109 protein-coding genes and 3 pseudogenes (2 of these 112 only partly in view) are annotated in these 112477 nt (G+C 71.0%); 56 read left to right on the top strand and 56 right to left on the bottom strand.

From position 1 onward, the window contains the following. Positions 1-1245, bottom strand: partial view of a transglycosylase domain-containing protein gene (locus IE264_RS25915; protein WP_032757726.1) — the 5' portion only. The gene continues 984 nt to the left of window position 1, outside the view; the window shows 1245 of its 2229 coding nt (coding positions 1-1245); the start codon lies at positions 1243-1245; the stop codon falls past the left edge of the window. A gap of 239 nt (positions 1246-1484) precedes the next feature. Between IE264_RS25915 and IE264_RS25920 the strand changes: the two genes are divergently transcribed. From IE264_RS25920 to IE264_RS25940, 5 genes are all read left to right on the top strand, one after another. Next, positions 1485-2456, top strand: a complete 972-nt coding sequence (locus IE264_RS25920) for an SPFH domain-containing protein (protein ID WP_015611052.1) — start codon at positions 1485-1487, stop codon at positions 2454-2456. Further along, positions 2453-2761, top strand: coding sequence for a type II toxin-antitoxin system antitoxin (locus tag IE264_RS25925; protein WP_032757725.1), 309 nt, complete (start codon positions 2453-2455; stop codon positions 2759-2761). The genes IE264_RS25920 and IE264_RS25925 overlap by 4 nt, the downstream gene beginning before the upstream one ends. Positions 2762-2848: 87 nt before the next feature. Further along, positions 2849-3373 (top strand): PadR family transcriptional regulator, encoded by a 525-nt coding sequence (locus IE264_RS25930; protein ID WP_015611050.1) that lies wholly within the window; start codon positions 2849-2851, stop codon positions 3371-3373. After that, positions 3370-4056 (top strand): ABC transporter ATP-binding protein, encoded by a 687-nt coding sequence (locus IE264_RS25935; RefSeq protein ID WP_015611049.1) that lies wholly within the window; start codon positions 3370-3372, stop codon positions 4054-4056. Before IE264_RS25930 ends, IE264_RS25935 begins: the two co-directional genes overlap by 4 nt. Next, on the top strand, positions 4053-6449 hold the full coding sequence (locus IE264_RS25940; protein WP_032757723.1) for an ABC transporter permease: 2397 nt from the start codon (positions 4053-4055) through the stop codon (positions 6447-6449). The genes IE264_RS25935 and IE264_RS25940 overlap by 4 nt, the downstream gene beginning before the upstream one ends. A 62-nt stretch (positions 6450-6511) precedes the next feature. On the opposite strand, the gene IE264_RS25945 is transcribed toward IE264_RS25940, so the two are convergent. Continuing rightward, complete coding sequence (locus tag IE264_RS25945) at positions 6512-7501, bottom strand: hydrogen peroxide-inducible genes activator (protein ID WP_078657483.1); 990 nt, start codon at positions 7499-7501, stop codon at positions 6512-6514. Positions 7502-7634: 133 nt separating this feature from the next. Between IE264_RS25945 and IE264_RS25950 the strand changes: the two genes are divergently transcribed. Further along, positions 7635-8189 carry a peroxiredoxin gene (locus IE264_RS25950; protein WP_007452441.1) on the top strand — a complete coding sequence of 185 codons (555 nt, stop codon included), beginning with the start codon at positions 7635-7637 and terminating at the stop codon, positions 8187-8189. Positions 8190-8199: 10 nt separating this feature from the next. After that, the gene (locus IE264_RS25955; RefSeq protein ID WP_015611046.1) at positions 8200-8733 is read left to right on the top strand and encodes an alkyl hydroperoxide reductase; all 534 of its coding nucleotides are present in this window, start codon (positions 8200-8202) and stop codon (positions 8731-8733) included. Positions 8734-8819: 86 nt separating this feature from the next. Here IE264_RS25955 and IE264_RS25960 read toward each other — a convergent pair whose 3' ends face one another. The 4 genes from IE264_RS25960 to IE264_RS25975 all read right to left on the bottom strand — a co-directional run bounded on the left by IE264_RS25960 (position 8820) and on the right by IE264_RS25975 (position 13929). Beyond that, positions 8820-10235: an AI-2E family transporter gene (locus IE264_RS25960; RefSeq protein WP_015611045.1), complete on the bottom strand. Its 1416-nt coding sequence runs from the start codon at positions 10233-10235 to the stop codon at positions 8820-8822. A 121-nt stretch (positions 10236-10356) separates the two neighbouring features. Next, entirely contained in the window at positions 10357-11073 is a 717-nt protein-coding gene (locus tag IE264_RS25965) for an aggregation-promoting factor C-terminal-like domain-containing protein (RefSeq protein WP_032757722.1), read from the bottom strand. Positions 11074-11462: 389 nt separating this feature from the next. Then, positions 11463-12785: an RNA 5'-3' helicase PhoH2 gene (phoH2, locus tag IE264_RS25970; protein WP_032757721.1), complete on the bottom strand. Its 1323-nt coding sequence runs from the start codon at positions 12783-12785 to the stop codon at positions 11463-11465. 382 nt (positions 12786-13167) lie between these two features. Continuing rightward, positions 13168-13929, bottom strand: coding sequence for an isoprenyl transferase (locus IE264_RS25975; protein WP_015611042.1), 762 nt, complete (start codon positions 13927-13929; stop codon positions 13168-13170). Between the two features lie 218 nt (positions 13930-14147). Between IE264_RS25975 and mgrA the strand changes: the two genes are divergently transcribed. Together mgrA and IE264_RS25985 are read left to right on the top strand one after the other, a co-directional pair. Next, positions 14148-15197, top strand: a complete 1050-nt coding sequence (gene mgrA / locus IE264_RS25980) for an L-glyceraldehyde 3-phosphate reductase (RefSeq protein WP_032757720.1) — start codon at positions 14148-14150, stop codon at positions 15195-15197. 363 nt (positions 15198-15560) lie between these two features. Further along, entirely contained in the window at positions 15561-16727 is a 1167-nt protein-coding gene (locus tag IE264_RS25985; RefSeq protein ID WP_032757719.1) for a winged helix DNA-binding domain-containing protein, read from the top strand. Between the two features lie 133 nt (positions 16728-16860). Here the strand turns inward: IE264_RS25985 and IE264_RS25990 are convergent, their stop codons facing one another. From IE264_RS25990 to IE264_RS26000, 3 genes are all read right to left on the bottom strand, one after another. Beyond that, on the bottom strand, positions 16861-17304 hold the full coding sequence (locus IE264_RS25990; protein ID WP_015611039.1) for a hypothetical protein: 444 nt from the start codon (positions 17302-17304) through the stop codon (positions 16861-16863). A gap of 127 nt (positions 17305-17431) precedes the next feature. Beyond that, positions 17432-18277: a class I SAM-dependent methyltransferase gene (locus tag IE264_RS25995; RefSeq protein WP_032757718.1), complete on the bottom strand. Its 846-nt coding sequence runs from the start codon at positions 18275-18277 to the stop codon at positions 17432-17434. Positions 18278-18360: 83 nt separating this feature from the next. Beyond that, complete coding sequence (locus tag IE264_RS26000; protein ID WP_032757717.1) at positions 18361-19242, bottom strand: prepilin peptidase; 882 nt, start codon at positions 19240-19242, stop codon at positions 18361-18363. Positions 19243-19356: 114 nt separating this feature from the next. Here IE264_RS26000 and IE264_RS26005 point away from each other — a divergent pair, with 114 nt between their 5' ends. Continuing rightward, positions 19357-19755, top strand: a complete 399-nt coding sequence (locus tag IE264_RS26005) for a DUF192 domain-containing protein (RefSeq protein ID WP_032757716.1) — start codon at positions 19357-19359, stop codon at positions 19753-19755. A 48-nt stretch (positions 19756-19803) separates the two neighbouring features. Here the strand turns inward: IE264_RS26005 and IE264_RS26010 are convergent, their stop codons facing one another. From IE264_RS26010 to IE264_RS26020, 3 genes are all read right to left on the bottom strand, one after another. After that, positions 19804-21003, bottom strand: coding sequence for a putative hexosyltransferase (locus IE264_RS26010; protein ID WP_032757715.1), 1200 nt, complete (start codon positions 21001-21003; stop codon positions 19804-19806). 159 nt (positions 21004-21162) lie between these two features. Next, positions 21163-21579 (bottom strand): hypothetical protein, encoded by a 417-nt coding sequence (locus IE264_RS26015; RefSeq protein ID WP_032757714.1) that lies wholly within the window; start codon positions 21577-21579, stop codon positions 21163-21165. A gap of 163 nt (positions 21580-21742) precedes the next feature. After that, positions 21743-22336 carry a hypothetical protein gene (locus tag IE264_RS26020; RefSeq protein WP_032757712.1) on the bottom strand — a complete coding sequence of 198 codons (594 nt, stop codon included), beginning with the start codon at positions 22334-22336 and terminating at the stop codon, positions 21743-21745. A 343-nt stretch (positions 22337-22679) separates the two neighbouring features. Between IE264_RS26020 and IE264_RS26025 the strand changes: the two genes are divergently transcribed. The 3 genes from IE264_RS26025 (at position 22680) to IE264_RS26035 (ending at position 26230) form a co-directional block, all read left to right on the top strand. After that, the gene (locus tag IE264_RS26025) at positions 22680-24704 is read left to right on the top strand and encodes a hypothetical protein (RefSeq protein ID WP_032757710.1); all 2025 of its coding nucleotides are present in this window, start codon (positions 22680-22682) and stop codon (positions 24702-24704) included. A 33-nt stretch (positions 24705-24737) separates the two neighbouring features. Further along, entirely contained in the window at positions 24738-25337 is a 600-nt protein-coding gene (locus IE264_RS26030) for a hypothetical protein (protein WP_032757708.1), read from the top strand. 89 nt (positions 25338-25426) lie between these two features. Next, positions 25427-26230 carry an SAM-dependent methyltransferase gene (locus tag IE264_RS26035; protein WP_032757706.1) on the top strand — a complete coding sequence of 268 codons (804 nt, stop codon included), beginning with the start codon at positions 25427-25429 and terminating at the stop codon, positions 26228-26230. A 142-nt stretch (positions 26231-26372) separates the two neighbouring features. On the opposite strand, the gene IE264_RS26040 is transcribed toward IE264_RS26035, so the two are convergent. The 14 genes and pseudogenes from IE264_RS26040 to IE264_RS26105 form a co-directional block, all read right to left on the bottom strand. Beyond that, positions 26373-27014 (bottom strand): OmpA family protein, encoded by a 642-nt coding sequence (locus tag IE264_RS26040; protein ID WP_032757975.1) that lies wholly within the window; start codon positions 27012-27014, stop codon positions 26373-26375. Positions 27015-27022: 8 nt separating this feature from the next. Continuing rightward, positions 27023-27640 (bottom strand): hypothetical protein, encoded by a 618-nt coding sequence (locus IE264_RS26045; RefSeq protein ID WP_032757704.1) that lies wholly within the window; start codon positions 27638-27640, stop codon positions 27023-27025. A 29-nt stretch (positions 27641-27669) separates the two neighbouring features. Next, positions 27670-28278, bottom strand: a complete 609-nt coding sequence (locus tag IE264_RS26050) for a pilus assembly protein TadG-related protein (RefSeq protein ID WP_373301940.1) — start codon at positions 28276-28278, stop codon at positions 27670-27672. Beyond that, positions 28278-28508: a hypothetical protein gene (locus tag IE264_RS26055; protein ID WP_032757701.1), complete on the bottom strand. Its 231-nt coding sequence runs from the start codon at positions 28506-28508 to the stop codon at positions 28278-28280. The genes IE264_RS26050 and IE264_RS26055 overlap by 1 nt, the downstream gene beginning before the upstream one ends. A gap of 207 nt (positions 28509-28715) precedes the next feature. Further along, positions 28716-29594 (bottom strand): response regulator transcription factor, encoded by an 879-nt coding sequence (locus tag IE264_RS26060; RefSeq protein ID WP_032757699.1) that lies wholly within the window; start codon positions 29592-29594, stop codon positions 28716-28718. A gap of 36 nt (positions 29595-29630) precedes the next feature. After that, positions 29631-31012, bottom strand: a pseudogene (locus IE264_RS26065) (sensor histidine kinase). A gap of 146 nt (positions 31013-31158) precedes the next feature. After that, positions 31159-32046 carry a DUF5936 domain-containing protein gene (locus IE264_RS26070; RefSeq protein ID WP_015611023.1) on the bottom strand — a complete coding sequence of 296 codons (888 nt, stop codon included), beginning with the start codon at positions 32044-32046 and terminating at the stop codon, positions 31159-31161. Between the two features lie 58 nt (positions 32047-32104). Continuing rightward, entirely contained in the window at positions 32105-33049 is a 945-nt protein-coding gene (locus tag IE264_RS26075; protein WP_032757697.1) for a type II secretion system F family protein, read from the bottom strand. Positions 33050-33059: 10 nt separating this feature from the next. Further along, positions 33060-34371 (bottom strand): annotated as a pseudogene (locus tag IE264_RS26080) (TadA family conjugal transfer-associated ATPase). A gap of 63 nt (positions 34372-34434) precedes the next feature. Beyond that, on the bottom strand, positions 34435-34830 hold the full coding sequence (locus IE264_RS26085) for a TadE/TadG family type IV pilus assembly protein (protein ID WP_032757974.1): 396 nt from the start codon (positions 34828-34830) through the stop codon (positions 34435-34437). Positions 34831-34833: 3 nt separating this feature from the next. Further along, positions 34834-35259 (bottom strand): TadE family protein, encoded by a 426-nt coding sequence (locus IE264_RS26090; RefSeq protein WP_032757695.1) that lies wholly within the window; start codon positions 35257-35259, stop codon positions 34834-34836. A gap of 3 nt (positions 35260-35262) precedes the next feature. Continuing rightward, positions 35263-36564: a CpaE/TadZ family protein gene (locus IE264_RS38455; protein ID WP_015611018.1), complete on the bottom strand. Its 1302-nt coding sequence runs from the start codon at positions 36562-36564 to the stop codon at positions 35263-35265. A gap of 7 nt (positions 36565-36571) precedes the next feature. After that, positions 36572-37288 carry a Flp pilus assembly protein CpaB gene (gene cpaB, locus IE264_RS26100; RefSeq protein ID WP_015611017.1) on the bottom strand — a complete coding sequence of 239 codons (717 nt, stop codon included), beginning with the start codon at positions 37286-37288 and terminating at the stop codon, positions 36572-36574. A gap of 102 nt (positions 37289-37390) precedes the next feature. Continuing rightward, complete coding sequence (locus tag IE264_RS26105; protein WP_032757694.1) at positions 37391-38257, bottom strand: hypothetical protein; 867 nt, start codon at positions 38255-38257, stop codon at positions 37391-37393. A 642-nt stretch (positions 38258-38899) separates the two neighbouring features. Here IE264_RS26105 and IE264_RS26110 point away from each other — a divergent pair. Then, complete coding sequence (locus IE264_RS26110) at positions 38900-40630, top strand: chitinase (protein ID WP_051821850.1); 1731 nt, start codon at positions 38900-38902, stop codon at positions 40628-40630. An 86-nt stretch (positions 40631-40716) separates the two neighbouring features. On the opposite strand, the gene IE264_RS26115 is transcribed toward IE264_RS26110, so the two are convergent. Continuing rightward, positions 40717-42018, bottom strand: coding sequence for an Nramp family divalent metal transporter (locus IE264_RS26115; RefSeq protein ID WP_032757690.1), 1302 nt, complete (start codon positions 42016-42018; stop codon positions 40717-40719). Positions 42019-42203: 185 nt separating this feature from the next. Between IE264_RS26115 and IE264_RS26120 the strand changes: the two genes are divergently transcribed. After that, complete coding sequence (locus IE264_RS26120; RefSeq protein ID WP_032757689.1) at positions 42204-42446, top strand: type II toxin-antitoxin system Phd/YefM family antitoxin; 243 nt, start codon at positions 42204-42206, stop codon at positions 42444-42446. Continuing rightward, positions 42446-42820, top strand: coding sequence for a type II toxin-antitoxin system VapC family toxin (locus IE264_RS26125; RefSeq protein WP_032757687.1), 375 nt, complete (start codon positions 42446-42448; stop codon positions 42818-42820). The genes IE264_RS26120 and IE264_RS26125 overlap by 1 nt, the downstream gene beginning before the upstream one ends. Before the next feature lie 57 nt (positions 42821-42877). Here the strand turns inward: IE264_RS26125 and IE264_RS26130 are convergent, their stop codons facing one another. From IE264_RS26130 to IE264_RS26145, 4 genes are all read right to left on the bottom strand, one after another. Then, positions 42878-44353: a GntP family permease gene (locus IE264_RS26130; protein WP_015611013.1), complete on the bottom strand. Its 1476-nt coding sequence runs from the start codon at positions 44351-44353 to the stop codon at positions 42878-42880. Between the two features lie 147 nt (positions 44354-44500). Further along, complete coding sequence (locus tag IE264_RS26135) at positions 44501-44911, bottom strand: RidA family protein (RefSeq protein WP_015611012.1); 411 nt, start codon at positions 44909-44911, stop codon at positions 44501-44503. A gap of 6 nt (positions 44912-44917) precedes the next feature. Beyond that, positions 44918-45676, bottom strand: a complete 759-nt coding sequence (locus IE264_RS26140; protein ID WP_032757686.1) for an IclR family transcriptional regulator — start codon at positions 45674-45676, stop codon at positions 44918-44920. Beyond that, positions 45673-46809 (bottom strand): sugar kinase, encoded by a 1137-nt coding sequence (locus IE264_RS26145; protein WP_032757685.1) that lies wholly within the window; start codon positions 46807-46809, stop codon positions 45673-45675. The genes IE264_RS26140 and IE264_RS26145 overlap by 4 nt, the downstream gene beginning before the upstream one ends. Positions 46810-46942: 133 nt before the next feature. On the opposite strand from IE264_RS26145, the gene IE264_RS26150 reads away from it, so the two are divergent. Together IE264_RS26150 and IE264_RS26155 are read left to right on the top strand one after the other, a co-directional pair. Continuing rightward, positions 46943-48268, top strand: coding sequence for an alanine racemase (locus tag IE264_RS26150; protein WP_032757684.1), 1326 nt, complete (start codon positions 46943-46945; stop codon positions 48266-48268). A 42-nt stretch (positions 48269-48310) separates the two neighbouring features. Next, entirely contained in the window at positions 48311-49930 is a 1620-nt protein-coding gene (locus tag IE264_RS26155) for an N-acyl-D-amino-acid deacylase family protein (RefSeq protein ID WP_032757683.1), read from the top strand. A 61-nt stretch (positions 49931-49991) separates the two neighbouring features. Here IE264_RS26155 and IE264_RS26160 read toward each other — a convergent pair whose 3' ends face one another. Next, a complete protein-coding gene (locus IE264_RS26160; RefSeq protein WP_032757682.1) occupies positions 49992-50846 on the bottom strand; it encodes a siderophore-interacting protein in 855 nt (284 codons plus the stop codon). Between the two features lie 81 nt (positions 50847-50927). On the opposite strand from IE264_RS26160, the gene IE264_RS26165 reads away from it, so the two are divergent. Further along, positions 50928-51767, top strand: a complete 840-nt coding sequence (locus IE264_RS26165) for a TetR/AcrR family transcriptional regulator (RefSeq protein ID WP_032757681.1) — start codon at positions 50928-50930, stop codon at positions 51765-51767. A 74-nt stretch (positions 51768-51841) separates the two neighbouring features. On the opposite strand, the gene IE264_RS26170 is transcribed toward IE264_RS26165, so the two are convergent. Continuing rightward, positions 51842-52687, bottom strand: coding sequence for a S1 family peptidase (locus IE264_RS26170; RefSeq protein ID WP_032757680.1), 846 nt, complete (start codon positions 52685-52687; stop codon positions 51842-51844). Positions 52688-52769: 82 nt separating this feature from the next. Then, positions 52770-53129, bottom strand: coding sequence for a winged helix-turn-helix transcriptional regulator (locus tag IE264_RS26175; RefSeq protein ID WP_032757679.1), 360 nt, complete (start codon positions 53127-53129; stop codon positions 52770-52772). 99 nt (positions 53130-53228) lie between these two features. Here IE264_RS26175 and IE264_RS26180 point away from each other — a divergent pair, with 99 nt between their 5' ends. The 8 genes from IE264_RS26180 to IE264_RS26215 all read left to right on the top strand — a co-directional run bounded on the left by IE264_RS26180 (position 53229) and on the right by IE264_RS26215 (position 62039). Then, on the top strand, positions 53229-54047 hold the full coding sequence (locus IE264_RS26180; RefSeq protein ID WP_032757677.1) for an NAD(P)-dependent oxidoreductase: 819 nt from the start codon (positions 53229-53231) through the stop codon (positions 54045-54047). A gap of 202 nt (positions 54048-54249) precedes the next feature. Continuing rightward, positions 54250-55065, top strand: coding sequence for an arylamine N-acetyltransferase family protein (locus tag IE264_RS26185; RefSeq protein ID WP_032757675.1), 816 nt, complete (start codon positions 54250-54252; stop codon positions 55063-55065). 339 nt (positions 55066-55404) lie between these two features. After that, complete coding sequence (locus IE264_RS26190) at positions 55405-56619, top strand: pyridoxal phosphate-dependent aminotransferase (RefSeq protein ID WP_032757972.1); 1215 nt, start codon at positions 55405-55407, stop codon at positions 56617-56619. A gap of 114 nt (positions 56620-56733) precedes the next feature. Continuing rightward, positions 56734-57129 carry an SCO4983 family protein gene (locus IE264_RS26195; protein ID WP_032757673.1) on the top strand — a complete coding sequence of 132 codons (396 nt, stop codon included), beginning with the start codon at positions 56734-56736 and terminating at the stop codon, positions 57127-57129. A 123-nt stretch (positions 57130-57252) separates the two neighbouring features. Further along, on the top strand, positions 57253-58383 hold the full coding sequence (locus IE264_RS26200) for a hypothetical protein (RefSeq protein WP_190167707.1): 1131 nt from the start codon (positions 57253-57255) through the stop codon (positions 58381-58383). 116 nt (positions 58384-58499) lie between these two features. Next, positions 58500-59810, top strand: coding sequence for a toxic anion resistance protein (locus tag IE264_RS26205; protein ID WP_032757971.1), 1311 nt, complete (start codon positions 58500-58502; stop codon positions 59808-59810). After that, positions 59807-61426, top strand: a complete 1620-nt coding sequence (locus tag IE264_RS26210; protein WP_078657482.1) for a vWA domain-containing protein — start codon at positions 59807-59809, stop codon at positions 61424-61426. Before IE264_RS26205 ends, IE264_RS26210 begins: the two co-directional genes overlap by 4 nt. Next, positions 61413-62039, top strand: coding sequence for a hypothetical protein (locus IE264_RS26215; RefSeq protein ID WP_032757669.1), 627 nt, complete (start codon positions 61413-61415; stop codon positions 62037-62039). The genes IE264_RS26210 and IE264_RS26215 overlap by 14 nt, the downstream gene beginning before the upstream one ends. Positions 62040-62224: 185 nt before the next feature. Here the strand turns inward: IE264_RS26215 and IE264_RS26220 are convergent, their stop codons facing one another. Then, positions 62225-64051 carry a phosphoenolpyruvate carboxykinase (GTP) gene (locus tag IE264_RS26220; protein ID WP_032757667.1) on the bottom strand — a complete coding sequence of 609 codons (1827 nt, stop codon included), beginning with the start codon at positions 64049-64051 and terminating at the stop codon, positions 62225-62227. Positions 64052-64260: 209 nt separating this feature from the next. Here IE264_RS26220 and trhA point away from each other — a divergent pair, with 209 nt between their 5' ends. Continuing rightward, on the top strand, positions 64261-64974 hold the full coding sequence (gene trhA, locus IE264_RS26225; protein ID WP_015610994.1) for a PAQR family membrane homeostasis protein TrhA: 714 nt from the start codon (positions 64261-64263) through the stop codon (positions 64972-64974). Between the two features lie 68 nt (positions 64975-65042). Here the strand turns inward: trhA and IE264_RS26230 are convergent, their stop codons facing one another. Further along, positions 65043-67061 carry a thioredoxin domain-containing protein gene (locus IE264_RS26230; RefSeq protein ID WP_190167708.1) on the bottom strand — a complete coding sequence of 673 codons (2019 nt, stop codon included), beginning with the start codon at positions 67059-67061 and terminating at the stop codon, positions 65043-65045. A gap of 238 nt (positions 67062-67299) precedes the next feature. On the opposite strand from IE264_RS26230, the gene IE264_RS26235 reads away from it, so the two are divergent. Continuing rightward, entirely contained in the window at positions 67300-67866 is a 567-nt protein-coding gene (locus IE264_RS26235; RefSeq protein ID WP_032757666.1) for a Uma2 family endonuclease, read from the top strand. A 694-nt stretch (positions 67867-68560) separates the two neighbouring features. Next, a complete protein-coding gene (locus IE264_RS26240; protein ID WP_051821849.1) occupies positions 68561-70351 on the top strand; it encodes an SEL1-like repeat protein in 1791 nt (596 codons plus the stop codon). Positions 70352-71854: 1503 nt separating this feature from the next. Here the strand turns inward: IE264_RS26240 and IE264_RS26245 are convergent. After that, a protein-coding gene (locus IE264_RS26245; protein WP_373301937.1) for an IS5 family transposase occupies positions 71855-72762 on the bottom strand; the annotation gives its coding sequence in 2 pieces (ribosomal slippage) (positions 71855-72339 and positions 72339-72762; 909 coding nt in all). 347 nt (positions 72763-73109) lie between these two features. Next, positions 73110-73262 (bottom strand): annotated as a pseudogene (locus tag IE264_RS26250) (DUF255 domain-containing protein); the annotation flags it as partial. A gap of 511 nt (positions 73263-73773) precedes the next feature. On the opposite strand from IE264_RS26250, the gene IE264_RS26255 reads away from it, so the two are divergent. Together IE264_RS26255 and IE264_RS26260 are read left to right on the top strand one after the other, a co-directional pair. Next, positions 73774-74769: a DUF4190 domain-containing protein gene (locus IE264_RS26255; protein ID WP_229887763.1), complete on the top strand. Its 996-nt coding sequence runs from the start codon at positions 73774-73776 to the stop codon at positions 74767-74769. Positions 74770-74900: 131 nt separating this feature from the next. Next, entirely contained in the window at positions 74901-78212 is a 3312-nt protein-coding gene (locus tag IE264_RS26260; RefSeq protein ID WP_032757660.1) for a tetratricopeptide repeat protein, read from the top strand. Positions 78213-78243: 31 nt separating this feature from the next. Here IE264_RS26260 and IE264_RS26265 read toward each other — a convergent pair whose 3' ends face one another. Both IE264_RS26265 and IE264_RS26270 read right to left on the bottom strand, forming a co-directional pair. Further along, on the bottom strand, positions 78244-79221 hold the full coding sequence (locus tag IE264_RS26265; RefSeq protein WP_032757659.1) for a hypothetical protein: 978 nt from the start codon (positions 79219-79221) through the stop codon (positions 78244-78246). Between the two features lie 192 nt (positions 79222-79413). After that, positions 79414-80313 carry a helix-turn-helix domain-containing protein gene (locus IE264_RS26270; RefSeq protein ID WP_032757658.1) on the bottom strand — a complete coding sequence of 300 codons (900 nt, stop codon included), beginning with the start codon at positions 80311-80313 and terminating at the stop codon, positions 79414-79416. 136 nt (positions 80314-80449) lie between these two features. Between IE264_RS26270 and IE264_RS26275 the strand changes: the two genes are divergently transcribed. Next, complete coding sequence (locus tag IE264_RS26275) at positions 80450-80977, top strand: SRPBCC family protein (RefSeq protein ID WP_032757657.1); 528 nt, start codon at positions 80450-80452, stop codon at positions 80975-80977. A 107-nt stretch (positions 80978-81084) separates the two neighbouring features. On the opposite strand, the gene IE264_RS26280 is transcribed toward IE264_RS26275, so the two are convergent. Then, positions 81085-81321, bottom strand: a complete 237-nt coding sequence (locus IE264_RS26280; RefSeq protein WP_032757656.1) for a hypothetical protein — start codon at positions 81319-81321, stop codon at positions 81085-81087. 1 nt (position 81322) lies between these two features. Further along, positions 81323-82204 (bottom strand): mycothiol conjugate amidase Mca, encoded by an 882-nt coding sequence (mca, locus tag IE264_RS26285; RefSeq protein WP_031123278.1) that lies wholly within the window; start codon positions 82202-82204, stop codon positions 81323-81325. A gap of 122 nt (positions 82205-82326) precedes the next feature. Between mca and IE264_RS26290 the strand changes: the two genes are divergently transcribed. After that, on the top strand, positions 82327-82743 hold the full coding sequence (locus IE264_RS26290) for a DUF4307 domain-containing protein (protein ID WP_015610986.1): 417 nt from the start codon (positions 82327-82329) through the stop codon (positions 82741-82743). A 219-nt stretch (positions 82744-82962) separates the two neighbouring features. Continuing rightward, positions 82963-83460, top strand: a complete 498-nt coding sequence (gene greA / locus IE264_RS26295; protein WP_015610985.1) for a transcription elongation factor GreA — start codon at positions 82963-82965, stop codon at positions 83458-83460. 91 nt (positions 83461-83551) lie between these two features. Here the strand turns inward: greA and IE264_RS26300 are convergent, their stop codons facing one another. From IE264_RS26300 to ilvA, 3 genes are all read right to left on the bottom strand, one after another. After that, positions 83552-84415, bottom strand: a complete 864-nt coding sequence (locus tag IE264_RS26300; protein WP_032757655.1) for an ABC transporter permease — start codon at positions 84413-84415, stop codon at positions 83552-83554. Next, positions 84412-85398: a daunorubicin resistance protein DrrA family ABC transporter ATP-binding protein gene (locus tag IE264_RS26305; RefSeq protein ID WP_032757654.1), complete on the bottom strand. Its 987-nt coding sequence runs from the start codon at positions 85396-85398 to the stop codon at positions 84412-84414. The genes IE264_RS26300 and IE264_RS26305 overlap by 4 nt, the downstream gene beginning before the upstream one ends. 124 nt (positions 85399-85522) lie before the next feature. Further along, entirely contained in the window at positions 85523-86752 is a 1230-nt protein-coding gene (ilvA, locus tag IE264_RS26310; RefSeq protein ID WP_032757653.1) for a threonine ammonia-lyase, read from the bottom strand. Between the two features lie 157 nt (positions 86753-86909). On the opposite strand from ilvA, the gene IE264_RS26315 reads away from it, so the two are divergent. From IE264_RS26315 to IE264_RS26360, 10 genes are all read left to right on the top strand, one after another. Further along, positions 86910-87440 (top strand): MarR family winged helix-turn-helix transcriptional regulator, encoded by a 531-nt coding sequence (locus IE264_RS26315; protein ID WP_015610981.1) that lies wholly within the window; start codon positions 86910-86912, stop codon positions 87438-87440. Between the two features lie 121 nt (positions 87441-87561). After that, on the top strand, positions 87562-88413 hold the full coding sequence (locus IE264_RS26320) for an STAS domain-containing protein (RefSeq protein WP_015610980.1): 852 nt from the start codon (positions 87562-87564) through the stop codon (positions 88411-88413). After that, complete coding sequence (locus IE264_RS26325; RefSeq protein WP_032757652.1) at positions 88410-88784, top strand: STAS domain-containing protein; 375 nt, start codon at positions 88410-88412, stop codon at positions 88782-88784. The genes IE264_RS26320 and IE264_RS26325 overlap by 4 nt, the downstream gene beginning before the upstream one ends. Continuing rightward, the gene (locus tag IE264_RS26330; RefSeq protein WP_051821848.1) at positions 88781-89203 is read left to right on the top strand and encodes an ATP-binding protein; all 423 of its coding nucleotides are present in this window, start codon (positions 88781-88783) and stop codon (positions 89201-89203) included. Before IE264_RS26325 ends, IE264_RS26330 begins: the two co-directional genes overlap by 4 nt. Beyond that, positions 89200-90282, top strand: a complete 1083-nt coding sequence (locus IE264_RS26335; protein WP_032757650.1) for an ATP-binding SpoIIE family protein phosphatase — start codon at positions 89200-89202, stop codon at positions 90280-90282. Before IE264_RS26330 ends, IE264_RS26335 begins: the two co-directional genes overlap by 4 nt. Then, on the top strand, positions 90279-91688 hold the full coding sequence (locus tag IE264_RS26340; RefSeq protein WP_051821847.1) for a sensor histidine kinase: 1410 nt from the start codon (positions 90279-90281) through the stop codon (positions 91686-91688). Before IE264_RS26335 ends, IE264_RS26340 begins: the two co-directional genes overlap by 4 nt. Then, positions 91685-93307, top strand: coding sequence for a fused response regulator/phosphatase (locus IE264_RS26345; protein ID WP_032757647.1), 1623 nt, complete (start codon positions 91685-91687; stop codon positions 93305-93307). Before IE264_RS26340 ends, IE264_RS26345 begins: the two co-directional genes overlap by 4 nt. Before the next feature lie 67 nt (positions 93308-93374). Next, positions 93375-93869: a SigE family RNA polymerase sigma factor gene (locus tag IE264_RS26350; RefSeq protein ID WP_032757646.1), complete on the top strand. Its 495-nt coding sequence runs from the start codon at positions 93375-93377 to the stop codon at positions 93867-93869. Between the two features lie 88 nt (positions 93870-93957). After that, entirely contained in the window at positions 93958-94170 is a 213-nt protein-coding gene (locus tag IE264_RS26355) for a hypothetical protein (RefSeq protein ID WP_043974794.1), read from the top strand. A gap of 71 nt (positions 94171-94241) precedes the next feature. Next, positions 94242-94433 carry a DUF1059 domain-containing protein gene (locus tag IE264_RS26360; protein ID WP_031123290.1) on the top strand — a complete coding sequence of 64 codons (192 nt, stop codon included), beginning with the start codon at positions 94242-94244 and terminating at the stop codon, positions 94431-94433. Between the two features lie 60 nt (positions 94434-94493). Here the strand turns inward: IE264_RS26360 and IE264_RS26365 are convergent, their stop codons facing one another. After that, positions 94494-95639 (bottom strand): cystathionine gamma-synthase, encoded by a 1146-nt coding sequence (locus tag IE264_RS26365; protein WP_032757643.1) that lies wholly within the window; start codon positions 95637-95639, stop codon positions 94494-94496. 66 nt (positions 95640-95705) lie between these two features. On the opposite strand from IE264_RS26365, the gene IE264_RS26370 reads away from it, so the two are divergent. From IE264_RS26370 to IE264_RS26380, 3 genes are all read left to right on the top strand, one after another. Then, a complete protein-coding gene (locus IE264_RS26370) occupies positions 95706-96809 on the top strand; it encodes a hypothetical protein (RefSeq protein WP_015610970.1) in 1104 nt (367 codons plus the stop codon). A 94-nt stretch (positions 96810-96903) separates the two neighbouring features. Further along, positions 96904-97569, top strand: a complete 666-nt coding sequence (msrA, locus tag IE264_RS26375) for a peptide-methionine (S)-S-oxide reductase MsrA (RefSeq protein ID WP_032757642.1) — start codon at positions 96904-96906, stop codon at positions 97567-97569. 62 nt (positions 97570-97631) lie between these two features. After that, complete coding sequence (locus IE264_RS26380; protein WP_015610968.1) at positions 97632-98066, top strand: VOC family protein; 435 nt, start codon at positions 97632-97634, stop codon at positions 98064-98066. A 44-nt stretch (positions 98067-98110) separates the two neighbouring features. On the opposite strand, the gene IE264_RS26385 is transcribed toward IE264_RS26380, so the two are convergent. Then, entirely contained in the window at positions 98111-98818 is a 708-nt protein-coding gene (locus tag IE264_RS26385) for a TetR/AcrR family transcriptional regulator (RefSeq protein WP_015610967.1), read from the bottom strand. Positions 98819-98944: 126 nt separating this feature from the next. On the opposite strand from IE264_RS26385, the gene IE264_RS26390 reads away from it, so the two are divergent. Next, a complete protein-coding gene (locus IE264_RS26390) occupies positions 98945-99913 on the top strand; it encodes an alpha/beta fold hydrolase (protein WP_032757640.1) in 969 nt (322 codons plus the stop codon). Here IE264_RS26390 and IE264_RS26395 read toward each other — a convergent pair. Next, positions 99903-100724, bottom strand: coding sequence for an alpha/beta fold hydrolase (locus tag IE264_RS26395; RefSeq protein WP_032757639.1), 822 nt, complete (start codon positions 100722-100724; stop codon positions 99903-99905). The two genes, IE264_RS26390 and IE264_RS26395, sit on opposite strands and share 11 nt — an antisense overlap. A gap of 62 nt (positions 100725-100786) precedes the next feature. Then, the gene (locus IE264_RS26400; RefSeq protein ID WP_032757638.1) at positions 100787-101665 is read right to left on the bottom strand and encodes an alpha/beta hydrolase; all 879 of its coding nucleotides are present in this window, start codon (positions 101663-101665) and stop codon (positions 100787-100789) included. 145 nt (positions 101666-101810) lie between these two features. On the opposite strand from IE264_RS26400, the gene IE264_RS26405 reads away from it, so the two are divergent. After that, positions 101811-102416 carry a TetR/AcrR family transcriptional regulator gene (locus IE264_RS26405; RefSeq protein ID WP_032757636.1) on the top strand — a complete coding sequence of 202 codons (606 nt, stop codon included), beginning with the start codon at positions 101811-101813 and terminating at the stop codon, positions 102414-102416. A 105-nt stretch (positions 102417-102521) separates the two neighbouring features. Here the strand turns inward: IE264_RS26405 and IE264_RS26410 are convergent, their stop codons facing one another. The 3 genes from IE264_RS26410 to IE264_RS26420 all read right to left on the bottom strand — a co-directional run bounded on the left by IE264_RS26410 (position 102522) and on the right by IE264_RS26420 (position 105040). Continuing rightward, positions 102522-102944, bottom strand: a complete 423-nt coding sequence (locus IE264_RS26410; protein WP_032757635.1) for a helix-turn-helix domain-containing protein — start codon at positions 102942-102944, stop codon at positions 102522-102524. Positions 102945-103140: 196 nt separating this feature from the next. Then, the gene (gene gdhA / locus IE264_RS26415) at positions 103141-104529 is read right to left on the bottom strand and encodes an NADP-specific glutamate dehydrogenase (protein ID WP_032757967.1); all 1389 of its coding nucleotides are present in this window, start codon (positions 104527-104529) and stop codon (positions 103141-103143) included. A 157-nt stretch (positions 104530-104686) separates the two neighbouring features. Next, a complete protein-coding gene (locus IE264_RS26420) occupies positions 104687-105040 on the bottom strand; it encodes a hypothetical protein (RefSeq protein ID WP_032757634.1) in 354 nt (117 codons plus the stop codon). Positions 105041-105292: 252 nt separating this feature from the next. Here IE264_RS26420 and IE264_RS26425 point away from each other — a divergent pair, with 252 nt between their 5' ends. Next, entirely contained in the window at positions 105293-105793 is a 501-nt protein-coding gene (locus tag IE264_RS26425) for an RDD family protein (RefSeq protein ID WP_015610959.1), read from the top strand. Positions 105794-105841: 48 nt separating this feature from the next. Here the strand turns inward: IE264_RS26425 and IE264_RS26430 are convergent, their stop codons facing one another. After that, the gene (locus tag IE264_RS26430; protein ID WP_032757633.1) at positions 105842-106201 is read right to left on the bottom strand and encodes a DUF1330 domain-containing protein; all 360 of its coding nucleotides are present in this window, start codon (positions 106199-106201) and stop codon (positions 105842-105844) included. Positions 106202-106762: 561 nt separating this feature from the next. Here IE264_RS26430 and cutA point away from each other — a divergent pair. Next, positions 106763-107080, top strand: coding sequence for a divalent-cation tolerance protein CutA (gene cutA / locus IE264_RS26435; RefSeq protein WP_032757631.1), 318 nt, complete (start codon positions 106763-106765; stop codon positions 107078-107080). Here the strand turns inward: cutA and IE264_RS26440 are convergent. Then, positions 107077-108351: an NsdA family TPR-like regulatory protein gene (locus IE264_RS26440; protein WP_158706532.1), complete on the bottom strand. Its 1275-nt coding sequence runs from the start codon at positions 108349-108351 to the stop codon at positions 107077-107079. The genes cutA and IE264_RS26440 overlap by 4 nt on opposite strands. Positions 108352-108778: 427 nt before the next feature. On the opposite strand from IE264_RS26440, the gene IE264_RS38460 reads away from it, so the two are divergent. Genes IE264_RS38460 through IE264_RS26455 form a run of 4 tightly spaced genes read left to right on the top strand, consistent with a single transcriptional unit; the run spans position 108779 to position 111833 of the window. Next, complete coding sequence (locus IE264_RS38460; RefSeq protein WP_267884111.1) at positions 108779-108910, top strand: hypothetical protein; 132 nt, start codon at positions 108779-108781, stop codon at positions 108908-108910. Between the two features lie 19 nt (positions 108911-108929). Further along, the gene (locus IE264_RS26445) at positions 108930-110114 is read left to right on the top strand and encodes a JmjC domain-containing protein (RefSeq protein ID WP_032757630.1); all 1185 of its coding nucleotides are present in this window, start codon (positions 108930-108932) and stop codon (positions 110112-110114) included. Continuing rightward, on the top strand, positions 110111-111004 hold the full coding sequence (locus tag IE264_RS26450) for an aldo/keto reductase (RefSeq protein WP_032757629.1): 894 nt from the start codon (positions 110111-110113) through the stop codon (positions 111002-111004). Before IE264_RS26445 ends, IE264_RS26450 begins: the two co-directional genes overlap by 4 nt. Next, entirely contained in the window at positions 110985-111833 is an 849-nt protein-coding gene (locus tag IE264_RS26455) for a hypothetical protein (protein WP_032757628.1), read from the top strand. The genes IE264_RS26450 and IE264_RS26455 overlap by 20 nt, the downstream gene beginning before the upstream one ends. A gap of 90 nt (positions 111834-111923) precedes the next feature. Here IE264_RS26455 and IE264_RS26460 read toward each other — a convergent pair whose 3' ends face one another. Then, the gene (locus IE264_RS26460) at positions 111924-112136 is read right to left on the bottom strand and encodes a DUF397 domain-containing protein (RefSeq protein WP_032757627.1); all 213 of its coding nucleotides are present in this window, start codon (positions 112134-112136) and stop codon (positions 111924-111926) included. Then, a protein-coding gene (locus IE264_RS26465; protein WP_032757626.1) for a helix-turn-helix domain-containing protein crosses the window boundary here: on the bottom strand, positions 112133-112477 show its final stretch. It continues 540 nt past the right edge of the window; only the last 345 of its 885 coding nucleotides appear in the window; its start codon lies beyond the right edge, outside the window — the gene reads right to left on this strand; it ends in the stop codon at positions 112133-112135. Before IE264_RS26465 ends, IE264_RS26460 begins: the two co-directional genes overlap by 4 nt.

Genomic DNA, 112477 nt, shown 5'->3' on the forward strand with positions numbered 1-112477 from the left:
CGTGTTCAGCCCGATCAGGCTGCCGTCCTGGGTCTTCGACTCGTTCTCCAGGGCGGCGGCGAGCACCAGCGGCTTGAAGGTGGAGGCCGGCTGGTAGTCCTGGCGGGTGGCGTTGCTGATGTAGTGCTTGACGTAGTCCTCGCCGCCGTACAGCGCGACGACCTTGCCCGTCTTCGGGTCGACGGAGGTGGCGCCCGCCTGGACGGTGGCGTCGACCTTGCTGCCCTCGCGGTCGAGCTTCGACTCCAGCTCCTTCTCCACCGACTTCTCCAGCTGCTGCTGGCGCTTCTTGTCGATGGTGAGGGTGAACGTCCAGCCGCCGGCCTCACGGTCCTCGGCGGAGATGCCCTGCTTGTCGAGCTCCTTGTTGACCGCCTCGACGAGGTAGCCGGTCTGGCCCTCCATGCCCTTGGCGGGCTTGGGCTTCTGCGGGACGGGGAACTCCTGCTTCACCCGCTCGGCCTCGCTCAGCCAGTCCATCTCGACCATGTTCTTCAGCGTGTACGCCCAGCGGTCCTTGACCAGGCGCTTGCCGGTGTCGGTGGCGGTGGCCCAGTCGTACTGGCTGGGGGCCTGGAGGAGGGAGGCGAGGTAGGCGCCCTGGGAGACGTTCAGGTCCTTGGCGTCGATGCCGTAGTACGCCTGGGCGGCCGCCTGGATGCCGCTGGCGCCGCGTCCGTAGTAGGCGGTGTTGATGTACCCGGCGAGGATCTGCCCCTTGGACTGCTTCTGGTCCACCTTCAGCGAGATCACCAGCTCCTGGAGCTTGCGGCTGATGGTGGGGTCCTGCGTCAGGTAGTAGTTCTTCACGTACTGCTGGGTGATGGTCGAGCCACCCTGCTTGCCCTTGCCGCTGAGCGTGTTGATCAGACCGCGGGTCGTGCCCTTGAGGTCGACGCCCTGGTCCTTGTAGAAGGTCTTGTTCTCCGCGGCGACGAAGGCGTGCTGCACCTCCTTGGGCACCTGGGCCAGGTCGACGATCTGGCGGTTGACGCCGCTGTTGGACCGGGCGAGGAGCGTGCCGTCGCTGTACTGGTAGACGTTGCTCTGCCGCTCGGCCAGGGCGTTGGGCGCGGGCACGTCGACGTACAGGTAGAGCGCACCGAAGGCGCCCATGCCCAGCAGGATCATCCCGAAGAACGTGCCCAGCAGCTTCTTCCACGTGAAGAGTCTGCGTATGCCGCCGCTCTTCGCAGCCCGGCGCGATTCCCGCGCCTGAGCTCGTCGCGCATCCGCTCGACCCATTGCTGTGTTGCTCCCGCTTCTCTGCTCGACCGGCTCGCTCGGTTCCCTCAGTCCGTTCAGACCTGCCAGCTAACACCGTCGGCAGAGACAAAAGGCAAGCGATCCAGTCTTTTCCGGACGTGACAATCAGCACCCGTTCCCAAGGGAACCGACTCCTCAGGGGTGCACAAGGTTGCGAGAACCATTAATGTGTAATCACATTGCTAGCGCGGTGCGAGCCGCGCGGAACGGGGGAACCCATGACCGGACAGCACGACGGCCACAGCCCGGACGCCACGGCGGCCGGCCTCGACATCGACGCCCCCGACATGCCCGCACCGCAGGTCACCGAGGTCACGGCGCATTCGATCCCGGGCGGCCTGGGGCTGCTCCTGACCGTGGTCGGGGTGCTCGCCGGTGTCGGCCTCGCCATCGTGGGCGGCGTGATCGGGTCGGGCGGCAACAACGCCGTCGGGGTCCCGCTCCTCATCGTCGGCATACTGCTCGTGATCACCTCGTTCTTCTGCATGAGCGGTGTGAAGATGGTCGCTCCGGGCGAGGCCCGGGTGATCCAGCTCTTCGGGCGGTACGTCGGCACCATCCGCGCCGACGGACTGCGCTGGATCAACCCGCTGACCTCCAGCCGCAAGATCTCCACCCGGGTCCGCAACCACGAGACCGCCGTCCTCAAGGTCAACGACGCCTACGGCAACCCGATCGAACTGGCCGCGATCGTCGTCTGGAAGGTGGAGGACACCGCCCAGGCCCTCTTCGAGGTCGACGACTTCCTGGAGTTCGTCGCCACCCAGACCGAGGCGGCGGTCCGGCACATCGCGATCGAGTACCCGTACGACGCCCACGAGGAGGACGGCCTCTCGCTGCGCGGCAACGCGGAGGAGATCACCGAGAAGCTGGCCGTCGAGCTGACCGCCCGGGTGAAGGCGGCGGGCGTCCTGATCATCGAGTCGCGCTTCAGCCACCTCGCGTACGCCCCCGAGATCGCCTCCGCCATGCTCCAGCGCCAGCAGGCCGGTGCGGTCGTCGCCGCCCGCCAGCTGATCGTGGAGGGTGCGGTGGGCATGGTCGAGATGGCCCTGAGCCGGATCGCCGAGCAGGACATCGTGGAGCTGGACTCCGAGCGGAAGGCGGCCATGGTCAGCAACCTGATGGTGGTGCTGTGCGGTGACCGCGCGGTCCAGCCGGTCCTCAACACGGGCAGCCTCTACCAGTGACCGACCAGACGCCCGGCCGGCGGACGCCGGACTCCCGGCCGCAGCAGCGCAAGCAGATGCTGCTGCGGCTGGACCCCGCGGTGCACGACGCGCTGGCCCGCTGGGCCTCCGACGAGCTGCGCAGCGCCAACGCGCAGATCGAGTTCCTGCTGCGCCGGGCGCTGAAGGAGGCGGGGCGACTGCCGGGCACGGCGGCGCCGATCGCCCGCCGGGGACGGCCGCCGAAACGGCCGCCGCCGCCGGAGGAGCAGGGGACGCCGGAGGAGCCGAAGACCCCGGAGACCCCGCCCGGACCCGACGTATAGGAAGCGCCCCCGGCCCGCCATCTGGGCCGGGGGCGCTTTCCGGACGGGTATACATGCCGGGTATACACCGCGTGTACAGTGCTTCCCATGTCTATCGGTCACACCCTCCTAGGGCTCCTGGAGTCCGGCCCCCGCCACGGCTACGACCTGAAGCGGACCTTCGACGAGAAGTTCGGCCAGGACCGCCCGCTCCACTACGGCCAGGTCTACTCGACGATGTCCCGGCTCCTGAAGAACGGACTCGTCGAGGTCGACGGGGTCGAGAGCGAAGGGGGGCCCGAGCGCAAGCGGTACGCCATCACCGACGCCGGGATCACCGATGTCTCGCGCTGGCTGATGCAGCCCGAGAAGCCGGAGCCGTACCTCCAGTCGACGCTCTACACCAAGGTCGTCCTCGCCCTGCTGACCGGTCGCAGCGCCTCCGACCTGCTGGACTCCCAGCGCTCGGAGCACCTGCGGATGATGCGGATCCTCACCGACCGCAAGCGCAAGGGCGACCTCGCCGACCAGCTGATCTGCGACCACGCCCTGTTCCACCTGGAAGCCGATCTGCGGTGGCTGGAACTGACCGCCGCCCGGCTCGGCCAGCTCGCCAAGGTGGTGGCCCCGTGATCCCCGAAGGCTCCCTGCTCGCCGCCCACGACCTGCGCAAGACCTACGGCTCGACGCCCGCCCTGGACGGAGCCTCGTTCTCCGTGCACCCGGGCGAGGTCGTCGCCGTGATGGGGCCCTCCGGCTCCGGCAAGTCGACCCTGCTGCACTGCCTGGCCGGGATCATCACCCCGGACTCCGGCACCATCACCTACGCGGGCCGCGAGCTCTCCGCGATGTCGGACGCCGAGCGCAGCGCCCTGCGCCGCAGCGACTTCGGCTTCGTCTTCCAGTTCGGCCAGCTCGTGCCGGAGCTGACCTGTGTGGAGAACGTCGCGCTGCCGCTGCGGCTGGACGGTGTGAAGCGGAAGGCCGCCGAACGGACCGCCCGGGAGTGGATGGAGCGCCTGGAGGTCGACGACCTCGCCGCCAAGCGCCCCGGCGAGGTCTCCGGCGGCCAGGGCCAGCGCGTCGCCGTGGCCCGTGCCCTGGCCGGCTCCCCGAAGGTGATCTTCGCGGACGAGCCGACCGGCGCCCTGGACTCCCTCAACGGCGAGCGGGTGATGGAGCTGCTCACCGAGGCCGCCCGCTCGTCCAACGTCGCCGTCGTCCTGGTCACCCACGAGGCCCGGGTCGCCGCCTACTCCGACCGTGACGTCACCGTGCGCGACGGCCGGGCCCGCGACCTGGAGCACGCCGTATGACGCTGCTCCACTCCCGTGACGCCCCGGCCGCCGAACACCATCGCCCGCGGCCGCCCTCGCGCTCCGCGGCCACCCTCCGGGACCTCGGCCTCGGCATCCGGTTCGCCGCCGCCGGGGGCCGCGAGGGCTGGATCCGTACGCTGCTGACGGCGGTCGGCGTCGGGCTCGGGGTCGCGCTGCTGCTGCTCGCCTCCTCCGTACCGCATCTGCTCGACGAACGCGCCGCGCGGGAAGCGGCCCGCAGCGAGACGCGGATCTCCGACTCGCCCGACACCAACGCCGTGAAGTCGGACAGCTCGGTGCTGCGGATCAACGCGACCACCGAGTACCACGACCGGACCGTGGCGGGCTATCTGATGCGCGCCGACGGTTCGGCACCCGTCCGCCCGCCGGGGGTGGCCCGCTTCCCCGAGGCGGACGAGATGGTGGTCTCCCCCGCCCTGAAGGAGCTGCTCGCGGCCCCGGGCAACGAGCTGCTGCGGGAGCGGCTGCCGTACGCGATCACCGGCACGATCGGTGACGCCGGGCTGCGCTCCCCCGGTGAACTCCTCTACTACGCGGGCAGCGACACCCTGACCCGCGCCTCGGGCGGCCACCGGATCTCCGGGTACGGGAACGTCCTCGACGGCGAACCGCTCCCGGCACTGCTGGTCGTGCTGACCGTGATGGTCTGCGTGGTGCTGCTGGTACCGGTCGCGATCTTCATCGCCACCGCCGTGCGCTTCGGCGGCGACCGGCGCGACCGCAGGCTCGCCGCGCTGCGCCTGGTCGGCGCCGACATCCGTACCACCCGGCGTATCGCCGCCGGTGAGGCGCTGTTCGGCGCGGTCCTCGGGCTGCTGATCGGACTGGTCTTCTTCCTGGTGGGGCGGCAGTTCGTCGGTGCGGTGGAGATCTGGGACGTCAGCGCGTTCCCGGCGGACCTGGTGCCCGACCCCCTGCTGGCGCTGCTGATCGTCGTCGCGGTGCCGCTCACCGCCGTGCTCGTCACACTGGTCGCGATGCGCTCGGTGGTGATCGAACCGCTCGGTGTCGTACGCCGGGGCCGCGACCGGGGCCGCCGGCTCTGGTGGCGCCTGCTCATGCCGCTCGCCGGTCTGGCGGTGCTCGGATTCACGGGCCGGGTCGGGAAGTACGAGGTGGTGAACCCGTTCCCGATCGCGGCCGGCGCCGTGCTGGTGCTGGTCGGGCTCGCCCTGCTGCTGCCCTGGCTGGTCGAGGCGTGTGTGAACCGGCTGCGCGGCGGCCCGGTGCCCTGGCAGCTCGCCACCCGCAGGCTCCAGTTGAGCAGCGGGGCCGCGTCCCGCGCGGTCAGCGGGGTCACGGTGGCGGTGGCGGGAGCGGTCGCCCTGCAGATGCTGTTCGCCGCGATGAACGCCGACTTCAACCGGATGACCGGTCAGGACCCCACGCGGGCCCAGTTCGCCGCGTACTCCGAGAACGTCACGGGCGCGGCGGCCACCTCGACGATCGAGCAGTTCCGCGCCACCAAGGGCGTGGACGTGGTCATCGGCTCGGTGGAGGCGTACGCGTCCAAGCCCGGCGTCTACGCCGAGGACGACATCCCGCCCACCACCTCGCTGACCATCGGCACCTGCGAGACCCTGCGCGAGCTGGCCCGGATCGGCGCCTGCGAGGACGGGGACACCTTCGTCGTCCACCCGGAGAACGACAAGGACATGTCCCACTGGGTCGACCAGGCCGCCCGCAAGGGCAAGGTGGTCGAGATCGGCTCCGGGGGCGGCAAGCCGGTTCGGTGGACGCTGCCCGCCGACTCCCCGACCGTGACGGGGCGCACCGACCCGATGGGCACCCCGCACTGGGGGATCATGGCGACCACCGGCGCGGTCGACGCGGGCAAGCTGCCCGGCGCGACGATCACCGCGCAGATCCGGGTCGACCGGAGCGTGCCGGACGTCGCCGAGTACGTACGCAACACGGCGGCCAGGATCGACCCCGGCATGCGCTTCGTCACCCTGGACTCGGTGGAGCGCGACCGGCAGTACGCCAGCATCCAGACCGGCCTCCAGGTCGGGGCGACCGTGGTGCTGCTGCTGATCGCCGCGTCGATGCTGGTCTCCCAGCTGGAGCAGTTGCGCGAGCGCAGGCGGCTGCTGTCGGTGCTGGTCGCCTTCGGCACCCGGCGTACGACACTGGGCTGGTCGGTCCTGTGGCAGACCGCCGTCCCCGTGGTGCTCGGCCTCGCGGTGGCGGTCGTGGGCGGGCTGGGACTCGGCGCGACGCTCGCGTGGATGACCGAGAAGAGCGTCTCCGACTGGTGGCTGTTCGTGCCGCTGGCGGGCGCCGGAGCGGCGCTGATCCTGCTGGTGACGGCGTTGTCGCTGCCCTCGCTGTGGCGGCTGATGCGGCCGGACGGGCTGCGCACGGAGTAGCCGGAGAAGTGGGACGGGCCGGTGCGGCCGGGAGGAGGTCTCCCGGCCGCACCGGCGTCCGTTCACCCCTCCGCCGCGTCCACCACCCGCACCGGGAGCGGCTTCATCGCCCCGCGCAGCGCGGCGCCGAACTCCTCGAACTCGCCGCCCCGCGCCGACCCGGCCCGCATCGCCAGCGCCACCCGCCGGGTGGGGGCCGGGTGGGCGAAGTACCCGGTGGCCAGGGCGTCGTTGCGTGCGGTCTCCACCGTCACCGCGGTGCGCGGGAGCAGCGTCACGCCGAGCCCGCCCGCCACCAGCTGGACGAGGGTGGAGAGCCCGGCGGCGGTCGTGGTGACCGGCGCCCCCTCCGTACGCCCGGCCTCCCGGCAGATGTCGAGGGCCTGGTCGCGCAGGCAGTGGCCCTCGTCGAGGAGGAGCAGCGGCAGTTGCCGCAGCGCCTCGCGCGGGATATCGGCGCGGCCGCCGAGCCAGTGGTCCTGCTCCATGACCAGCACGAAGTCCTCGTCGAAGAGGGGGATCTCGCTCACTCCGGGGACCCCGAGCGGCACGGCGAGGAGCAGCAGGTCCAGGCGTCCGGCGGCGAGCCCCTCCAGCAGGGAGGAGGTCTGCTCCTCGTGGACCTGGAGGTCGAGGTCCGGGTAGCGGTCGTGGACCAGCCGGAGCACGGTCGGCAGCAGATAGGGGGCGACGGTCGGGATCACACCGAGCCGGAGCACCCCGGTGAACGGCGCGCGGGCCGCCTCCGCCTCCTCCATCAGCGCCGCGACGGCCTCCAGCACGGTGGCGGCCCGCACCGCGAGCCGCTCCCCGGCGGGCGAGAGCAGCACCTTGCGCGTCGTACGCTCGATGAGCTGGACACCCAGTGCCTCCTCCAGAGTGGAGACGGCTCCGGAGAGTGCCGGCTGACTCATCCCGATTGCTGCCGCCGCGTCCCGGAAGTGCAGATGCTCCGCCACGGCCGCGAAGGCGCGGAGCTGCGACAGGCTGGGCTGCTTGGCGGCCGACTTACCGGACTGCTTCGGGCGTATGCCCTGTTTTCCCTGGGCCACTGATAGGCACCTCCGATCATCACGACCGAGTGTAGCTATTTCCCTGATCAATGCACTCTGTGCCAAGGTGGATCTCGTCCAACCCTCAGGAAATCTCCCATAAGGGGATTTCCAGACGTTGCAAGGAGAGCGCGTGCTCACTGTCGGTGACAAGTTCCCCGAGTTCGACCTGACTGCTTGTGTTTCGCTGGAGAGCGGCAAGGAGTTCGAGCAGATCAACCACAAGACCTACGAGGGCAAGTGGAAGATCGTCTTCGCGTGGCCGAAGGACTTCACCTTCGTGTGCCCCACCGAGATCGCTGCCTTCGGCAAGCTGAACGAGGAGTTCGCCGACCGCGACGCCCAGGTCCTCGGCTTCTCCGGTGACTCCGAGTTCGTGCACCACGCCTGGCGCAAGGACCACCCGGACCTGACCGACCTGCCCTTCCCGATGCTGGCCGACTCGAAGCACGAGCTCATGCGTGACCTCGGCATCGAGGGCGAGGACGGCTTCGCCCAGCGCGCCGTCTTCATCGTCGACCAGAACAACGAGATCCAGTTCACGATGGTGACCGCCGGTTCCGTGGGCCGTAACCCCAAGGAGGTCCTGCGGGTCCTCGACGCCCTGCAGACCGACGAGCTGTGCCCGTGCAACTGGACCAAGGGCGAGAACACCCTCGACCCGGTCGCGCTCCTCTCGGGCGAGTGAGCTGATACCCATGGCTCTCGATGAACTCAAGTCCGCCGTACCGGACTTCGCCAAGGACCTGAAGCTGAACCTCGGTTCGGTCATCGGCAACAGCGACCTCCCGAAGCAGCAGCTCTGGGGCACCGTGCTGGCCTGCGCGATCGCCTCGCGCTCGCCGCGGGTGCTGCGCGAGCTGGAGCCCGAGGCGAAGGCCAACCTCTCCGCCGAGGCATACACCGCGGCGAAGTCCGCGGCCGCCATCATGGCGATGAACAACGTCTTCTACCGGACCCGGCACCTGCTGTCGGACCCGGAGTACGGCACGCTCCGCGCTGGCCTGCGGATGAACGTCATCGGCAACCCGGGCGTCGAAAAGGTCGACTTCGAGCTGTGGTCGCTCGCCGTCTCCGCGATCAACGGCTGCGGCCAGTGCCTGGACTCCCACGAGCAGGTGCTCCGCAAGGCCGGCGTGGACCGTGAGACCATCCAGGAAGCCGTCAAGATCGCTTCGGTGATCCAGGCGGTCGGTGTGACCCTCGACGCCGAGGCCGTACTCGCCGAGTAGTCACCCGCACCACCCCTGATACGGGAAGAGCCCCGAGGACGACCGACCGTCCCCGGGGCTCTTCTTCGTCTCCGTGCGCCGTGCGCCTACTTCTCCGGCGGCCCGCCCTCCGACGGGTCCCGCCCGGCCGGCGGCTCCGGGGGCGCGACCGGGGTGGCGGGCTCGGCGCCCGGCTCGTCCGGAACCGTCTGCCGCGCGGCCGACGCCGGTGTCGGGGCGACCCCCAGCGCGGTGGCCCCGTGCTGGCCCCCGACCGCGCGCGGGGCACCGTAGGACCGTAGATAGCCGACCACCGTATTGGTGACCGCGACCAGCGGTACGGCGACCACCGCACCGCCGATGCCCGCGACCAGGCCGCCCGTCGCCACCGCGAGGACCACGGCCAGCGGGTGGACGCGCACGGCACGGCCGAGGATGAACGGCTGGAGGATGTGGCCCTCGATCTGCTGCACCGCCAGGACCACCACCAGCACCATCAGCGCGGTGAACACGCCCTCGGTGACCAGCGCGACGACCACCGCCAGCGCCCCGGAGACCACGGCACCGATCAGCGGGATGAAGGCGAACAGGAAGATGAAGACGGCCAGCGGCACGGCGAGCGGCACATTGAGGAAGTACAGGCCGAGGCCGATGAAGATGGCGTCGATCAGGGCGACCAGCACCGTGCCGCGTACGTAGGCGGTCAGGGTCCGCCAGGCGCGCGGGCCGGCGCCGGCGACCCCGGGACGGGCCTGGGCGGGCACCAGCTTCAGCGTCCACTCCCAGATGCGCCTGCCGTCATAGAGCAGGAAGAGCGTGGAGAACATCGCCAGCAGCAGGCCGGTGAGGAACTCCACCATCACCGTGACGCCTTGGAGCCCGGCGGAGGTGATCTCCTCCGTGTTGGTGCCGATGGTGTCGTTGAGGTTCTTGGCGATGTCGTTGATCTGCGACTCGGTGACGTGGAAGGGGCTGTCCAGCAGCCAGCGCTTCAACTCGTCGATGCCGTCGCGGACCCGGTCGGAGAGCGTGTCGAGGTTCTCCATCACCTGCCACACCACGAACCAGCCGACCAGGCCGATGATCACGAACCCGAGCACGGCCGTCACAGCGGTGGCGAGCCCGTGCGGCAGCCCGAACCGCTTGAGCCGGACGACGGTCGGCTGGAGCATCGCGGTGACGAGCAGCGCGGCGGCGAAGGCGAGGACGACCAGCTGCACCGCGCTGATCACCTGCATCAGCACCCAGAGGGTCCCTGCGAGGACGAGCAGCCGCCAGCCCGCCTCGGCCGCGACCCGCATCCCCCACGGAATCGCCGCGACCGGATCGGGCCTGGCGGCGACGGAGGGGGCGTACGAGGGCGGCGCGGGCACCTGCCCGGGGTCCGGGGCGTCCGAGGGCGTCCCGGTGCCACCGGGGGAATCGTCGTCGGCGGCGGCGCGCGCCCGGCGCTCTTCCAGGCGTGAGCCCAGTTCCGTCAGTTCGGACCCGAAGCGGCCCAGCCAGCCCGGCAGTTTCGACATGTCTCTTTCCCTTCCCCCAACTTCGCTCCCCAGCGCTGCCTGGATCGCCGGATGCGACCGTACACGCGCAAAGCCCCCCACCGCGTTCCGCGGTGGGGGGCTCCGGCGGGACTGTTCGCCCCTAGTACCAGTTGTTGGCCTGCCAGAAGGACCAGGCGCCGCACGGGGAGCCGTAGCGGCTGTCCATGTAGCTGAGGCCCCACTTGATCTGGGTGGCCGGGTTGGTCTGCCAGTCGGCACCGGCGGAGGACATCTTGTGGCCCGGGAGGGCCTGCATCAGTCCGTACGCGCCCGAGGACGGGTTGGTCGCGCGGTAGTTCCAGGTCGACTCGTGGTTCACGATGTTGCTGAAGCACTGGAACTGGTCCGCGGGGACCATCTGACGGGCCATCGCCTTGACGTCGGCCACGCTGTAGGAGCCCTGGGCGGAGAACGAGGATGCGTCGCGGACGGAGGACCGGCTGGCGCGCTCGGCCTCTTCCTTCTTCGCCTTCTCCGCGGCCTGCCGCTTGGCCTCGGCCTTCGCCTCGGCGTCCGCCTTCTTGGACTTGGCGTCCTTGGCGGCCTGCAGGCGGGCCGATTCCTCGGCCGACTTCTTCGCGGCGGCGTCGGCGGCGGATGCCTGGGCATCGGCCTGCTGCGTCAGCGAAGCGGTCTGGACCTGGGCCTGCTGGCCCGCGGGGATGTCTGCGAGCAGCGTGGTGTCGGCTGCGGCCGTCTCGAAGTTGTTGTCGTCGGCGGCAGGTGTGCCGCCCGCAGCAACGCCTACGACGGCGCCTACGGTGGTGACCGCGGTGGCAGATGCCACGGCGAACCCCCGGACCGAGATCCGGCTCACATGGTGTCCTTCCAGCATCGTCCGCTTAGGTGACCTCGCGGGCGCAATCGTGCCCCTGGCACTGGCCTCCCTACTGCGTGGGTCACGGGAGGCACGGGCCCGTTGGGCAACCCCGTTGAGGGGGTTGCCACGTGGTACTCGCGGGCGGCATACGGGCGTCTCATGTTGAGTTGTGTGGTGCGTGGCGCCTCTGGAGGTGCCCAAGTGCCGTATGCGGGGCCTGACGGAAGCAAGACTCTGCCGGACAGGGACGCCACAGGGCAATTCTGTGTTGCGTGGGAAAGGTCACACCCCGTTTGGGCCATCGGTTTTACGGAAATGACGGCGCAACACGATGCCGCCCGGCTAAGCTCCTTGGCTCGCCGGGCGGCATCAACAGGACATGCAGGTCAGATGTGGCCTTCCTCCAGCATTTCGGTCACCAGTGCGGCGATCCGGGAACGCTCCGAACGCGTGAGCGTCACATGGGCGAAGAGCGGATGACCCTTCAGCTTCTCGACCACGGCGACCACTCCGTCGTACCGGCCGACCCGGAGGTTGTCCCGCTGGGCCACGTCATGGGTGAGCACCACGCGTGAATTCGCCCCGATCCGGGACAACACGGTCAGCAGGACGTTCCGTTCCAGTGACTGCGCCTCGTCGACGATCACGAACGCGTCGTGGAGCGAGCGGCCGCGGATGTGGGTGAGCGGCAGGACCTCCAGCATCCCGCGCCCCAGCACCTCCTCGATGACCTCGCGCCCGGCGACCGCCGACAGGGTGTCGAAGACCGCCTGTGCCCAGGGGCTCATCTTCTCGGCCTCGCTGCCGGGGAGATAGCCGAGCTCCTGGCCGCCCACCGCGTACAGCGGGCGGAAGACCATCACCTTCTTGTGCTGCTGGCGCTCCAGCACCGCCTCCAGTCCGGCGCAGAGGGCGAGGGCCGACTTGCCGGTGCCGGCCCGGCCGCCCAGCGAGACGATGCCGACCTCCTCGTCGAGCAGCAGGTCGAGGGCGATCCGCTGCTCGGCGCTGCGGCCGTGGATGCCGAAGGCCTCCCGGTCGCCCCGCACGAGCCGCACATTGCCCTCGGCGGTCACCCGGCCGAGCGCCTTGCCGCGCTCGGACTGGAGGACCAGGCCGGTGTGGACGGGCAGCTCGGCGGCCTCGGGGACGTACAGCGTCTCCTCGGTGAAGAGCAGGTCGACCTGCTCCCCCGAAAGGGACAGCTCGGTCATTCCGGTCCAGCCGGAGTCGGTGATGGCGAGTTCGGCGCGGTACTCCTCGGCGAGGAGGCCGACCGAGGAGGCCTTGATCCGCAGGGGCAGGTCCTTGGAGACGACCGTGACGTCGTATCCCTCCGCCTGGAGGTTGCGGGCGACCGCGAGAATCCGTGAGTCGTTGTCCCCCAGCCGGTAGCCGGCGGGCAGGACGCCGGGGTCGGAGTGGTTGAGTTCGACACGGAGGGTCCCGCCCAGATCCCCGAGCGGGATCGGGGCGTCCAGCCGGCCGTACCGGATCCGGAAGTCGTCCAGCAGGCGCAGGGCCTGCCGGGCGAAGTATCCGAGCTCCGGATGGTGCCGTTTGGCCTCCAGCTCCGTGACCACCACGATCGGCAGCACGACTTCGTGCTCGTCGAAGCGGGCCATGGCACCGGGATCGGCCAGCAGGACGCTGGTGTCGAGAACGTATGTGCGCCTGTCGGGCATGCGGCGCTTGCTACTGGTCACCACGGAAGGACGTACCCCCTCGGACGAGGTCGGGGAGTGCGACGAACGGTCGCGGAGCTTCCCGAAGGGAGAGGACGGACCGGGATCGGGCCCCTGTGCGCGGGCCGGACCACGGCCTCCGCGTCGGCCGCAGGCTGTCTACGGTCCTTCGTGTGCAAAGGGCCTCCCGGGCGAGCGGACTGGGTGCCGCTCACTTGGATGCGACATCCGCCTGGTTGGTGACCGGATGTCGACCTGTCAGGGGTATTCCCTGTTCGGCCCGAAGCCATGCCGCTGCATATGACACGGTGTGGAGAAGTCCCGGTGGACGCGCGATGACCCCTCTATATACGCGATGACTCCCCTATATAGAGGAGTCATCCGGTGGTACGGGTGAGGGAGCCGTTCAGGCCCCGTAGCGCCGGTGGCGGGCGGCGTAGTCGCGCAGCGCCCGCAGGAAGTCGACCTTGCGGAAGGCCGGCCAGAACACCTCGCAGAAGTAGTACTCCGAATGGGCGCTCTGCCAGAGCATGAACCCCGACAGGCGCTGCTCGCCGCTCGTCCGGATCACCAGGTCGGGGTCGGGCTGGCCGCGGGTGTAGAGGTGCTCGGAGATCAGGTCGGTGGAGACGATCTCCGCCAGCTCCTCGAAGGTCGTGCCCCGCTCCGAGTGCTCCAGCAGCAGCGAGCGCACCGCGTCCGCGATCTCCTGGCGGCCGCCGTAGCCGACGGCGACGTTCACGATTATCCCGTCGACGTGGGACGTGGACTGCTCGGCCTCCTTGAGCACCAGCTGCGTCTCGGCGGGCAGCAGGTCGAGCGTGCCGACGTGGTGGACGCGCCAGCGACCGTCGGCGGCGAGATTGCGTACGGTGTTCTCGATGATGCCCAGGAGCGGCTTCAGCTCGTGCTCGGGCCGGTCGAAGTTGTCCGTGGACAGCATCCAGAGGGTGACGACCTCGACATCGGTCTCGCTGCACCAGCCGAGCAGCTCGGAGATCTTGTCCGCGCCCGCCTGGTGGCCCTGTACGGCCGATCCGCCGGATGCCTTCGCCCACCGCCGGTTGCCGTCGAGGATGACCCCGATGTGCTTCGGCACCTGGTCGTGGTCCAGGCGGCCTTCCACCCGGCGCGCGTAGAGCCTGTACACCAGGTCGCGGAAGTTCACTGAGTTCACCCTCTCGGTTCCGTACGGGCCCGTGGCCCGCCCTCCCCGTCGCCGGGGGTCCGGGGTCCACCCCCGCAGGGGAGCGCTGCGCGGTCGTTACGGACCCGCGCGGGCATGAGCCGCGCCGCACATCGGCATTCCCCGAAGCCGCCACATTACTGCGATCGGGTCACGGGGGCCCAACCCGGTCTGTCACAACTCCGTGATAAGGAGGGAAAGTGACTGATTACCTCTCCCCCGACCTCTACTACCGCGCTGCCGACACGCGCTACGACTCCATGGAATACCGCCGCACCGGACGCAGCGGCCTCAAGCTGCCCGCCCTCTCGCTGGGCCTGTGGCACAACTTCGGCGACGACCGGACGCTCGACTCCCAGCGGGCGATCCTGCGCCGCGCCTTCGATCTCGGGGTCACCCACTTCGACCTGGCCAACAACTACGGGCCGCCGCCCGGCTCGGCCGAGCTGAACTTCGGCAAGCTGTTCGCCCAGGATTTCTCCCCGTACCGGGACGAGCTGGTCATTTCCACCAAGGCCGGTTATCTGATGCACCCCGGCCCGTACGGCGAGTGGGGCTCCCGCAAATACCTGCTGTCCTCGCTCGACGCCTCGCTGAAGCGGATGGGCCTGGAGTACGTCGACATCTTCTACTCCCACCGCTTCGACCCGCACACCCCGCTGGAGGAGACGATGGGCGCCCTGGCGTCCGCCGTGCGGCAGGGCAAGGCGCTGTACGCGGGTGTCTCCTCGTACAACGCGGAGCAGACCGCCGAGGCGGCCCGGCTGCTCCGGGAGATGGGCGTCCCGGCCCTGATCCACCAGCCGTCCTACTCCATGATCAACCGCTGGATCGAGGACGACGGCCTGCTCGACACCCTGGAGACGGCCGGAATGGGCTGCATCTCCTTCGTGCCGCTCGCCCAGGGCCTGCTCACGAACAAGTACCTGACGGGCATCCCGGAGGGCTCGCGCGCCACCCAGGGCAAGTCGCTGGACCCGGGGCTGCTCTCGGAGGAGGTGCTGCGCCGGCTGCGCGGCCTGAACGACATCGCGCAGGGCCGCGGCCAGTCGCTCGCCCAGCTGGCCATCGCGTGGGTGCTGCGCGACAGCCGTATGACGTCGGCGCTGATCGGCGCGTCGAGCGTGAAGCAGCTGGAGGAGAACGTGGCCGCACTGTCGGGGCCGGCTCTGACGGCGGCGGAGCTGAAGGAGATCGACACCTTCGCCGTGGACACCGAGGGCACCAACATCTGGGCCGGGCGGGGCTGACACCCGGCCAGTTGAATCCGGGCGGTCACGCCCGGTCACTGACGCCCGGTCAGGGGAGCTTCGGCACGGCGGGGCCGGCGCCGCCCAGAAAAAACGGGCCGGTCCGTGGGGGGGGGGGATACGGACCGGCCCGAGGGGGGGTTTCCACCATAACCCTTCATAAGTCCTGCCGGGTGCCACGCCACTCCCCAACTACTCTCCGGATTCGCCGGACTCCGCTGCGGGCAGTCCCGGCACCCTCCGGCCCGCGCTCACGGGCCCGGATTCGCCCCCGGTATCGAGGGGGTGCCCCTGGGCGCGGCCTTGACGCCCCGCCTGCGGTTGCGGACAGGTTCTGACCTGAAGGGGCCCTAGGTTCGGTCCATGACGACCCGAGCCCGTGCGACCGTGACCGTGACCTGGCCCGAGGCGAACGCCCGGAGGTCGGGCCGCCAGCACCTGTGCGGTCCGGTGCCCGCAGTCTCCCCCGCCGACGCGGCCGGCGCGATGCTCGGCGCGCACGCCCAGGTGCTGTCGGCGGCCGAGCTCTCGGTGGGGCTGCGCGGCGAGGGCCTGACGCGCACGGACGTGCGTACGGCTCTGTGGACCGACCGGACCCTGGTCAAGACGTTCGGCCCGCGCGGCACGGTCCACCTCCTGCCGGCGGCGGACCTGCCGATGTGGACCGGCGCGCTCTCCGCCGTACCGACGGGCCCGAACCCGTTCCCCAGGGCCACCCGGATGACCCCCGGGCAGGTGGAGGAGGTCGTGGCGGCGATCGGGGAGGCGCTGACCGGGGCGGAGCTCACGGTCGACGAGCTCTCCGAGGAGGTCGTCGCCCGGACCGGGCCGTGGGCCGGGGACCTGGTGATGCCCGGGTTCCAGCAGATGTGGCCGCGCTGGCGGCAGGTCCTGCACCTGGCGGGCCACCGGGGCGCGCTGGCCTACGCCCCGAACCGGGGTCGCCGGGCGACGTACACCAACCCCGGGTACACCCCGCTGCCGGGCCCCCAGGCGCAGGCGGCCCTGGTGGAGCGGTACCTGTACGCGTACGGTCCGGCCACCCCGGCCCACTTCGCCCGGTGGCTCGCCGCGCCGAAGCGGTGGGCGGACGGGCTGTTCGCCTCGCTGGCCGCGTCGGGGGCGATCGAGGAGGTGGTGTTCGAGGACGCCGGGCCCTCCTGGGTGGTGGCGGGCGACACGGACTTCCCGGCCGGTCCGGTACGGGGAGTGCGCCTGCTCCCCTACTTCGACGCGTTCACGATCGCCTCGCAGCCCCGCGAGCGGCTCTTCCCCGGCCGGGCCTTCGAGCGGGCGCTCGCGGGCGGGCAGGCGGGGAACTACCCGGTGCTGCTGGTGGACGGCACGGTCGCGGGGGTCTGGCACCAGCGCCGCTCGGGGAAGCGGATCGCGGTGACGGTGGAGCCGCTGGAGCCACTGCCGACGGCGCGGCTGCGGGCGCTGGAGGACGAGGTGGAGCGGGTGGGGGCGATCATGGAGGGGCGGGCGGAGCTGACGGTGGGGCCGGTGACGGTGGGGGCGCACGCGTAGGGGGCTCAGTGGGCGGGGGGCCGCATGCGTACGTGGCTCGGCGGCGATGGGACCGCACGCGTGGGGGCTCAGTGGCGGGGGGGCGGCGCGTGCGTACGTGGTCCAGCACCGGTGGGACCGTACGCGTGAGGGCTCAGTGGCGGTGGAAGCGGACCGCCAGTGTGTCCCCCGCCGCGACCACGAAGTCCCCCTCCTCGCACCGGATGACCGCCTCGTGGACCTCGCCGTTGCCGTCCCTGCGCTCCAGCGTGCCGACGACCGTCCAGGCGCCCTCGTACGGCACCGGCGGCAGCTGGGTCAGTGGAGCGTGCTGCCACTGGTTCGCCGGTACGCACCAGTCGGGCAGCAGGGGCCAGGTGCCCGGGGTGATCCGTAACGTCCAGTCGGAGGTACAGGTGAGCAGGACGGACTGGCCCCGGTCGATCACGAACTCCACGGCCTCCGGCTCGCCCGCGCGCCCCTCGGGCCGGTAGAAGACCCCGTGCACGGCGGTGATCCGGGAGCCCGTGAGCCAGTCGGAGTTGCCGCTCCGGGTGCGCCCGGCCGGGCCGCCGTACTCTTCTCTCTCCACCGTCATGGCCGCTCCCCGTCTCCCTCGCTGGGCCTGCTCCCACTGAGTAGGACGGCGGCTCGCACGATCGCGTTGCCTGTGGGGCAAAGCTGAACTGGCGTCCGGGGTAAGCAGGTTGACACCTCTCGATACGTCACAGGGGCTTGCGGGCCTCAATCAGGAAGCGTGTGGTGTGGGCGAGGAACGGGCCATCCTCCTCGATCTGCCGGTGCAGTGCGGCCAGTTGGGGCCGGTACTGCTCGACGGTGAAGCCGGGCACCATCCAGATCACCTTGCGGAGGAAGTAGACCACCGCGCCGATGTCGAAGAACTCGGTGCGCAGCCGTTCGGGCCGCAGGCCGACGACGTCCAGCCCGGCCGCCTCGGCGGCGGCGCGCGCGTCCTCGGGGTCGCGGGCGCCCCGCACCTCGGGCGGCTGGGGGCCGAGGAAGTACTCGACGAGCTCGAAGACGCTGGCCGGTCCGACCTGCTGCGAAAAGTACGTGCCGCCGGGGGCGAGCACCCGGGCGATCTCCTCCCACCAGGTGGTCACCGGATGCCGGCTGACCACCAGGTCGAAGGCCCCGTCGCCGAAGGGCAGCGGCGGCTCGTCCGCGTCCGCGACGACGACGGCACCGCGGGGGTGCAGGAGTGCGGTGGCGCGGGCGATGTTCGGCGGCCAGGACTCGGTGGCCACGGTGACCGGCGGCAGCTTGGGCGCGGCGGCCAGCACCTCGCCGCCGCCGGTCTGGATGTCGAGCGCGGCGCGGGCCTCCCCGAGCCGGTCGGCCATGGCGCGGGCGTATCCCCAGGAAGGGCGCTGCTCGGTGGCCCGTCCCTCCAGCCAGGAGAAGTCCCACCCGTCCACGGAGACGGCGTCGGCCTCGGCGACGAGGGCCTCGAACCGGTCGCGGGAGGCCGAGGAGGCGAAGGGCGGAAGGGGCGAGGAGGACGGAGAAGGCGGAGGGGGCGGAGGGGGCGGAGGGGACTGTTCGGACATACGGGAATCGTGTCAGGCCGGAGGTGGGTGGCGCGAATGGATTCCGGGGCGTACGCGGGCGGCTTGCGGACCGGGCCCTGGGCTCAGGCCGCCAGGGCCCCCAGCAGGATTCCGGTCAGCGCCCCGGCGATCATGAATGGGCCGAACGGAATGCCCGTCCTGCGCCCCGCCCGGCGCAGGAGGACGAGCCCGAGTCCGTACGCCGCGCCGAACAGGAACCCGGCGAACCCGCCCAGGAACAGCACCTCCCAGCCGTACCAGCCGAGGGCGACGCCCAGGGCGAGGGCGAGCTTCACATCGCCGAAGCCCATGCCGTTGGGGTTGATGAGGAAGAGCAGGAAGTAGAAGCCGCCGAGCGCCAGACCGCCGAGCAGCGCGGAGGTCCAGGATCCGGCGTGGCCGGGGAGCAGGGCGGCCCCTCCCAGCAGCAGGACAGCCGCGGCGGCCAGGGGGAGGGTGAGCGGGTCGGGCAGCCGGTGGACGCGGCGGTCGACGGTGGCGAGGAGCACGGCGACGGGCGCCAGCAGCAGCCAGCCGGCGAGCTCGGGCCGGGCCCCCGTGGCGGCGGCGAGCACGGTACAGGCGAGGACGGTGACCAGGGGCGCGAGGGTTCCGGGGGCGTAGGGGGCGGGGGCGGGGCGGTCGTCCCCGTACGGCAGGGCAGGCGCCTCGGCCCCGTCTCCGGACGGCGAAACGGGAGCGGTGCGCTCGTCTGCGTACGGCGGGACGGGCGCCTCGGCCTTCTCTCCGGACGGCGGCACGGCGGTCTGCGCGCGGGACCCGCAGGCGGCGCAGCGGGCCGGGCCGAGCCAGCCGCCGAGCGGGCCGGTGAAGGCGTGCCCGGCCGGGCACGCGGTGCGCCAGGGTTCCTCGGGTTCGACGGCGAACCGGTACGCGGCGCGCGGGATCAGCAGTCCGGTGACTCCACCCCAGACAGCGGCGACGGCGAGCAGTACGAGGTCCACACCACGACCCTAATCGGCCGCGGGAACAGGGGGCTTGGGCCCTGGGGCCCACTCCCGGGCGTTCGGGGCCGTTCGGGACCCGCGCGGCGGCGCCGGGGGCTACGGTCGGTGCCCATGAGGACTTGGCGTGATGGCGAGGGGACGCTGACGGTCGGCGGGGACGCGGGGGCCCGGGGGGTGCCGCTGCGGATAGCGGCCTCGTACCGGGCCCGTACGCGGGGGCTGCTCGGGCGGGACGGGATCGACGGGGCGCTGATGCTCACGCCGGCCGGGAGCGTGCACACCTTCCGGATGCGGTTCGCCATCGATGTGGCGTACCTGGACCGGAAGTTCACCGTGCTGGCGGTCCGCACGATGAAGCCCGGCCGGCTCGGCCTGCCCCGGCTGCGCTCCCGCCATGTGGTGGAGGCGGAGGCGGGGGCGATGGAGCGGTGGGGGGTGCGGCCGGGCGTACGGGTGGAGCTGCGGGCGGCGGGCACGTCCTGGGGAAGGCCCACACCCGGCACCCGCTAGGACGGCCCGCCCCCGGCACCCGTCAGGGCGGGCCACCCCCGGCACCCGTCAGGGCGGGCCCGCGCCGAGGAGGGTCCAGGCCCCGAAGGCCGCCGACGCGCAGGCGAGTACCGCGAGTACGGCAGCCGTGCGCGCCCTGCTCCGCAGCCGTACCAGAGCGGCGGCGGGCGGGAGGAGCAGCGGGAAGGCGGGCATCATCAGGCGCGGCCGCGAGCCGAAGTATCCGGCGCCGATCAGCGAGATGACGACGATCGCGATGCCGTAGACGAGGACGGGCAGCGGCTGCCGCTGCCGTACGCAGAGCACGACGAGCCAGCCGAGCAGCCCGAGCGCCGCGCAGAGCCCGAGGGCGGCGGGCAGCGGGAGCCCGGCGATGAAGGCGGCGAGCGCGCGCCCGCCGTCGATGCTGTTGCCCCACTGCGCCTGGACCTCGAAGTACGCGAACGGGCTGCCTTCGCGCACGGCGACGAACACCACGTACGCCAGCCAGCCCAGCGGTGCGAGCGCCACCCCGGCGATCATCCGGGCGTTGCGGCGGAGCACCGGACCGGTCCGCTGTCCGGCGCGGACCTCCCGTACGAGGGTGACGGCGGCGGTGATCGCCAGGGCCGCGATGAGGGCGGCGGCCGAGGGCCGGGTGAGCCCCGCCAGTACGCAGAGGGCACCCGCCACGAGCCAGCGGCCCTTGAGGACGGCGTACAGCGCCCAGGCGGCCAGTGCGGTGAAGAGCGTCTCCGTGTACGCCATCGACTGGACGAACGCCGTCGGGTACACGCCCCACAGCGCGGCCAGCACCACCCCCGTACGCCGCCCGTGCAGCTCTGCCCCGACGGCGAAGATGCCCCAGGCGGCGAGCAGACCGGCCGTCCAGGCGACCAGGAGTCCGGCGCCGCCGAGGGTGAGCGGGGTCACCTCGGAGATTCCGCGCTCCAGGGCGGGGAGGAGCGGGAAGAAGGCCAGGTCGGAGTGGAGGGCGCCGTCGGGGAGGGTGGCGGTGTATCCGTACCCGTCCTCGGCGATGCGCTGGTACCAGACGGAGTCCCAGCGCCAGCCGAGCCGCGCCAGGGGGTCCTTGCCGGAGCTCCGGGCTGCCCCCCAGAAGACCAGGAGCCCCAGGGCCCGGACGGCGGCGTAGACCGCGAGCGCGGGGGCGGCGGCCCGGAGAGCGGCGGCCGCCCGGGGGCCGGGGGGACGGGGGTGCAGGGCCGGGGGGCCGGGCGTCCGGGTACGGAGCTGGTGGTCGGACATATTGCCGATTATGTCCTCCGGCGGGTGGCGCCCTGCCCTCGGTGCCGTTACGGCCTGGCGGTCTTCCCGGCCTGAGCGCCGTCGCGGCCTCGGGTGCCGTCCCGGCCTGGGGTGCCGTCGCGGCCTCGGGTGCCGTCGCGGCCTGGGCAGTGGCCGCCGTCAGCTGATCGCCGGGCGGAGGGGCGGGCGGGTGCCGAGGGTGCGGCCGACGAGAGGGGCCACCGTGCGGATCAGCTTCAGCTGGGTGGAACGTAAGACGCGCACGGTCGTCTCGTCGGACCAGCCGGTCGTGGTGGACCACTCGTAGCCGGAACCGACCACATCGCTCGCGAAGGCCAGCTCGGTGGCGAGGAGGGCCCGTGCCCAGTCCATCGGCTCCAGCGCCTCGTGGGCGATCAGGGCGGCGCGGATCCGCAGCGACCGGTAGTGGAGATCCTCCGTACCGTCGAAGCCCATGGCCACGGCGAACTCCTCCGTGGAGCGGGCCGGGCCGCACCACTCGATCAGTCCCAGCTGCAGGAGCCGGGACTCCTCGTCGGTCAGTGTCAGCTGCTCCGCGGTCTGCACGTCCGTCATCACCCTCTGGTTCGTCCGCCCGCCCACGGGGGCCGTGGGGAGGACACCGGGGCGAACCTTGATCGGTTACGAGGAAGGACGCTAACTCCCCTCCCCTGCAGGCGTCTTGGGCCCGGGGGCCCATGCCTCCGGCACATGCGGACGCACCACCGCCCCCGCCGCCTCACAGGCTCGGCACGGCGCTCCCGAACACCTTCCACGGCGAGATCGTGACGGAGTCCATGACCGTCAACTGCGGGTGCCTGGCGGCGATTTCCTCCCGTACGGCGACGGCGTCCGGCCAGGCGTCGAGATGCGCGGAGCCATCGATGACCACCCCGTCCCAGTCGGTACCGGCCGTCGCGCCGTCCCGGTCGAGGACGAAGCCGATGCAGAGCACGGACGCCCGGCCGACGGTCCGCCGGATGGCACCCACCGCCCGCTCCCGTACGACCGGCGGCAGCTCCCCCACGGAGAACTCGACGGCGACGACACCGCTGCGCGCACGCCGTATGCGCACCAGGAGATCGGACCCTTCGTCCACCCACAGCCGGAAGCCGACCTCCTGAAGTCTTTGCAGACCGGAAAGGGAGAGAAGCTGCTCCCGCGTCACGGGCGAACGGGCCCCGGACGAGGGAAGGTCCAGGCTGACGAGCACGGTACGACCGGTCAGGGGATGCCCCGAACGAAGGCCCTCCGCCTCCAGGTCACCCAGTAGCGTCGCGGCATCCAGCCGGGTCCAGCCCAGGTGGTACGAGTAGAAGAACCCGGCACTCATCGACGCCCCACCCCCCCTCATCACGGCATGAGCCTAATAATTCGCGTGCGCAAACACAAGAGCAGGTGGTCACCGGTACATCCGAGCGTACCGAGCGGCAGGAGACGTGGCGTGGGCCCAGGGGCCCATGGGCGGCCCAAGGGGCGCAGGGAGCGGAGCAACCGGGCTTCCCGTGACCGGACTTGGGCCCGACTTTGGGGCCGGGGGCCCGCGTCGGGGACGTATTCCGGCCGTACGCTCACGGCCGACAGGCAGCACGCGCGCAGTTCAGGTGCCCGGATCACGGGTTACGGGTGCCGGACTCTACGGGTGCCGGGCCACGGGTTCGGGGAAAGGGTGCACCGTGAGCGGTGGCGGGGGCGGGAGCTGGGGGGACGGAGGGGCGGGCCACATACCGCCAGGACGCCGGGGTGCAGGGGGCTCCGGCGCCCTGGCAGGCAACGAACCGGGCAGCCGCTTCTTCGCGTTGACCCGCAGTTGGGCGACGGGTGCGCTGGTCTACATCGCCGCCGGGTTCCTGACGAGCCGGGTGCTCCTCGAACTGCTGGGCAACGCGACCCGGTTGGAATCGTTCGGCTGGCGGCTGTGCCTGCTGCACATACCCGCGCTCGCCGTCACCCTGCTCACCGTCCTGGCCGCCACCCGCATGCTCCCCGACGAGTACCGCGCCTCCCGCGCCCTCTACCTGCTCGCCGCGCTGACCGTGCCGCTGGCCGGTATGGCGTACGGCTTCGCCGTGTCGTGGGAGGCGGTGGGGATCGAGGGCGTACTGATGCCGGTGGTGGCACTGGCGGCGGGCGCCGCGTCGGGGACGGCGGTGGACCGGCTCCTGGAGGAGCGCGCCACCCGGCCCCCGCCGCCGCCGACGTACTCGTACAACTGGCGTGACAGCGGCGTCACCGCGACGGAGTACCTGGGTGTCGTGGTCCTCGTGGTGACCCTGATCGGCGCGATGGCGATGGCGGGGGTCGGCGGGCAGATCGGGGAGCGCATCCGCTGCGCGATCAGCGCCATGGCCGGTGGTGGTGGGTCGTGCGCCACGGGCGGCGGGGACCCCGAGGCGCAGCCGAAGACGGACGCCGACTACGAGCCCAAGATGTGCCAGGTCTCGTCCGTCTCCGACACGGCGGGCGGCAAGGTCAAGATCGGCTGGTTCGAGTGGGGCGAGGAGTACGGCTTCCAGCAGAAGGTCTCCCAGGCCAACACCGACGTCAACGGGGACGGCAAGGTCGACGGGAACGACAAGGTCGTCTCCATGACGTTCACCGACGCGGCCTCGGCCGGCGTCACTGCCAGCACGCCGGGGGTGAAGCTCGGGAAACTCGGCAAGGCGGACATCGACATCGGCGGCGGCATCAAGATCACGAACGGTGACACCTGGATCTTCGCGAGCGAGGAAGAGGCGCAGAAGATGCGGGACGACATCGAGGAAATGAAGATGTGGGAGACCGCCACCAAGCACGGCAGCGGGTACGGCGGCAACTGGTACTCCGGCATGAAGTGGGCGGAGAAGAAGGAGGACATCGAGCGGAAGATCGGCGACAAGAAGATCTCGTACTCGACGGTCGGCCTCAACGCCTATGCCGACGGCGGCCTGTCCATCAAGGGCGGCGACGAGGACGAACTCGGCGCCAAACTGGGCGGGAAGGCCAAGTTCTCGCCCGAGGTGACGATCACCAAGGACGACGTGAACGGCAACGAGTCGTACACGTACACCGCCAAGCTGGAGCTGGAGGGCAAGCTCAGCGGGAACGCGGGCCCGCTCAAGGGCACGCTGAGCGGCAAGCAGAACCGCACCGGCGCCATCACCGTCACCCGCGACCAGAGGACCGGGAAGATCGTCCGCATCGACATGACGCAGACGGTGGAGAGCGGCTCGACGTCCGGCAAGGTCGAAGTGGGCGGCGACAACGGCGAGTCGGGCGCGGACAAGCGCGGCGGCAAGGGCAGCGCGTCGGACTCGTCGGGCGAGACCGGCATCGAGGTGGTGACGAACTCGATCGTCTTCGGCAAGGAGACCGACGCGGGCACCGAGGCGAAGCGGGCCGTGGCCGAGCAGTGGCTGGACGGATCCGGCAACAACACCGCCCCCTTCGAGTACCTCTTCGGCGACCGCGGCATGGAGACGCGCCCCACGGGCAACGACCCCTTCGAACGGCTCATGTTCGAGGACGGGCTGTCCAGCACGATGCGCTACCACGGGGAGACGGACGCGCAGGAGTTCGGCTTCGAGATCTCGCTCGGGATGAGCCTCGGGTTCTCTATCTCGGACGAGCAGAAGAAGGAGACGCTGACGGACGCACGGTTCCTGGGGGCGCCAAAGGGTGACGGCCGCACGTATCTTCCGTACAGCTACTGCGCGAACTGACGGCCGCCGCTCGCACGGTGTACCTGAGAGGCGATGACGATGACGAGAAGGCTCCACGCGGGCAGGCAGGCCGCGACGGCCGCCCTGGGCCTGTCCCTCCTCCTGACCCTGGCCGGCTGCGGCAGCGGCACCGACGGCAAGGCCCCGGTCCCCGAGGGCTGGTCCACGCTGGACACCGACAGCCTGAGCGTGGGCTACCCGAAGGACAAGGGGTACGCGGAGCAGCCGGCGGCCGAGCGGAGCAGGAACAACGCGGCGGTGGCGCTGAAGGTGGAGAACGGCATCCGCACGGGCATGGTCTCCGTCCAGCTGAACTTCGCCACGGGCGTGAGCGACGCGGGCGAGGCGGCGGCCGCGGCGGGCGCCGGAATCGGCCTGGGCTCCACGCGCAGGGCAACGGAGGACGTACGCCTGGCGGGCCCGGAGAAGTCCCGCGAAGCCCGCCGCATCGACTACGACTTCACAGCCGACGGCAAGGAGGACACCCCGAACACGGGCACCCCGATGACGGGGGTCCTGGTCGCGGGGGTGGACTCGGGGGGTGTGCCGTTCGTGGTCCGTCTGAACGCGGTGAAGGGCGCGGTGAGCGGGGAGGAGCTGAATGCCTTCGTGGGGTCGATCACGGTGAAGTAGGTTGCGAGTAGGGGCGGTTCACGCCCCGTCGGGAGCGCCGGTACGTCACTGGAGCCCGTGGGGCACCGGGACAAGGGAGGCAATCGAGAGTGAGCAATCCAGGTGGGCCTGAGCTGCCCTCGCAGATCGATACGTCCGTCGCCCATTCCGCGCGTGTGTGGAACTACTGGCTGGGCGGGAAGGACAACTTCCCGGCGGACCGTGCGGCGGGCGACGCGTACAAGAGCAAGTACCCCCTGATCGAGCCCTTCGCGAAGGAGTCGCGGGATTTCCTCCGCCGGACGGTGACCCACCTCGCCCAGGACGCCGGGATCCGGCAGTTCCTGGACGTCGGTGCGGGCCTGCCGACGGCGAACAACACCCATGAGGTGGCGCAGCGGATCGCCCCGGAGTCGCGGGTCGTCTACGTCGACCATGACCCCCTGGTCCTGCTGCATGTCCACGCGCTGCTGACCTCCACGCCGGAGGGTGCGACCGCGTACGTGGAGGCGGACATGCGCGACACGGAGACGGTGCTCGCCGGGGCGTCCGGGACCCTGGACCTGACCCGGCCCGTCGCCCTGGTCATCAACGACGTCCTCGGTCACATCGTGGACTGGGACGACGCCCTGTCGCTGGTGCGGCGGCTGGTGGAGCGTCTGCCCTCGGGCAGCTACCTCGCGCTCAGCCACTCCACCGCGTCCGACGACGCCCACCGCGCCGTCCAGGACGAATACAACTCCTCCGGCGCGATCCCGTACATCTTCCGCGAGCCGGAGACGACGATCGCCTTCTTCGACGGCCTGGAGATGGTGGAGCCGGGGATGGTGTCCTGGCCGAACTGGCGGCCCGACGCCAACACCGGCACCCTGACCGCCCGTGCCGGGTGGGGTGCCGTCGCCCGCATCCCCTGATCCCATCAGCAACTGCCGCGCTGTGCACCCCGTTTCGAGGTGCACGGCGAAGCGGACCACCTGCTGTGACGGCGGGGGCCCGGCACCGCGATGTGGTGTCGCGGTGCCGGGCCCTCGGCTGCTTCGCAAGGAGCGGGAGCGGTCAGGAACCCTCGCCGCGAGGGAAGGAGACCTCCACACGGCGGTTCTTCTTCCGGCCCTCTTCGTTGCTGTTGCTGGCGATCGGGTACTGCTCGCCGTATCCCCGGATCTCGTACGTGATCGTGGGGCCGAGCTCCTTCGAGAGGACCCCGTGCACGGCGTCGGCGCGCTGCTTGGAGAGTACGTCGCCGTGGGCGGAGGAGCCGAGGTCGTCGGTGAAGCCGAAGACGCGGACCTTGGTGGCGTTCTGCTTCTTGATCTCGTCGGCGATGGCGGCGATACGGGCGTTGGCCGCCGAGCTCAGCTTCGCGCTGTCCTTGCCGAAGAGGACTTCCGCCTGGAGCGCGAACTTGATGTCGGCGTTGCTGTCCTCACGGCGCTCCTCACCGCCGAGGTCCTCGACGACCTGGACGATGTCGAGGACCTTGGACGGTCCCAGCGTGCCGCCGTCGGGCATCTTGAGGTCCGGGTCGTTGGCGTCGACCTCGACAGGGGGGACCGACTGGGCTTCGGTGCCCGGTGGAACGCTGGGGCCGTCATCGGCCAGCGCGGGCGTCGCCCCGAACAGCGTGAGGCTCGCGACGACGAGGAGCGAGGCGGCGGCCATGCCCTTCGGCCTCATGCGGGTGCGTGTGTGCGTCATGTCGGCGGTCACCCGGAGATCTTGAGGGAAGTCGTCCCGAAGGTCGGAAGGGTGAAGTCGACCTCCGTCGTCGTAGTGGGCGGCGACGGGAACTGCATGAAGACCGACGTGGTCTTGCCTGCCAAAAGCGGCGGGATGCCCGTTGTGCACAAGCACCGGCTCTCCGTGTCCCGCAGAATGTAGTAACGCTTCTTCCCTACCTTGTCGACCAGCGTGGCTCCGGCGACAGAGTTCGGGTTCGCGGCAAGCAAGGCCGACTCGGATCCGGCCCAGGCCGTCGTGTTCGCCGACTGGGCCCCCTCGTTCTTGATCACACCTTGCACGGTCACGAAGCCGCCGGAATCACGCTTGACCTGATTGATCACCAGCGTGAGCCCATCCAGACCCCGCGCCTCGGCCAGTCTGGCATTCGGATCCACGTTCTCCCCCGCAGCAGTGTCCACCTGCTGCTCGCCCTTGTCCTCGGCCGTCGGCGAACTGGCCGGTGCGGACGGCTCGGGCGTGCTCTCGCTCCGGGGCTCCGCACCGCCGTCGTCACCGCATCCGGTCAGGCCGAGGGCGAAGGCAGCTGTTACGGCGACAGCCAGCGCGAATCTTCTCGTTGTTGTGGTACGCCGAATGCTCATGGTCCGATTCCTCTACTCGTCGTTCGCTGTCACTGGTCGACCAACCGCACATCGAAAAGAATCTTGCTCACTGTGGACCATGGCGGAGGGCTGCCCGGCGCGACTTCCACCACTCGGCCGTTCGAGCACGTGAAAATGAACAGGTCCTGGACACCGTCGCTGTTGAAGTCCACGGCCTTCCAGTTGGGGCAGCGGAATTCGATCAGGGCGGTGGCCTTGGCCTTGGCGAACGTGTTCTCCGTACCGGGGATGACCGACGAGTCCACCGGCTTGCGCCCCTCGACCTCGACCGTGATCCGGTCGCGCAGGTAGCCGTACACGGGGTAGCAGGCCCGCTTGTCGGCACGGTTGGCGGAAGCCAGCCTCTCCGCCTCGGCACAGGGCGGCGCGAACGGCAAACCCAGGAACAGTTCCAGCGTGTTGCCCGGGAGTGAGGCGATGAAGCCCGGCCCCATCTCTGTACGGGCGCGTTGCGCGGCGGCCAGGGCGGCCGCGTCCGCGGCTCCCTGGGACCCGTTGCGCAAAGCGGATGCTTTGCCGACAGCGAAGAAGGCAAACGCAAGGAAGAGCAGGCCCGCCACCATCACCACGTAGATGGGGAAAGCCTGCCCTGAATCCTTGCGCGAGCGAGCGAAGATCACTGGGCAGTGATGGCGTTCACCAGGCCCTGAATACGCGCGGAGATCGCCCCGCCGATGCCCGTCGCCACGATCGCACCGATGATCGCCACGACCACCAGAATGATGCCCAGGTACTCGAACGCCGTCTGCCCCCGGTCCTTCGCCGCGTAGCGCTTCTGGATGGTGCTGACGGCGGTGTTGGCCCAGCCGTTGACGCGGACGGCGGTCTTCAGGGTGATGTCCGACATGGTGGTCCCCTCCTGGTTCGGCCGACCGGTTGCCGGCCGACTCGGGCGTTTCTGCGGTGCCGTCTCCGGTACCGGCTTCCTCCTGGCCGGTGCCGTCGACGGCGACGTGAGAAACATAGGAGGGAACCGTCGCACGTTCAGAGGGTCCGTGGGCCCATTCCCGGGCCCAAAAGGTCTCCTGGGCCCCCTCGTTCGGCTTCCGGGCGGTCATGGGTGCCGTCCTGGGTCCCGGGGGGCCGTGCCGAGCCAGCGGGCTATCGCCTCGCTGCGGCTGGCGCTGTGGAGCTTGGTGAAGATGCGGTTGATGTGGTTCTTGACGGTCTTCTCGCTGATGAAGCAGGTGGCGGCGATCTGCTGGTTGCTCATTCCGGACGCAATCAGCTCCATGACCTCCACCTCCCTCGAACTCAGCCCGTACTGCTGCCTGTTGGGGGGAGAGACCGACCCCCCGGTTACCAAGGACTGTCCCACAAGAGGTTGCAGTTGCGAAAGGCTTTCCGAATGTTCGCGCTGCCGTGGGGGCGCGTGGACGGGCGTCGATGTGAGCGCCGCGCCCAGGCCGTCGGGCAGGGGGGACCGGGCCGGGGCCGTGCCGTGGCGCATGTGGGCCAGCAGGGCGTCGGCGGCCGTGGCGGTGAAGTTGGCCCGGCCGTTCCTCGTGTCCCGTACCGCCTGCACCAGCTGGTCCGCCGTGAACTCGCCGTGCACCAGGTAGCCGCCCGCGCCCAGGCGCAGGGCCTCGTGGACGATCTCGCTCTCACGGCTGTACGTCAGCATGAGTACGGGGGCGATGCCCACCAGGTGCGGCAGCGCCGAGATGCCGTCCACACCGGGCATGCGGACGTCCAGCAGGACCACGTCCGGGCGGTGGTGGAGCGTCTTCTCGTACGCCTCCCGGCCGTCCGCCGCCTCCGCGACGACCTGGATGTCGGCCCGGCCCGAGAGCAGGACGCCCAGGCCGGCCCGTACCACCGGGTTGTCGTCGGCGACCACCACCCGGAGCCGGGCTGTGGCGGGAGCGGGGGGCAGGGCGGGGGGACCGGTCGCGGGGTGCGGGGGGCCTGGTTCGAAGACGTCGTCCGGCATGCTGCGACCTCCTCTCCGGGTCGGGGATCAGGGGGATCACGGGGATGACAAGTGGGGGGTGGGGGCGGAGGCCGGGACGCGTGCGGTGCCCGGGGCGGGCGCAAACGGAGGCGGGGGCGTCGACGGTGGCGCCAGTGCCGCCAGCGGGAGTTCCACCCGTACCTCCGTCCCCCTCTCCGCCTTGCCCCTGCCGATCCGGATCCGGGCTCCGATCGAGGCCGCGCGTTCCACCATGCCGACCAGGCCGAAGTGGCCCGCCCGGCGCAGGCCCTCCAAGGTGGTGCCGGCGGGGAGGCCGCGGCCGTCGTCGTACACGCTCACGCGCAGCACATCGCCCTTCACCCCGGCCAGGACCACCAGGTAGGTGGGGCCCGCGTGGCGGTTCGCGTTCTCCAGGGCCTCCGAGGCGACCGTGAGGAGCTGGCGGGCCACCGCCTGGGGGATGGGGGGAACCGGGGTGTCCTCGCCGAGCCTGCGGAACGTGGCCGTCACCGGGTGGCGGCCGTGAAGTCCGCCGCCTGGGCCGCCAGTTCGGTGATGACGTCCACGCCGCCCTCCAGGCCCTGCTCCCTCCGCAGGTCCGTGAGCAGTTCCCTGGACTCGGCGGCCGCCCGGCGCGCGGCCCGCGCCACCAGGCCCGCCTGGTGCCTCACCGTCGGCGGGTCCATGCGGTCGGCCGAGCAGGCCAGACCGTCGGCCGCCAGGGCCAGGCCGTGCAGGGTCTTGGCCACCGAGTCGTGCATCTCCCTCGCCAGGCGGGTGCGTTCGCCCTCCACCGCCTCGTTCACCGCCAGCCGCGCCCGGGTCTCGGTGAGCGCCTGGGTGGCCGTCCCGAACCGCAGGAGCAGGTTGCGCAGGGTGACCCCCACCGCCCCGGCGATCACGCAGAAGCCGGGGAGGAGGAGGCCGGTGGCGCCACCCGCCTCCAGCTTCGGGACACTCGCGTACACGCCGAAGACGATCACCACCTGGAGCGCCGCGAAGACCGCCGCCCCGCGCCAGCCCTGGACCAGGCCCGCCAGCAGCGGGGTGCAGACCGTGACGTACGCGAGGGTCGACTCGGGGGTCGCCGTGATCAGCAGCAGCGAGCCGAAGAGCGCGTCGACGGCGAGCAGCCAGGGGTGGCGCAGGAGGACCGGGCCGAAGCGTTCCCAGTCGCGGAACAGGACGTACGAGCCCATGAAGGTGGCCAGGACCGCCGAGCCGATGAACCAGGTGGGCAGGCCGGGGGCGGTGTGGCCGATGGCGTACGGGGTCGCTATCGCGATCATCGCCAGGCGGAAGCCGAAGACCTGGCGGCACATGGCCTGGAGGGCGTTGACCTGGATGGCGAAGGCCGGGGCGGCCGGGGTGCCGGTGTGCGCCCGGGTCAGGTCCGCGGTCAGGCCGGGGTGGGAGCCGCTCAGTTGGTATGCCATGTTCCTGTCACCTCCGGCTCATTCCCTGTAAGACCCCGCGGCCTCCGCCGTGCCTGCAGTTCCCGCCATGCCTGCCGTTCCCGCTGTGTCTGCCGTTCCTGCCGTGTCCGCCGTTCCTGTCGTCCCCATCCCTGCCGCCGTTCATGTCAGCCGCCCGTGAGAAACGAGAAGTCGACATCGGCCCCGTACACGAAACCGACCGTGAGGAGAACGAGCGTGCCGGGCAGGAGGAACGACGTCACCGCGAACGTCGCCTTGGGGACCGCCTTGGCGGCCTTGCGGCGGGCGTTCTGGGCGTCGGTGCGGCGCATGTCGTTGGCGATCTGGATGAGCGTCTCGACGATGGGGGCGCCGAGCTCCTCGCCCTGCTGGAGCGTGGTGACGAACATCGCCACCTGCTCCGAGTCGTTGCGTCTGCGCAGCTCCTCGAAGGCCTGGCGGCGGCTGACGCCCATGTCCATCTGCCGGAGCGTGATGCGCAGTTCGTCGGACCAGGGGCCCTCGTACTTCTCCGCCACCCGGTCCAGCGCCTGCCGGAAGCCGAGTCCGGCGGAGACGACGACGGCCAGGACGTCGAGGAAGTCCGGCAGGGTGCGTTCGATGTGCTCGCGGCGGACCCGGATCGCGGACCAGATCCCCGCCTCCACCCAGAACAGGCCGAACGCGACCATCAGGAGAGCCAGGAAGAGCTGGCCCCGCAGGAGCATCGAGAAGGCGCCCAGGAGGCCGAGCGCGCCGTAGACCGCGCGGCGGGCCGCGTAACGGTCGATGGTGAGGCCGCCCGGGTTTCCGGCCAGGTCGATCTGGCGGCGCTTCTTGTTGACCGCCTTGGGGCCCATCATCCGCAGCACCATCGGGGCCCAGCGGATGCCGAGCCGGTCGATGCCGGAGCCCACCGCGCTGGTGCGCGAGGAGCCGGATTCGAGCGCGATGGCCAGGTCCACGGGCAGTTCGGCGTCGGCCCGGTACATCCGGATGCCGTGGATGGCTCCGTAGACGGCGAGTCCGACGACCAGGGCCAGCAGCAGGTCCATTTCCGTCCCCCTTCCTTCTTTGTGGTCTCTTCCGGTGTCTGCCGATGTCCTGCCGGCGTCAGACGTCGATACGGGACAGGCGGCGGATGACCACGAACCCGATCGCGTACAGGGCGATGGCCACGACCACCGCGGCCTGGCCGATGAAGGCGCCCGTCATGCGGTCGAGGGCGCCGGGCATGACCGCGTTCATCAGGAGCATCGCGCCGACGCCGAAGGCCGGTACGGCGTAGGCGGTGACGGTGACTTGGGAGAGCTGGGTCTTGACCTCGCGGCGGGTCTCCTTGCGCTCCTCCAGCGTCTCGGTGAGGTTGCGCAGCGAGCTGACGACCGTACCGCCCGCCCGGTTGGAGAGGACCAGCGTCGTGACGAGGACGACGAGTTCGCGTGAGGGCAGCCGGTCGGTCAGTTCGCTCAGCGCCTCGTCCAGCGGTTCGCCGACCGCAAGCCGCCTCGCCACCCTCGCCAGCTCCTCGCCCGCCGGGTCCTCCAGCTCCTCGGCGGCCATGGAGAGCGCGGTGCGCAGGGCCAGGCCCGCCTGGGTGGCGTTGGCCAGGATGCGGGAGAGCTCGGGGAGCTGGTTGATGAAGCGCTCGGTGCGTTTGGTCCGCTGCCAGTTGAGGAAGGCGTTGGTGCCCCAGAGGCCGATCAGCGCGGCGACCGGGCCGAAGAAGGCGGCGAGCATGGAGGAGGCGATCATCCACAGCCCGGCCATCGCGACCAGGGCGTAGACGAAGAACTCGCCGGGGGTGAGCTCCATACCGGTCGCCGCGAGCTTCAGCTCCAGCTTCCGGCCGAGCGCGGTGGCCCGCAGCCGGCGGTCCAGGCCCTTGAACCGGCGGTGCCGGCCCGTCTCGGGGACCTGCCCGACGTGGGAGAGCCGTTCGACGAGGGCGTCGCGGTCGGCCTTGCCGCCGGAGTAGGCGTACAGGCCCATCACGCCGAGCACGCAGGCGACCAGCGTGACGCCGACGGTGACCAGGGGGAGGTTGACGTTGTCCATGGCTCGGTACCTAGTTGGCCTCTCGGATGGCGAGATGTTCGGCGCTCTCGGCGATACCGAACGCCTGCGGAATGGGCTGGCTCGCCATGTAGAGGCGGTCGGCGATCTTGCGGGGCAGCGGCAGGTACTGGAAGTGGCCGTGGATCCGGCCGTCGGACGCCATGGGCTGCCCGTTGAACCGGGCCACCGTGACGATCCGGTACGGGTCGCGGCCGTGCGAGTCGAGGACCGCGATCTCGGTGATCTTCCTGGTGCCGTCGGCGTGCCGGGTGAGCTGGACGATCACGTCGACGGCGCTGTTGATCTGGTCGTGCAGCGCCTCGAAGGGGATCTCCACCTCGGACATCGAGGCCAGGGTCTGCAGACGCATCAGCGCGTCCTCGGCGTTGTTGGCGTGGACGGTGGCGAGCGATCCGTCGTGACCGGTGGACATCGCCTGGAGCATGTCGAGCGACTCGCCGCCTCGGACCTCACCTACGACAGTTGCGGACCAGGTCACGGATGGTGATCTGGCCCTTGCCCTCGACGTTGGCCGGGCGGGACTCCAGCCGGATCACATGGCTCTGCTGGAGCTGGAGTTCGGCGGAGTCCTCGATGGTGACGATGCGCTCGGTGTTCGGGATGAGGCCGGAGAGCGCGTTGAGGAGCGTCGTCTTTCCGGTGCCGGTGGCGCCCGAGACGATGATGTTGAGCTTGGCCTGGACGAGACCGGCCAGCAGGATCAGCATCTGCTCGTCCAGCGAACCGAAGCCGATCATCTCCTGGAGGGTGAAGGAGCGCGGGAAGCGGCGGATGGTGAGGGTGGCGCCGGTCAGCGACAGCGGCGGGATGATCACGTTGACACGTTCGCCGCTGGGCAGCCGTGCGTCGACCATCGGATTCGACTCGTCCACCCGGCGGTTGACGGTCGACACGATGCGTTCGATGGTCTGCATCAGCTGCTCGTGGGAGCCGAAGCGCAGGGGCAGTTGCTCGACCTTGCCGCTGCGCTCGACGAAGATCTGGTCCGGGCCGTTCACCATGATCTCGGTGATCGACGCGTCCTCCAGGAGCGGTTCCAGGATGCCGAGGCCGAGGGCCTCGTCCACGACCCGCCGGATCAGCTGCGAGCGCTCCACGGTGGAGAGGACCGGGCCCTCACGGCTGATGATGTGGCCGAGTACGCGTTCCAGGCGGGCCCGCCGGTCGGCGGCGGCCAGCGAGGACATCTCCGCGAGGTCGATCTCCTCCAGCAGTTTGGCCCGGTAGGTGGCCACCATGTGGCTGTCCTCCCGTGCGCCGCCGTGTTCGTCCGGGGCGGTCATGCGTGCCCGCAGGCTCATCTGCGTAACTCTCCTCGGTGTCGCGGAATGCTGCTGGGTCCGGCCGGCCTGTGCCGTGGGCGGCTATTCGCGCGGCATCGTGGCGCTCCGCTTCGCCCACCAGCCGTCCAGGCCCGGGACCACGGAGGGGACCCTGACCTGGACCGTGGCGGTGATGTCCTGGCCGCCGCGCTGGCTGTATCGGAACCCGCCGTCGCTCAGCCAGCCGCTCACCGCGCTGCGGGCCGTCGACCGCGGGTCGCCGTGGGCGTCGTAGCTGGCCGCCGTACGGGCTCCGGCACGGGCGGCCGTGCCCGCCTGGTTGGCGGCGTACGCGGCGAGGCCGAGCTGGAGGGCGCCCATCGCGACGAGGAGCAGCAGGGGGAGGAAGCCGAGGTACTCCAGGGCGACCTGGCCGCGGTCGCGGCCCTTCCCGGCCGGCCCGGACCGGATGCGTGCGCTGTACGGCAGGGTCGTCATCACTCAGTCCTCCAGCGCCGATCCGGCTTCGCCGTCGATGTCGATGTCCAGGTCGAAGAGGCCGGGGACCAGTACCGGGACCTTGAGCGTCACCTTCGCCTCGTACAGGTCCGAGCCCCGGGTGCAGCTCACCCGGGCCGCACCCGACCAGGCGTCGGGCAGGTCCTCCAGCGCCCCCGCCCGGCAGGCCGCCCCGGCCCCGTACTCCGCTCCGCTGCCCTTGCGCGCGCCCACGTCCGCCGCGTTGCCCGCGAGGCTGAACGTGTAGCCGATCAGGGCGCACTCCCAGAGCACCAGCATGATCAGGATGATGAAGGGGGTCATGCCCAGGAACTCGACCGCGGTCTGCCCGCGGTCGCGGTTCCGGCCCTCACGCAGCGCGGTGATCCGCCCCCGTATGCCGCTGCGAGCCGTCCTTGTGGTGGTCATCGCTCAACGTGTCCCCTCAGCGTCTGCGGGCCCGCCACGCCGGCGGCGCGGGAGTCCGATCGAGCCCCGGTCGTTCTTGAAGGTGCCGCTGTTCCTCTTGGCGAGTACGCCGCCGGACTTCTTGGCGGTCGCGCTCGCCTTGACGATGCCCAGCTCTCCGGCCAGGCCCCACAGGGCCTGCTTGACCGTGCTCTTGGCGTCCAGTTCGTGCAGGCGGCCGGAGTCGATGGACGCCTGGAGCTCCTTGAAGTTGGCGGGGACCGCCGCGTTGGCGACCCGGGTGCCGGTGATCTTCTGGATCAGGGGCGGCTGGATCTCGGTGTTGCGGGTGAAGCGGTTGACGAGGGTGACGGTCTCCTCGGCCTTGCGGATCTGGAGCCGTTCCCACATCCGTACGATGCGTTTCGCGCCGCGCACCGCGACCACGTCGGGGGTCGTCACCAGCAGGGCGACATCGGCCATCTCGATGGCGGCCGCGTTGGCCCCGTTCATCTGCCCGCCGCAGTCGATGACGACGATCTCGTACCGGGAGCGCAGGGCGCTGACGATCTGGCGGGACGAGCGGTCGCTGACCTCCTCGCCGCGTTCGCCCTCGCCGGGGGCGAGCAGCAGGGCGAGGCCGGTGGAGTGGGAGAAGACGGCGTCGGCGAGCACCCGGGGCGAGATGTCGGTGATCAGGGCGAGGTCGACGAGGGAGCGCCGGAACTGTACGTCGAGGAACGAGGCGATGTCGCCGGTCTGGAGGTCCATGTCGACCAGGGCGACCGTGTGGCCCGACGCCTGGGCGGCGAGGGCGAGCTGGATGGCGGTGACGGTGGCGCCGACGCCGCCCTTGGCTCCGGTGACCGTGACGACCGTGCCGCCGGGGCCGGTGAAGACGTCGCCCGCGGAGGAGAGGTGGCGGCGTACGCCGGTCGACCACTGGGCCGCGGCCTGGACCCGGTTGGCGAGCTCCTCGTAACCCACCGGCAGGGTCACCAGGCCGCGGGCGCCGGAGTCCATGGCGTCGGCGAAGAGGTGGGGGCTGGCGTCCGTGGTGATCATGACGACCCCGACGGAGGGGAACCGCAGGGACACCTCCCGGATCAGCTCCAGGGCGGGGACCGGGCCGATCCGCTCGTGCACCAGCACCACTTCGGGCAGCTCGTCGAGGGCCTCGCCCGCAAGCCGGGCCAGGGTGTCGATCAGCTGCGTCGAGTCGCCGACCGGAGTGGCCGGTTCGGCGTCGGGGAGCTGGCTGAGCAGGGTGGTGACGGAGCGGGCCGCGTCGGGGTCGCCCACGGCAGGGAGGATTCTGGTGGTCATCCGATCCTCACTTGTCCTTGTCGAGCGTGTAGGTGCGGTCCCCCGGGCGGATGGTGCCGTCGCTGCCCGGGGCGACGAGGGCGAGCCGTACGTGCTCCGCGAAGGACTCGGCGTACGCGATGCGCTGGGTGTCCAGCGTGTTCAGGGCGAAGGTGATCGGCACGGCCTCGGTGACCTGGCTGCGGCGCTCGTCGCCGCTCGGGTTGAGGGCGGTGAGCTTGCCGACCTCCAGCACCTTGGCGTTGGAGACGATGACCTTGGACTGGGCGGGTTCGCCGTTCTCCCGCTGCTGCTCTCCGGCGAAGGTGGCGTAGATGTTGACCGTGGCGCCCGGTGTGATCTTGCCCGCGACGCCGGTGGCGGCGTCGATCATGATGGCGATCTCCTGCTCACCGGCGCGGAGTTCGGGTTTGCGCACCATCATGTCCGACTGGAGGAGCGAGCCCGCGCGGAGCTCGGTGACGGCGATCTTCCCCTCGACCTCCCGCAGGTCGGTCACGGCGTTCTCCGAGAGCCACCGCTTGGGCATCGTGATCTTCTCGAACTGACCGCTGCGCAGGGCCGTGTACGGGGCCACGCCGGATTTCAGCTGATAGGCGGTGACTTCGGGTCCCACCTTGGAGTTCACATCGCTGATCACCGAGAGCACGCCGGCGAAGGCACCGAAGGCACACAGGACCGACAGGAGCAGGAGTATCACGCCGCGGCGCTGGCGGGAGTTCATGGGCCGGACAACCTCGTTCGAATCGGATGCGTGGGGCAGCGGACAGAGGGATGTGCGGTGAGGCGGTACGGGCCGGGGCCCGGGCGCCCGGGCCGGGCGGGCCTAGGGGCCGGAGGACTGGCCGGCTTCCAGCTGAAGGACACCGGTGGACGTCCTGCGGTTCTCGGGGGCGGCGAGCGGCGCGGAACAGAAGGCGCAGCGGTCGCCGATGAGCTCCATTTCGCACCAGTGGCACTTCTCCCGCCGGACGGAGCAGACCAGTTGGTAGAGCATGGAGATGTCCGGGAGGTAGGCGGCGAACTCCACCAGCTTTCCCGTGCCCCACCAGCGCGGGGAGTCGGCGAGTACGCCCGTGTCGTGTACGGCCTGGACCTTCCAGGCGGGCACGAGGGTCTCCTGCACCCAGTCCGACTGCAACTGCCCTTTGGCGACGAGAAGATGCGTACGGAATCCCGGCCCGGCCAGCGGTTCGGCGTTCGGCCCCACTTTGATGAGCTGCGGTTCGGGCCCGGCGAGCACGGCGAACTGCGAGCCGGGGACCCAGGACTTGGCGTGGCTCTTGAGGCTGACCGGGACCCGGTCGAGTTTGGCGACGGAGTTGAGCAGGGCGCCCGCGTAGATGTAGTGGGACAGCAGCCGGGCGGCGGATGCGACCACCCCGGGGCTGAAGTCGCAGATGGACAGCTGCCGCAGCTGGCGCACCAGTACGGCCACGCCGAGGGGTGGCAGATCCACCTTGACCAGGGCGATCCGGTCGCTCTCCAGGACCGAGCGGATCGAGTGCAGGCGGCGTTCGTGCTCGGGCCGGATGCCGGACGGGTAGAGGGCGATCACATATCCGTGCTGTTCCAGCAGCAGATGCATGTCGCCGATCGCCAGCTCCAGGGCCTGGGCCTCGGGGGCCTGGAGCAGGGCCGCGGTCGGTGTCTGCTGATCGGTGGGCGGCAGCACCAGATCTGCACTCGTCACTGCTATTGCGGTCGGCACGCTCTTCCCCGTTCGGCTCCGGCCGTCGTCGAGACGTCGGCCGCAATCGCTCCTGCTCCGTGCTCCTGCCTCAGCACTTTAGCCACGTCTCACCAGGCAGAGAACAGTTATCGGAGACCAGTGCGTCATCATGCGAACACCGTTCGTACGGGGGTCGGGTGCTAAACGGGATGAAATCGATTCCGGTCAACTTCGGCGCCGCTGCGGAGCGTTACCGAACCCACCATCCGGAATCCGGTCGGGTTTTCATTTCCGCACGTCAGGGCGGATACAGGAGCGTTCCGGATCATTCCGGCGGGCCGTCTCCGTCACGGTACGAAGACCTTCAGCAAGATCACCCGTGCGGGTAGCGGAGGGACGGCGGCGGGTCACCTCCCGGCAAAGAATCTCCGGCCCGGGACCCTCCGCCGAGGGCCCGGCGGGCAGCGCCGGAGCCTCCCGCGAGCACGGCCGGCCGACGCTTCGGGAGACCCTTTCGCTGCCAGAGGTCTTGACAACTTGATTGGTCTGGACCAGTTTATCCGCCAGCGGTGGCCACCGCTTCTGCTCCACATCGCACGGCCTTCCCCATCCCCGCCGCCGTGCACTCCCGCCACGTACCACCAACTCCCCACGGAGGCCCACGTGCAACGCTCCGCAGGCAGCAGAAGACGCAGAAGGCACAACTCCCGGCCCATCCTCGGCGGCGCCATGGCCGTCATCGCGGCCGGCGCCCTGACCGTCACCGGACTCGTCTCCACCGCGCAGGCCGCCGACGTCAACAACGCCAAGAACGCGGGCTTCGAGTCGGGGCTCGCCAACTGGGCCTGTTCCGCCGGCAGCGGCGCCACCGTCTCCACCCCCGTGCGCAGCGGCACGTCCGCGCTGAAGGCCACTCCGGCCGGCCAGGACAACGCCAAGTGCACGCAGACCGTGGCCGTGAAGCCCAACTCGACGTACGCGCTGAGCTCCTGGGTGCAGGGCGGCTACGCCTACCTCGGGGTGACCGGCAGCGGAACGACGGACGTCTCCACCTGGACGCCGGGCTCCACCAGCTGGACCAAGCTGTCCACAAGCTTCAAGACCGGCGCCAACACCACGTCGGTGACCGTCTACACCCACGGCTGGTACGGGCAGTCCGCCTACTTCGCCGACGACATCGAGGTGACGGGCCCCGACGGCGGTGGCGGCGGCGAGGACCCCGGCCCGGTCATCCCGGCAGCCCCCGCAGGCCTCGCCGCGGGCGCCACGACGACCTCCTCCGTCTCCCTGTCCTGGAACGCGGTCTCGGGCGCCACGGGCTACAAGGTGTACCGGGACGGTGTGCAGGCCACCACCTCCACCGGGACCTCGGCGACCGTCACGGGGCTGGCCTCCGACACGGCGTACCAGTTCACGGTGAGCGCCACCAACGCGGCCGGCGAGTCGGTCAAGTCCGCCGCCGTCAGCGCCCGTACGGCCAAGCCCGGCACGGGCGGCCCCGGCCCCGCCGTGCCCAAGCACGCGGTGACCGGCTACTGGCAGAACTTCAACAACGGCGCGGCCGTCCAGAAGCTCACCGACGTCCCGGCCGACTACGACATCATCGCGGTCTCCTTCGCGGACGCCACGGCGACGCAGGGCGCGGTCACCTTCAAGCTCGACTCCGCCGGTCTCGGCGGCTACACCGACGCCCAGTTCCGCGCCGACATCAAGACCAAGCAGGCGCAGGGCAAGAACATCATCATCTCGATCGGCGGCGAACTGGGCACGGTCCGCGTCGACAGCGACGCCTCCGCCACCGCCTTCGCCAACTCGGTGTACGCGTTGATGCAGGACTACGGCTTCAACGGGGTCGACATCGACCTGGAGAACGGCCTCAACGCCACCTACATGACGAAGGCACTGCGCCAGCTGTCGGCGAAGGCGGGCAGCGGGCTCGTCATCACGATGGCCCCGCAGACCATCGACATGCAGTCGACGTCGGGTGAGTACTTCAAGACGGCGCTCAACATCAAGGACATCCTGACCGTCGTCAACATGCAGTACTACAACAGCGGTTCGATGCTCGGCTGCGACGGCAAGGTCTACTCCCAGGGCTCGGTGGACTTCCTCACCGCGCTCGCCTGCATCCAGCTGGAGGGCGGCCTCGACCCGTCCCAGGTCGGCATCGGCGTCCCCGCCTCCACCCGCGGCGCGGGCAGCGGCTACGTCTCCCCGTCGATCGTGAACGCCGCCCTGGACTGCCTGGCCAAGGGCACCAACTGCGGTTCCTTCAAGCCCTCGAAGACCTACCCGTCGCTCCGTGGCGCGATGACCTGGTCGACCAACTGGGACGCGACGGCCGGGTTCGCCTGGTCGAAGGCGGTCGGCCCGCACGTCCGCAGCCTGCCGTAACCCCTGCCCCGTAACACCGAAGCGCCACCCCGAACCTGCAGCGCCGCCGCTCCCCCGGCGGCGCTGCGGCGTTCCGGAGGCGCGGGTCACCAGGGCAGTTCGCGCACCTGCTGCACACAGAGCACGACGAACAGCAGCCCGGCCAGGGCGAGCATCCCGTTGCTCAGCCAGCCGTTGCGCCACTCCTGGGGCGTACGCGAGGAGTTGAGGAGCCACAGCAGGGTCAGGGCGAGGAAGGGCATGAAGAACGCACCGAGCACCCCGTACGCGATGACCAGGCCGAACGGCTCGTCCAGCCAGAGCAGGGTCATCGGCGGGAAGGTCAGCCAGAGGAGGTACGCGCGGAACGGCAGCGACCGCTGCTGGCGGTCGACGACGGCCGGCCCGGCGTGTTCCTCCTTCTGCACGGCCGGGGCCCGGAACCGCTCCACGAAGTCGGCGAACATCAGGCTCACCCCGTGCCAGACACCGATCAGCGACGAGAACGACGTGGCGAAGAAGCCGATCAGGAAGAGCTTCGCGGTGCCCGCCCCGAACCGGTCCTCCAGCACCTTGCCCAGGTCGATCAGCCCGCGGTCACCGGAGGTGAGGGCGATCTGCGAGGCGTGCAGCAGCTCGGCGCCGACGATGAGCATCGCCACGACGAAGATCCCGGTGGTGATGTAGGCGACCCGGTTGTCGAGCCGCATCACCTTCATCCAGGAGGAGTTGCTCCAGCCTTTCGCGTTCACCCAGTAGCCGTACGCGGCCATCGTGATCGTGCCGCCGACACCGCCGATCAGGCCGAGCGTGTAGAGCAGCGAACCGTCCGGCAGTACGGGCAGCAGCCCGGCGAACGAGGCCCCGACGTCCGGCACCACGCGGGCGGCCACATAGACGACCACCACGAACATGATGCCGATCAGGACCGTCATGACCTTCTCGAAGACGGCGTACCGGTTGAACCAGACGAAGGCCAGCCCGATCAGCCCGGTGCCGATCGCCCAGAACTTCAGCCCGGGCCCGTCGGGGAACAGCGCCACGATGGGCAGGGCGCTGGAGGACATGGCCGTCGCCCCGTAGATGAAGCCCCAGACGACGACGTAGATCGCGAAGTACACCGTGGTCCAGGGGCCGATGCTGCGCCAGCCGTCGAAGAGCGTGCGGCCGGTCGCGAGATGCCAGCGGCCGGCCGCCTCGGCGAGCGAGATCTTGACGACGCAGCCGATCACCGCCGCCCACATCAGGGTGTACCCGAACTTGGAACCCGCGATCAGCGTCGCGACCAGGTCGCCGGCCCCGACCCCGGTCGCCGCGACGACGATGCCGGGGCCGATGTACTTCCAGCTGGACTTACGTGGTCGGGAGGCCGGCTCCCCTGCCTCTGTGGTTGCGCTTGTCTCCGCCATGCCGATCAAGGAAGCGCAATCGGCAGGGCGGCACAAGGGGGCGTGCGCGGATTCGGTGGGTGGGGGTGGTGCCATGGGGTAGCCCCAGGCAACTCAGGAGGTAGCCATGGTCAGCTCCTGTTAGCCTGTGGTGGACTTAGTTAGTCCACCACTTAGTCCACCCCTTCTCCTATGGTGAGGCAGCCGTGGAAGCAGCCCGGCAGTACAACGTGCACGAGGCCAAGACGCACCTCTCCCGGATCCTGGAGCAGGTCGCCACCGGCGAAGAGGTGATCATCAGCAAGGCCGGCGAGCCGGTCGCCAAGGTGGTGCCTCTTCGCCCGAAGGTCAGGAGGACCGGGCGCGGGTCGCTGGCGGGCCGCATCCACATCGCGGACGACTTCGACGAGCTGCCCGACGACATCGCCGACGCCTTCGGGGTGCGCTGATGCGTCTCCTGCTCGACACCCATGTGATCCTCTGGTGGCTCGAGGACTCCGACGAGCTCTCCGACCAGGTGAAGGACCTCCTCGACACGGAACCCACCGTCCACCTCAGCGCGGTCTCCGCATGGGAGATCGCCATCAAGCAGTCCCTGGGGAAGCTGGACGGCCCGGACGACCTGGCGGAGCGCGTACGCGACAGTCAGTTCACCTCGCTGCCGATCACCGCGGGACACGGGGTGAGGGCGGGTCGGCTGCCTGCCCTGCACCGCGACCCCTTCGACCGGATACTGGTCGCCCAGGCTCAGATCGAGGGAATGACCGTCGTCACCCGCGACAAGTGGATCCCTCAGTACGACGTCCCGGTCATGGCTGTCTGAAAGGGCCGACGGGCGTACGGGCGCGAACACGCACCGTACGCCCGTCGGCGCCTCTCGCTAAATCACCAGGCTGAGCAGCGCCGCGACCACGAAGCCGGCCACCGACAGCACCGTCTCCAGCACCGTCCAGGACTTCAGGGTGTCGCGTTCCGAGATGCCGAAGTACTTCGACACCATCCAGAAGCCGCCGTCGTTCACGTGCGAGGCGAAGATCGAGCCCGCCGAGATCGCCATGATGATCAGCGCGAGGTGCGCCTGGGACATGTCCTGGCCCTCGACCAGCGGGACCACGATCCCGGCCGTGGTGACGATCGCGACGGTCGCCGAGCCCTGGGCGACGCGCAGGACGACCGAGATCAGCCAGGCGAGGAGGATGACCGGGAGGCCCACGTCGTTGAAGGTGTCGGCCAGCGCGTCCGCGATGCCGCTGCCCTTGAGCACGGCACCGAAGATGCCGCCCGCGCCGACCACCAGCAGGATGTTGCCGACCGGCTTGAGCGAGGACGTGGAGACCGATTCCAGGGACTTGCGGGACCAGCCGCGGCGGATGCCGAGCAGGTAGTACGCGAGGAACAGCGCGATCGTCAGGGCCACGAACGGGTTGCCGAAGAACTCGACGACCGAGCGGAGCGTGGAGGGGTCCAGCGCGATGGAGGAGAACGTCGCGGCGAGGATCAGGACGAGCGGGGTCCCGATGATCGCCAGGACCGTGAGGAGCGGGACCGGCTTCTCGTGCGGGGTGACCCCGGCGGCCCGCTGTTCGGCGGCGACGGCCTCCTTGGCCTCGGCAGCGGCCTCCACCATGTCCTGGGGTACGTCGACGAAGATCCGCTTCCCGATCCAGGAGGCGTACGCCCAGGCGGCGAGGACGGAGGGGATGCCGACGACCGCGCCCATCAGGATGACCCAGCCCAGCGACACGTTGAAGAGTCCGGCGGCGGCCACCGGGCCCGGGTGCGGGGGCAGGAACGCGTGGGTCATCGACAGCCCCGCCAGCAGCGGCATCGCGTAGAGCAGAATCGATTTTCCGGAGCGCTTGGCGGCGGCGTACACGATCGGCGCGAGGACGAAGATGCCGACGTCGAAGAAGACCGGGATACCGAAGACGAGGCCCGTCATCCCCATGGCGAGCGGGGCGCGCTTCTCGCCGAAGGCGTTCAGCAGGCGGGCGCTCAACACCTCGGCCCCGCCGGACACTTCGAGGATCGCGCCGAGCATCGTACCGAGCCCGATGATGATCGCGACATGGCCGAGGATGCCGCCCATGCCGGATTCGATGACCGAGACGGCGGCGGATTTCTGCACGGTGCCGAAGAGTTCGGTGACCGAGAGCCCGGCGCCCAGGCCGACGGCTATGGAGACCGCGAGCAGGGCGACGAACGGCTGGAGCCTGACCTTGATGATCAGGAAGAGGAGGAGCGCGATACCGAGGGCGGCGACGGTCAGCAGACCGGCTGTGCCGTCGATCAGGAGGAGCAGGCCACCGGTGTGCGGTGGCGTCTCGACCGGCGGTGGGGTGGCGGCGAGAAACAAGGGGACTCCGATGGTGCTGGAGGGCAGGGGGGAGCGCGGCACGGCGCCCCCGAAGAGCGGGGCGCCGCGCCGTACGGCGAGGTGGAGAGGTGCTGCGGGTGAGGCAAGGCGATCAGTGGGGCTGAACCTTCGGTGGATCCGGAACGGTCAGCTGAGTACCGCGAGGGCGTCGATCTCGATCAGCAGCCCCTTGGGCAGGCCGACGTAGACCGTCGTACGGGCCGAGGGGGCCTCCTTGAGGTTCTGCTCCGCGAAGTACGCGTTGTAGATCTCGTTCATCTCCGCGAAGTGGTCCACGTCCGTGAGGTAGACGCGCATCATCATCACGTCGTCCCAGCTCGCGCCGCCCTCCTCCAGGATCGCCTTGACGTTGGCGAAGGTCTGGAGGGTCTGCTCGCGCAGGGTGGGGCCGGCCGTGGTCGGGGCCTGGCCGTCCACGGCCGGGAGGAAGCCGACCTGGCCGGCGACCTGGAGGATGTTCCCCTTCTTCACGCCGTGCGAGAACTTCGCGGGCGGCGTGGTGTGGGTGGAGGGGGTGAGGGCGGTCTTCTCGGTCATGGCTGATCAGGCTTTCTTGGGTCGGTTGGTGCCGGAGTACTCCCGGCTGATGGTCTCGGCGGTGCGCCTGACCAGCGGGAGGAGGGTGAGGAGTTCCTCGGCCGTGACGACCACGTTCGGTGCGGACACCGACATGGCCGCGACGACCCGCCCGTCCGCGCCGCGGATCGGGGCGCCGATGCAGTTGATGGACTCCTCGTGACCACCGAGGTCGGTGGCCCAGCCCTGTTCGCGGACGACGGCCAGCTCCTTGAGGAAGGCGGCCGCGTTCGGCGTCGAACGGGACGTGTACAGGGGGTAGTCGAGCTTCTCGGCGATGGTGCGCCGCTCGGGCTCGGTGAGGTCGGCGAGCAGCAGCTTGGCCACGGCCGCGACGGTGATCGCGACGGGTTTGCCGATCCGCGAGTACATCCGGACCGGGTAGCGGCTCTCGACCTTGTCGATGTAGAGGACTTCCTGCTCCTCGTAGACGGCGAGGTGCACGGTGTGCCCGCAGCGGTCGTTGAGCTCGACCAGGTGGGGATGGGCGATCTCGCGTACGTCGAGGTTCTCGACGGCCTCCTGGGCGAGCGCGAAGAGCCGGGCGCCCAGGCGGTAGCGCTGGTCCTGCTGGCGGTAGACGAGCCCGTGCTCGTGGAGCGTACGCAGCAGGCGCAGCGCCGTGGACTTGTGGACGCCGAGCCGCTCGGCGACCTGGCCGAGGTCGGCGGGTCTCTGGGCGAGCAGCGGCAGGATGCTGAGTGCCCGGTCGACGGTCTGGCTCATGACGTACGTACCTCCTCGGGGGCCCGGTCGGCTGCGGTCCAGCCGGGGCCGAGACGAAGTCTCCCCCAGGCACCGTCGTCGAGGGCGGCGAGGCGGTCGGCGTGGTCGCGGGCGGGCGGTTCGGTGAGGTCGCCGGGGACGGTGAGGACGGCGGCGGCCATGAGGTGCCCGTGCCGGACCCGGTCCCGTACCGGCAGCCCGCGCAGGGTGGCGGAGAGGAACCCGGCGGCGAAGGCGTCCCCGGCCCCCACGGCGGCTACGACGTCGACGTGGAGGGCGGGGACGTGGGTGACGGTATCGGGGGCGTTGCCGGCCCCTGCGCCCTCCGTGGAGCGCGAGGCCGGGCCACTTTCAGCCCCTCCGGCGTTTGAGGAGCGGGGTCCGGGGCGGAGCCCCGAGAACACCGTCGCCCCCGCGCTCCCCCGCTTCACCACCAGCACAGAAGGCTCCGGCAGCGCCGCCCGGATCGCCTTCGCGCCGACGATCCCCCACGCCTCCTCCGCCTCGTCCTCCCCGACGAACACCAGGTCGGCCCGCCGGGCCAGCTCCAGCAGCACAGAAGCATCCCCGCCGCGCCACAGATGCGGCCGGTGGTTCACGTCGAACGACACCAGCGGACGCCCCTGACGCGGAGCCGTCAGCTCCCGCAGCAGCGCCAGGCAGTCCCCCGACAGCGCGGCGGTGATGCCGGACAGATGAAGGATCCGCCCCGCGAACACCTCCCCGTACGGCACGTTGTCCGACGACATCGCCGACGCCGCCGACCCGGCCCGGTAGTACGCCACCTCATGGGCGCCCGCCCCGCGATCCGTCGCCGTACGGAAGTAGATGCCGGTGGGACGGTCGGGGTCCCGGCGGACGGCCGAGGTGTCGACCCCGTACCCCGCGATCGTCTCGACCAGGTGGTCGCCGAAGCCGTCCGCGCCCACCCGCCCCACCCAGGCCGCCCGGTGCCCGGCGGCGGCGAGCGCGCAGGCCACGTTGGACTCGGCGCCCCCGATCCCGCGTCCGAAGGACGGCACATCGGCGAGGCGGCCGGGCTGCGAGGGCAGGAACGTCACCATGGACTCACCGAGGCAGACGACATCGGTGGTCGTGGCGGCGTGGGCCGTCCCTGCTGCGGGTCCGGGCACTGAAGGCTCCTCGCTGATCGGCGTGCGGGCCGGTGGTCACCATTGACCGGGCGTCGGCTCGGATGTTAGACAGCGTCAAGCGATATGCGCAATGGGTGTTGCATATGGTGCAACGAACTTCGAGGAGCTCCCCTTGGCAGCCGACCACCCCACAGGCCACACCGCGTCCCACCCCGCGAACCGCCCCGCGTCACTGGCCGCCGGCCTCGCCGAGGAGCGTGTCGACCACCGCTTCAAGGCGCTCCCGCCCGACGCGGAGGGCCTGACCGTCGCCACCCTGACCGCCGAGCGCCGCAACCTCTTCACCGGCGGGTTCACCACCCCCGTCCTCGCCCTCTCCGCCGAGTCGGTCGAGCACAACCTCGCCCTGCTGGAGGCGTACGCCGAGCGCCACGGCCTCGCGTTCGCCCCGCACGGCAAGACCTCGATGGCCCCGCAGCTCTTCGCGGACCAGCTGAAGCGCGGTGCCTGGGGCATCACGGCCGCCGTGCCGCACCAGGCGCGGGTCTACCGGGCGTACGGGATCGGGCGGATCTTCCTCGCCAACGAGCTGGTCGACGCGGTGGCGCTGCGGTGGCTGGCCGGTGAGATGACGGCCGACCCGGAGTTCCGCTTCATCTGTTACGTGGATTCCGTGCGCGGGGTCGAGCTGATGGAGGAGGCCCTGAGCGCGGCGCGCGCCACCCGCCCGGTCGATGTGGTCGTGGAGCTCGGCGCGGGAGAGGGCGCACGCACCGGCGCCCGCACGGAGGCCGACTGCGCGGCGGTGGCCGACGCGGTGGCGGCGGCCGGGTCGCTGCGCCTGGTGGGCGTGGCCGGGTACGAGGGCGAGGTGCCGGACGCCGACCCCGAACGGGTACGGGAGTGGCTGCGGCGGCTCGTCGCGCTCACGGCCGGCTTCGACGCCGAGAAGCGGTTCACCGGCGCCGAGGAGATCGTCATCAGCGCGGGCGGCAGCGCCTGGTTCGACGCGGTGGCGGACGTCTTCGCCGAGATCCCCGAACTCAGCTCCCCCGTCCTGAAGTTGCTCCGCTCCGGCGCGTACGTCTCGCACGACGACGGGCACTACAAGCACCTCACCCCGTTCAACCGCGTCCCCGAGGAGGGCGCGCTGGAGCCCGCCTTCCGCCTCTGGGCCCAGGTCGTCTCCCGCCCCTCCGGCGAGCAGGCGTTCCTGAACGCGGGCAAGCGGGACGCGGCGTACGACCTGGATCTCCCCGAGGCGCAGGTGGTCCGCTCCGCCCGGGACGGCTCGGTCCGCCCCGCCACCGGGATCACGGTCACCGGCCTCTCCGACCAGCACACCTGGGTGCGTACGGAGGAGGGGGTCGAGCTGGAGGTGGGCGACTGGGTCGGCATGGGCCTCTCGCACCCCTGCACCAGCTTCGACAAGTGGCAGCTGATCCCGCTGGTCGAGGCGGACGGCACGGTCAGCGACTACATCCGCACGTTCTTCTAGAGCCGCCGAGCCGTACGGCTTTCACCCTCCGAAAGGTGACCCATGGACCTGGTCCTGCGCGACACGCTCGTTGTCGACGGCACCGGCGAGCCGTCCTACCGCGCCGATGTGGCGGTCGACGGCGGCCGGATCACCGAGATCCACCGCGAGGGCTCCCCCGGCCCCCGCCCCGCCGCCACCCGCACGGTCGACGCGGACGGCCTCGCACTGGCCCCCGGATTCATCGACATGCACGCCCACAGTGATCTGGCGCTGCTGCGCGACCCGGACCACAGCGCGAAGGCGGCACAGGGCGTCACGCTCGAAGTGCTGGGCCAGGACGGCCTGTCGTACGCGCCGGCGGACGACCGCACGCTGGCCGAGGTCCGCCGCTCCATCACCGGCTGGAACGGTGACGGCTCCGACATCGACTTCGACTGGCGCACGGTCGGCGGCTACCTGGACCGCCTGGACCGCAACTTCGGCGGCCAGGGCATCGCCGTGAACGCCGCCTACCTCATCCCGCAGGGCACGGTACGGATGTACGCCGTCGGCTGGGAGGACCGCCCCGCCACCGACGCCGAACTGGCCCGGATGAAGGAGCTGGTGGACCAGGGGATGCGGGAGGGCGCGGTCGGCATGTCGTCCGGCCTGACCTACACCCCCGGGATGTACGCGGAGGACGCCGAACTCACCGAGCTCTGCCGGGTGGTGGCCCGCCACGGGGGCTACTACTGCCCGCACCACCGCAGTTACGGCGCGGGCGCACTCGAAGCGTACGAAGAGATGGTGCAGCTCACCCGCAACGCCGGCTGCGCCCTCCATCTCGCCCACGCCACCATGAACTTCGGCGTCAACAAGGGCAAGGCACCGGACCTCCTGGCCCTCCTGGACGGCGCGCTCGCCGCCGGTGCTGACATCTCGCTCGACACCTACCCGTACACCCCCGGCTGCACAACGCTCGTGGCCATGTTGCCCAGTTGGGCGGGCGAGGGTGGCCCGGAGTCGGTCCTCACCCGGCTCGCGGACCCGGAGAGCGCGGAGAAGATACGGCACCACCTGGAGGTGCTGGGCTCGGACGGCTGCCACGGGGTGCCGATCGAGTGGGACACCATCGAGATCTCCGGCGTCAGCGTCCCGCACCTGGCCGAGTACGTGGGCCGTACGGTGGCGAATTCGGCGGCACTGCGGGGCGAGGAGCCCTGGGTGACCGCGCGGCGGCTGCTCACCGAGGACCGGCTCGGGACGACGATCCTCCAGCACGTGGGTCATGAGGAGAACGTCCAGCAGATCATGCGCCACCCGGTGCACACCGGCGGCAGCGACGGCATCCTCCAGGGCGACAAGCCGCACCCGAGGGCGTACGGGACGTTCCCGCAGTATCTCGGCCGGTACGCACGGGAGTTGGGCATCCTCGCGCTTGAGGAGTGCGTGGCCCACCTGACCTCACGCCCGGCCGCCCGGCTGCGGCTGGCGGACCGGGGCCTGGTGCGCGAGGGCTACCGCGCGGACCTGGTGCTGTTCGACCCCGAGACGGTGGCGGCGGGCTCCACGTTCGAGGAGCCGCGCACACTGCCGGTGGGCATCCCGCACGTGCTGATCGACGGCCGGTTCGTCATCGAGGACGGCAGGCGGACCTCGGTGTTGGCGGGAAGGGCGGTCCGGGGCGCGGGAGCCGTCTGAGCCCCCTTGAAGAGGCGTCGGCGCTGAGCACCCTTCACGAGGCGTCGGCGCCGAGTGCCCTTCACGAGGCGTCGGCGGCGCGCTCCGCCGCCCAGGCCAGGTCCTCCTCGGTCGGGGCGTCGTCCTGGGTGAGGGCCCGCCGCCAGTAGCCACTGAACTCGACGGCCCCCTTGGGCAGCCCACGCTCCCCCACCAGATGGCGGCGGAGCGCCCGCACCGCCGACGCCTCACCGGCCACCCAGGCCGCGTCCACCCCGTCGAGGTCCGGCCCGGCGTCCCGCACCGCCGCCACCAGCGAGCCGCCCCGGTCCCGATGGACCCACCGCACCTCGACCCCTCCGGCGGCGGCCGGCAGCTCCAACTCCTCCCCCACGTCCGCGACCTCCGCGTACACGAGGGCCCTGGTCGTCACCGGCAGCGCCTCCAGCACCGTGGCGATCGCCGGGAGGGCGGTCTCGTCCCCGGCGAGGAGCAGCCGCTCCGCCTCGGGCAGCGGGCGGGCGTAGAGGGACGACGGCCCGACCAGGCCGAGTACGTCACCGGGGCGGGCGGCCGCACCCCAGCGCGAGGCGGGCCCGCCGTCGCCGTGGAGCACGAAGTCCACGGTCATCTCATTGCTGCCCCGGTCGTAGGCGCGGACGGTGAAGCTCCGCATCCAGGGCCGTCGCGCCTCGGGGATCGCGAGGAACGCCTCGTACCAGCGCATGCCGTACGTGTCCTCGGCGCCCTGCTCCGGCAGCAGCCCCTCCTCCACGCTCCGCCCCTCGCGCGGCAGGCACAGCTTCAGCTGCTGGTCGGGGCGGTCCTCCAGGATGCGGGGCAGCGCCTCCCCGGTGAAGGTGACCCGAGCGGTGCGGGGGGTGATCCGCTCGACCCCGATGACCCGTACATAGCTGACCGGCATGGCCTGACCCATGATGCGGCACCCCTCTCCTGATATCTTTACGCGGTAAAGCATTACCCGGCCGAAGTTACTTTACGGCGTAAGGAGTCGCAAGTGGTGGTCTTTGCCGGGCAGGGTGACGCCCGCCGCTCCCTCTCCCTGCTCTGGCGCGCGGAGGTCGCCGCCCCGCCGCGCGTCGGCCCCGGCCCCAGGCCCCGGCTGAGCGTGGACGCCATCGTGGCGGCGGCCGTCGCCATCGCGGACGAGGAGGGCATGGCGGCCCTGTCGATGCGCGCGGTCGGCGAGCGGCTGGGGCGGACCGCGATGGCGCTCTACACCCACGTCCCGGGCAAGAGCGAGCTGCTGGACCTGATGTACGACGCGGTCCATGCCGAACTCCCGTCCGTGTACCCGGAGTCGGAGCCGGACGACTGGCGGGCGCCGCTCACCGCATGGGCCGGGGAGGTCCTGGAGTTCTACGTCCGCCACCCGTGGGTGCTCCAGGTCTCGCAGGCCCGGCCGGTGCTGGGCCCGCACGAGTACGCGAACCTGGACACGCTCGTCCGGCTGCTCGGGGCGACCGGGCTGCCGGCCCGGACGGTGCGGCGGCTGGTGGGGACGCTGTTCCCGCTGGTGCAGGGCTCGGCGCGGACGGTGGCGGACGCGCGACGGGCGGCGAGGGCGACCGGGAGCTCCGACGAGGAGTGGTGGGCGGCCCGCGCGGCGGCCCTGACGGAGCTGGTCCCGGACTTCGCGGAACGCTTCCCGGCGGTGGTGCGGCTGGAACGGGAGGGGGCTCCGGACCCGTATCCGGAAGACGCCGAAAGGGAAGATCTGCCCTACCCCGAGCGGGAGGCGCGGGAGACGTTCCGGGTGGGGCTCGGGGTCCTGCTGGACGGAATCGACGCGGCACGCGCCGGGCAGGGCCCGGCGACGGACACCGGGCGGCCCTGAGATCGGGACCGCCCGGCGCGCCTAAAAGGTGGAACACGACCTGACCACGGCGACAGCTACTTCTGCTGCCATGGCTACGGCTTGGGCAGCCCGCAGCCCTCCCGGTCCAGGTCGATCTTGTTGCCGGCGCCGATGCACGGGACCATGTTGTACGTCTGCTGGGCGTAGTTGATGCCCTCGCGGACGGTCACTTCGCCGTTCTCGTCGACCTCGCACGGGTTGTTGTCCGTGCACTCCCCGCCGCTCTCGTTACCGGTGTTGTTGACGGCGACCACCTTCCCGGTGGCGTCGTCGATCACCGGCGAACCGGACGTACCGCCGATGGTCTGGCACTCCGGGGTGTAGCGGACGGAGTCCTTCCAGGTCCACCGGCCCTCCTTGAGCCGGTGGGCGAAGCCGTCGATGTCGCAGCTGTAGGTCCGCTTCCAGTAGCCGGACGCGACGGTGATGGCGGTGCCCGCCACCGGGTGGGCGGTCTCCAGCTCCAGCGCCCGGATGCCGTAGCTGCTCTCGATCTGCTCGTAGGTGGAGGTGAGTTCGTAGAGCGAGAGGTCGGTGTCGGTCATGGTGCCGTACGCGATCTTGCTGGCCTTCAACGTGCCGACACCGCTGCCCGAGGCGTTGAGCAGGGTGAACGTACGCGTGGACGGACGGTCGACGAGAACCTCGCCCGGGCCGGGGAATCCGGTCTCCAGGCAGTGCCCGTTGGAGAGCACGAGGGCGGGGTCGGTGGGTGCGGAGTCGGGCGAACGGACGACGGAGCCCGAACAGTTGCTGAGTGCGACGGTCCCGGCGAAGGTCACGGCCTTCGCGGTGGGGGCGGCTTCCTGCGTCGGTACGTTTTCGGCCGCGACGGCGGGCGCGGTGCCCGCTCCCAGGAGCAGGGCAGCAAGAAACGCACCGATGAGAGGCTTGTTCATGTGGGGGGTCCCCTCCAGTGATGCCAAGGACCGGAGATCTTCCGGCTTTTGACATGCGCATGGTGGCGCAGATGTCAGGCCATCACAAGGGGTCACTTCCAGCCATGCTCTCCCTCCCGGGAAAGACGTTCTCGCGCCCCCACTCCCCCAGCGGTCCCAGGGCCGCGTTCAGCGAGACTCCCCGCGGCGTGAGCGAGTACTCGACGCGGGGCGGCACTTCGGCGTACTCCTCGCGGTGCACGATGCCGTCGTCCTCCAGCTCCTTGAGGTGGGAGCTGAGCACCTTCTCGGTCACGCCGGGCACGGCTCGCCGCAGCTCGCCGAAGCGGCACGGCTTCTCGTCCAGTGCCCACAGGATGAGGACCTTCCACTTGCCGCCGATCACGTCCATCGCCGCGTCGATCCCGCAGACGTAGGCCCCCGGCCTCCGTACGGACCTCATCGCCCACCCCTTCCCCATCTGGTCGCTCACCACCGGGTAACCACCCACTCGTAAGTGGGTACTTGATCGCTCCCGGCCCCGTCGACCAGCCTAATCCGCATGTCCGACAACGCATCAGCACCGACCCCGCCCACCCCTCTCACCCTGCTCGGCCTCGGTGCCATGGGCACCGCGCTCGCCCGTACCTGGCTCGCCGCCGGGCACCCCCTGACCGTCTGGAACCGCAGCCCCGGCCGGAGCACCGAACTCGCCCTGCGCGGGGCACGGGTGGCCGCCACCGCGGCGGACGCGGTGGCGGCGAGCCCGCTCGTCGTCACCTGCCTGCTCGACGACGCGTCGGTCCGTGAGGCGCTGGCCGACGCCGACCTCACCGGCAAGGACCTGGTCGACCTCACCACCTCCACCCCGGCCGAGTCCCACGCCCGCGCCGTCTGGGCGGCCGGGCGCGGCGCCCGTTTCCTGGACGGCGGGATCATGGCCGTCCCCCCGATGATCGGTGCGCCGGACGCCGGCGGCTATGTCCTCTACAGCGGTACGCGCGCCCTCTTCGACGAGCACCGCGAGGTGCTGGCCGTGCCCGCCGCCACCCGGTACGTCGGTACGGAGGTCGGCCTCGCAGCGCTGTACGACGTGGCGCTGCTCAGCGCGATGACCGCCATGTTCGCGGGGGCCCGGCACGCGTTCGCGCTGGTGGGGGAGGCGGGGGTCGACGAGAAGGAGTTCGGCGGGCTGCTGGCGGACTGGCTCGCGGCGATGGCCCCGGCGACCGCCGGATTCGGTGCCGCCCCCTCGGCCGAGGACGCGACCAGCCCGGCCGTGGCGGAGGCGGGGGACGCGGCGCTGCTCCGTACCGCGCGGGAGCGGGGCGTGGACACGGCCCTGCTGATCGCGTCGGCCGGGTCGGTGGCCGGGGCCTGACGGCCCGGCTGGGGCAGGCCTGCCCCAGCCCCGGGACCCCGCCCGAACGGGGGACGGGCGGGTCCCAGAGGCGCCCCCGGTGCGCCCCCGTCCCGCCCCCATCCCCCGTTCGGGCTCAGCCCGAAGTCCCGGTCCGGCCGGTCGCCCCGCCTGGTCCCGCAGCCTGAGGCGCCGCGCGGCCCCGGCTGCGTACGGTCGGGGTATGACACTCGACCTCGACGCCTACCTCGCCCGGATCGGCTGGACCGGGGAGCCCGCCCCCACCGTGGAGGTGCTGCGGTCCCTGCACCGCGCCCACGCCCTGGGCATCCCGTTCGAGAACCTGGATCCGGTGCTCGGCTCGGCGCCCTCCCTGGCCCTGGCCGATCTGGAGGCCAAGCTCGTACGCGGCGGGCGGGGCGGCTACTGCTACGAGCACAACACCCTCTTCGCCACCGTCCTGCGGCAGCTGGGCTTCACCGTGACGCTGCTGGCCGCCCGGGTGCTGCTGGGCGCCGCGCCGGGCGATGTCCGGCCGCGCAGCCACATACTGCTGCGGGTGGACGTGCCGGGTGTGGCGACCCCGTACGTGGCCGATGTCGGGTTCGGGACCGTCGGCGCGCTGCTGGAGCCGATCGAGCTGGTGGCGGGGGCGGAGCTGTACGACGCTCCGCGTCATCACCGGCTCGTGACGGTGGCGCACGAGGGGCCGCTGGAGATGTGGGAGCTGCAGGCGGAGAAGGGCGGGAGCTGGGAGGCGCAGTACGCCTTCACTCCGGAGCCGTTCGAGGGCCCGGACTTCGAGATGATCAACTGGTACGTCGCGACCAGCCCGCACTCTCCGTTCGCGCAGGCGGTGTACGCGCAGCGCGCCCTGCCCGACGCCACCCACCGGTCGCTCGCCGGGCTCGACCTGGTCGAGACGGCGGAGGACGGCACGATCAGGGAGCGGGTGCTGTCCGGCCCCGACGAGGTCGTCCAGGTGCTGGAGGACGGCTTCGGCATCCACGTCCCCGAGGGCGCCGAGCTGCCCGCCTGAGCCCCGGCACGCGGGGCTCCCGTCACCCGGACACCTGAGCCCCCCGCGCCCGGGCGCCCGTCACCCGGACACCGGCCGGGCGGCGCCGCCCGTCACCCGGGGCCCCGCGCGCCCGCACCCCCGCCCCGCCCCCGCCCCCGCGCGTGGCGCATCTCACCCGTCCGGGCGGCTCACGCCCCTTTCCAAGCCGCGACGCCGCCCGGACCGGTCCTTCCCACGGTCCGGGGCCGGGGCGGCCTTGCCGATGGAAGCCGGAGTGCGGAGGTGGGCGGGCCCGGGGGTCGCGAGGACGGCGCAATCTCCGCGCACCGCGCGAAACGCGGCCGTAAGCTCGCGGACATGCAGGTCATCCAGTCCACCAAGCTCGCCAATGTCTGTTACGAGATCCGGGGCCCCGTCCTCGAGGAAGCGATGCGGCTCGAAGCGGCCGGTCAGCGCATCCTCAAGCTCAACACGGGCAACCCGGCCGCGTTCGGGTTCGAGTGCCCGCCGGAGATCCTTGAGGACATCCTGCGGAACCTCGCGGGCGCGCACGGCTACGGGGACGCCAAGGGCCTGCTCTCGGCGCGGCGCGCGGTGGTGCAGCACTACCAGACCAAGGGGATCGACGACCTCGACGTCGAGGACATCTACCTGGGCAACGGGGTCTCCGAGCTGATCCAGATGTCGATGCAGGCGCTGCTCGACGACGGCGACGAGGTTCTCGTACCGGCCCCGGACTACCCCCTGTGGACGGCCTCGGTCTCGCTGGCCGGCGGGACCGCCGTGCACTACCGGTGCGACGAGCAGTCCGACTGGATGCCGGACCTCGCGGACATCGAGCGGAAGATCACCGACCGGACCAAGGCCCTGGTGATCATCAACCCGAACAATCCGACCGGTGCGGTGTACGACGACGAGATGCTGCGCGGTCTCACCGAGATCGCCCGGCGCCACAACCTGATCGTCTGCTCCGACGAGATCTACGACCGGATCCTGTACGACGGCGCGACCCACACCCCGACGGCGGCGCTGGCCCCCGATCTGATGGTGCTGACCTTCAACGGACTCTCCAAGAACTACCGGGTGGCCGGCTTCCGATCCGGCTGGCTGGCGGTCTGCGGCCCGAAGGCGCACGCCACCTCGTACATCGAGGGGCTCACGATCCTCGCCAACATGCGGCTCTGCGCCAACATGCCCTCCCAGCACGCGGTGGCCACGGCGCTCGGCGGGCGGCAGTCGATCGAGGACCTGGTGCTGCCGGGCGGCCGGATCCTGGAGCAGCGGGACGTGGCGTACGACCTGCTGACGTCGATCCCCGGGGTGACCTGCGTGAAGCCGAAGGGGGCGCTGTACCTCTTCCCCCGGCTCGACCCGAAGGTCTACAAGATCAAGGACGACCGGCAGATGGTCCTGGACCTGCTGCGGGCCGAGAAGATCATGGTCGTGCAGGGTACGGGGTTCAACTGGCCGGAGCCGGACCACTTCCGCATCGTGACGCTGCCCGCGACCGAGGAGCTGACCGACGCCATGACCCGGATCGGCTCGTTCCTGGACGGTTACGGACAGCCGTAGGGCGACCACTCCCCGAAGCGGGTCCGGATCCCGCCCCAAGCGCGCCCGGATCGGACACAAACTTAGACTCAATCCAATGTAGGATGGAAACCCAGCATCACCGGGAGGCCATCCATGTACGAGCCGATCCGCACCCCATCGGTCCACCGCCCGGCCGACGACGCGGACTTTCCGCACCGCAGCCGCGAGGAGGAGCTGGACATCCAGCTCGCGGGGCATCTCGCCGCCCTCCTCGCGGTCACCGACGAACTCGGCCTCCGCCCGGCGGGCGACCGCATCGCCGAGCAGGTGGCCCGGCTGCGCGGCGCCCCGCCCGCCCGGCACGCCGCGCTGACCGACGCCGCCCCGGCGTCCCTGCACCGCCGCGCCCACGCCCTGGCGGGCCGCGCGCTCGTGGTGGCCGCGTCCCGCGCCGACACCACCGCCGCCATCCTCTCCGCGCAGCGGATGGACGCCCACACCGAGGCCCTCGCCTCCACCCCCGCCGAGCAGCTGGCCGGCGCCCACTGACGGCCCCGGTCCGCGTGCCGCCTCGGCGCGCGGACCGGGTGCCACGACCTCCCGCACCCGGACCCGGCCGTTGCGTACTGGGATGGCCCCTTCATCTGCCGTCCACCCGACTCCGCCTGGAATGTGGGCTTCCGCGGGCACTCTGCGTACGTGAGACGCATCGTGGGAATCGTCCTGGCGGTCCTGCTGATCGGCGGCGTGGCAGCGGCCGTCGTGGCAGGCCGGGACAGCGACGGCAGCAGCGGCACGGCAGCGAGGACCGTGCGGGGAGTCATCGGGTCGGAGAAGGCCGAGTTCTTCGCCGACCCCGAGACCGTGAAGGCCCTCGCCGCCCGGGGCCTCACCGTCCGGGCCGAGACATCCGGCTCCTGGGCGATGGACCAACTCTCCCTGGACGGGCAGGACTTCGCCTTCCCCGGCTCCAAGGCCCCGGCCGATGAACTGCGCCGCAGGTCCGCCGTCGAGGGCGGCCCGCTCCGCCCCTTCTACTCGCCGCTCGTCGTCGTCGCCCACCGCAACGCGGCCGAGGTCCTCGCCGCCAACGGGCTGGTCCGGCTGAACGCGAACGGCACCTCGAAGTTCGCCACCCGGGGCACGCTGCTCATGGGCCCCTACCTGAAGGCCGCCGAGGCTGACCGCACCTGGCAGCAGCTCGAAGGGGCCTCCGGACAGGCCGAGTTGAGCGGCACGGTGTTCATCACGAGCACCGACCCCGTCTCCTCCAACTCCGGCGCCCTCTACCTCGCCGCCGCCTCCTACGTCGCCGACGGCGGGCGGGTCGCGACGGACACCGCGGCCGTGGACCGTACGGCCGGACTGATGCGCAAGCTCGTCCAGGTCCAGGGCGCCCAGCAGACCAGCAGCGACGCCCCGTTCCGGGACTTCATCAGCGGGGTCGGCAACCCGCTCGTCCTGGTCTACGAGTCGCAGGTGGCCTCCCTCCTGACCCACAGCCGGCGGCAGGAGATCGGGGACCTCGTCGTCCTCTACCCCGACACCACGGTCTCCAGCGACCACACGCTCGTCCCGCTGACCGCCGCCGGGCAGCGGCTGGGCGAGCTGCTCTCCACCGACCCCCGGCTGCGGGAGCTCGCCGTACGCCACGGCTTCCGCCCGCAGGGCGCCCCGGCCGAGTTCACCGCCGCCACCGCGGACCACACCGACTACATCGACCAGGGACTGACCGGCGTACGCCAGGCGCCCGTGCCCACCGCCGAGGTGCTGCGCACGATGGCCCGGCGGGCCCGCGGCTGATGACACCCGCAGCCGTGCCCGGGCCGGTCCACCCGGTGCTCCCGGTCCATCCGGTGCTCCCGGCCCTCCCGTTCCCCGCGCGCCCCGACGCCCCCGCAGCCCAGGAGAGCTCAGCCATGCCCCAGGACCCCAGACGCCAGTACGCGAGACCGCGCGACGCCGACCCCCGGGACACCGGACGGCAGGACACCGGATCCCGCGACGCCGACCCACACGACCTCGGCCCCCGGAGCGCCGGATCCCCGCACGCCGGGGGGCCGGCCGCCGTCCCGCTCGTGCTCACCCCGCCCGAGCCCGTCGCCCCCGTCCGCACCGAGCAGGCCGCCGGTCTCGTCCCGGTCGAGGACGCGGTGCGCGAGGAAATGACCCGGCGTGCCGAGGAGTACGTGGGCTCCCTCGCCGGAATCGACGCCCGCTCCCCGGAGTTCACCGCCCGGATCTGCGAGATCGCTGCCCTCGGACAGGGCGACATCCGCAGCGCCGCCCAGCAGTCCAACCGGATGCTGGACCGCACCGTCCGCTCCCTGGCCTCCGGCGAGGGCGACGCCCCTTCCCGGGTCGGCGCGTCCCTGGTCGAGCTGCGGCGCACCGTCCAGGACCTCGACCCGGGCGACACCCCCGGGCGCGGGGCCCGCCGCCTGCTGGCCAGGCTGCCCGGCGCGAACCCGCTCCGCGACCATGTCGCGAAGTACGCCTCGGCGCAGGGCACGCTCAACCGGATCGTCGGCTCACTCCGCAGCGGCCAGGACGAACTGCGCCGCGACAACGCCGCGTTGCACACCGAACGCACCCGGCTCTGGGAGTCCATGGGCAGACTCCAGGAGTACGCGGTCCTCACCGAGGCCCTGGACGGCGTCGTGGCCCGGCGGATCGCGGACACCGAGCACACCGACCCCGTACAGGCGGACGCGCTGAGGGCCGACGTCCTCTTCCCCGTCCGGCAGAAGCACCAGGACCTGCTGACCCAGCTCGCCGTCTGCGCCCAGGGGTACCTGGCGATGGATGTCGTGCGGCGCAACAACGACGAGCTGATCAAGGGCGTCGACCGGGCCGCGACCACCACGGTCTCCGCGCTGCGGATCGCCGTGACGCTCGCCTCGGCGCTGGAGAACCAGCGGCGGGTGACCGAGCAGGTGCGGGTGCTGCGCTCGACCACGGAGGAGCTGATCCGGGGCAACGCCGAGATGCTGGCCACGCAGAGCGGCGAGATCCAGCGCATCGCGGCAGACCCGGCGGTGGGCGCGGAGACCCTGCATACCGCGTTCCAGCAGATCTACCGGACGCTGGACGCCATCGACACGTACAAGGTGGCGGCGACGGAGTCGATGGCCGCCACCGTCGAGTCGCTGACCGCCGAACTCCAGGAGGCGAGCGCCCGGTTGGAGCGCGGCCGTACCGCCGGTGCGCCGGCCGGCGGTCTCGGATGAGCCGCCTGATGCAGGCCGGGGCGGTCCGCGGACTCGCGCGCCTGCTCGCCCCGCTGCTCGCCGCCGCCCTGCTCGTCCCGCTCGCCGCCTGTACGCCCCAACCGGCCCGCCCCGACCGGGAGTCCGCCGACGACGGACGGCCGCGCGCGGGCACGGTACGGGTCCTCGCGTCCAGCGAACTCGCCGACATGGTGCCCCTGTTGGAGGAGGCCCGGAAGGCGACCGGGATCACCGTGCGCCCCACCTGGACCGGCACCCTGGACGCGGTCGGGCAGTTGGCGTCGGGGAAGGCGGACGGGGCGTACGACGCGGTGTGGCTGTCGTCCAACGACTATCTGCGCCTCGACCCGGACGCCGCCCGCCGCGTCACCTCGGAGACCCCGCTCATGGCCTCACCGGTGGCCCTGGGCGTACGGCCCGCGACGGTGGAGCGGCTCGGCTGGGACACGGAGCAGGTCACCTGGGCCCAGGTCCACCGGGCGGTCGCGGACGGGAAGCTCACGTACGGGATGACCGACCCCGAGCGCTCCAACTCCGGTTTCTCCGCGCTCGTCTCGGTGGCGTCCGGGCTCTCCGGCGCCCAGGCGGCCCTCACCGACGCCGATGTCCGCGCGGCGAGCCCGAAGCTCAAGGAGTTCTTCGCGGGCCAGCGCCTCACGTCGGGCTCCTCGGGCTGGCTGGCCTCCGCGTACGCCCGGCGCTCCACCGTGGACGCGCTGATCAACTACGAGTCGGTGCTGCTCTCCCTGAACCGGGACAGCTCCACCGGGCTGACGGTGATCCGCCCCCGCGACGGGGTGGTGACCGCCGACTATCCGCTCTCCACCCTCGCCACCGCGGCGCCCTCCGCCAAGGACGCGGTACGGGCCCTGACCGAGCACCTCCGCTCCCCCGCCGTACAGCGCGCGATGACCGGGCAGACCCTGCGCCGCCCGGTCGTCGCCTCGGCGCGCCCCGCGGGCCCGCTCTCCCCCGAGGCCCGCCGCGAACTGCCCTTCCCCGGCTCGCGATCGGTCGCCGACGGGCTGCTCTCCGCCTACGAGCACCAGCTGCGGCGCCCCTCGCGGACCGTGTACGTCCTGGACACCTCGGGGTCGATGAGGGGGAAGCGGCTGCAGCAGCTGAAGTCCGCCCTCACCGGCCTGACCGGGGATTTCAGGGAGCGCGAGGAGGTCACCCTGCTGCCGTTCGGCACCTCGGTGAAGCAGGTCCGCACCCATACCGTCGATCCGGCCGACCCGAAGGCGGGGCCCGCCGCGATCCGGGCGGACACCGCCGCGCTGACGGCGGAGGGGGACACCGCGATCTACTCCTCGCTCGCCGCCGCCTACGACCATCTCGGCCCGGACACCGAGTCCGCGTTCACCTCCGTCGTGCTGATGACGGACGGCGAGAACACGGCGGGCCGGTCTGCGGCCGACTTCACCGCCTTCTACCGGTCCCTGCCGCCCGCCCGGCAGGCCACCCCGGTCTTCCCCATCGTCTTCGGGGACTCCGACCGCTCCGAGCTGGACCGGATCGCCGCCCTGACCGGCGGCCGGCTCTTCGACGGGACGAAGGAGCAGGGCCCCGGTTCGCTGGACGGGGCGTTCGAGGAGATCCGTGGCTACCAGTAGACCGGCGACCGGGGCGGCGGGCCGGGCGCTCGCCTACCTCGAATCGGCGAAGAACCTCACCGGCAGCGCCTGTGCAGTCGGCGGGCTCGCCCTGACGCTGGCGGGGTTCGCGGGCACGTACTGGCCGGTGGTGGTCGCCGGGCTGTACGGGGCGGGCGCGCTGCTCGCCCCTCCGGCCCGGCCGCCCGCGCCGGAGTTCCCCGGCCCTTCGTCCCAACTGGACGGCCTGCGGGACGACTTCACGACGCTCCGGGAGTACCTGGACCGGGTGGACCTGCCGCCCGCATCGACGGAACAGCTCGGCTCCCTCACGGAGTTGATGGCCGGGCTGCTGGCGCCGGGCTGGGTGTCGCAGGCGCTGGCGCAGGACCCGGAGGGCATCCACGTACTGGCCCGTGCGGTGCACCGGGACCTCCCGGAGTCCGTCGACGCCTTCGTACGGACCCGGTGGTGGACCCGGATGGCACCGGGGCAGCAGGACCCCGAGGAGCAGCTGGGGCGGCAACTGGCCTTGCTGCACCGGGAGGTGGAGGCGCTGGTGGCGGGGTTGCGGGAGGCGGAGGAGATCCGCCAGCAGACCCACACACGCTACTTGGAGGACCGGGGCACCTAAAAAATGGGGGGGCGGCCCCCGGAACCATGAGGGGGTTCCGGGGGCCAGGAGGGTGTCCTTGGTCGGGGACGGCCCTCCGGGGCTGTCGGCAATGACAGGCCCCGTACCGCGGCGGGTCGTTCGGCCCCACAGGTCAGGGCGGATGTCCGACGGACCCGGCCGCGGAGTCAGCGGGAGTGCCGGGCTCAGCCGAGCCGCTCGACCAGCGCGCGGTACTCGTCCCACAGCTCCTTGGGCGTGTGGTCGCCGAAGGTGTTGAGGTGCTCGGGGACCAGGGAGGCCTCCTCGCGCCAGACCTCCTTGTCGACCGTGAGCAGGAAGTCGAGGTCGGACTCGGAGAGGTCCAGGCCCTCGGTGTCGAGCGCGCCCTTGGCCGGCAGGATGCCGATCGGGGTCTCGACGCCCTCGCCCTTGCCCTCCAGGCGCTCCACGATCCACTTAAGGACGCGGCTGTTCTCGCCGAATCCGGGCCACACGAACTTACCCGCGTCGTTCTTGCGGAACCAGTTGACGTAGTAGATCTTGGGCAGCTTCGACTGGTCGGCCTTGTCGGCACCGACCTTCACCCAGTGGTTCATGTAGTCGCCCATGTTGTAGCCGCAGAACGGCAGCATGGCGAACGGGTCGCGGCGCAGCTCGCCGACCTTGCCCTCGGCGGCGGCGGTCTTCTCGGAGGCGACGTTGGCTCCGAGGAAGACACCGTGCTGCCAGTCGAAGGACTCGGTGACCAGCGGGACGGCCGAGGCGCGGCGGCCGCCGAAGAGGATCGCGGAGATCGGCACGCCCTTGGGGTCCTCCCACTCGGGCGCGATGATCGGGCACTGTCCGGCGGGGACGGTGAAGCGGGCGTTGGGGTGGGCGGCGGGCGTGCCGGACTCGGGGGTCCAGTCGTTGCCCTTCCAGTCCGTGAGGTGCGCGGGCGCCTCCTCGGTCATGCCCTCCCACCAGACGTCGCCGTCGTCCGTCAGCGCGACGTTGGTGAAGACGGAGTTGCCCCACATGGTCTTCATGGCGTTGGCGTTGGTGTGCTCGCCGGTGCCGGGCGCGACGCCGAAGAACCCGGCCTCGGGGTTGATCGCGTAGAGCCGGCCGTCCTCACCGAACCGCATCCAGGCGATGTCGTCGCCGATGGTCTCCACGGTCCAGCCGGGGATGGTGGGCTCCAGCATGGCGAGGTTGGTCTTGCCGCAGGCGGAGGGGAACGCGGCCGCGACGTACTTGCTCTCCCCGCGCGGCGGCGTGAGCTTCAGGATGAGCATGTGCTCGGCGAGCCAGCCCTCGTCGCGGGCCATGACGGAGGCGATGCGCAGCGCGTAGCACTTCTTGCCGAGCAGGGCGTTGCCGCCGTAGCCGGAGCCGTACGACCAGATCTCGCGGTCCTCGGGGAAGTGCGAGATGTACTTGGTGGTGTTGCAGGGCCACGGAACGTCCTCCTGGCCCTCCTCCAGCGGCGCGCCGAGGGTGTGGACGGCCTTCACGAAGAAGCCGTCGGTGCCCAGCTCGTCCAGGACCGCCTGGCCCATACGGGTCATGGTGCGCATGGAGACGGCGACGTACGCGGAGTCGGTGATCTCGACGCCGATGGCGGAGAGGGGCGAGCCGACGGGCCCCATGCAGAAGGGGACGACGTACATGGTGCGCCCGCGCATGGACCCACGGAACACACCCTCCTCACCGGTGAAGACGGCCCGCATCTCGGCGGGGTCCTTCCAGTGATTGGTCGGACCCGCGTCCTTCTCCTCCTTGGAGCAGATGAACGTACGGTCCTCGACGCGGGCGACATCGCTCGGGTCGGACGCGGCGTAGTACGAGTTCGGCCGCTTGATCTCGTCCAGCTTGGTGAACGTGCCCTTGGCGACGAGCTCCCCGCACAGGCGCTCGTACTCGGCCTCGGAGCCGTCGCACCAGACCACCCGGTCGGGCTGGGTGATGGCTGCGATCTCGTCGACCCAGGAGACCAGCTCCTGGTGGTGGGTGGGGACAGTGAGGGGAGCCGCGATGTCGCGCGCCACGATCGCTCCTTGATGAGGGTGTGTGTTGTCAGGTGCCCCGTGGGGGCTGCGACCCGGATGCTTCGTACCCTTCGATCCCCTGGCGCTCATCCGGTGCCGACCGCACTCATTTGATCATCCGACCGTTTCGCCCATATGTCCAGGGGGCCGCACACGTGAGCATCGCCACTCATATTCGTTACCTACGGTTGCGTAGGTAGCATGCGGATATGACTGACGCCGCCGCTGCCGCCGCGACCACAGGACCCGCAGAGCCGACAACCGGACCCGTCGAACTCGACCCCGTTCCCGTCAAGCCCCGGATGCGCGGCTGGCTGCACGCCGGCATGTTCCCCGCGGTGCTGATCGCCGGAATCACCCTGATCGCTCTCACCGACAGCACCCGCGGCCGGATCGCGTGCGCCATCTACATCGCCACCGCCTGCCTGCTCTTCGGCGTGAGCGCGGTCTACCACCGCGGCACCTGGGGCCCGCGCGGGGAGGCGGTGCTCCGTCGGCTGGACCACGCCAACATCTTCCTGATCATCGCGGGGACCTATACCCCGCTGACCCTGCTCCTCCTGCCCGAATCCACCGGACGGCCCCTGCTCTGGGCGGTCTGGGCGGCCGCCGCCGCGGGCATCGCCTTCCGGGTCTTCTGGGTCGGCGCCCCGCGCTGGCTCTACACGCCGTGCTACATCGCGATGGGCTGGGCCGCGGTCTTCTTCCTGCCCGACTTCATGCGGACGGGCGGTATCGCGGTCCTGGTCCTGGTCATCGTCGGCGGGCTGCTCTACAGCGCGGGCGGCGTGATCTACGGGATCAAGCGGCCGAACCCGTCGCCGCGCTGGTTCGGCTTCCACGAGGTCTTCCACTCGCTGACGCTGGCGGCGTTCGTGGCGCACTACGTGGGCATCTCGCTGGTGGCGTACCAGCACGGATAAGTCCGTACGGGTACGGGAAAGGGGCCGGTCGCTTCACGTGACCGGCCCCTTTCCCGTCCTCCCCGGCCTCAGCCGCCGAGCTTCACCGCCAGCTCGCCCGCATCCGTGGTCGGCGCGTCACAGACGAAGTGCCGGCAGACGTACGCGGTCGGCTCGCCGCCCACCAGCGGCCGGTCCACCAGCAGCGGGAACTCGGTCCCCGCGCCCGGCCCCTCGCCCGCCGCGACGACCGCACCCGGCGCCCGGCCCAGCAGCGCCGTACGGTGCAGCTCGCCGCCGACCGGCCCGGCGACGGCCACCTCGCGGGGCCCGTCCAGCAGCGCCTCGGCCACGGCCAGCCCCCAGCCGATGAACCGGGGCGCGCGCGGAGCCAGCGCCTTGACGACCCCGAGCGCACCCTCGGCGGCGGTGCGGTGGGGTTCGGACCCGGTATGGGCGGCGTACGAGAGCAGCGCCCCCGCAGCCGCCGTCCACCCGGCCGGAGTGGCACTGTCCGTCGGATCCTGCGGCCGCCGGATCAGCTTCTCCGCATCGTGGGCGGTGTCGTAGAGCTGCCCGCCCTCGCCGGTGAACTGCTCCAGCACGATGTCGAGCAGGAACCCGGCGAACTCCAGCCAGGCCCCCTCCCCCGTCACCGCCGCCAGCGCGAGGAACCCCTCGGCCACATCGCCGTAGTCCTCCAGCACCCCGGCGTTATCGCCCGCGCGACCGTCCTTGGAGGTCCGCGTCAGCCGGGCCACTTCACCGAGGTGGACCCGGACCAGCAGATCGGCGGCCTCGGTGGCGCGCTCGACCAGATCCGGACGGTCGAAATAGGCCCCGGTCTCGGCGAGCGCGGCGATGGCGAGCCCGTTCCAGGCGGCGACCACCTTGTCGTCCCGCCCCGGACGCGGCCGCCCCTCACGGGCCGCCAGCAGCCGGGCCCGTACGTCCGCGACGCGCCCCGCGTCCACGGGCCGCGCCTCACCGGAGAGCTGCAGGACAGAGGCCCCCTCCTCGAAGGTGCCCTCCTCCGTCACACCGAAGTACGCGGTGGCGAAGGCCCCGTCCTCCTCACCGAGCACCTCACGCAGCTGCGCGGGCGTCCACACATAGAAGGCGCCCTCGACATGCTTTCCTTCCTGATCCTCACTGTCGGCGTCGAGCGCGGAGGCGAAGCCGCCCTCGGCGGTACGGAGCTCCCGCACCATGAAGTCGGCGGTCTCCAGGGCGATCCGCCGGGCCTCCTCGGACCCGGTGGTACGCCAGAGATGGGCATACACGCGGCACAGCAGCGCGTTGTCGTACAGCATCTTCTCGAAGTGCGGAACGGCCCATTCCCGGTCCACGGAGTAGCGCGCGAACCCACCGCCGAGCTGGTCGTAGATCCCGCCCCGGGCCATCGCCGAACAGGTGTCGGCGGCCATCTGGAGCGCCCCCTCGGACCCGGTACGGGCGTAATGCCGCAGCAGGAACTCCACCGCCATGGACGGCGGGAACTTGGGCGCACCCCCGAACCCGCCGTGCTGCTCGTCGTACTCCCGCGTCAGCCCCAGCAGCGCCTGCGCGATCTCCGGCTCCCCCGGCACCCCCTCACCCCCGTGGGCCAGCGACCGCCCGGCCAGATCGGCGACGATCCGCTCGGCCACCTCGGCCACTTCCTCACGCCGGTCGCTCCACGCGGCACTCACCCCTTCGAGCACCTGCTGGAAGGAGGGCGACCCGTGCCGGGGCTCGGGCGGGAAGTAGGTCCCGAAGTAGAAGGGTTCGGCGTCCGGGGTGAGGAACACGGTCATCGGCCACCCACCGTGCCCGGTGGCCGCCTGGACGGCCTCCATGTACACGGCGTCGACGTCGGGCCGCTCCTCACGGTCGACCTTCACGGCGACGAAGCGCTCGTTGAGGTAGGCCGCGACGGTCTCGTCCTCGAAGGACTCGTGGGCCATGACGTGGCACCAGTGGCACGCGGAGTAGCCGACGGACAGCAGAACGGGCACATCGCGCCGCTTCGCCTCCTCGAAGGCATCCGCTCCCCAGGGCCACCAGTCGACGGGATTGTCAGCATGCTGAAGCAGATAAGGCGAGGTCACACCAGCCAGCCGGTTCATGCGATCCAGCCTCTCACAGCGCCTGGCACGACCGGCGAAACCCTCACGAGCCCGCCTCGCTTGGCCGAATTACTCTCGTGAGCCATAACGTGGTGGACGGCTCCCCCTCCCCCTCCCCCGGGGTCGACGTCGACCCCCCTCCCGGCGTTCGTCCGTGTCGGGCGCCCCGCCACCTCGGAACAGTAGGCTGAGCGCAGCAGCGCCGGACCTGCCGAGGCTCCTCGAAGGAGGTACCCCCATGACCGCCGAGATGGTGGCGCCCGCCTGGATGCACACGCAGATCAGCGCGGAACAGTACGACTCCTGGTCCGAGGAGCAGTGCGCCGGCATCGAGATCGTGGACGGGATGGTCGTCGTGAGCCCGAGCGCCTCCAAGCGGCACAACCGGCTGGCCCGCATCCTGGCCAACGCGCTGGACGCAGCCGCAGGCCCGGACTGGAACGCCGACACGGACTTCGACGTCCGCCTGCAGGACGTCCCCCTCACCAACCGCCGCCCGGACGTCACCGTCTACCGGTCGGAAACCATCGACCTCACGCCCACCCGCCCTGAACACGTACTCCTGGTCGTCGAGGTCGTGTCGCCCGGATCGGAAACCACGGACCGAATCGTAAAGGTGGACCAGTACGCCAAGGCCGGCATCCCCTTCTACTGGCGCATCGAGCAGGCCGCCACTGGCGTTCCGATCGTCTACACCTACGTCCTCGACCCCGCCACCAAGGCTTACCGGGACGGCGAGATGTTCACCGGCGTGATCAAGACTGCCGCTCCGTTCCCCGTGACTGTCGACCTGGGCGCCGTCTGACAGCGCCGGAAGATTCCCCGTGACGAAACACAAGGGAAAGCGCAAATTCCGGGAGCACCTGGAGGCTCTTTTCGCTGCCGCTGGCTCCCCTAAGCCAGCCGCTATCTGCTCTGCCAGCAGGGACCGCCTTGGGCGAAGTTCCCTGTCCGTACAGCGCATCAGCGATTGGCGAAGCGGGAAGCACACACCGACCAATAAGCTCTTCCGAGAGTTTCTCAGGGCGGTCGACAGCTTGGCTCGGCAGCGAAACTTCGCTCTCCCTGCCGCACTCGCCGACCCGGCAGTTTGGGATCGCCTACTGCGCGCGGCGCGAGCAAAGACTCCCACTCCGCCGCAGGAAGAATCGCGCCAGATCACGGTAGGCGCAGTCCGGATCCCGATCCGCCCTGTGGCTGAGTCCGATCCTCTGGAACTGGGCGTACACCGAACAAGTCGCCTTGAGGGCGCTCCTCCACTACCGGCCTATGTACCGCGGGACGCAGACAGTACAGTCTCGGCCCAGCTGGCAGAGGCAAGGGAGACCGGAGGCTTCGTCTTGTTGGTCGGCGAGTCCACAGCCGGAAAATCTCGGTGCGCTTTCGAGGCTGTACGACGCGAACTGCCCGATCACTGGATCGTCGCGCCACCTGCAGCCAGCGACCTGAGCCCCGTGCTAGCGCATGTATCCCTACCGAGGCCCGGCCACCGGAGGTGGGTGCTCTGGCTGGACGACCTCGACCGCTTCCTCCTCCCCGGCGGCCTCGATCAAGGCATGTTGTCCGCGCTTCTAGAGCAACGGGTTGTGGTCATGGCCACCATGCGTTCCGAGGTGTATGGCAATTACAGTGAGCGCGCGTTGCGAGGCATGGACGCTGACGTGGCATCCGTGCGCCGCCTCGGATCCCGGGTCCTGAACCTCATCGAGCCCCTCGTACTGGACCGGCAGTGGTCCGAGACGGAAATGGGTAGGCTCCGCGCACACCTGGCGAACCCAAACTCCGACAAACGTCTGGCTGACGCAGCCCATCACCACGGGGTTCACGGCATCGCGGAATACCTCGCAGCCGGCCCGAAGCTACTCGAGGAATTCCTGACGACTCGACGCCAGCCGAAAGGCCATCCCCGTGGCGCTGCCCTGGTTCAGGCGGCGATCGATCTTGCGCGGGCAGGCATCTCCACCCCTCTGCCCGCCGAGACCCTGCTGAATTTGTCCACGTGCTATCTCAGTGCCGGGGACGCCTCACGCCTCCAAGCTGAGAGCCCCGAGCAGGCTCTAGTGTGGGCAACCGAGACCCAGTTCGGTGTGGCAGGAATGCTGGTTGCCACGGATACCACCGAGGCTTGGCGGCCATTCGACTACCTCGTGGACGCCGTTGCCAGTGCCGTCGAAGCTACGGCCATCCCCGACGAGGTTTGGGAAGCTGCGGTCACGCACGCGAATGGCGGTAGCGAGCTGCTACCTGTCGGACGGTCTGCCTTCCGCTTCGGCCGTCTGGTGCTCGCCGAGCGCTGCTTCTCTCCGCTGGCGGCCCGAGGTAACCACGTCGCAATGCACGACCTTGGGTTCGTACAACGCGAAAGACGGCCGGAACACACCTGGTCCTCGTGGTACCGGACCGTATCTGAGACAGGAACTCCGTTGCAGGCCCGCACCCTTGGCGCCCTCCACGAAATTGAAGGGCGATGGGACGAAGCAGTGGCCTGCTACGAGAGGGCTGCCGATCAAGGAGATGCCCTTGCCATGCGACTCCGGGGTGTAATCGCCCAGCGGCACAGGCAAAACGACGAAGCTCATAAGTGGTACGTCCGCGCTGCAGAAGGCGGAGATGCGGTTGCAATCGCGTTCTTCAATCAACCGGAAATCTACCGGCCCGAAATGGGACACGGGCTGGGTTCGGAAACCTGGGACCCGAACGTCGAATGGGATGAGGAGGACGAAGAGCCGTGGCAGATGACGGCCCGCACATCACGCATCCTAAGCTGCAACCTGGAGATCCTCGCCGATATGGCTCACGACGAGTTGAACGAACTGGGTGACCAGCCAGTCTCTCCGAACAGCTTCGGGATCTTCTTTGCACTCTTGCCAGCCTCCACATGGAACCAGCCACGACATTGGCGACGCAGGGCGCTAAGAGCCCTGGATGATCTCAACGAGGACATCACTCTCGGCCGCTCTCCCCAACCACGCTGCGCGGCGGAGGAACTTGCGCTCCACTTCGCTCTTGAGAGCGCTTCGGCGATGACATGCGATGAGCCGGATCTGGTGGCTGAGTTCACACAAGGGCTCCCCGAACAGCAGGGCGACTACGACTGGGATGTTTGTTCGGACCTGCTCTTCCAGGACCACGATGTGCTTTTCCTCTACGACCCGATGATGCAAGGACTGGAGCACCCCGACAACCCGCTCAACCAACGTATGGGCATTGGAGACCTGCGGCCAGAAGGATGGTTCGAGGAGTTCGGAAACGTGTCACCTCGCGACCCATCCCGAGGATTCACACATTGACGTGATCGCGCTGAATCGCGTACGGCGTGCCGATCCTTAGCGATGGATCATGATCGATCATTACGTCATCATGAGCTAGATAAATCGTTCGATATCAAGTGGACATTCTCTCAGTAACTGCCTTCCGGAACCTACGACGTCGGCAACGGTATGACGGCCGGAACGCGCCGAATGGAATCGCCTGAAAGTTCCCACCAATACGGCTTGGGTGGAAGGCACCCAAGCCGTCTGCACACCCGTTCTGCCAGAAGGCCAAGGACCGCGTCTCCGAGCAACTGCTCCAGGGTGGATCCAGTCCCGCTACATCGACTGACTAGGGTCCGGTGAACTCCACCCTTGTAGAAGCTCACCAGCATGCCGCCGGGCATCGAGAGAGGGTCTCCACGGCCTGGCGCTCGGCCGCTTTCCGGAGAATCGACCGCCAGGATGTACCTGGCTTACGGTGCGCTGGGCCGTTGGCCCTCCTGGGTGTCGCAGGCCGGAACACCAACGACCGCATGCGGTTCACGCGGCGATGGACGCGAGAGGAGCCCTTGGGCGCGGCTGAAGCACCAAGGGCTGCGCCCTCCGGAGCAGTCCGGACCTGGCTGCGACACCAGGGATCCCGCGCATGTTCCCGAGCGGGCTGACCAAATCCGCAAGCGGCTCTGGCGCGGCAGCAAAGGCGGCCATCCGCCTCAGCCTCGACAAAGGAACCGACTTTACGGGCAGCCGCCACTCTTCCTGCGACCCAGATGTGAACGCGAGGCGTGACGGCAACTCCCGGTAGACGATCCGGACCGGAAGTCCGGACATCATCGGCTCGACCAGGAACTTTGAACGCCTTGGCACGCAACGCGCCTCGGAGTTCAGGCACCGCGCAGCCTTGTATGAGGTCAGCGCACCGGGCGGTGCGCCGTCGACCCGAAAGGATTCACATCGTGACCGTGGCACTGCTGTCTACCGTGATCTGCGCTGGTGCACTCACCCTCCAGCGCGCCATCTACCCCCTGACCCTTCTGGTCGGTTTCTTGTGCGCGCTACGCGGCCTTGGCGCTCCCGAGCGGGTCTTGACCTTCCGTACCTTCGCCCGAGCAGTTGCCGACGTGGGCAGCCACCCCACACGCAGTTCGACGTGATCACCCCTCCGCTCCCCTTCCGCTCACCCACATTGATGAGACGTTGAAGTGACGGGCGCGACGTCAGATGTAGCAGCGCCAAGGAACCTCACCGTCAGGAAAATCGGTTCACTCGACCGGTCGGCGGCACCACTCTGTGGAACTGAAGCACCCCGTGAGCCAGTGCGCTTCCGCGCTGTCTGCTGCCAGAAGATCATGGGTTCGCCGTACTCGTTCCGTCCGCCATGTCAGCCCAGCAGCCGCCCCCTTGACGTTCCCAAACCAGCATTCACGGCCATACGCCCAACGCGCCGACTCTCAGGCACCTTCGGCATCCTGCTCCCACCCCTTTGCCCTGCGGGGCCAGGCTAGAACAAGCGGCAACGCACTAGCCGTTTCGTTTGGATCAGCGGGCTGACCAGAGGAAGATGCCCGCGATGTGGAGGCCGGCCAGGTAGATGGTCGCGGTCTTCTCGTAGCGGGTGGCGATTCCTCGCCATTGCTTGAGGCGGTTGATGCACCGCTCGACGGAGTTGCGCTGCTTGTATGTCTCGCGGTCAAAGGCGGGAGGGCGCCCGCCTCGGCTGCCTCGCCGCAGCCGGTGGATGTTCTGGTCCGCCCGGATCGGGATGACAGCCCGGATGCCACGGCCGCGCAGGTGCCCGCGGATCGCGCGGGACGAATACGCCTTGTCGGCCAGGACCACGTCCGGCCGTGTGCGGGGCCTGCCTCGAGGGCGTGGGACGCGCAGGCGGGCCATTACTTCGGTGAAAGCAGGCGCGTCGTTGGCCTGTCCGCCGGTCAGGACGAACGCCAGTGGGCGGCAGCGGCTGTCGGCGGCGAGGTGGATCTTGGTGGTCAGCCCTCCGCGGGACCGGCCGATGGCATGGTCGGCCGGTTCGCCTGCCGGGGCCCCTTTTTGCGGGCCCCGGCAGCGTGCTGGTGAGCGCGCACGATCGTGGAGTCCACCGACACCACCCAGTCGAGACCGTCCTCCTCGTCCGCCTGAGCCATCAGCGCCGTGAACACGCGCTCCCACGTGCCGTCGGCCGCCCACATCCGCAGCCGGTTGTAGACACCCCGCCAGTTGCCGTACTTCTCCGGCAGGTACATCCACTGCGTCCCGGTCTGGAACTTGAAGGCAATCGCGTCGATCACCTCACGGTGATCTCGCCACCGGCCACCCCGCTTCGGTGACCGGTCAGGAAGTAACGGCTCGATCCGCGCCCACTGCGCATCAGTCAACGACACAACCAGACCAACGATCGGATGATCCGAACGAAACGGCCTAGCACCCCTAGGTACGGACAGCATGTCCAGGCGCGACCACCCCCGGTACGAGGAGGCTTGTGCGTCTAATCTCGGCGAACCTGCGATCACGGTTCCATGCCCACCACTCCGCGCTCAGAAAGAAACGAGGTTGACGAGCGGGCAGGTCATCTCAAACAGGCCTGTCGCGAGGGGGGGGTGCCTCGGTCGTCCGGCTCCAGGATCACCATGACGCTCGTCCACTTCTCCACGGACCAATCAGGCGAGGCGGCTAACTGCTCCTGTGTCCGGGCGTCGATACGGGCGTCAAGGTCATCACTTTCGGCGTTCATGAAATCACTGTATGACGTCACGCCTGGTAGGCACTTATGGGTTCAGCAAGTGCACTGGCGCCAGTGGCACGCGGAGTAGCCGACGGACAGCAGAACGGGCACATCGCGCCGCTTCGCCTCCTCGAAGGCATCCGCTCCCCAGGGCCACCAGTCGACGGGATTGTCAGCATGCTGAAGCAGATAAGGCGAGGTCACACCAGCCAGCCGGTTCATGCGATCCAGCCTCTCACAGGGCTTCTCCTCACTGTGGAGACCGCACAGACTCCCCCTCACTCTGCCGAACCGGGCCGAGTCGAAGACAGCTCCTCCTGGAGGCGGTCGCCTGCAGGACGTTCCCCTCACCAACCGCCGCCCGGACGTCACCGTCTACCGGGCGGAAACCTGGGAACCATCTGACCCGCTCGCCCTGGGCTCTGTCCTGTGCTTGCTTGTCGTGACACCCGCCCGCCACCCGGCCCCGCAGCGAAAGGGCAGGTGGGAGAGGGCAGGTGGCACAGGGTGCGGGTGGCCCCGGTGTTACCGTGCGGGCACCCCGGCCCCACACGGACTCCTGCGCTGATCACGACTGACGAAAGGGCACAGGACCATGACCGTGCCGCCGCCTCCGCCTTCCCACATACCTCCGACCGGCCCTCTCCCGCCCGGCCCCTACGGGTACGGGTACGGCGCGACGGCGCCGCCCGGCGTGCCCTGGCAGCCGGTGGTGCGTCCGCCGCTCAGTGGGATGGCGGTGGCGTCCCTCGTGCTGTCGTTGCTGGTCTGCCTCGCGCCGGTGGGGCTGGTCCTCGGGATCGTGGCGCTGGTGCGGATTCCGCGTAACGGCAAGCGGGGCAAGGGGCTGGCGGTCGCCGGGACCGCTGTGGGGGCTTCCGTGGTCGCTCTGTCGGTGCTGCTGGTGGCGGTCGGCGGGGCGCGGTTCTCCACGTGGACGGTGGACGGGCCCCGGGAGGCGGCGGCGGGCACGCTGTTCGGGCTGCGGGAAGGTGACTGCTTCACCCCGGGGTCGGGGCTGCCGACCAAGGGCGACCCCCGGCTGAAGGACCTGTCGGCCGAGGTGGTGGAGTGCGAGAAGCCCCATCAGGGCGAGGTGTACGGCTCGTTCCAGCTGGAGGACGGCGGCTTCCCCGGCACCGAGTCCGTCGCGGCTTCGGCGTACCTGGGCTGCGCGCCGCTGCTGCACGACTTCGCGCTGGACAGCGCGGCCCTCCCCCAGGTGCAGTTGTTCTTCTACCACCCGGACGCGACGGGGTGGACGCTCGGCAACCGGACGGTGCTGTGCTGGGTGGGTCCTCCGGCCGGGCTGCTGGAGAAATCGCTGCGGCAGGACGTGGGCGACTGGGACGAAGGGCAGCTGGCGTATCTGACGGCGCTGCGGCCCGCCAGTGAGGCGCGGGCGAGCCGGCCCGGCGAGGGGCCCGAGAAGAACCTCGCGGGAGCGACCGACTGGGCCGGGCGGATGGCCGAGGGTGAGGCGGAGTCGGCGCGGCTGCTGCGGGCGGCGGACGGGCTCCCGGCGGGTGCGCGCGGTCCCGCGGAGGCGTTCGCGGACCGGCTCGACGCGCTGTCGGCGAAGATGCGCGAGGCGTCGAAGGCCCGTACCGAGGAGGAGTTCCGGGAGCGGATGGTGAGCTCCGGCGAGGGCGACGGGGCCGGCGAGGAGGGGCGGGTGCGCGCCGCTGTCGGGCTGCCGTTGCCGGGCGGCGGCGACATGGCCGGGTGAGCCCGCACCCCCTTCCTTGACCGTCCCCTTGCACAGTGGCTCTCGCGTCGAAGCCTCGTACGCAGGAGACTTGGCCCTGATGCCGGGGCACCGGCCCTCGGCTTCAGGGCAGCTTTCGGAGGGGGACACATATGCGGGACAGCCATCGGGCGGAGGCGACAAGGCTGTTGGTGCGCGCCGTGGAGGAGGAGGCGCGCCGCACGGGTGGCCGGACGGACCCCGGCGTGCTGATGGCGCGGGCGCGGGCAGCGCTCGACACCATCGCGGCGGGGGCGGGCGAGGAGTACGCCGCGTACACGCAGGCGCTCGACGCCGCGGCGGCGGGCGAGCGGCCGCTGTCGGAGCGGCTCACGAAGGAGACGCTGGGAACGCCCCTGCTGGTGACGGGGGTTGCCGCCGTCGCCGCGTTCGGGGCGGACCTGGCGTTCGGTACGGCCACCGGTCCCGCCCTCGGCGCGGGCGCGGTCGTCGCGGTGGCCGGCGCCGCGACGACCGTGGCGAAGGCGACCGCCTCGCACTGGCCCGCCGCCCATCGCCGCGCCGGTGCGGCCGGACAGCCGGGCGGGGCCGAGCAGTTGCGCCTCCAGTGGCTGACCGCGCTGGAGGTACGGGGCATCCGCCCGTACCTGGACCAGCAGCGGATGCTGACCCCCGCCTCCCGCGCCGCCAAGAAGCGGACCGCCCCGGTGGTACGGCAGTTGCGCGGCGGTGACCGCAGTGCGGCGGCCCGGACGCGGGTCGTGCTGGAGCAGTCCTTCGGGCATCTGCCCGACGCCGAGGGGCCGTTCACCGGCCGTCGGGCCGAACTCGCGCAGATCGCCCGGTGGGTGCACGCCGCCCGCGCCGCCACGCAGACCCGGCCCACGGTCGTCGTACTGCACGGCGAGCCGGGCTCCGGGCGCACCACGCTCGCGGTCCGGGCGGCGCACGCGCTCAAGGACCAGTTCCGGGGCGCCTGCGTGGTCGATCTGCGGGGCCAGGTGGCCGGGGAGAGCCCGCTGCCGACCCGGGACGCCCTGCTGCACCTGCTCAACCGGCTGGGCGCCCCGCGCGAGCAGTTGCTCTTCCGTGACGGGGCCACGCCGGGCGCCCCCGGCCGCACCGGAGGGGCCACGCCAGGAGCCCCCGGCACCACCGGTCCCGCCCAGGCGGCCGCGTACGCGAACTCCGCCGCCGAGCAGCACGTGCGGCGCCTCGGCGAGCTGTACCACCAGCACCTCACCGGCACCCCGGTCACCATCGTGCTCGACGACGCGACCGACGCCGGTCAGGTCCGCACCCTGATCCCGGAGCGCTCGGACAGCCTCGTCATCGTCACCGCCCGGGAGCCCCTGGAGCTGCCCGCGGACATCCCGGCCTGGGTGCACCACCTGCCGGTCGGCCCGCTGGACGCGGCGGGTGCGGAGGAGCTGCTGCGCGAGGTCGCCGGGGGCGAGGAGGCGGGACCGTACGACTACCCGGCCACCGATGCCGTCGTGGAGCTGTGCGGCGGGCTGCCGCTGGCGCTGCGGGTGGCCGCGTCCTCGCTCGGGGACCGTACGCGGAGCGCGCTCGCCGAGGATCTGCGCGCGTACGGTCCGGTGTCCCCCGTGGACCGGGCCCTCTGGCTGCGCTACACCGACCAGAGCGAGGCGGCCCGCAGGCTGCTGCGGCGGCTCGCGCTGGCGGGCCGGGCCAGTCTCGGTGCGGCGGCCGCCGCGGCCCTGCTGGCGGCCGACGAGCAGGAGGCCGGGCGGCGGCTGGCGGAGCTGACCCGGGCCGGGCTGCTCACCCACGTACGGGGATCGCGCTACCGGCTCCACGATCTCGTCCGGGGCTTCGCACTGGCCCGGCTGCTCGACGAGGAGGAGCCGGCCGAGCGGGCCGCCGCCCATGAGCGACTGCTGACGAACTACGCGGAACTGGCCGACGCGGTGATCCGCATGGTCGACGGGAAGATGTCGACCCGGGTCGGACAGTTCGGCTCGCACGGCTTCGGCTCGCTGGACTCGGCGCTGCGCTGGCTGGACGACGAGTCCAGCTTCATCACCTCCGCTCTGCGCCACAGCGAGGGCGTCGACCAGGGCACGGTCCTGAACCTCCTGGGCGCCCTCTGCGACTACTGCCTGCTGCGCGGTGACCTCTACCGCCTGGGCGAGATCAGCGAGCTGACCCGCTCCGTCGACCAGGGCCTGCTGGAGCGGTCCGTGCAGTGGCGTACGGGGATCGCGGCCCGGCAGCTCGGCGAGCTGGACAAGGCCCGCACCACGCTCTCCTCGGTGGTCGGCCTGTATCGGGAGGCGCACAACGACTCGGGGGCGGCCCTCGCCCTCTGCTCCCTCGGCATCACCCTGCACCACCAGGGCAACCTGACGGAGGCCGCCGCCCGGCTCGGTGAGGCGCTGGAGCTCCAGGCCTCCGAGTCGCAGGCCGAGGACCGCGCCTGGACCCTGCACGCGCTGGCGGCCGTCGAACGCGACCGGGGCAACCTGGGCCGCGCCCTCGCCCTGCTGGACACCGCGCTCACCCTGCACCGGGAGGGCGAGTCGCTGCACGGGGAGGCGTGGACGCGGTTCCAGCTCGGCCAGGTCCGCCTGCGTACGGGGGAGGTGGCGGCGGCCGAGGAGGCCCTGTCCACCGCCCTGGAGCTGTACGGGCGCACCCGCGACGGCCGCGGCGAGGCGTGGGCGATCACCCAGCTGGCCCGGGCCCGGCTGCTGGACGGCGACCCGGAGCCCGCGCTGGAGCAGCTCCGCGACGCGCTGGCCCGGCACCGGGACAACGAGGACGCGCGCGGTGAGGCGTGGACGCTGTACTACCTGGGCCAGGCGCTGGAGGAGGACGGCGACACCGTCGAGGCGGTACGGGAGCTGGAGCGGGCCCGGACGATGTTCTCCCGGATGCGGGACGTGTACGGGCTGGCCTGCGCCCGCCACCACTCGGGCCGGGTGACCCGCGACCAGCGGGCCGCGCAGACGGGGAACCTGCGCAATTCGGGGTTCGCCCGGCAGCTCCTGATGGACGCCCGCGCCGACTTCCGGCGGATCGGGGTGGCGCACGGGGAGGCGTGGGCCTGCCTGGAGCTGGCGCTGATCGACGCGGGCAACAGCCGGGCGGCCCAGGCGCTCGCGCTGTGCGGCGAGGCGGTGGAGCTGTTCGCCTCGTACGGGGACGAGCGCGGGCGCGACTGGGCCCGGTTCCTGCGGTGCACGCTGCTGCCGTACGCCTCACCGGGCGGCAGCGAGGTGGGCACGGTGGTGGCGCAGCAGGAGCTGGCGGAGCTGGCCGCCGAGCACCACCCCGCCCGGGACAGCAGGCTGGAGCGGTGCGCGGAGGCGTACGCGGTGGTGCTGGACCGGGGGGTGGACCTGGAGGACGGCTGGCAGGCGTGGCGGCTCGGCCTGATCCCGACCCGCCACTCCCGCGAGGTCCTGGGCGTACCGCTGGAGGCGTCCCGCCCGTGACCGTACGTCCCGTCCCTTCACCGTGCCGGGTTCACCCCCGGCGGCCGCCGTGCAGCCGGGCGCGCAGGAGGTTGGGGTCCTCGGCCGTGGTGTAGGCGGCGCTGAGGACGTACACCTCCCTGCCGCGCACGGCTACGGAGGTGGGGTTCTGGAGTCCGTCCCCGGCGTCCAGCACGGTGGTGGCGGTGCCGTCGGGCCGGATGCGTACGACCTTGTTGGGCGCGTTGAGGGTGGCGAGCACCTCGTCGCCCCGGCCGGTGAAGGCGAAGTCGTCGATACCGGCCAGGCCTGTCGCCTTCACCTGCGGCGCTCCCGCCCGGTTCCCGTGCCGGATCGGGATGCGCAGGAGGGTGCCCCTGTCGAGGTTGGTCACCCACAGGGCGCCGTCGTGCACCTTCGCCCCGTTGGCTCCGAGGAAGCCGTCCGGGGCGAGCTCGGGTGCGGTCGACCACGCGGTGGGCCGGCCCCCGGAGAGCGGCACGGTCCATACGGTGCCGAGCACCGAGTCGGTGATGTAGAGCCGCCCGCTGTGCCGGTCGAGGGCCAGTCCGTTGGGTACGCCGTCCGGGGGCAGCGCGGCGATGCGCTCGGGGGCCCGGCCCGGGGCCAGCCGCCACAAGCCTGTCAGGTCGGCGGCGCCGGTCGCGTACAGCACGTATGTGGCACCGCCGGGGGCGTGGACGATGCCGGTGGTCATGGGGAAGCCGAGGACGGGGGTCCTGACCCCGGCGTCGGCGGGCGCGGGGAGGGTCGCCAGGATGCGGGTGGTGCCGCGAGGCGTGATCCGGGCGATCTGGCGGCCGGCGGCGAAGGTGATGTGCGCCGAGCCGTCGGGGAGCAGGGCGATGTTCTCCGGCAGCTGGCCCGCGGCCAGGTCGAAGTGGGACGCGATCCGGACGTCGCTCAGGGGCTTGGGGTCCGTCGGGGTGGCGTCGGCCGGGAGGGCGACGGCGAGGGCCGCCGCGACCGAGGCCGCGACGGTCGCGACGATGCTGCTGCGCTGGGGCATGGGCGACATGGGTTCCTTCACTGTTCTCAGGCGTGCGGGCATGCTGCAGCCAGGGTGGGTGCCGAGGGGGCGGGAAGCCGGTAGGTGCGGGCTGAACACGGCGGTGTCCGACCGTAGTTCGAGCGTTTCCAGCCATGGGAGGGGGCCGAGGAGTCTGCTTCCCCGGTCAGGTGGGCGGGGTTCGTTCCCGGGTCAGGCGGGGCGGGGTTCGGCGCCCCGGGGCGGCCGGGCCGCCTCGCCCGGCCCGCCGGCGTGGGCGAGGAGCTTCAAGGCGGTCGCCGAGGGCGAGCCCGGGGCCGCCGTGGCGACCACCAGAGCGGGTCCGTCTCCTTGCGGGCTCTGGAGGGTCTGCTGCGTCACGGTCAGGGGCCCGACCGTGGGGTGGTGCATCGCGTAGTCGGCGACATCGCAGGCCAGGATCCGGTGATCCGCCCACATGGTGGCGAACTCCGGGCTGCGCATGGTCAGTTCACCGACGAGTGCGGCCAGCAGGGGATCGTCCGGGTACCGGCCGGCGGTCAGGCGCAGGTTCCCGACCACGGCCCTGGCCTTGGCGGGCCAGTCGACGTACAGGTCACGGGTGTGGGCGTCGAGGAACACCGATCTGGCCATGTTCGGCCGTCGGCCCGGTTCGTCGGGGCCGTCCCGGTCGAGATGGCCCGCGAACAACGCGTGCCCCTGGGTGTTCCAGGCCAGTACGTCACTACGGCGGCCGACGACGATGGCGGGGGTGCCTCCGAGCGCTGCCAGCAACGCGCCGGTGGCCGGGGGAAGATGCTCGGGGCGGGGGCGGGGTGCGGCCCTGCCCCGCTTCGGTGCACGGGCGAGCTCGTGCAGATGGGCCCGCTCGGACTCGTCCAGACGCAGGGCGGTGGCGATGGCGTCGAGAACCTCACGTGAGGCGTTGCGCGACTGGCCCTGCTCCAGCCGGGCGTAGTAGGGAGCGCTGATGCCCGCGAGCATCGCCAGCTCCTCCCGACGCAGCCCCGGCACCCGGCGCCGCTCGCCGTAGGTCCGCAACCCGATGTCCTCGGGGTGCAGCAGGCCCCGGCGTGCCTGGAGGAAGTCGGCGAGCTGCCCGTGCTTGGTCATGGGACCGAGTATGCGGAGCGCCGCCGGCTCGCGCCTCACCCTGCCGGGGTGCGGATCCACAGGGTGTGGCTGCTCCCCGTGCCGGTCCCCAGGATGAGCCGCGTATCTCCTCGACTCGACAACGTACGGAGCACCCATGAGCGCCACCACGTCCGAGAGCACCGACCCCGGCCCGCCCCAGCCGCCGGCCGGGCTCGATCTGACGCCCTTCGCCTTCTCCAGGCGGTGCTGGGTCGCCTTGGCGCCGGACTCCGTCTACCGCCTGATCAGCGATGTCTCACTGATCGAGCTGTGGAGCCCGAGCGCCAGTGCGGTGAGCTACGAGCCGGGGGACGGCCCCTGGGTCGGCGCGCGGTTCCACGGCCGCAACCGCCGGGACGGGCGTGAATGGGGCACCCGTTCCGAGGTGGTGCGGGCCGATCCTGGTTCCGCGTTCGCCTTCGTCGTCGGCGGCGCCGAGCACGGCATCGTGCGCTGGGAGTGGCTCCTCCGCAAGCAGGGCACAGGCAGCATCGTCGAGCAGACCTGGCGGCTGCTGCGTACCGACCCGGTTCTGGGCGACACGCCCGGGGACCTCCACGCGCTGCGGGACCACATGGCGCGGAGCGCGGAGTCCACCCTGCTCGCCCTGGCGGAGTGGATCGCGGGCCGCGGCGCTCACTGACGGCACACTCGCGGTCACGTTCGCGTTCGCGGTACGGAGGACCGGCCGCGCCCCCGCCGTAGCGGAGGCTCCAGCCGGTTCCCCCGGACGGAGCCCGTGCCCCGGGCCTACTTCTCGGCGGTCGCCCCGGGGGCCCCGCTCGTGGCGGCCTCGGGGGCGGCCGGGTCGGGTGCCTCCTCGAAGTTCACCCGCCCCATGTGCCGGTTCATCGACTTCATCAGCTGCCACACGCCGACGGCAAGGGCCGCGAAGACGAGGAAGCCGAGAACGCCGGGGGTGACCTTGTTCTTGTCGAGCTCGGCGGCGAGCGGGACGACGTGCGTCAGTGCCTGGGTCGCGTACATATCAGGCATTGTCGCGGATGCCCGCGAAGAGGTCGCTCTCGGGGAGGGAGGTATCGACGAGAGACTTCGCCAGCTCGTACTCCTCGGTCGGCCAGACCTCGCGCTGGACGTCCATCGGAACCCGGAACCAGCCGCCCTCCGGATCGATCTGCGTGGCGTGCGCGATCAGCGCCTTGTCACGGATCTCGAAGAACTCGTCGCAGGGAACGTGCGTGGTCAGCGTGCGCTCGACGCGCTCGAACTCCTTCCAGCGCTCCAGCCACTCCCCGTACGGCGACTCCAGGCCGCGCGCGAGCAGTGCCTCGTGCAGAGCGACGGTGCGCGGCCGGTTGAAGCCCTGGTTGTAGTAGAGCTTCTGCGGCTCCCAGACCGGGCCGAACTCCGCCTCCGGGAACGCCTCCGCGTCCGCCGCACCGTCGAACGCGATCATCGAGATCGTGTGCGTCATGATGTGGTCGGGGTGCGGGTAGCCGCCGTTCTCGTCGTACGTGGTGATGACCTGGGGCCGGAAGGCGCGGATCTTCGCCACCAGGCGCCCGGCCGCGACCTGGGGGTCCTCCAGCGCGAAGCAGCCCTCGGGCAGCGGCGGCAGCGGATCGCCCTCGGGGAGCCCTGAGTCGACGAAGCCGAGCCACTCCTGCTGGACGCCCAGGATCTCCCGGGCCTCGTCCATCTCCTTCTTGCGCACCTCGTGGATGTTCTTCTCGATGTACGCGTCGCCCTGGAGCTTCGGGTTGAGGATGGAGCCGCGCTCGCCTCCCGTGCAGGTCACGACCAGCACGTCCACCCCCTCGGACACGTACTTGGCCATGGTGGCCGCGCCCTTGCTCGACTCGTCGTCGGGGTGGGCGTGAACGGCCATCAGTCGCAGCTGCTCAGTCAAAGCTCGATCCTCAGTGATGTGGTCGCGATGTGGGGCGCGGTCGGATGACGCACGGGCGACTTCTATAGTGACCGAACGGGGAGGTGGAAAATTCCTCGTTGCCCGGACCGGAGGGAAAGATCATGACGGCGGTTCGCGAAGCCACGCCCGAGGGGCGGTACGGCAGGACCGATGATCAGCGCGCGGACCGCAAGCTGAAGATCGTCGGTTCGGTGCTGGGCGTCGCGCTGCTCGGCGTGGTCGGCTGGATCGGTTACGGCTATGTGACCGGCCAGGGCATCAGCGCCGAGCTGATCAAGTTCGACATCGTCTCCGACGTGCGGACCGAGGCCCACCTCGAAGTGCGCAAGGACCGCGAGGTCGACGGCTACTGCACCGTACGGGCCCTGAGCAAGGACGGCAGCGAGGTCGGCCGCAAGGAGGCCCGCTTCGCGCCCGGCGCCGACCGGATCGACGAGCTCGTGGTGATGCGGACGCGGGCGCTGGCGACCGCGGTCGAGCTCACGGGCTGCACCGCGGACAGCTCTCCGGCCCGCTGAACCGCCCGGGGTCCCGCATCTGACGCACCCCGTCTGACCTGCGCCTTCCGGCGGTGGAGCAGTCCACCCGGACGTGTGACGGTTTACCTTCTCCCCCTTTTCCTGCGGAATTGTTAGGCTCGTGGTTTCGCCCACCCGTGGCAGCACATGCTTCCGGGTAGGGCGATGCTTTGTATTCCCAGCACCGCTTTGTATTTCCAGCACCGACGAGGAGCACCTGTGACCCAGACCAGCGAAAACGTCACCTGGCTCACGCAGGAGGCGTACAACCAGCTCAAGGCCGAGCTGGAGCACCTGTCTGGTCCCGCGCGCACGGAGATCGCCGTCAAGATCGCGGCGGCCCGTGAGGAGGGTGACCTCCGGGAGAACGGCGGGTACCACGCGGCCAAGGAGGAGCAGGGCAAGATGGAGCTGCGGGTGCGCCAGCTCACCCAGCTCCTGGAGCACGCGAAGGTCGGCGAGGCGCCGGCCGACGACGGCGTGGTCGAGCCCGGCATGGTCGTGACGATCGCCTTCGACGGCGACGAGGACGACACGACGACCTTCCTGCTGGCCTCGCGCGAGTACGCCAGCTCGGACATCGAGACGTACTCCCCGCAGTCCCCGCTCGGCATCGGCGTGAACGGCAAGCGCACCGGCGAGGACGCCGAGTACGAGCTGCCGAACGGCAAGACGGCCACGGTGAAGATCCTGGCGGCGAAGCCGTACACGGGCTGACACCCCGGCCCACCACGACGGAACGACGCGGGAGCCCCGGCCTTCATCGAGAAGGCCGGGGCTCCCGCGTCGTCGGTGGGTCCTCGGTACGTCAGACGGTCGCCGAGCGGTACTTGCGGACCGCCAGGCTCCGGAACACCACGATGATCAGGACCGACCAGATCACCGAGGCGATGATCGGGTGCTCCATCGGCCACGCCCCGGTGACCGACTTCGGCACCCCCGGCATGGTGTTCCCGAAGAGTTCACGGGCGCCCGCCACCGTGGCGCTGAAGGGGTTCCACTCGGCGACGTGCTGCAGGAACGTCGGCATGCCGGTGACCGGTACGAAGGCGTTCGAGATGAACGTCAGCGGGAACAGCCAGATCAGCCCGCCGGAGGTCGCCGCCTCCGGGGTCCGCACGGACAGGCCGATCAGGGCGCCGATCCAGGAGAACGCGTAGCCCAGCAGGAGCAGCAGCAGGAAACCGCAGAGCACCTTGCCGATGTTCTCGTGGGTGCGCCAGCCGACGATCAGGGCGACCCCCGCGAGCACCACGAGGGTGAGGGTGGTCTGGACGAGGTCGGCGAGCGTCCGCCCGGTGAGGACGGCTCCCCGGGCCATGGGGAGCGACCGGAAACGGTCGATGAGCCCCTTGTGCATGTCGTCGGCGATGCCCGCGCCGGCGCCCGCTGTGGCGAAGGTGACGGTCTGGGCGAAGATGCCCGCCATCAGGAACTCCTTGTACAGCTGCGGGTCGGTCGAGCCGCCGATGCTGATGGAGCCGCCGAAGACGTACGTGAAGAGCACCACGAACATGATCGGCTGGATCAGCCCGAAGATCACCATTTCGGGGATCCGGGTCATGCGGATCAGGTTCCGCTTGGCGACGACGAGTGAGTCCCGGACCGACTGCATGACGCCGCCGGACGGGCGGGGGGTCAGGACGGGGGCGTCCTTGGTGGTGACGCTCACGGGGTCTCCTCCTTCTTGTCCTCGGGGTCCCCGTGCTCGTCCGCCTCGGCCGCGTGGCCGGTGAGCGAGAGGAAGACGTCGTCCAGGGTGGGGCGGCGCAGGGCGATGTCGTCGATCTCGACGCCGCTGCCGTCGAGCTCGCGGATGATCTCGGCGAGCAGCTTGGCCCCGCCGCTCACCGGGACGGTCAGCTTGCGGGAGAGCCGTGCGACGGTGACCTCGCCCTTCCCCAGGGTGGTCAGCACCGAGCGGGCGGGCTCGATCTCGTCGGGGCGGTGCACGACGACCTCGACGCGCTCGCCGCCGGTGCGGGCCTTGAGCTCGTCGGAGGTGCCGCGGGCGATGACCTTGCCGTGGTCGATGACGCAGATGTCGTGGGCGAGGCGGTCGGCCTCCTCCAGGTACTGCGTGGTCAGCAGCAGTGTCGTACCGCCCGCCACCAGGTCCTCGATGACGTCCCACAGCTGCTGCCGGTTGCGCGGGTCGAGCCCTGTCGTCGGCTCGTCCATGAACATCACGGGCGGCGAGACGACCAGGGCGGCCGCGAGGTCGAGCCGGCGGCGCATGCCGCCGGAGTACGTCTTGGCGGTACGGTCGGCGGCGTCGGCGAGGTTGAACCGCTCCAGCAGGACGCCCGCCCGGGCCTTCGCGTCGCGGGAGCTCATCTGGTAGAGCTGCCCGACCATCTGGAGGTTCTCCCGGCCGGTCAGGTACTCGTCGACCGCGGCGAACTGTCCGGAGAGCCCGATCGAGCGGCGTACCTCGTTGGGCTTCTTCAGTACGTCGATCCCGGCCACGAACGCAGCTCCGCTGTCGGGGCGCAGCAGGGTGGTCAGGACCCGTACGGCGGTCGTCTTGCCCGCGCCGTTGGGGCCGAGCAGCCCGAGGACGGTGCCCTCGGGCACATCGAGGTCGACTCCGTCCAGGGCTCGTACGTCACCGAAGGTCTTCACCAGACCTTCGGCGTGGATGGCACCTGGCATGGATGAACTCCCCCGTCGTTCGCGGATGACGTACACGTACGTGGTTCGTCAGCGATCCTAGGATTCGCCGGGCCTCACCGCGCGGTGAATAACGGGATCCGGCCAACAGGCGGGAACCGGTCGGTCAGCCGATGACCCGGTAGCCGTCCCGGCGCAGTGCCGCTTCGACCTCTTCGCAGTGGCGGGGGCCCTTGGTCTCCAGGTGGAGGTCGACCTCCACCTCGGTCAGCCCGAGGCGCGGGTCGGTGCGCACATGGCCGATATCGAGCACGTTGGCGTCGGCGACGGTCAGTGCCGCCAGCAGGGTGGCCAGCGCCCCCGGCCGGTCGGTGAGGCGCAGCCGCAGGCTGAGGTAGCGGCCGGCGGCGGACATCCCGTGGCGCAGGACGCGCTGCATCAGCAGCGGGTCCACGTTGCCGCCGGAGAGCACCGCCACCACCGGCCCCCGGAACGCCTTGGGGTCGCTGAGCAGTGCGGCCACCGGGCTCGCCCCGGCAGGCTCCACCACCAGCTTGGCCCGCTCCAGGCAGAGCAGCAGGGCGCTGGAGAGCTCGTTCTCGGTGACGGTGCGGACCTCGTCCACCAGCTCCTCGATCACCGCGAACGGGATGTCCCCCGGACGCCCCACCTTGATGCCGTCCGCCATCGTGACCGGGTTGTCGAGGGAGACCGGGCGGCCGGCGGCGAGCGAGGGCGGGTAGGCGGCGGCGCCCTCGGCCTGGACGCCGACGATCCGGATGTCGGGGCGCAGCGCCTTCACCGCGACGGCGATGCCGGCCGCGAGTCCGCCGCCGCCGATGCCGACGACGATCGTGCGGACCTCCGGGCACTGCTCCAGGATCTCCAGCCCCACGGTGCCCTGGCCCGCGATGATGTCGGGGTGGTCGAAGGGGTGGATGAAGACCGCGCCGGTCTCCTCCGCGTACTGCTGTGCGGCGGCCAGTGTCTCGTCGACGACCTGGCCGTGCAGCCGCACCTCGGCCCCGTACTCCTGGGTCGCGGCGACCTTGGGCAGGGGGGCGCCGACGGGCATGAAGACCGTGGACCGGACGCCGAGGAGGGTGGAGGCGAGGGCGACGCCCTGGGCGTGGTTCCCGGCGCTGGCGGCGACCACCCCGGCCGCCCGCTCCACCGGGGTGAGGCCGGAGATCCGCACGTACGCGCCGCGCAGTTTGAAGGAGCCGGTGCGCTGGAGGTTCTCGCACTTGAGGTGGACGGGGGCGCCGACCAGCTCGGTCAGGTGCCGGCTGCCCTCCAGGGCGGTCACCCTGGCCACCCCGGACAGCATTTTCTGCGCGCCCCGGACATCGTCGAGGATCAGGGCCGGGTGTCGGGCGGTCGCGCGGAACATCATGCCCGCAAGTCTTGCAGCTCGGAGCGGTCGCGGCAGACTTGTCTCATGGCGGCCTGCGGTGGTGTCCGCAGGTTTGTGCGGCACTGGTACGCGTTGCCCCGGGGCCGCGTACTCTGTCCCCCACCCATCCGACACCGCACGAAGAGAGCCCCCGGCCATGCCCCCTCAGGACATGACGACTGCTGCGTCTCCTTCCGGGGGCGCCGCCCCCGAACACCCGGGTCCCGACCGCCTGCTGGACTCCCTCCAGCACCAGGTGGCGGTCTTCGCCCGCCGTGCCGAGCAGACCCGCCTCGGCGGTGTCGGCCAGGTCCGCAACTCGATGGACCGGGCGGCGTACCTGCTGCTGAACCGGCTGGACAAAGAAGGCCCGATGGGCGTCAAGGCGCTCGCCGCGGGCATGGGGATCGACTCCTCTACCGTGACCCGGCAGGTCGCCCCGCTCGTCGACACCGGGCTGGTCAAGCGGACCTCGCACCCGGAGGACGGCCGGGCCGTCGTGCTCCAGCTCTCCCCGCGCGGCCAGGCCCGCCTGGACGAGGTCCGCGCCTCGCGGCGCGAGCTGATGTCGCAGGTGACGGACGGCTGGACGCAGGAGGAGCGGGACACCTTCTGCGCGCTGCTCACCCGGTTCAACGGATCACTGGCCGCCCGGCAGGCCGCGCACCAGCCGCCGCAGAGCGACTGACCCCTTCCACGCGCCCCACGCCCTCTTAGGCCCCTGTCCCCGCTGGACGGCAGGGGCCTTGCCGTACGCTTCGCGAAGAGTTGCCAGATGGATACTTTTTACCTTTAAGGGGTGCCGGGCCATGGCGAAGCAGGACAGCAAGAGCGATCTGGCGGGACTGTTGTCCGCCGACCGCGAGAGAGTCGTGGACCAGTGGATCGACAGCGTCGTCGGGTCGCTCAAGGGCCGTATCAGCAAGGCCGAGGTCGACCGGGAGCTGCGCGAGCTGTACGCGGCGCTCGTGGAGGCCCTCGTCGCGGGAGGCGAGGACGCCCGCGGTGACCACCTGTCCGAGACCCGGGCGCTGCTGACCGAGCTGTCGCGCAACCGGGCCCGGCAGGGCTTCACGCCCAGCGAGACGGCCATCAGCGTGCTCGCGCTCAAGAGGGCGTTCGAACCGGCGCTGCGGGACGGATCGGCCGAGGACACCGACCGGTACCTGCGGCTGAGCCGGATCCTCGACGACCTGGCCCTGTTCACCATCGAGACGTACACCCGTACCCGCGAGGAGATCATCAGCTCGCAGGCCACTCAGCTCATGGAGCTGTCGACGCCCGTGGTGAAGCTCTGGGACGGTGTCATAGCCGTGCCCCTCGTGGGCACCCTCGACTCGGCCCGCACCCAGGTGGTGATGGAGAAGCTCCTCCAGGCGCTGGTGGACACCGGCTCCGAGCAGGCCATCATCGACATCACGGGGGTCCCCGCAGTCGACACCCAGGTCGCCCAGCACCTGCTCAAGACGATCGTGGCGGCCCGGCTGATGGGCGCGGAGTGCACGGTCTCCGGCATCCGTCCGCAGATCGCGCAGACCATCGTGGCCCTGGGCATCGAGTTCGGTGACATCGTCACCAAGGCGACCCTCGCCGACGCCCTCCAGCTCGCGCTGAAGAAGTCCGGCATCGACCTCGTCGCGCACCAGGGCGGCGGGCGATGACCGAGCGGGTTCCGGTCCTGCGGATCGGTGACGTACTCCTCGTCTCCATCCAGGTGGACCTGGAGGACCAGACGGTCCTGAACCTCCAGGAGGACCTGGCGGAGCAGATCGTCTCGCGCGCGGCCCGCGGAGTCGTCATCGACATCACCGCGGTCGAGATCGTCGACTCGTTCGTCGGCCGCATGCTGGCCACGATCGCCTCCATTTCCCGGCTGCTCGACGCCGAGACGGTAGTGGTCGGCATGCGGCCCGCCGTCGCCATCACCCTCGTCGAGCTGGGCCTCTCACTGGGCGGTGTCCGCACCGCACTCGACCTGGAGAAGGGGCTCGCGCTGCTGCGCCGGGCCGCCGCCGACACGGACCGGCGATGAACGTCCCCTGGGCGGCGGGACAGGTGCCCCGTACGCAGGGCATCGCCCAGAACGACGACGTCGTGCGGGCACGCCAGCAGGTCCGCGGGCACGCGCAGCAGTGCAAGCTGTCCCTGGTCGACCAGACGAAGTTCATCACCGCGGCCAGCGAACTCGCCCGCAACACCCTGGTGTACGGCGGCGGCGGAGAGATGCGGTCAGGCCTGGTGGAGCGGGACGGGCGGCGCGGTGTCGCGGCGGTCTTCGAGGACTCCGGACCCGGGATCCCCGACATCGAACTCGCCCTGACCGACGGCTGGACCTCGGGCGGCGGACTGGGCCTCGGGCTCAGCGGAGCGCGTCGGCTGGTCGACGAGTTCTTCCTGGACACCGAGGCGGGCCGGGGTACCACGGTCTCGATCGTCAAGTGGTCACGATGAGCCCCCTCGGCGTCCTCGACTGCGAGGACATCGCCTGGTTCCGGGCCGATCCCGAGATGCCCTCGGCGGCCCGGGGAGCGGCGGCGACGCTGGCGCGCCGCATCGGCCTGGAGGGCTACCGCGCCTCGGAGGTGGCCCTGGCGGTCACCGAGGCCGCGACCAACCTCCAGCGGCACGCGACCGACGGAGCACTGCTGCTACGGGTCCTGCGCACCCCGGACCGGGCCGGCGTCGAGTTCGTCACCGTGGACACCGGCCCCGGTATGGCCGATGTGGACGCCGCCCTCGCGGACGGCACGTCCACCGCCGGGACGCTCGGCATCGGGCTCGGGGCGGTCGCCCGGCTCGCCGACGTCTTCGACATCCACTCGGTCCCGGGGCGCGGCACGGTGATCGCCGCCCAGTTCTGGGCCCGTGAGGCCGTGGCCGAGATGGCCGGGAAGCCCTCCGTGGCCTCCGGCCTGACCCGGCCCATCAGTGGCGAGACGACGTGCGGCGACGCCTGGGCCGTACGCGTGGACCCCGGCGCCGACCACGACCCGCGGTCCGGCCCCGCCCCGTCCACCGCATCGGCCGAGCCGGCGATCCTCGTCATGCTCTGCGACGGGCTGGGACACGGGCCGATGGCCGCGCTCGCCGGTGAGGCCGCGGTCAAGGCGTTCCGGCGGAGCACCGCGCGCCATCCGGAGGGCCTGCTGCGCGACATCCATACGGCGTTGCGCGGCACCAGGGGCGGCGCGGTCGCGGTGGCCCGGATCGAACCCTCCGCACAGCGCCTCCTCTACTGCGGCATCGGCAACGTGAGCGGAGTCCTGCTCGGCCCCGAGTCCCGCAACGGCCTGCTCTCGGCGCCGGGCATCGTCGGACAGCAGATGCGGAGTCTGCGGACCTTCGAGCTTCCACTGAAGCCGGGCGGGGCGCTGGTCATGCACTCCGACGGGCTGACCGAGCGCTGGCGGGCGGACGATGTGCCCGGGCTGCTCCGGCACACCCCGGCCGTGATGGCGGGCCAGCTGCTGCGCGAGGCCGGTGTCCGCCGCGACGACGCCGGGGTCGTGGTCGTCAAGGGGGCCTGGTGACGGTGTCCGCCGCTCGATCCGCCTCCCTCCCCGCGTTCGATCTCGCCACGGCGCAGGATGTCTTCGCCCTGCGCCGCATCGGCCAGAGCGCGGCGAAGGCGCTGGGGATGGACCCCCAGGACCAGGTGCGCATCGCCACCGCGCTCAGCGAACTCGGCCGCGACCGGCTCGGCTGCGACGGGCTGACCGTGGCCTTCACCCTGCCGACGGGCCCGGAACCCGTCCTGGCCGTCGTCTTCGAATGGGACGGCGGTACGAAGGCGGCCCCCGACCTCGAACCGGCGTCCCGCCTGCTGAACCGGGTCCGCCACGAGAGCGGCGGGGCGCGGGAACGGATCGTCGCGGAACATCCGCTGCCCACGGGCTGGGCCGACACCCCGGACGCCCGGCTGGGCGTGCGGGAGGCGCTGCGCCGCCACGCGCCCATGACGCTCGCCGACGACCTGCGGGCGCAGACCCGCGACCTGATCGCCACCCTGGAGGAGACGCGGGCCCAGCGCGAGGAGCTGCGCAGGCTCAACGACGAGCTGGAGGAGACGAACCAGGGGGTCCTGGCGCTCTACACCGAGCTGTCGCAGGAGCTGGAGGAGACGAACAGCGGTGTCGTGGCCCTCCACGCCGAACTGGAGGAGAAGTCGAAGCGGCTGCGGGAGACCAGCGAGGCCAAGACGCGCTTCTGGACCAACATCAGCCATGAGCTCCGCACCCCCGTGAGCGCGGTGGTCGCGCTCTCCCGGCTGCTGCTGGCGTCCGGCTCGGCGCCGCTCACCGAGGAGCAGCGCCGCCAGATCTCCCTCATCGACACCTCGGGGCAGACCCTGTTCTCCCTGGTCAACGACTTGCTGGACATGGCCAAGGCGGAGGCGGGCCAGCTGGAGGTCGTCTCCGCGCCGGTGGACCTGCGGGCACTGGTGGGTCAGCTCGGAGCCGTGCTGCGCTCCACCTGGCCCCCCGGCGATGTCGTCCTGCTGACGCCCGCCCCCGGCACTCTTCCCGTGACGCTGACCGACGAGGTCCTGCTCACCCGCGTCCTGCGCAACCTGCTGTCGAACGCCCTGAAGTTCACCGAGAAGGGCGAGGTCCGGCTGGAGTTCGCGGTGGACCCGGCGGCCTCCGGGCCATGGATGACCTTCACCGTGACGGACACCGGGGTGGGGATCCCCGAGACCGAACTGCCCCGGGTCTTCGAGGAGTTCTACCAGGTACGCGGACCGCTCCAGCGCGTCCACCGGGGCACCGGGCTCGGACTCCCCTATGCCCGTGCCCTCACCGAACTGCTGGGCGGCACCCTGCAGTTGTCCAGCACCCCCGGCGTCGGCACCCGCGTCGAGGTCCGGCTGCCCCACCGGCCCGGGCCGGCGTCCGCTCCCCCGCCCGCACCCACCGATCCGGAGGCCGACGCGTGACCGAGACAGCACGACGCGACAGCGCGCCGGGAACCATCCTGGTGATCGACGACGACGAGACCAACCGCTACGTCCTGACCAGCTGGCTCAGACGGGCCGGGCACACCGTGCTCGACGCCGCCGACGGGGCCCGGGGCCTGGCCCTGATCGGCGCGCGGGACACCCCGCTGCCCGAGGCGGCGGTCATCGACGTCCAGCTCCCCGACATGACCGGTTTCGAGGTCTGCGAGCGGATCAAGGCCGATCCGAGCACCGCCTCGCTTCCGGTCATCCATGTCTCCGCCGTCGCGATGGGCGCCGACGACCACACCGAGGGGCTGAGCCGGGGCGCGGACGCCTACCTCGACCAGCCCGTCGACCCGGAGGAGTTCCTGGCCACCGTCACCGCCGCCCTGCGCTACGTACGGGCTCGGCGCCGGGCGGAACGTCTCACCCGGCGGCTGGCCACCCTCAACCGGGCGACCCTGGACGTCTACCGGGCCGTCGGCTTCCACTCCTTCGCCGCCGCGGCGACCGGCGGTGCGGCCACCCTCATGTCCGGCCCCGCCACCGCGATCTTCCTGAGCCCCCAGGGGCAGCCGGTGCACAGCCACGCCACCGGACCGGAAGCAGCCCCCGTCTCGTTGCCGGTGCGCTCCGAGGTGCTCGACCGGCTGGCCGCGTACGCCCTCGGCAGCGATACCGGGGCCGAGGTGCGGCTGATGCCCCACAGCCAGTGGAAGGCGCTGCTGCCCCTCGACCCGATCGAGGGGGACGTCGTCCTGGTGGTGGCCCGGACCAAGCGCAACCGGCCGCCCGTCTGCGTCGCCGTCCCGGCCGGCGCGGCTCTCGGCACCGATGAGCGCGAGCTCCTCCAGCAGCTCGTCAACGCCTGTGCGCTGGCCCTGGAGGCGCTGCGCACCTTCAACGAGGAGCACGCCCTCGCGCTCGCCCTCCAGCGCACCTTCCTGCCGGACCGGCTGCCGTGCGTTCCGGGCGTCTCGCTCGCCGTGCGCTACCTCCCGGCCTCCGACCACGCGGAGATCGGCGGCGACTTCTACGAGGCCCTGGAGACGCCGGACGGGCTGCTCCTGGCCATCGGAGACGTGGCCGGGCACTCGCTCGTCGCCGCGACGGTCATGGGCGAGATCCGGCACGCGCTGCGCGCCTACGCCCTGGAGGGCCATCCGCCGCACCACGTGCTGGAGCGGCTCGACGCCCTCCTCGCCCACACCCGGCCCGGCCTCACCGTGACGCTCTGCCTCGTCCTGGTCGACCCTGACGGCAGCCGGATCCACGTCGCCAACGCCGGTCACATCCCGCCCCTGCTGCTCGCCCCCGACGGCAGCGCCGACTACCTCCACGAGCACGGCCCCCTGCTGGGGCTCCGGCTGCCGCACCGGCCCGCGCGCGTCCACCCGGTCGCCCCGGACACCCGCATCCTGCTGATCACCGACGGTCTGGTGGAGGTCCGTACCCAGAACCTGGACGACAGCCTGGCGGCGTTCCGCTCCGCGGCACTGGAGGGGCCGCGGGAGCTGGAGGCCCTCTGCGACTTCCTCCTCGGCGCGTTCGGCGAGGACAAGGAGGACGACATCGCGCTGCTCGCCATCGAACTGGGCCCGGGACCGATGGCCTGACGGCGGCCCCGGCCCGGTGTGCGTCGCCCCTCTTGACCCGGGCACCGCACCGGGGCTCGGATGAACCATGCGAGAGCGGCAGACCCACCGGGACCGGCTCCGCGCCCAGGAGTTCGAGGCCTTCGTGGCGGGCGCGGGCGGACGCCTGCTGCACACGGCGACCCTGCTCACCGCCGAGCCGACCGCACCGGCGGGCGCCAACGTACGGGCCGAACGCCTGCTGGGTGCGGCCCTGGCACGTACGTACGCGGAGTGGGACCGGCTGCGCGGCGAGGACCCGTACGACCGCACCCGCCAGGAGCTCGCGGTCCGGTTCGCCCGGGAGGCGTGGCGTCACCGGCATCCGCTCGGCGGGGTGCTGGGGCGGCTCGCCCCGCTGGAGCGGCTGGTGCTGGTGCTGCGGCTGTACGAGGAGGTCGGCGAGGACCAGACGGCGGCGCTGCTGGGGCTTCCGGCGGACCGGATACGGGCGGTCTGCGACCGCTCGATCGCGGCGATGCGCTCGCCGGGGCCCCGGCACCCCGCGGCCGGTTCGGCCCTTGCCTCGGGGGTGACGCCGTGATCGGGGGCCGAAGCAGGAACTTTGTCCCCGGGGTGACGCCGTGATCGGGGGCCGGGGCGGGGACCGCAAGGCGGACGAGGTCCGGCGGATGCTGGAGGGGCCGCATCCGCCGGTGCCGGCCGGTCTGGCGGACCGGGCCGCGCGGCGCGGTGCCCGGCTGCTGCGGCTGCGCCGCGGGGTGCGGCGTACGGCCTGGTGGCTGGCGGGGACGGTGTTCGCCGCGTTCCTGGTGTGGGCGGGGGTCGAGCAGCCGTGGCTGCCGGAGCCGGCGGAGGTGACACCGCCGCTGGAGGGGTGGTGAGGCCGTTGGAGCGCCGGCGGAACCGGCCTACCCTGGAAGAGCCGGTCGTCGTACGAGCCGAGGAGGCCGTCATGACCAGGAAGATCGCCGACTGCCGCAAGTACCCGAGCGAGACGAACTGCTCACTCGCCATCTCCGGCGAGGAGGACGAGGTCGTCCGCGCCGCGAGCGAGCACGCCGTGTCCGTCCACGGTCACGAGGACAGCCCAGAACTGCGGAGCCGGATCCGGACCATGCTGGAGGACGAGAGGGTGAGCGTCTGACCGTGCGGGCGCCCGCCGTTCACCGGCGGGCGCCCGGGTGTGCCGCCGTACAGCGGCCGGTCAGCCCAGGGCCTGGGTGAGGTCGGCGAGCAGGTCGTCGCCGTTCTCGATGCCGACGGAGAGACGGACCAGGTCGGCGGGGACCTCCAGCAGGGAGCCCGCGACGGAGGCGTGCGTCATCCGGCCGGGGTGCTCGATCAGCGACTCGACGCCGCCGAGGGACTCACCGAGCGTGAAGAGCTTCGCCCGGTTGCAGACCTCGACCGCCGCCTCCTCGCCGCCGTTGACGCGGAAGGACACCATGCCGCCGAAGGCCTTCATCTGCTTGGCGGCGACCTCGTGGCCGGGGTGCTCGGGCAGGCCCGGGTAGAGGACCTGGGAGACCTTGGGGTGCCGGGTCAGCAGCTCGGTGACCTTGGTGGCGTTCTCGGTGTGCCGGTCCATGCGGACGGCGAGGGTCTTGATGCCGCGCAGCACGAGCCAGGCGTCGAAGGGGCCGGAGACCGCGCCCATGGCGTTCTGGTGGAACGCCAGCTCCTCGGCCAGCTCCGGGTCGCTGACGACGAGGGCGCCGCCGACGACGTCGGAGTGGCCGCCCATGTACTTGGTGGTGGAGTGCACGATGACGTCCGCGCCGAGGGACAGCGGCTGCTGGAGGTAGGGCGAGGCGAAGGTGTTGTCGACGACGAGGCGGGCCCCGGCCTGGTGCGCGACCTGGGCGACGGCGGCGATGTCGGTGATGTTGAGCAGCGGGTTGGAGGGGGTCTCCACCCAGACCGCCTTGGTGCGCGGGGTGATCGCCGCCCGCACCGCCGCCACGTCCGAGGTGTCGGCGACCGAGAACTCCACGCCCCAGCGCGCGGCGACCTTCGCGAACAGCCGGAAGGTGCCGCCATAGGCGTCGTTGGGGATGACCACGTGGTCACCGGGGGTCAGCAGCGTACGCAGGAGGCAGTCCTCGGCGGCGAGGCCGGAGGCGAAGGCGAGACCGCGGCGGCCGCCTTCCAGGGCCGCCAGGTTCTCCTCCAGGGCGGTACGGGTGGGGTTGGCGCTGCGGCTGTACTCGTAGCCGCCGCGCAGTCCGCCCACGCCGTCCTGCTTGTACGTGGACACCTGGTAGATGGGCGGAACCACCGCGCCGGTGAGGGGGTCGGCGGTGTTCCCCGCGTGGATCGCGAGAGTCTCGAAGCTGTGCTGGTCGCTCATGGCCCCGAGCGTAGTTCGTCGTAAGGGCCCTTACCGGCCACTCGGCGCTCCGGGGACAATGGGTTCATGGAGATTCTGTTGTTCCTGCTCGCGATGTGCATGCTCGCCGCGATCGTCGGCCCCTGGGTGATGCGCCGCCGCGGTGGTATCCGCCAGGTCGCCCCGGGTTCGCCCGACGCCGCCGACCCCGATACGTACGGCTTCGCCCGCCAGGAGGAGCTGGACGTCCGGATGCCGGGCCCGGACCAGGACCTCCTGGACGTCCTCGGTGTCGTCCAGGCCACCCAGGACTGGCGGGCCGCCTCCCAGCTGCTCTCCGGCACGCCGAAGGAGGGCGAGGTGCGCTGGCAGCGGGTGCAGGCCTTCGCGGGCGCCGCCTCGCTGGAGCTGGCGCAGCAGCCGGGGAAGGGCGGCTCCTGGCTGCGGGCCTGGCGTGCGGAGGCCCCGAAGGACGCGGGCGGTGCGGCGGTGCACGCGGAGTTCCTGGTGCAGCAGGCGTGGCGCTCCTCGGCGGCGGGGACGGACGACTTCCGGATCATCCTGGAGGAGGCCCGTACGGTCTGCGGCGAAGCGGCCCTGCTCGCCCCGGGCGACCCCGTCCCGTACATCGTGGAGCTGGCGGTGGCCCGCGGCCTGAACTACACCCCCGAGCAGTTCGACCAGCTCTGGGCGAAGATCATCGACCGGGCCCCGGCCCACATGGGCGCGCACATCGCGGCGCTGCACTTCCACTGCGAGAAGTGGCACGGCTCCCGGAAGGACGCCGACGCCTTCGCCACGGCCGCCGCCGCCCGCGCCCCGCAGGGTTCGCTGCTGGCCGCGCTGCCGCTGTTCGCGGTGTACGAGCACCTGCCGGAGGTCAACCTCGTGCAGGGCTTCTACCGCGGCCAGGTGGTGACGAAGGCGGTCGAGGGCGCGATGTTCGCGGTCCACGCGGCCCGCCCGGACGACCCGATGCTCGCACACGTACGCCATCTGCTGGTGCTCTTCCTGGTCCACATGGAGCGCTGGTCGGAGGCGATGCACCAGCTGGTCCTCATCGACGGCCACGTGGGCGCGCTGCCGTGGACGGCCGAGCCGGACCCGGCCGCGCAGTACGCGGTCTACCGGGCGCTGGCGGTCGCGGGGTACGAGGCGAACGGCGGCTCCCCGGCGACGCTGCCGCACTGAGGGCGGCTCCGAGGGGTGTGCTGCCGGCCGGAATCCCGGTGGCGGGTCCCTTGTTGTACGTACCGAACCCACCGACCCCGGAGGAGCCACCCGCATGTTCCTGAACCGCCGCACCCCCGAGCTCCCCACCCCGGAGCAGGCCCTGCGCGGCCGTCCCGTCCCCGAATTCACCGTCCCCTCCCGCCACACGGTCCTCGGCAACCCCCTGGTGGGCCCGTACCCGGAGGGCCTGGAGGTGGCGGACTTCGCGCTCGGCTGTTTCTGGGGCGCGGAGCGGAAGTTCTGGCAGACGGAAGGCGTCTGGACGACGCTCGTCGGCTACCAGGGCGGCTACACGGAGAACCCCACGTACGAGGAGGCCTGCTCGGGCCTGACCGGCCACACGGAGGCGGTCCGCGTCGTCTTCGACCCGGCGGTCGTCAGTTACGAGGAGTTGCTGAAGCTGTTCTGGGAGTCCCACAACCCGACCCAGGGCTTCCGCCAGGGCAACGACGTGGGCACCCAGTACCGCTCCGCGGTCTACACCCACTCCCCCGCCCAGGCAGCGGCGGCGGACGCCTCCCGCGAGGCGTACCAGAAGGTCCTGACGGCTTCGGGCCACAAGGAGATCACCACGGAGATCCTCCCGGCCGACGGCCGCCCGTTCTGGCCTGCGGAGGCGTACCACCAGCAGTACCTGGACAAGAACCCGGGCGGCTACTGCGGGATCGGCGGTACGGGGGTGTCCTGCCCGATCGGCGTGGCACCGGTCGAGGGCTGAGGGCCGTCCCGGGACGGAAAATCCAGGTGCCGGGCGACGGCACGCGCCACTAGGGTGCCCGGATGGCAACACTCAGGAAGCTCCAGATCACCTTCGACTGCGCCCAGCCCGAGCGCCTCGCCCGCTTCTGGTGCGAGGTGCTGGGGTATGTCGTGCCGCCGGTTCCCGAAGGGTTCGGCACCTGGGCCGATTACGATCGCTCGCTGCCGCCCGAGCAGCAGGGTGCCTGGTTCGCCTGCACCGATCCCTCAGGTGTGGGCCCGCGCCTCTTCTTCCAGCGCGTTCCGGAGGGCAAGACCGCCAAGAACCGGGTGCACATCGATGTGCGGGCCGGCACCGGGCTCGTGGGTGAGGAGCGCCTCGCGACGCTGGAGGCCGAGCGCGACCGGCTGGTGGCGCTCGGTGCGGTGTGTGAGCGCGTGATGGTCGCCGACGAGGAGAACGAGTCGTGCATCGTGATGCAGGACATCGAGGGCAACGAGTTCTGCCTCGACTGAGGCCGGGGCATGTGCTGTTCGCTGTTCGACGGCTAGGGCAGGCCCTAGCCGAGCATCGCCGGAAGCAGCCGGCGCAGCAGCCGTTCGAACAACGCGTCCCGCTCCGCCGGGCCCGCCACAGGTGGCGGGCCCGCTGTCGTGAGGGCGGCCAGCAGGTGCGGGTGGCGGCCCTCGGCGGCGACTGCGGCAAGGTGGGCCGCCTGGGCGGGCGGGTCCCCGGCCCCGGCGCTCGCGGGGGCCTCGCGGCGGGCGAAGAGCGTGGCGAGGCCGCCCAGGAGCCCGATGGCCTCCAGTTTCTGCCCGCTCGTACCGGGTGCGGGGGCCAGGATCGCGAGGGCGTGGTCGAGGTAGTCGATCGCGTGCGGGCCGAGCACCTCGCCCCGGCGGTCGTTCAGGTCGGCAAGCCAGGGGTGGCGGGCGTGGGCGGCCTTGGACTGGAGGGCCAGGCCGACGAGGTCGCCGAGCCAGTCGCCGCTGGGAGCGGCGGAGAGGTCCAGCTCACCCGCGACCGCGTCGGCCATCAGGTCCAGCAGCTCGTCACGGCTCCCCACATAGCGGTAAAGCGATGCGGGCCCGGTGCCCAGCCGCTGCGCGAGCGCCCGCATCGACACGGCCGGCAGCCCTTCGGCGTCGGCCAGGGCGAGGGCGGCCCCGGTGATCTCGTACCGGCTCCGCTCGGGCGCGGGTCCGCGCGCGCCCCGCTCGGGGCGTGACCACACGGTCGTCGGCGGGGTCGTCTCGCGTTCGGCCACTGCCCGCCGCCTCTCCTTCTGGGGTCCCGGACTGGCCTGTAGTCTAATACTGCGAACATCGATCGCAGTATTGGACCGATCGCCGTATCTGCCCGATCGCCGTATCCCGTCGCCGAGGAGCCCGCCATGACCTGGACCGAACGCCGCTTCGCCCGCAACGGCCCGGTCGAGCTCGCCCACGACCGGCTCCGGGAGGGCGGGGACGGCGAGCCGCTGCTGCTGGTGATGGGTCTTGCGGTCTCCCGGTACTGGTGGCCGCAGGAGCTGTGCGCCGCCTTCGCCGGAGCCGGGTTCGCCGTCGCCCGCTACGACCAGCGGGACGCGGGCGAGTCCACCCGGCTGCCGAGAAGCGCCCCGGGCGGCAACCCGTTCACCGCCCTCGCCGCCCGGCGCGGCGCCGCGTACACCGCCGAGGACATGGCCGACGACGCCGTCGTCGTCCTGGACGCCCTGGGCTGGGAGTCGGCGCACCTCTTCGGGCACTCGCTGGGCGGGGTCGTCGCCCAGCGCGTCGCGCTGCGCCACCCGGACCGGGTGCGCACGCTCACCTCGTCCGCCGCGCTGCCGAGCGATGTCGGCGGGCTCGGCGCCTTCCGCCACCTGCGCCTGGCCACCCTCGCGAAGTTCGCCCGCATCAAGCCGGCCCGGGACCGCGAGGGGCGGATAGCGGCGGGGCTCGCGGTGGCGCGGCTCTGTGCGTCTCCGGGCTACCCGTTCGACGAGGCGGAGGCCCTGGAGCGGATCACCGCCGACGTGGACACCGGCATCGCCGACCCGGACGCCCAGTCCCGCCAGATCGGCGCCCGGTGGAGCGGGCCGGCCCTGGCCGAACTCCGCCTCCCCGCACTGGTGTTGCACGGCACGGACGACCCGCTGCTCAAGCCCTCCGCGGGCCGGGCCACCGCCGCGGCGATCCCCGGCGCCCGCCTCGTACTCCAGCCGGGCGTCGGCCACGACATCCCGCGCGAGCGCCATGCCGGGGTCGCGGCGGAGGTACGGGCGCTCGCGGACCGGGCGAGGTCCGCGAGCGCCCGTGACGGCTCGACGGGGCCGGCGGCCCGTGACGGATCGCCCGGTCCGGCCCCTACCGCTTGACGAAGTCCAGCAGGTCCGCGTTGAACTCCTCCTCGAAGACGCCGTTCAGCCCGTGCGGGGCGCCCGGGTAGACCTTGAGCGTGGCGTTCGGGAGGAGCTGGGCCGCCCGGTGGGCGGCGGCGCCGATGGGGACGATCTGGTCGTCGTCGCCGTGGGCCACCAGGACGGGGATGTCGATGCGCCCCAGGTCCTCGGTGAAGTCCGTCTCCGAGAACTGCTCGATGCAGTCGTACGCGGCCTTGCTGCCCACCGCCATGCTCATCAGCCAGAACGCGTCCCGCAGCCCCTGCGAGACGGTGGAGCCTTCGCGGTCGGCGCCGTAGAAGCTCTCGCTCAGGGTGCGGTAGAACTCCGAGCGGTCGGTGCGCACCCCTTCGCGGATCCCGTCGAAGACCTCGCGCGGCAGACCGTCCGGGTTCGCCTCGGTCCTGAGCATCAACGGCGGTACGGCTCCGAGGAGTACGGCCTTGGCGACGCGCGCGGTGCCGTGCCGGCCGAGGTAGCGGGTCACCTCGCCGCCACCGGTGGAGTGGCCGACGAGCACCGCGTCCTCCAGGCCGAGGTGCTCGATGAGCTGGGCCAGGTCGTCGGCGTAGGTGTCCATGTCGTTGCCCTGCCACGGCTGGCCGGAGCGGCCGTGGCCCCGGCGGTCGTGGGCGATGGCGCGGTATCCGTTCTCGGCGAGGAGCCGCAGCTGGTTGTCCCAGGCGTCGGCGTTGAGCGGCCAGCCGTGGCTGAAGACGACGGGGCGTCCGTTGCCCCAGTCCTTGTAGAAGATCTCGGTGCCGTCGGTGGTGGTGAAGGTGCTCATGACTGCTGCTTCCTGTGGGTGTGGGTGTGGGTATCGGTGTGGGCGAACGGGCGGACGGGGCGTCAGACGAAGCGGCTCACGAAGGTCAGCGCGGTGTCCGCGACCTCCTGCCAGCCGCTGTCGATGACCAGCGAGTGCCCCCGGCCCGGCAGTTCGGTGATCTCGGTGACGCCGGGGTTGCGCTGCTGCTTCTTGTACGAGGCGTTGGCGATGGCCCAGGGGACGGTGTTGTCCTTCTCGCCGGAGATGACGAGCAGGGGGCCACGGCCGGGATGGGCCGTGTCGACCCTGGCCTCGGTACGGGGGTTGATGTTGGCGGTGGCCGCCTGGAAGAGCGGGGCGCCGGGGGCGGGCACGGCGTACGTCGCGTACAGCTCGCGCGCCTCCTTCTCGCTCACCGCGTTGGCGAAGGCGTACCGGAACTGCTCATAGGTGAGCGGCACCGCCTTCCTGCGGTTCGCCGGGTTGCCCAGGACCGGGCGTGCGGCACGCAGGGCCGACAGCGGCAGGGGCAGCACACCCCGGAAGGGGGCCGGGTCGATGGCCACGGAGGCGGCGGACAGGCCCCGTCCGGCGAGGATCTGGGTGAGCAGACCGCCGAAGGAGTGCCCGATCACGACGGGCTTGCGGTCCAGGAGCCGGACGAGCCCGTCCAGGTGGTCGGCGACCTGCCCGACGGTCTTGCCGGCGAAGACCTCGGGGTGGGCGTTGCCCTCGGCGACGGTGTCCGGGTCGCCGGGCCAGGAGAGGGCGACCGGGGCGAACCCGGCGGCCTCGGCCCGTACCGCCCAGCGGTCCCAGCTGCTCGCGAGGAGCCAGAGGCCGTGGACGAGGACGAGGGGCGTCCGGCCCGATGCGTTGGCCTGCTCGATCTGTCGGAGGTCGTGGGCCTTGGGGGCTCCGGGGGCTCCGGAGTTGTTGGGGGTGGAGCTGGCAGCCATGGCGGCCTTCCCGGGTCAGGTGGTGCGCGGGGTTCCGAGGAGTGAAGTAGACAGACCGTTCTGTCTTGTTCCTCGCTCAGAGTGCACCCTTGGGCGCCCGGCGTCAACCCCAAAGAGAGACAGACCGTTCTGTTAGCGTGAAGGCATGACTGTTCCGGCGCCTTCCCCCTCCTCGGCGGCCCCCGCCAAGACCTCCGCCGCCCGCACTCGGCTGGTCGCCGCGGCGGCGGAGCTGTTCTACGCGGAAGGCATCCACACCGTCGGCATCGACCGCCTCATCGCCGCCGCCGGGGTCACCAAGGCCACGTTCTACCGGCACTTCCCCGCCAAGGACGACCTGGTCGTCGCCTACCTCCGGGGGCGGGACGCCACCATCCGGGCCGGGGTCGAGCAGGCGGCGGCCGCGCTGCCCGGCCCCGGCGACGCCCTGAAGGCCATGGTCGAGGGGCTGGGGGACGAGGTGTGCGGGGACGGCTTCCGGGGGTGCCCGTTCATCAACGCGGCGGCGGAGTACCCGGACCCGGACCACCCCGTACGCCGGCTGGTCACCGAACACCGGACCTGGTTCCGGGCGGCCGCCGCCGAGCTGCTGAGGGCGGCCGGGCACCCCGATCCCGTACCGGCCGCGGCCTCGCTGCTGCTGGTCAGGGACGGGGCGATGATCGGCGGCTACCTGGACGGGGCGGCGGCGAGGGAGACGCTCATCAGCACGGCCGCGGCCCTGTTGGGCAGTGGCGGCGGCGAGGAGTGAAGGGCCGGGGAGGGTACGGCCACCGGGTCAGGGCCCTGGCTGCCGACGTAACACCCGGGCCCCACTCAGGGCCTGGGCTGCCGACGTAACACCCCGGCCACCCGCTCAGGCGGCCAGCCGCACGGTACCCATCAGGCCGGTCCCCGTTCCCGGCGCCGCCGGGCGGCCCGCATGCCCTGCACCACCGACCCCGAGCCTCCGGGACCGCGCCCCGGACAGCCTGATCAACTCCCCCTGAGCCAGCGCGAGGACCTCGGCGAGGCTCAGGCCGAGCGCCTGGGCGGCGGCCGCCAGCACCTCGGAGGAGGCCTCCTTCCGGCCCCGCTCCACCTCGGAGAGGTAGGCCATCGAGATCCGCGCGGTATCGGCCACGTCCTTCAACGTCCGCTCCTGGGCGAGCCGTTCACCCCGCAGTACGTCCCCGACGAGGTCACGCCAGAGCGGCTCCCGGGCCGGAGCGGGCCCGGGCGGAGCCGGGAACGGGCGCAGGGGGATGACGCGGGCCTGGTTCGTCGCTCGGATGGTCACCGCTCCAGCCTAGGGGCCGGACACCCGGCGGGCAGGGGTCGGGCGTTGCGCTCCGGGCGGATCTGCTGACGGCGAAGGAGCGTGACAAACAGGAGCGGGAGCGGGAACGGGAACGGCGGCGGCCCGGCAGGAATCCCGTACGGAAATCCCTGCCGGGCCGGTGACCGGCCATGGGTGGCCCGCCATGTCCGTCTGCTCAGATCAGCCCCTGCGCCAGCATCGCGTCCGCCACCAGCTCGAAGCCCGCGATGTTCGCGCCCACCACGTAGTTGCCGGGGCTGCCGTACCGCTCGGCGGTCGTGTAGCAGGAGTCGTGGATGTGGCGCATGATCTCGGCGAGGCGCTCCTCCGTGTGGGAGAAGGTCCAGGAGTCCCGGGACGCGTTCTGCTGCATCTCCAGGGCGCTCGTCGCGACCCCGCCCGCGTTGGCCGCCTTGCCGGGTGCGAAGGCGACGCCGGCCTCCTGGAGGACCCGGACCGCGTCGGGGGTGGTGGGCATGTTGGCGCCCTCCGCAACCGCCTTGACCCCGTTGCGTACGAGGGCGAGCGCGTCGGCCTCGTACAGCTCGTTCTGCGTGGCGCAGGGCAGGGCCACGTCCACGGGGACCGACCACACCCCCGTACCGGCAACGAACCGGGCGTGCGCGCCGCGCCGTTCGGCGTACTCGGAGACCCGGCCCCGGCCCGCCTCCTTGATCTCCTTGAGGAGGGCGAGGTCGATGCCCTTCTCGTCGACGACGTAACCGCCGGAGTCCGAGCAGGTGATGACGGTCGCGCCGAGCTGCTGGGCCTTCTCGATGGCGTAGATGGCCACGTTGCCCGAGCCGGAGACCGCGACGGTCTGGCCCTCCAGCGACTCGCCCCGGCTGCGCAGCATCTCGGCGGTGAACAGGACCGTGCCGTAGCCGGTGGCCTCCGTACGGGCCTGGGCTCCGCCCCAGCCGAGGCCCTTGCCGGTGAGGACGCCGGACTCGTAACGGTTGGTGATCCGCTTGTACTGGCCGAAGAGGTAGCCGATCTCGCGGCCGCCCACGCCGATGTCACCGGCGGGGACGTCGGTGTACTCCCCCAGGTGGCGGTGGAGTTCGGTCATGAAGGACTGGCAGAACCGCATGATCTCGGCGTCGGAGCGGCCCTTGGGGTCGAAGTCCGCGCCACCCTTGCCGCCGCCGATGGGCATGCCGGTGAGGGCGTTCTTGAAGATCTGCTCGAAGCCGAGGAACTTCACGATACCCAGGTTGACGGAGGGGTGGAAGCGCAGGCCGCCCTTGTAGGGGCCGAGCGAGCTGGAGAACTCGACCCGGAAACCGCGGTTGACGTGGATGTCGCCGGAGTCGTCGGCCCACGGCACCCGGAAGATCAGCTGGCGCTCGGGCTCACATATCCGCTCGATGATGCGGGCGTCCACGAACTCGGGGCGCTGCGCCAGCACCGGACCGAGGGTCTCCAGGACCTCGCGGACCGCCTGGTGGAACTCCTTCTCGCCCTGGTTGCGCCGCAGGATCTCGACGTAGAGCGGTTCGATGACCCGGTTCGCGGCCTCGTGCGAGCGGGCGGGATCGGTGGAGTCGGGAATGACCGGCATCTGATCAAGACCTTCCGTGGTGGGCTCGTGCGCGTCGGCACCCCCGTCCCGGAGGGCGCCACCGTCGTACGCCCCGATTGTCCCGTGCCGCCCGATGATCTTCGGCACCCATCCACATAGTGGCCGGTCGGCATCGTGGCCTTCCGCCCGGCCGGCCCTACAGCCCCTCCTCGGAGAACGGGGTGTCGCTCCACCGGAACCAGGCCCGGTCCCCCTGGATGTGCAGCAGGAACTCGGCGACCGCCCGCCCCTCCGGGCCGGCCAGCGCGAGCGTGCGGTTCAACTCGGAGCAGACCGTCTCCCACGCCTCCGCGCTCTCGTCGCTCTCGTCCTCCTCCAGCCGCTCCAGGAGGGCCAGTTCACGGTCGAAGAGCTCGCGCGCCGCGACATCGTAGGCCGGGCCGGGGATGAACCGGCCCCGCAGCCAGGGGAAGTCGGGGTCGTCGACGGCAATCTCCCCGACGAGTTCCGTGCCGCGCCGCAGCCTCCATGTAGTGCCGTCGAACCCCATCGCCGCCCCCGTACCCGCTCGTGCATCTGTTCCCGTCACGGTAAGGGATTGGTGAAGGCCGATACGGGAACGGGGGTTACCCGTCAGGAACCGCGACACCTCGCCTGACGATCAGTCATGATGCTCCCCATGACGAAGCCTCGGGGGCGTCGGAGAGCGCAATCTCCTTATCAGCCAAGGTTGTTGTACGGATCCGGCCGGACCGCCGCCCGTCCTGCGGGGCGGCCGCAGCCACACCCGTACGGTGCTCCGGTGCGGCAGCCCCGTATCCCCAAGGGCACGGGCGAGACACGCCGCTATCTGGCGGTGGGCCTCGACTGCTACCTGTGCCTGCTCGTCGTCGGCCTGCTGGTGCACTCCTGCCTGGGCTCCCCGGGCGCGGGGGCGGGACGGACGGCGGCGGTGCTCGTGGGTCAGCTGACCGTGCTGTCCTTCGCCAACCAGGTGCTGCTCACCATGGCCGTACGGGCGAGCGCCGGAAAGCTGATCATGGGGGTACGGGTGATCCGGCTGCCCGACGCGGGCCGGCCGGAGTTCCGCCGCCTGGTGGTGCGCTGGCTGTACGGCCTGCTCTGGCTCCCGCTCCAGCCCTGGCACCACCTCCGCCGGGCGGCCACCGCCGAGCCACCGCCCCCGGAACGCCTGGGCGGCGGCCCCCCGGCCGCCCCGTGCACGGACCTGGCGGGGGTGCGCCAGGTCCACCGCAGCGACCTGCGGTACTACCGGGAGGCGGTGGAGGGACGTACGGGCTGAGGCGGCCCACGCCCACGAGGGCCATCCCGCCGCCCACTGCCGTGAGGACTACCCCGCCACGCGCTCCCGCGCCGACCGCATCGCGGCAGCCGTGGCCGAGGCGTCGTACTCCGGTCCGACGCCCGGAACGATGATCACGTCACCGTCGAGGTGCCGGGTGCGCAGCGGCAGGATCTCCTGGTAGGCGGGGGACGCGTACCAGGCGCGGATCTCCTCGGTGCCGGGAAAGGCGATGACGACCAACGCGCCCGGCCAGACCCCCTCCACCACCTCGACCTCCGCCCCGTGCACCAGGAAGCGGCCCCCGTAAGGCTCCATGGTGGCCTGGATGCGCTCGATGTAGCTGAGCACCTCGTCCTCGACGGGGCCGTCGGCGGGGCGCAGGTGGGCGATGGCGTACGCGGTCATGGTCCGGTCCTCCGGGGTGGGGTCGGGGTGGCTCTTCCTGACACCCCCGATGCTGCCGGGCGGGGCGGCGGGCGTCGATTACCTCGGAGGTCATGACGGTGGCCGTACGGTGAAGCGCCTGCGTGCGGCCCACACCTGGACCACCGGCCAGGGAATTACTCAACGGGCTCGATTCATCTCTTCCAGCACCCGTGCCGCATCCGGTTCGGTGATCTCCCACCGGTCGATGTCGCCGCTGACCTTGAAGAACGGCTCCAGCGTGGCAAGGGCCACTTTGGCTTTCGAGACACCTGACCGGCCCTCAGGGCAGCAATGGCAGTGTTGAGGGCATCTCTGCGAGCCCGCCGCCAAGCAAGATGGGCAGTCATCCACGGCGCCGACGAGGCACGACGAACGCTCCGCCCAAGCCCCTCACCGGAGTCAGCCACACTGGCACCCTGCCTCCACCCTTTTCTGTGGAGCAACGCTTTGACGTTCTCGTCATGGCCAGGCCCCGGGCCGTCATCAGCATGGATCCAGGAACAACCCTCATGGCCTACGCGAGGCAGGTACATTGCCGCCATGGCTGACTTCTTGATCGTCATCACGACTGTGGACGCCCATGACGCCGCACGGAAGCTGTCGCGCTCGGCGGTGGAGGCGTGCTTGGCGGCCTCCGGGCAGGTGACCGGGCCCATCGAGACCACGTACCGGCACCTCGGCGAGGTATCCGAGGGCAGCGAGTATCAGGTGACGTTCCGTACGACCGGTGACCGGCGCGAGGCACTGGAGAAGCACCTGGTGGACAACCACCCGTACGACTCGCCAGAGGTCATCGCGTTCACGATCGATGCCGGCCGTGCCGAGTACCTGGACTGGCTCACCCGAGCCACCCGCTAGCCCTTCGCGCGCTCCAGCAGCGCTCTGACCGGGGCGAGGGATCGGTGGGGCTCCAACCGCTTGGCCATCAGCCGGGCCCGCGCCATCGGTCTGATCGACGCAAGTCCCTCGGAGAGGTCGAACACCCGTGCCGTGATCGTCGTCGAGTGCTCGACCTCTCCCGCGTCCAGGTACGCCGCCGCCAGCCACGACAGGTACAGCGCCTTGTCCCGGGCCCGGGTGTCGTCGTACCGGGCCAGAGCGTCTTCCAAGGCCGGGATGGCTCGTAGCGGTCGATGCAACTCCGCCCAGCACCGCCCCGTCATGATCGCGATCTCGTCGCGGTCCACCCAGTACGCCCAATCCGGGCTTGGCATGTCGCTGTGTTCGTGGACGGCCTCTTCGGCAACGCCCAGGGCGTAGTCCGCCTCCCTGCCGTTCCCCGCGGTCGCGTGTTGCCATCCCAGACGGTCCGCCAGCAGTGCCCGCACGACAGGCGCCGTCCCGGCGCCGAGTGCCTCGTACGCGGCCGTGGCGAATCTGATCCCGGAGCCGCCGCCCACCGACCACTCCAAATAGGCCAAGAACGCCAGCGAGTTGCCCTCCAGCGCGGTGTCCTCTGCGGCCCGCGACGCGGCTAAGGCCGTCATGTAGTGCCCGCGGGCGCCCTCGTAGTTTCCAGCGTCGTAAGCCGCCCAGCCCGCCAGCTGGGCCTGTTCCGCGATGATTCCGCGCAGGCCCCGGCCTGTCGCCTCGCTGTAGACCCCTTCGTCCGCCAGCCGGGTCGTGCCCTCCAGCTCCCGGACGTACATCTGGTACGTGTCCCCGCCCCCCACGAAGTCGTCCAGGCGGCGGAGCCGGGCAGTGCGCCGGCTCAACTGCTGCGGGACGTCGGCGCCGATCCTCCTCCCTGACGAAAGCAGAGAGGAGGGCTGTATGACGGCGATCCCAGCGCCGGCCGAAGCCGTCATGAATCCGCGGCGGTCAAACACATCGTTCTCCTGGTCGGTCTCGTTCTTCTTCTCCTGACGTCGCAGACGCCGGGCGAGAGTGACGGCCCGCCGCAACTCCTCCTCCGGCACGCCGAACTCCGCCGACAGCAGCGCCCGCGAAGCCGGGTCCGGCAGCCGCTCGTGGGTCTCCCACCGCGACACCGCACCCTGCTCCAGCGGATACCCCCGCCGCGCCGAGAGATCAGAGGCCAGCTCCTGCTGTGTGCGCCCACTGGCCAGCCGCAGGCGCCGCAGCAGTCGCCCGACCGTCTCCACGCCGTCGTCCTCGTACGTGGTCATCATCGCCATCCCTCGGCCGTCCCCAGAGCCCGGAGCCCAGCCTGGCCATAAAACCTGGCCTTGTCCCCGGAATGGACATGTCTTCTGGCCCATCCGCCCAAAAGCTGAAGGGAGTTGACTGGTCACAGCCGCCCGGAAAGACGGCCTCCCCCTCGCAGCGGATCGTAGGGCCGCCCGCTGGGTCACACCTGCGGCCCGCTGCGTCCCGGAAAGCAGTCCCGGGCCGGCTCCGACAACTCGCGGTCCTGCTCTACGCCACCATTGTCAGCGTCCTGGTGGTCGCCCTGGCCCTTGCCGGGGGACCCCGGCCGCTGACCCACAGATCTCCACCCCGGGCTTCCTGAGCACGTCCCCGGGGCGGATGCACCCCCCGCAAACACCAGCCGGAGTCCCGGTGGGACCCACGAAGGTCAGGAAGGAGTACGGGATGAGCGAGAACGTTCCCGTCGAACAGAGCAGCAGTCTGTTGATCGGTGTCCGCCGCATCACCGCAGCCCGCTCGCGTGCCGAGGAAGCCTCGGACAACACCGGCGGCAAGTCGGACATGAACGACACCTGATCGACCGAGGAGGCCCACGGTGATTGATTCCGCATCGTGGGCGCAGCGTCTGGGCGGGGATACGTTCCTCGCCCAGACGTGTTTCCGCGCCCACAAAGTGATCCGCTCCAACGGCAGTGCCTTCCTCTCGCCGCTGACCTGGGACGATCTCAACGAGATCATCGCAACGCACCGGCTGGAGCCGCCCCGCATGCGGCTCTCCCGCAGGGGTGAAGCCATCCCCGCCACGGCCTATTCCGTTCTCCGTACGAACCGACGAGGAGTGTCCTGGTACCAACCCCAGCCGGCCGAGTTCCACGCCCGGCTCGCCGAAGGTGCCTCGCTCGTCATCGACGCCGTTGACCAGATCCACCCGCCTGTCCGGGAGTCCGCTGTCGGCCTCGAACGGTTCTTCCGCACCCCCGTGCAGGTCAATGCGTACGCCTCGTGGACCGCCGAGGAAGGCTTCGGCACCCATTGGGACGACCATGACGTGGTGGTACTTCAGCTCGAAGGCTCCAAGCGGTGGAAGATCTACGGACCTACCCGCGAGTCCCCCGCCTGGCGCGACGTAGAGGCGCCTGAGGTCCCAACAGGCGACCCGATCGCGGACACGGTGCTGGCGCCCGGCGACATGCTCTATCTGCCGCGCGGCTGGTGGCACGCCGTAAGTGCCGACCAGGGCACCGCCTCCCTCCACCTCACCTTCGGACTCGCCACGCAGACCGGCGCCGAATTCCTGAGCTGGCTGTCCGACGGCCTGCGGGGGAGCACGACCATCCGCGCTGACGTGCCCCGCTTCGGCTCGCCCGAGGAACGGACCGAGTACCTGGCCGCCCTCCGGAGGGAGGTGGTGGCTGCCTTGGAGGACCCGGAAGCCCTGAGCCTCTGGGAGAGATCGCTGGACACCACGCATCCCGGTCGTCCACACCCCTCCCTGCCACACGTGGCCTCTGTTCCGGAACAGTCGGGGATTACCGTTCAGCTCACGACTGCGCGTGCCCGCATCGATCTGAGCGACGACGCGGTGACGTTCTCCGGCGCCGGAAGCGCGTGGACCTTCACCCTGCCCGTGGCCCCGGCACTCCGCCTTCTGGCTGCGGGAAGGCCGGTGACCCTCACAGACCTGGCCACCGAATCCAACCTCACCCTCGGACAAGCGGCAGAAGTCGTCTCCGCTCTCGTCGATGGGCAGGCCGTCGCTGTCGTCGGAGGCTCCACGTGACCGCTTCCCTCGGACTGGGGACGTACCGAGTGCGCGGCGTCGAGCAGGCGGCGCGTACCGCATGCGCCGACGGGTCGGTGTGGATCGACACCGCCCCCAACTACTCCGATGCCCACCAAGCGCTCCGCCCCGTCATCTCCGGCCACCTGCGGGCCAGGGTCGCCACGAAGACAGGCTTCTTCTCCAGGGCGGAGGGTGGAGTCGCGGTCCGGGCCGGGCTCCTGACTTCGGAGCAAGCTGCCATCGGGCACAGCCTCGACCAGGCCTTCGTCCGCTGGCAGACGGAACGTTCCCTGGCTTCGCTCGGCCGGATCGACCTCGTGTTCGTCCACAATCCGGAGCGCGCCCACCTTGACCCCTCGGACCTCCACATGAGGCTTCGTGAAGTATTCGCGGTCTTGGAGGAGTTCGCTGCCGCGGGCCGCATCTGGGGATACGGAGTGGCCACCTGGTCGGGGTTCCTGCGCGAGGTCTTTACTGTGTCCGAACTCCTGGGCCTAGCCAGAGAGGCCGCCGGATCAGGTGAACATCACCTGAGGGCCATTCAGCAGCCCGTCAGCCTCGTCATGGCCCGGCCGATCGCCCTGGCTCTCGCCGGACGGGGCCCCCTCGCACAAGCCCGCGCGGCCGACCTGATCACCTTCGGGTCCTCACCCCTCCATGGCGGCGAGCTGCCCACGCTTGTCACGCCTGAACTCGCCGAGTTCATCCGGCCCGGTGCCTCGCCGACCGGTGCCTGCCTCCTTGTGGCGGCCTCCTGCCCGAGCCTGGACGTGGTACTGCTGTCAGCCAGCAGCCCACGACACTGGAGCGCGGCACAGGACGTCATCGCCTCCCCGCTCACTCCGGGCCACCTCAGGAAGGTCACCGATGTACTCGCCCAAGGATGAAACGACCAGGGCCCGGATGGAGGAAGCCCTGGCACATGCCTCCGCCCGGTTCTCCACCACGCCGACCGGGGAGCCCGCGTGGGGCTGGTTGGGTCGCACCATCGGCAGTCGTACCGCAGGCGGCCACTGGCTCCGCGTCCACTGCGGCGAGACGTCCAAGACTCCCGCGACCCGGAACGAGGGCATCGCGCTCGCTGAAAAGCGCGTGTCCGACAAGGTCTCCCGCCCACACCTCCACGACCTGTTCCACTGGGACGGCGGGGAATACGCCTTCGAGGCGGAGCTGATCGACTACATCGCCCAGCCGGTCATCTCCCCGGAAACCCCCGACCTCACCGAGGACCCGGGCCTACCGGACTCCTGGTGGACTGCCCTGCGGAAGAGCCTGGACGCGCTGAGCGGCGCCGAGCCACCCCGCGAGACCGTCCGCCAGCCCTGGGCCGACCGGGTCTTCCCCGAGTTCCTGGGGATCCCCGCCCCGACCATCACCGAACGCGTTACCGGACACGGCGACCTTCAGTGGGCCAACCTCACCCACGATCCCCTCGTCATCCTGGACTGGGAACGCTGGGGGGCCGTTCCCATCGGCTACGACCCGGCCATGCTCTACGTGAACAGCCTCCGTGTCCCCACCGTCGCCGACCGCATCCGTGTCGAGTTCGCCCACATCCTCGACACCCCCTCGGGCCGGATCGGTGAACAGATCGCCCTCGCCGAGATGCTTCAGGCAGTGGGCCGCGGTTGGTACACAGAGTTGGCCTCGCTGCTGCGGCGTCGGGCAGAGAACCTGACGGGGGTCCATCCTCCGGCCCCGACCGCGGCGCCCTGAGCAACGATCCCTCTCCGAGCTCACGGGTGCAGAAGCGCCCGGCCAAGACGACTGGCCGGGCGCTGGTGAGGACTGCGTGCGGGGCTCGCCCTACGGCCGCCTGAACTCGCCGTCCACGACTCCGCCTTCAAAGGCCGCCCACTCGCCGGAGGTGAAGACGAGAGCGGGGCCATTGCCCTGGTCCTTGCTGTCGCGCATGGCCACGCGGCCGTCGCCGAGGAACGCGACCTCGACGCAGTTCCGATCCGCATTGCTGCGGCTGCTCTTGCGCCAGACCGCGCCTGTCAGGTCGGCACTGTTCATGTGGTCAGCTCCCTCGCTGCTTGCTTGAAAAGGCCCTGGCTGCTCGCTTGGTCGAGCGCCGAAGCCGAGATGGATGCGAACGCGCCGTCGTAGCGCTCGATCTCGCTGGGCTTGTCGAGGTAGAGCGCCCCGGTGAAGCCCTCTGCGTAGACCGTGGGCGGCTCCGTGTTCCGACCGTCACCGTTGGCCGGGAAGCGCATGATGACGAACGGACCGGACAAGATGCCGCCGTGCAGACCGGCTGCATACGGAACAACGCGGATGGATACGTTGCCCAGTTCATTCAAGTGAACCAGGTGTTCAAGCTGTTCGGCCATCACATTGTTCCCGCCCACAGGCCG

The organism is Streptomyces microflavus (genome assembly GCF_014650075.1).
Taxonomy (GTDB): Bacteria; Actinomycetota; Actinomycetes; order Streptomycetales; family Streptomycetaceae; genus Streptomyces; species Streptomyces microflavus.

Bases quoted from the DNA above. Each gene is read 5' to 3' on its own strand.
- IE264_RS26060 (WP_032757699.1), bottom strand. From the start codon at position 29,594: ATGCCGGACGACGTCTTCGAACCAGGCCCCCCGCACCCCGCGACCGGT.
- trhA (WP_015610994.1), top strand. From the start codon at position 64,261: ATGACTGACGCCGCCGCTGCCGCCGCGACCACAGGACCCGCAGAGCCG.
- IE264_RS26320 (WP_015610980.1), top strand. From the start codon at position 87,562: ATGGCGAAGCAGGACAGCAAGAGCGATCTGGCGGGACTGTTGTCCGCC.
- IE264_RS26125 (WP_032757687.1), top strand. From the start codon at position 42,446: ATGCGTCTCCTGCTCGACACCCATGTGATCCTCTGGTGGCTCGAGGAC.
- IE264_RS26265 (WP_032757659.1), bottom strand. From the start codon at position 79,221: ATGCCCCAGCGCAGCAGCATCGTCGCGACCGTCGCGGCCTCGGTCGCG.
- IE264_RS25920 (WP_015611052.1), top strand. From the start codon at position 1,485: ATGACCGGACAGCACGACGGCCACAGCCCGGACGCCACGGCGGCCGGC.
- cutA (WP_032757631.1), top strand. From the start codon at position 106,763: ATGGCTGACTTCTTGATCGTCATCACGACTGTGGACGCCCATGACGCC.
- IE264_RS26460 (WP_032757627.1), bottom strand. From the start codon at position 112,136: ATGAACAGTGCCGACCTGACAGGCGCGGTCTGGCGCAAGAGCAGCCGC.
- IE264_RS26175 (WP_032757679.1), bottom strand. From the start codon at position 53,129: ATGAGGTCCGTACGGAGGCCGGGGGCCTACGTCTGCGGGATCGACGCG.
- IE264_RS26045 (WP_032757704.1), bottom strand. From the start codon at position 27,640: ATGAGCATTCGGCGTACCACAACAACGAGAAGATTCGCGCTGGCTGTC.
- IE264_RS26235 (WP_032757666.1), top strand. From the start codon at position 67,300: ATGACCGCCGAGATGGTGGCGCCCGCCTGGATGCACACGCAGATCAGC.
- IE264_RS26275 (WP_032757657.1), top strand. From the start codon at position 80,450: ATGAGCGCCACCACGTCCGAGAGCACCGACCCCGGCCCGCCCCAGCCG.
- cpaB (WP_015611017.1), bottom strand. From the start codon at position 37,288: ATGAACTCCCGCCAGCGCCGCGGCGTGATACTCCTGCTCCTGTCGGTC.
- IE264_RS26205 (WP_032757971.1), top strand. From the start codon at position 58,500: ATGCCCCAGGACCCCAGACGCCAGTACGCGAGACCGCGCGACGCCGAC.
- IE264_RS26005 (WP_032757716.1), top strand. From the start codon at position 19,357: ATGAGGACTTGGCGTGATGGCGAGGGGACGCTGACGGTCGGCGGGGAC.
- IE264_RS26280 (WP_032757656.1), bottom strand. From the start codon at position 81,321: ATGTACGCGACCCAGGCACTGACGCACGTCGTCCCGCTCGCCGCCGAG.
- IE264_RS26070 (WP_015611023.1), bottom strand. From the start codon at position 32,046: ATGGACCTGCTGCTGGCCCTGGTCGTCGGACTCGCCGTCTACGGAGCC.
- IE264_RS26420 (WP_032757634.1), bottom strand. From the start codon at position 105,040: ATGGGGTTCGACGGCACTACATGGAGGCTGCGGCGCGGCACGGAACTC.
- IE264_RS26135 (WP_015611012.1), bottom strand. From the start codon at position 44,911: ATGACCGAGAAGACCGCCCTCACCCCCTCCACCCACACCACGCCGCCC.
- IE264_RS26010 (WP_032757715.1), bottom strand. From the start codon at position 21,003: ATGTCCGACCACCAGCTCCGTACCCGGACGCCCGGCCCCCCGGCCCTG.
- IE264_RS38460 (WP_267884111.1), top strand. From the start codon at position 108,779: ATGAGCGAGAACGTTCCCGTCGAACAGAGCAGCAGTCTGTTGATCGGT.
- IE264_RS26085 (WP_032757974.1), bottom strand. From the start codon at position 34,830: ATGACGACCCTGCCGTACAGCGCACGCATCCGGTCCGGGCCGGCCGGG.
- IE264_RS26355 (WP_043974794.1), top strand. From the start codon at position 93,958: ATGCTGGAGGGGCCGCATCCGCCGGTGCCGGCCGGTCTGGCGGACCGG.
- IE264_RS25995 (WP_032757718.1), bottom strand. From the start codon at position 18,277: ATGTCCGAACAGTCCCCTCCGCCCCCTCCGCCCCCTCCGCCTTCTCCG.
- IE264_RS26140 (WP_032757686.1), bottom strand. From the start codon at position 45,676: ATGAGCCAGACCGTCGACCGGGCACTCAGCATCCTGCCGCTGCTCGCC.
- IE264_RS26210 (WP_078657482.1), top strand. From the start codon at position 59,807: ATGAGCCGCCTGATGCAGGCCGGGGCGGTCCGCGGACTCGCGCGCCTG.
- IE264_RS26170 (WP_032757680.1), bottom strand. From the start codon at position 52,687: ATGAACAAGCCTCTCATCGGTGCGTTTCTTGCTGCCCTGCTCCTGGGA.
- IE264_RS26160 (WP_032757682.1), bottom strand. From the start codon at position 50,846: ATGGGTCAGGCCATGCCGGTCAGCTATGTACGGGTCATCGGGGTCGAG.
- IE264_RS26115 (WP_032757690.1), bottom strand. From the start codon at position 42,018: ATGGCGGAGACAAGCGCAACCACAGAGGCAGGGGAGCCGGCCTCCCGA.
- ilvA (WP_032757653.1), bottom strand. From the start codon at position 86,752: ATGATGTTCCGCGCGACCGCCCGACACCCGGCCCTGATCCTCGACGAT.
- IE264_RS26335 (WP_032757650.1), top strand. From the start codon at position 89,200: ATGAGCCCCCTCGGCGTCCTCGACTGCGAGGACATCGCCTGGTTCCGG.
- IE264_RS26360 (WP_031123290.1), top strand. From the start codon at position 94,242: ATGACCAGGAAGATCGCCGACTGCCGCAAGTACCCGAGCGAGACGAAC.
- gdhA (WP_032757967.1), bottom strand. From the start codon at position 104,529: ATGCCGGTCATTCCCGACTCCACCGATCCCGCCCGCTCGCACGAGGCC.
- IE264_RS38455 (WP_015611018.1), bottom strand. From the start codon at position 36,564: ATGACCACCAGAATCCTCCCTGCCGTGGGCGACCCCGACGCGGCCCGC.
- IE264_RS26155 (WP_032757683.1), top strand. From the start codon at position 48,311: ATGGACCTGGTCCTGCGCGACACGCTCGTTGTCGACGGCACCGGCGAG.
- IE264_RS25990 (WP_015611039.1), bottom strand. From the start codon at position 17,304: ATGACGGTGGAGAGAGAAGAGTACGGCGGCCCGGCCGGGCGCACCCGG.
- IE264_RS26395 (WP_032757639.1), bottom strand. From the start codon at position 100,724: ATGAGCACCTTCACCACCACCGACGGCACCGAGATCTTCTACAAGGAC.
- IE264_RS26260 (WP_032757660.1), top strand. From the start codon at position 74,901: ATGCGGGACAGCCATCGGGCGGAGGCGACAAGGCTGTTGGTGCGCGCC.
- IE264_RS26370 (WP_015610970.1), top strand. From the start codon at position 95,706: ATGGAGATTCTGTTGTTCCTGCTCGCGATGTGCATGCTCGCCGCGATC.
- IE264_RS26430 (WP_032757633.1), bottom strand. From the start codon at position 106,201: ATGACCGCGTACGCCATCGCCCACCTGCGCCCCGCCGACGGCCCCGTC.
- IE264_RS26190 (WP_032757972.1), top strand. From the start codon at position 55,405: ATGCAGGTCATCCAGTCCACCAAGCTCGCCAATGTCTGTTACGAGATC.
- IE264_RS26055 (WP_032757701.1), bottom strand. From the start codon at position 28,508: ATGTCGGACATCACCCTGAAGACCGCCGTCCGCGTCAACGGCTGGGCC.
- IE264_RS26040 (WP_032757975.1), bottom strand. From the start codon at position 27,014: ATGACGCACACACGCACCCGCATGAGGCCGAAGGGCATGGCCGCCGCC.
- IE264_RS26305 (WP_032757654.1), bottom strand. From the start codon at position 85,398: ATGCCAGGTGCCATCCACGCCGAAGGTCTGGTGAAGACCTTCGGTGAC.
- IE264_RS26400 (WP_032757638.1), bottom strand. From the start codon at position 101,665: ATGGCTGCCAGCTCCACCCCCAACAACTCCGGAGCCCCCGGAGCCCCC.
- IE264_RS25940 (WP_032757723.1), top strand. From the start codon at position 4,053: ATGACGCTGCTCCACTCCCGTGACGCCCCGGCCGCCGAACACCATCGC.
- IE264_RS25985 (WP_032757719.1), top strand. From the start codon at position 15,561: ATGACGACCCGAGCCCGTGCGACCGTGACCGTGACCTGGCCCGAGGCG.
- IE264_RS25960 (WP_015611045.1), bottom strand. From the start codon at position 10,235: ATGTCGAAACTGCCGGGCTGGCTGGGCCGCTTCGGGTCCGAACTGACG.
- IE264_RS26230 (WP_190167708.1), bottom strand. From the start codon at position 67,061: ATGAACCGGCTGGCTGGTGTGACCTCGCCTTATCTGCTTCAGCATGCT.
- IE264_RS26015 (WP_032757714.1), bottom strand. From the start codon at position 21,579: ATGACGGACGTGCAGACCGCGGAGCAGCTGACACTGACCGACGAGGAG.
- IE264_RS26270 (WP_032757658.1), bottom strand. From the start codon at position 80,313: ATGACCAAGCACGGGCAGCTCGCCGACTTCCTCCAGGCACGCCGGGGC.
- IE264_RS26405 (WP_032757636.1), top strand. From the start codon at position 101,811: ATGACTGTTCCGGCGCCTTCCCCCTCCTCGGCGGCCCCCGCCAAGACC.
- IE264_RS25955 (WP_015611046.1), top strand. From the start codon at position 8,200: ATGGCTCTCGATGAACTCAAGTCCGCCGTACCGGACTTCGCCAAGGAC.
- IE264_RS26195 (WP_032757673.1), top strand. From the start codon at position 56,734: ATGTACGAGCCGATCCGCACCCCATCGGTCCACCGCCCGGCCGACGAC.
- IE264_RS26350 (WP_032757646.1), top strand. From the start codon at position 93,375: ATGCGAGAGCGGCAGACCCACCGGGACCGGCTCCGCGCCCAGGAGTTC.
- IE264_RS26390 (WP_032757640.1), top strand. From the start codon at position 98,945: ATGACCTGGACCGAACGCCGCTTCGCCCGCAACGGCCCGGTCGAGCTC.
- IE264_RS26315 (WP_015610981.1), top strand. From the start codon at position 86,910: ATGCCCCCTCAGGACATGACGACTGCTGCGTCTCCTTCCGGGGGCGCC.
- IE264_RS26290 (WP_015610986.1), top strand. From the start codon at position 82,327: ATGACGGCGGTTCGCGAAGCCACGCCCGAGGGGCGGTACGGCAGGACC.
- IE264_RS26030 (WP_032757708.1), top strand. From the start codon at position 24,738: ATGACGATGACGAGAAGGCTCCACGCGGGCAGGCAGGCCGCGACGGCC.
- IE264_RS26090 (WP_032757695.1), bottom strand. From the start codon at position 35,259: ATGACCACCACAAGGACGGCTCGCAGCGGCATACGGGGGCGGATCACC.
- IE264_RS26020 (WP_032757712.1), bottom strand. From the start codon at position 22,336: ATGAGTGCCGGGTTCTTCTACTCGTACCACCTGGGCTGGACCCGGCTG.
- IE264_RS25930 (WP_015611050.1), top strand. From the start codon at position 2,849: ATGTCTATCGGTCACACCCTCCTAGGGCTCCTGGAGTCCGGCCCCCGC.
- IE264_RS26185 (WP_032757675.1), top strand. From the start codon at position 54,250: ATGACACTCGACCTCGACGCCTACCTCGCCCGGATCGGCTGGACCGGG.
- IE264_RS26455 (WP_032757628.1), top strand. From the start codon at position 110,985: ATGTACTCGCCCAAGGATGAAACGACCAGGGCCCGGATGGAGGAAGCC.
- IE264_RS26365 (WP_032757643.1), bottom strand. From the start codon at position 95,639: ATGAGCGACCAGCACAGCTTCGAGACTCTCGCGATCCACGCGGGGAAC.
- IE264_RS26325 (WP_032757652.1), top strand. From the start codon at position 88,410: ATGACCGAGCGGGTTCCGGTCCTGCGGATCGGTGACGTACTCCTCGTC.
- IE264_RS26255 (WP_229887763.1), top strand. From the start codon at position 73,774: ATGGCGGTGGCGTCCCTCGTGCTGTCGTTGCTGGTCTGCCTCGCGCCG.
- IE264_RS26330 (WP_051821848.1), top strand. From the start codon at position 88,781: ATGAACGTCCCCTGGGCGGCGGGACAGGTGCCCCGTACGCAGGGCATC.
- IE264_RS26380 (WP_015610968.1), top strand. From the start codon at position 97,632: ATGGCAACACTCAGGAAGCTCCAGATCACCTTCGACTGCGCCCAGCCC.
- IE264_RS26440 (WP_158706532.1), bottom strand. From the start codon at position 108,351: ATGACCACGTACGAGGACGACGGCGTGGAGACGGTCGGGCGACTGCTG.
- IE264_RS26180 (WP_032757677.1), top strand. From the start codon at position 53,229: ATGTCCGACAACGCATCAGCACCGACCCCGCCCACCCCTCTCACCCTG.
- IE264_RS26075 (WP_032757697.1), bottom strand. From the start codon at position 33,049: ATGGACAACGTCAACCTCCCCCTGGTCACCGTCGGCGTCACGCTGGTC.
- msrA (WP_032757642.1), top strand. From the start codon at position 96,904: ATGTTCCTGAACCGCCGCACCCCCGAGCTCCCCACCCCGGAGCAGGCC.